The organism is Streptomyces sp. NPDC057854 (genome assembly GCF_042797055.1).
GTDB lineage: Bacteria > Actinomycetota > Actinomycetes > Streptomycetales > Streptomycetaceae > Streptomyces.
On the sequence record NZ_JBHVMF010000004.1, the window covers coordinates 187,287 to 296,496 of the forward strand.

The 109,210-nt window shown below is 74.0% G+C and carries 113 protein-coding genes, 2 pseudogenes and 1 riboswitch (2 of these 116 only partly in view); of the genes and pseudogenes, 55 read left to right on the plus strand and 60 right to left on the minus strand.

From position 1 onward, the window contains the following. The 3 genes from ACFVQZ_RS08805 to ACFVQZ_RS08815 form a co-directional block, all read left to right on the plus strand. Positions 1-845, plus strand: the 3' portion of a protein-coding gene (locus ACFVQZ_RS08805; protein WP_030492282.1) for a 6-phosphofructokinase. Its footprint begins 184 nt before the window's first position; the window shows 845 of its 1,029 coding nt (coding positions 185-1,029); its start codon lies beyond the left edge, outside the window; its stop codon occupies positions 843-845. A 117-nt stretch (positions 846-962) separates the two neighbouring features. After that, the gene (locus ACFVQZ_RS08810) at positions 963-1,910 is read left to right on the plus strand and encodes a cytochrome c oxidase assembly protein (RefSeq protein WP_030492283.1); all 948 of its coding nucleotides are present in this window, start codon (positions 963-965) and stop codon (positions 1,908-1,910) included. Between the two features lie 224 nt (positions 1,911-2,134). Next, positions 2,135-2,359 carry a hypothetical protein gene (locus tag ACFVQZ_RS08815; protein WP_383620804.1) on the plus strand — a complete coding sequence of 75 codons (225 nt, stop codon included), beginning with the start codon at positions 2,135-2,137 and terminating at the stop codon, positions 2,357-2,359. Between the two features lie 37 nt (positions 2,360-2,396). Here ACFVQZ_RS08815 and ACFVQZ_RS08820 read toward each other — a convergent pair whose 3' ends face one another. Then, positions 2,397-3,392 (minus strand): DUF3048 domain-containing protein, encoded by a 996-nt coding sequence (locus ACFVQZ_RS08820; protein ID WP_383620666.1) that lies wholly within the window; start codon positions 3,390-3,392, stop codon positions 2,397-2,399. 94 nt (positions 3,393-3,486) lie between these two features. Between ACFVQZ_RS08820 and ACFVQZ_RS08825 the strand changes: the two genes are divergently transcribed. Next, a complete protein-coding gene (locus tag ACFVQZ_RS08825) occupies positions 3,487-4,167 on the plus strand; it encodes a lysophospholipid acyltransferase family protein (protein WP_383620668.1) in 681 nt (226 codons plus the stop codon). 87 nt (positions 4,168-4,254) lie between these two features. On the opposite strand, the gene ACFVQZ_RS08830 is transcribed toward ACFVQZ_RS08825, so the two are convergent. The 8 genes from ACFVQZ_RS08830 to ACFVQZ_RS08865 form a co-directional block, all read right to left on the minus strand. Continuing rightward, complete coding sequence (locus ACFVQZ_RS08830) at positions 4,255-5,841, minus strand: alpha/beta hydrolase (RefSeq protein ID WP_030492287.1); 1,587 nt, start codon at positions 5,839-5,841, stop codon at positions 4,255-4,257. Between the two features lie 139 nt (positions 5,842-5,980). Beyond that, on the minus strand, positions 5,981-6,727 hold the full coding sequence (locus ACFVQZ_RS08835; RefSeq protein ID WP_383620670.1) for an urease accessory protein UreD: 747 nt from the start codon (positions 6,725-6,727) through the stop codon (positions 5,981-5,983). Further along, on the minus strand, positions 6,724-7,419 hold the full coding sequence (gene ureG / locus ACFVQZ_RS08840; protein WP_030492289.1) for an urease accessory protein UreG: 696 nt from the start codon (positions 7,417-7,419) through the stop codon (positions 6,724-6,726). Before ureG ends, ACFVQZ_RS08835 begins: the two co-directional genes overlap by 4 nt. A 14-nt stretch (positions 7,420-7,433) precedes the next feature. Then, a complete protein-coding gene (locus tag ACFVQZ_RS08845; protein ID WP_383620671.1) occupies positions 7,434-8,114 on the minus strand; it encodes an urease accessory protein UreF in 681 nt (226 codons plus the stop codon). Continuing rightward, a complete protein-coding gene (locus ACFVQZ_RS08850; protein ID WP_383620673.1) occupies positions 8,114-9,835 on the minus strand; it encodes an urease subunit alpha in 1,722 nt (573 codons plus the stop codon). The genes ACFVQZ_RS08845 and ACFVQZ_RS08850 overlap by 1 nt, the downstream gene beginning before the upstream one ends. Further along, positions 9,828-10,196 carry an urease subunit beta gene (locus ACFVQZ_RS08855; RefSeq protein WP_051787325.1) on the minus strand — a complete coding sequence of 123 codons (369 nt, stop codon included), beginning with the start codon at positions 10,194-10,196 and terminating at the stop codon, positions 9,828-9,830. Before ACFVQZ_RS08855 ends, ACFVQZ_RS08850 begins: the two co-directional genes overlap by 8 nt. A 15-nt stretch (positions 10,197-10,211) precedes the next feature. Next, the gene (locus ACFVQZ_RS08860) at positions 10,212-10,514 is read right to left on the minus strand and encodes an urease subunit gamma (RefSeq protein ID WP_030492293.1); all 303 of its coding nucleotides are present in this window, start codon (positions 10,512-10,514) and stop codon (positions 10,212-10,214) included. 163 nt (positions 10,515-10,677) lie between these two features. Beyond that, on the minus strand, positions 10,678-11,310 hold the full coding sequence (locus ACFVQZ_RS08865; protein WP_383620675.1) for a TetR/AcrR family transcriptional regulator: 633 nt from the start codon (positions 11,308-11,310) through the stop codon (positions 10,678-10,680). Between the two features lie 140 nt (positions 11,311-11,450). Here ACFVQZ_RS08865 and ACFVQZ_RS08870 point away from each other — a divergent pair, with 140 nt between their 5' ends. Continuing rightward, on the plus strand, positions 11,451-12,446 hold the full coding sequence (locus ACFVQZ_RS08870; protein WP_383620677.1) for an ABC transporter permease: 996 nt from the start codon (positions 11,451-11,453) through the stop codon (positions 12,444-12,446). A 98-nt stretch (positions 12,447-12,544) separates the two neighbouring features. Here the strand turns inward: ACFVQZ_RS08870 and ACFVQZ_RS08875 are convergent, their stop codons facing one another. Continuing rightward, on the minus strand, positions 12,545-12,844 hold the full coding sequence (locus tag ACFVQZ_RS08875) for a type II toxin-antitoxin system Phd/YefM family antitoxin (RefSeq protein WP_030492296.1): 300 nt from the start codon (positions 12,842-12,844) through the stop codon (positions 12,545-12,547). Between the two features lie 58 nt (positions 12,845-12,902). Between ACFVQZ_RS08875 and ACFVQZ_RS08880 the strand changes: the two genes are divergently transcribed. From ACFVQZ_RS08880 to ACFVQZ_RS08890, 3 genes are all read left to right on the plus strand, one after another. Further along, positions 12,903-13,526 carry an ATP-dependent Clp protease proteolytic subunit gene (locus ACFVQZ_RS08880; protein ID WP_383620678.1) on the plus strand — a complete coding sequence of 208 codons (624 nt, stop codon included), beginning with the start codon at positions 12,903-12,905 and terminating at the stop codon, positions 13,524-13,526. 7 nt (positions 13,527-13,533) lie between these two features. Then, complete coding sequence (locus ACFVQZ_RS08885; RefSeq protein WP_030492298.1) at positions 13,534-13,839, plus strand: hypothetical protein; 306 nt, start codon at positions 13,534-13,536, stop codon at positions 13,837-13,839. A gap of 339 nt (positions 13,840-14,178) precedes the next feature. Next, a riboswitch (cyclic di-AMP (ydaO/yuaA leader) is annotated at positions 14,179-14,360 on the plus strand. A gap of 3 nt (positions 14,361-14,363) precedes the next feature. After that, positions 14,364-14,840: a C40 family peptidase gene (locus ACFVQZ_RS08890; protein WP_383620680.1), complete on the plus strand. Its 477-nt coding sequence runs from the start codon at positions 14,364-14,366 to the stop codon at positions 14,838-14,840. Positions 14,841-15,007: 167 nt separating this feature from the next. Here the strand turns inward: ACFVQZ_RS08890 and ACFVQZ_RS08895 are convergent, their stop codons facing one another. After that, complete coding sequence (locus ACFVQZ_RS08895; RefSeq protein ID WP_030492300.1) at positions 15,008-15,433, minus strand: hypothetical protein; 426 nt, start codon at positions 15,431-15,433, stop codon at positions 15,008-15,010. After that, a complete protein-coding gene (locus ACFVQZ_RS08900; protein ID WP_030492301.1) occupies positions 15,426-16,415 on the minus strand; it encodes a hypothetical protein in 990 nt (329 codons plus the stop codon). The genes ACFVQZ_RS08895 and ACFVQZ_RS08900 overlap by 8 nt, the downstream gene beginning before the upstream one ends. A 132-nt stretch (positions 16,416-16,547) precedes the next feature. Between ACFVQZ_RS08900 and ACFVQZ_RS08905 the strand changes: the two genes are divergently transcribed. Both ACFVQZ_RS08905 and ACFVQZ_RS08910 read left to right on the plus strand, forming a co-directional pair. Next, positions 16,548-16,835 carry a hypothetical protein gene (locus tag ACFVQZ_RS08905; RefSeq protein ID WP_030492302.1) on the plus strand — a complete coding sequence of 96 codons (288 nt, stop codon included), beginning with the start codon at positions 16,548-16,550 and terminating at the stop codon, positions 16,833-16,835. Between the two features lie 63 nt (positions 16,836-16,898). Next, positions 16,899-17,345, plus strand: a complete 447-nt coding sequence (locus ACFVQZ_RS08910; RefSeq protein WP_383620683.1) for a cytidine deaminase — start codon at positions 16,899-16,901, stop codon at positions 17,343-17,345. A 32-nt stretch (positions 17,346-17,377) separates the two neighbouring features. Here ACFVQZ_RS08910 and ACFVQZ_RS08915 read toward each other — a convergent pair whose 3' ends face one another. Continuing rightward, positions 17,378-17,821, minus strand: coding sequence for an ATP-binding protein (locus ACFVQZ_RS08915; RefSeq protein ID WP_383620685.1), 444 nt, complete (start codon positions 17,819-17,821; stop codon positions 17,378-17,380). A gap of 160 nt (positions 17,822-17,981) precedes the next feature. Beyond that, on the minus strand, positions 17,982-19,160 hold the full coding sequence (locus tag ACFVQZ_RS08920) for an 8-amino-7-oxononanoate synthase (RefSeq protein ID WP_383620686.1): 1,179 nt from the start codon (positions 19,158-19,160) through the stop codon (positions 17,982-17,984). A gap of 168 nt (positions 19,161-19,328) precedes the next feature. Here ACFVQZ_RS08920 and bioB point away from each other — a divergent pair, with 168 nt between their 5' ends. The 7 genes from bioB (at position 19,329) to ACFVQZ_RS08955 (ending at position 26,304) form a co-directional block, all read left to right on the plus strand. Continuing rightward, complete coding sequence (gene bioB, locus ACFVQZ_RS08925) at positions 19,329-20,630, plus strand: biotin synthase BioB (RefSeq protein ID WP_383620688.1); 1,302 nt, start codon at positions 19,329-19,331, stop codon at positions 20,628-20,630. A gap of 9 nt (positions 20,631-20,639) precedes the next feature. Next, positions 20,640-21,920, plus strand: coding sequence for an adenosylmethionine--8-amino-7-oxononanoate transaminase (locus ACFVQZ_RS08930; RefSeq protein ID WP_383620690.1), 1,281 nt, complete (start codon positions 20,640-20,642; stop codon positions 21,918-21,920). Between the two features lie 76 nt (positions 21,921-21,996). After that, complete coding sequence (gene bioD / locus ACFVQZ_RS08935) at positions 21,997-22,713, plus strand: dethiobiotin synthase (protein WP_030492308.1); 717 nt, start codon at positions 21,997-21,999, stop codon at positions 22,711-22,713. Between the two features lie 96 nt (positions 22,714-22,809). Then, the gene (locus ACFVQZ_RS08940; protein WP_030492309.1) at positions 22,810-23,154 is read left to right on the plus strand and encodes a VOC family protein; all 345 of its coding nucleotides are present in this window, start codon (positions 22,810-22,812) and stop codon (positions 23,152-23,154) included. Between the two features lie 132 nt (positions 23,155-23,286). Continuing rightward, on the plus strand, positions 23,287-23,712 hold the full coding sequence (locus ACFVQZ_RS08945) for a GNAT family N-acetyltransferase (protein ID WP_030492310.1): 426 nt from the start codon (positions 23,287-23,289) through the stop codon (positions 23,710-23,712). 235 nt (positions 23,713-23,947) lie between these two features. Beyond that, positions 23,948-25,288 carry a hemolysin family protein gene (locus tag ACFVQZ_RS08950; protein WP_383620693.1) on the plus strand — a complete coding sequence of 447 codons (1,341 nt, stop codon included), beginning with the start codon at positions 23,948-23,950 and terminating at the stop codon, positions 25,286-25,288. After that, positions 25,285-26,304, plus strand: coding sequence for a hemolysin family protein (locus tag ACFVQZ_RS08955; RefSeq protein WP_030492312.1), 1,020 nt, complete (start codon positions 25,285-25,287; stop codon positions 26,302-26,304). Before ACFVQZ_RS08950 ends, ACFVQZ_RS08955 begins: the two co-directional genes overlap by 4 nt. Positions 26,305-26,393: 89 nt before the next feature. Here ACFVQZ_RS08955 and ACFVQZ_RS08960 read toward each other — a convergent pair whose 3' ends face one another. Next, positions 26,394-27,497: a maleylpyruvate isomerase N-terminal domain-containing protein gene (locus tag ACFVQZ_RS08960; protein ID WP_383620695.1), complete on the minus strand. Its 1,104-nt coding sequence runs from the start codon at positions 27,495-27,497 to the stop codon at positions 26,394-26,396. Between the two features lie 64 nt (positions 27,498-27,561). Here ACFVQZ_RS08960 and ACFVQZ_RS08965 point away from each other — a divergent pair, with 64 nt between their 5' ends. The 3 genes from ACFVQZ_RS08965 to mug all read left to right on the plus strand — a co-directional run bounded on the left by ACFVQZ_RS08965 (position 27,562) and on the right by mug (position 30,527). Continuing rightward, a complete protein-coding gene (locus ACFVQZ_RS08965) occupies positions 27,562-28,344 on the plus strand; it encodes an SGNH/GDSL hydrolase family protein (protein WP_030492314.1) in 783 nt (260 codons plus the stop codon). 180 nt (positions 28,345-28,524) lie between these two features. After that, complete coding sequence (gene purB, locus ACFVQZ_RS08970) at positions 28,525-29,967, plus strand: adenylosuccinate lyase (protein ID WP_383620697.1); 1,443 nt, start codon at positions 28,525-28,527, stop codon at positions 29,965-29,967. A gap of 62 nt (positions 29,968-30,029) precedes the next feature. Continuing rightward, on the plus strand, positions 30,030-30,527 hold the full coding sequence (gene mug, locus ACFVQZ_RS08975) for a G/U mismatch-specific DNA glycosylase (RefSeq protein ID WP_321192320.1): 498 nt from the start codon (positions 30,030-30,032) through the stop codon (positions 30,525-30,527). Positions 30,528-30,642: 115 nt separating this feature from the next. Here the strand turns inward: mug and ACFVQZ_RS08980 are convergent, their stop codons facing one another. Continuing rightward, positions 30,643-31,080 carry a hypothetical protein gene (locus ACFVQZ_RS08980; protein ID WP_030492316.1) on the minus strand — a complete coding sequence of 146 codons (438 nt, stop codon included), beginning with the start codon at positions 31,078-31,080 and terminating at the stop codon, positions 30,643-30,645. A gap of 222 nt (positions 31,081-31,302) precedes the next feature. On the opposite strand from ACFVQZ_RS08980, the gene ACFVQZ_RS08985 reads away from it, so the two are divergent. Beyond that, a complete protein-coding gene (locus ACFVQZ_RS08985) occupies positions 31,303-32,460 on the plus strand; it encodes an ROK family transcriptional regulator (RefSeq protein ID WP_030492317.1) in 1,158 nt (385 codons plus the stop codon). 192 nt (positions 32,461-32,652) lie between these two features. Here ACFVQZ_RS08985 and ACFVQZ_RS08990 read toward each other — a convergent pair whose 3' ends face one another. Beyond that, complete coding sequence (locus tag ACFVQZ_RS08990) at positions 32,653-33,393, minus strand: GntR family transcriptional regulator (protein WP_383620699.1); 741 nt, start codon at positions 33,391-33,393, stop codon at positions 32,653-32,655. Between the two features lie 357 nt (positions 33,394-33,750). On the opposite strand from ACFVQZ_RS08990, the gene ACFVQZ_RS08995 reads away from it, so the two are divergent. Continuing rightward, the gene (locus ACFVQZ_RS08995) at positions 33,751-34,587 is read left to right on the plus strand and encodes an alpha/beta fold hydrolase (protein WP_030492319.1); all 837 of its coding nucleotides are present in this window, start codon (positions 33,751-33,753) and stop codon (positions 34,585-34,587) included. A 51-nt stretch (positions 34,588-34,638) separates the two neighbouring features. On the opposite strand, the pseudogene ACFVQZ_RS09000 reads toward ACFVQZ_RS08995, so the two are convergent. Continuing rightward, positions 34,639-35,532, minus strand: a pseudogene (locus ACFVQZ_RS09000) (EamA family transporter); the annotation flags it as partial. Between ACFVQZ_RS09000 and ACFVQZ_RS09005 the strand changes: the two are divergent. The 5 genes from ACFVQZ_RS09005 to ACFVQZ_RS09025 all read left to right on the plus strand — a co-directional run bounded on the left by ACFVQZ_RS09005 (position 35,523) and on the right by ACFVQZ_RS09025 (position 44,497). Then, the gene (locus ACFVQZ_RS09005; RefSeq protein ID WP_383620702.1) at positions 35,523-37,001 is read left to right on the plus strand and encodes a PLP-dependent aminotransferase family protein; all 1,479 of its coding nucleotides are present in this window, start codon (positions 35,523-35,525) and stop codon (positions 36,999-37,001) included. The pseudogene ACFVQZ_RS09000 and the gene ACFVQZ_RS09005 sit on opposite strands and share 10 nt — an antisense overlap. A gap of 152 nt (positions 37,002-37,153) precedes the next feature. Next, the gene (locus ACFVQZ_RS09010; RefSeq protein WP_051787327.1) at positions 37,154-38,767 is read left to right on the plus strand and encodes an alkaline phosphatase D family protein; all 1,614 of its coding nucleotides are present in this window, start codon (positions 37,154-37,156) and stop codon (positions 38,765-38,767) included. Between the two features lie 85 nt (positions 38,768-38,852). Next, positions 38,853-40,220 carry an SWIM zinc finger family protein gene (locus tag ACFVQZ_RS09015; RefSeq protein ID WP_383620703.1) on the plus strand — a complete coding sequence of 456 codons (1,368 nt, stop codon included), beginning with the start codon at positions 38,853-38,855 and terminating at the stop codon, positions 40,218-40,220. A gap of 64 nt (positions 40,221-40,284) precedes the next feature. Then, the gene (locus tag ACFVQZ_RS09020; protein WP_383620705.1) at positions 40,285-42,987 is read left to right on the plus strand and encodes a DUF6493 family protein; all 2,703 of its coding nucleotides are present in this window, start codon (positions 40,285-40,287) and stop codon (positions 42,985-42,987) included. Between the two features lie 88 nt (positions 42,988-43,075). Continuing rightward, positions 43,076-44,497, plus strand: a complete 1,422-nt coding sequence (locus ACFVQZ_RS09025) for a GNAT family N-acetyltransferase (protein WP_383620707.1) — start codon at positions 43,076-43,078, stop codon at positions 44,495-44,497. Here the strand turns inward: ACFVQZ_RS09025 and ACFVQZ_RS09030 are convergent. Beyond that, on the minus strand, positions 44,424-45,635 hold the full coding sequence (locus ACFVQZ_RS09030) for a trans-sulfuration enzyme family protein (protein ID WP_383620709.1): 1,212 nt from the start codon (positions 45,633-45,635) through the stop codon (positions 44,424-44,426). The two genes, ACFVQZ_RS09025 and ACFVQZ_RS09030, sit on opposite strands and share 74 nt — an antisense overlap. A 59-nt stretch (positions 45,636-45,694) precedes the next feature. Here ACFVQZ_RS09030 and ACFVQZ_RS09035 point away from each other — a divergent pair, with 59 nt between their 5' ends. The 3 genes from ACFVQZ_RS09035 to ACFVQZ_RS09045 all read left to right on the plus strand — a co-directional run bounded on the left by ACFVQZ_RS09035 (position 45,695) and on the right by ACFVQZ_RS09045 (position 48,459). Further along, positions 45,695-46,192 (plus strand): Lrp/AsnC family transcriptional regulator, encoded by a 498-nt coding sequence (locus tag ACFVQZ_RS09035; RefSeq protein ID WP_030492327.1) that lies wholly within the window; start codon positions 45,695-45,697, stop codon positions 46,190-46,192. 49 nt (positions 46,193-46,241) lie between these two features. After that, entirely contained in the window at positions 46,242-47,942 is a 1,701-nt protein-coding gene (locus tag ACFVQZ_RS09040) for a DUF885 family protein (RefSeq protein WP_030492328.1), read from the plus strand. Positions 47,943-48,012: 70 nt separating this feature from the next. Continuing rightward, positions 48,013-48,459 carry an Lrp/AsnC family transcriptional regulator gene (locus ACFVQZ_RS09045; protein WP_030492329.1) on the plus strand — a complete coding sequence of 149 codons (447 nt, stop codon included), beginning with the start codon at positions 48,013-48,015 and terminating at the stop codon, positions 48,457-48,459. Here the strand turns inward: ACFVQZ_RS09045 and ACFVQZ_RS09050 are convergent. The 3 genes from ACFVQZ_RS09050 to ACFVQZ_RS09060 form a co-directional block, all read right to left on the minus strand. Next, a complete protein-coding gene (locus ACFVQZ_RS09050; RefSeq protein WP_383620712.1) occupies positions 48,449-51,496 on the minus strand; it encodes an AAA family ATPase in 3,048 nt (1,015 codons plus the stop codon). The two genes, ACFVQZ_RS09045 and ACFVQZ_RS09050, sit on opposite strands and share 11 nt — an antisense overlap. Continuing rightward, on the minus strand, positions 51,493-52,668 hold the full coding sequence (locus ACFVQZ_RS09055) for an exonuclease SbcCD subunit D (protein ID WP_030492331.1): 1,176 nt from the start codon (positions 52,666-52,668) through the stop codon (positions 51,493-51,495). Before ACFVQZ_RS09055 ends, ACFVQZ_RS09050 begins: the two co-directional genes overlap by 4 nt. A gap of 239 nt (positions 52,669-52,907) precedes the next feature. Next, positions 52,908-53,534: a YigZ family protein gene (locus ACFVQZ_RS09060; protein ID WP_383620714.1), complete on the minus strand. Its 627-nt coding sequence runs from the start codon at positions 53,532-53,534 to the stop codon at positions 52,908-52,910. A 164-nt stretch (positions 53,535-53,698) separates the two neighbouring features. Here ACFVQZ_RS09060 and ACFVQZ_RS09065 point away from each other — a divergent pair, with 164 nt between their 5' ends. After that, positions 53,699-54,139 (plus strand): CoA-binding protein, encoded by a 441-nt coding sequence (locus ACFVQZ_RS09065; RefSeq protein ID WP_051787331.1) that lies wholly within the window; start codon positions 53,699-53,701, stop codon positions 54,137-54,139. A 35-nt stretch (positions 54,140-54,174) separates the two neighbouring features. Here the strand turns inward: ACFVQZ_RS09065 and ACFVQZ_RS09070 are convergent, their stop codons facing one another. Together ACFVQZ_RS09070 and ACFVQZ_RS09075 are read right to left on the minus strand one after the other, a co-directional pair. Beyond that, positions 54,175-54,738 carry a YbaK/EbsC family protein gene (locus ACFVQZ_RS09070; RefSeq protein WP_030492334.1) on the minus strand — a complete coding sequence of 188 codons (564 nt, stop codon included), beginning with the start codon at positions 54,736-54,738 and terminating at the stop codon, positions 54,175-54,177. A 162-nt stretch (positions 54,739-54,900) separates the two neighbouring features. Beyond that, positions 54,901-55,473 carry a helix-turn-helix domain-containing protein gene (locus ACFVQZ_RS09075; RefSeq protein ID WP_030492335.1) on the minus strand — a complete coding sequence of 191 codons (573 nt, stop codon included), beginning with the start codon at positions 55,471-55,473 and terminating at the stop codon, positions 54,901-54,903. A gap of 118 nt (positions 55,474-55,591) precedes the next feature. On the opposite strand from ACFVQZ_RS09075, the gene ACFVQZ_RS09080 reads away from it, so the two are divergent. Then, positions 55,592-56,455 carry a DMT family transporter gene (locus ACFVQZ_RS09080; protein ID WP_030492336.1) on the plus strand — a complete coding sequence of 288 codons (864 nt, stop codon included), beginning with the start codon at positions 55,592-55,594 and terminating at the stop codon, positions 56,453-56,455. 89 nt (positions 56,456-56,544) lie between these two features. Here the strand turns inward: ACFVQZ_RS09080 and ACFVQZ_RS09085 are convergent, their stop codons facing one another. Then, positions 56,545-57,348: an acyltransferase gene (locus ACFVQZ_RS09085; RefSeq protein WP_081958848.1), complete on the minus strand. Its 804-nt coding sequence runs from the start codon at positions 57,346-57,348 to the stop codon at positions 56,545-56,547. A gap of 147 nt (positions 57,349-57,495) precedes the next feature. Between ACFVQZ_RS09085 and ACFVQZ_RS09090 the strand changes: the two genes are divergently transcribed. After that, the gene (locus tag ACFVQZ_RS09090) at positions 57,496-58,023 is read left to right on the plus strand and encodes a gamma carbonic anhydrase family protein (RefSeq protein WP_030492338.1); all 528 of its coding nucleotides are present in this window, start codon (positions 57,496-57,498) and stop codon (positions 58,021-58,023) included. Between the two features lie 83 nt (positions 58,024-58,106). Here the strand turns inward: ACFVQZ_RS09090 and ACFVQZ_RS09095 are convergent, their stop codons facing one another. The 4 genes from ACFVQZ_RS09095 to ACFVQZ_RS09110 all read right to left on the minus strand — a co-directional run bounded on the left by ACFVQZ_RS09095 (position 58,107) and on the right by ACFVQZ_RS09110 (position 62,837). Beyond that, positions 58,107-58,796: a DedA family protein gene (locus tag ACFVQZ_RS09095; RefSeq protein ID WP_383620718.1), complete on the minus strand. Its 690-nt coding sequence runs from the start codon at positions 58,794-58,796 to the stop codon at positions 58,107-58,109. A gap of 90 nt (positions 58,797-58,886) precedes the next feature. Continuing rightward, positions 58,887-61,475 carry a beta-glucosidase gene (locus tag ACFVQZ_RS09100; protein WP_383620720.1) on the minus strand — a complete coding sequence of 863 codons (2,589 nt, stop codon included), beginning with the start codon at positions 61,473-61,475 and terminating at the stop codon, positions 58,887-58,889. A 210-nt stretch (positions 61,476-61,685) separates the two neighbouring features. Continuing rightward, entirely contained in the window at positions 61,686-62,189 is a 504-nt protein-coding gene (locus tag ACFVQZ_RS09105) for a hypothetical protein (protein ID WP_030492341.1), read from the minus strand. Between the two features lie 186 nt (positions 62,190-62,375). Beyond that, entirely contained in the window at positions 62,376-62,837 is a 462-nt protein-coding gene (locus tag ACFVQZ_RS09110) for a DUF4442 domain-containing protein (RefSeq protein WP_036413373.1), read from the minus strand. 188 nt (positions 62,838-63,025) lie between these two features. Between ACFVQZ_RS09110 and ACFVQZ_RS09115 the strand changes: the two genes are divergently transcribed. Together ACFVQZ_RS09115 and ACFVQZ_RS09120 are read left to right on the plus strand one after the other, a co-directional pair. Continuing rightward, complete coding sequence (locus ACFVQZ_RS09115; RefSeq protein ID WP_383620722.1) at positions 63,026-64,135, plus strand: hypothetical protein; 1,110 nt, start codon at positions 63,026-63,028, stop codon at positions 64,133-64,135. 48 nt (positions 64,136-64,183) lie between these two features. Next, on the plus strand, positions 64,184-65,545 hold the full coding sequence (locus ACFVQZ_RS09120; RefSeq protein ID WP_383620724.1) for an MFS transporter: 1,362 nt from the start codon (positions 64,184-64,186) through the stop codon (positions 65,543-65,545). Here ACFVQZ_RS09120 and ACFVQZ_RS09125 read toward each other — a convergent pair. The 3 genes from ACFVQZ_RS09125 to ACFVQZ_RS09135 are packed head-to-tail and all read right to left on the minus strand — an operon-like array spanning position 65,507 to position 68,089. After that, positions 65,507-66,352 (minus strand): fused MFS/spermidine synthase, encoded by an 846-nt coding sequence (locus ACFVQZ_RS09125; protein ID WP_030492345.1) that lies wholly within the window; start codon positions 66,350-66,352, stop codon positions 65,507-65,509. The two genes, ACFVQZ_RS09120 and ACFVQZ_RS09125, sit on opposite strands and share 39 nt — an antisense overlap. A gap of 37 nt (positions 66,353-66,389) precedes the next feature. Further along, positions 66,390-67,307, minus strand: coding sequence for a patatin-like phospholipase family protein (locus ACFVQZ_RS09130; RefSeq protein ID WP_051787333.1), 918 nt, complete (start codon positions 67,305-67,307; stop codon positions 66,390-66,392). A 56-nt stretch (positions 67,308-67,363) separates the two neighbouring features. Continuing rightward, positions 67,364-68,089 carry a DNA alkylation repair protein gene (locus ACFVQZ_RS09135; protein ID WP_383620727.1) on the minus strand — a complete coding sequence of 242 codons (726 nt, stop codon included), beginning with the start codon at positions 68,087-68,089 and terminating at the stop codon, positions 67,364-67,366. A 38-nt stretch (positions 68,090-68,127) separates the two neighbouring features. On the opposite strand from ACFVQZ_RS09135, the gene ACFVQZ_RS09140 reads away from it, so the two are divergent. Continuing rightward, a complete protein-coding gene (locus ACFVQZ_RS09140; RefSeq protein WP_036413375.1) occupies positions 68,128-68,886 on the plus strand; it encodes a TVP38/TMEM64 family protein in 759 nt (252 codons plus the stop codon). A 156-nt stretch (positions 68,887-69,042) separates the two neighbouring features. Further along, positions 69,043-69,918: an undecaprenyl-diphosphate phosphatase gene (locus tag ACFVQZ_RS09145; protein WP_030492349.1), complete on the plus strand. Its 876-nt coding sequence runs from the start codon at positions 69,043-69,045 to the stop codon at positions 69,916-69,918. 75 nt (positions 69,919-69,993) lie between these two features. Here the strand turns inward: ACFVQZ_RS09145 and ACFVQZ_RS09150 are convergent, their stop codons facing one another. After that, positions 69,994-70,590, minus strand: coding sequence for a flavin reductase family protein (locus ACFVQZ_RS09150; RefSeq protein ID WP_383620729.1), 597 nt, complete (start codon positions 70,588-70,590; stop codon positions 69,994-69,996). Positions 70,591-70,668: 78 nt separating this feature from the next. Between ACFVQZ_RS09150 and ACFVQZ_RS09155 the strand changes: the two genes are divergently transcribed. Both ACFVQZ_RS09155 and lnt read left to right on the plus strand, forming a co-directional pair. After that, positions 70,669-71,115: a nuclear transport factor 2 family protein gene (locus ACFVQZ_RS09155; RefSeq protein WP_383620731.1), complete on the plus strand. Its 447-nt coding sequence runs from the start codon at positions 70,669-70,671 to the stop codon at positions 71,113-71,115. Positions 71,116-71,172: 57 nt separating this feature from the next. Next, positions 71,173-72,825: an apolipoprotein N-acyltransferase gene (gene lnt, locus ACFVQZ_RS09160; RefSeq protein WP_383620733.1), complete on the plus strand. Its 1,653-nt coding sequence runs from the start codon at positions 71,173-71,175 to the stop codon at positions 72,823-72,825. On the opposite strand, the gene ACFVQZ_RS09165 is transcribed toward lnt, so the two are convergent. Then, complete coding sequence (locus ACFVQZ_RS09165; RefSeq protein WP_030492353.1) at positions 72,770-73,675, minus strand: Gfo/Idh/MocA family protein; 906 nt, start codon at positions 73,673-73,675, stop codon at positions 72,770-72,772. The two genes, lnt and ACFVQZ_RS09165, sit on opposite strands and share 56 nt — an antisense overlap. Positions 73,676-73,733: 58 nt before the next feature. Next, the gene (locus ACFVQZ_RS09170) at positions 73,734-74,927 is read right to left on the minus strand and encodes an FAD-dependent monooxygenase (protein WP_383620736.1); all 1,194 of its coding nucleotides are present in this window, start codon (positions 74,925-74,927) and stop codon (positions 73,734-73,736) included. Positions 74,928-75,052: 125 nt separating this feature from the next. On the opposite strand from ACFVQZ_RS09170, the gene ACFVQZ_RS09175 reads away from it, so the two are divergent. The 3 genes from ACFVQZ_RS09175 (at position 75,053) to ACFVQZ_RS09185 (ending at position 76,925) form a co-directional block, all read left to right on the plus strand. After that, positions 75,053-75,706, plus strand: a complete 654-nt coding sequence (locus tag ACFVQZ_RS09175; protein ID WP_383620737.1) for a TetR/AcrR family transcriptional regulator — start codon at positions 75,053-75,055, stop codon at positions 75,704-75,706. Positions 75,707-75,715: 9 nt separating this feature from the next. Beyond that, positions 75,716-76,255: a DinB family protein gene (locus tag ACFVQZ_RS09180; RefSeq protein ID WP_383620739.1), complete on the plus strand. Its 540-nt coding sequence runs from the start codon at positions 75,716-75,718 to the stop codon at positions 76,253-76,255. Positions 76,256-76,394: 139 nt separating this feature from the next. Next, on the plus strand, positions 76,395-76,925 hold the full coding sequence (locus ACFVQZ_RS09185; protein WP_383620741.1) for a hypothetical protein: 531 nt from the start codon (positions 76,395-76,397) through the stop codon (positions 76,923-76,925). Positions 76,926-77,015: 90 nt separating this feature from the next. Here ACFVQZ_RS09185 and ACFVQZ_RS09190 read toward each other — a convergent pair whose 3' ends face one another. The 12 genes and pseudogenes from ACFVQZ_RS09190 to ACFVQZ_RS09245 all read right to left on the minus strand — a co-directional run bounded on the left by ACFVQZ_RS09190 (position 77,016) and on the right by ACFVQZ_RS09245 (position 88,487). Beyond that, a complete protein-coding gene (locus ACFVQZ_RS09190) occupies positions 77,016-77,489 on the minus strand; it encodes a hypothetical protein (protein ID WP_030492358.1) in 474 nt (157 codons plus the stop codon). A gap of 71 nt (positions 77,490-77,560) precedes the next feature. Then, complete coding sequence (gene ung / locus ACFVQZ_RS09195) at positions 77,561-78,244, minus strand: uracil-DNA glycosylase (protein ID WP_030492359.1); 684 nt, start codon at positions 78,242-78,244, stop codon at positions 77,561-77,563. An 87-nt stretch (positions 78,245-78,331) separates the two neighbouring features. After that, entirely contained in the window at positions 78,332-79,912 is a 1,581-nt protein-coding gene (locus tag ACFVQZ_RS09200; RefSeq protein WP_030492360.1) for an ABC transporter substrate-binding protein, read from the minus strand. Positions 79,913-80,060: 148 nt separating this feature from the next. Beyond that, positions 80,061-80,828, minus strand: a complete 768-nt coding sequence (locus ACFVQZ_RS09205; protein ID WP_383620744.1) for an SDR family oxidoreductase — start codon at positions 80,826-80,828, stop codon at positions 80,061-80,063. A gap of 28 nt (positions 80,829-80,856) precedes the next feature. Beyond that, positions 80,857-81,618 (minus strand): 3-oxoacyl-ACP reductase FabG, encoded by a 762-nt coding sequence (gene fabG, locus ACFVQZ_RS09210; RefSeq protein WP_030492362.1) that lies wholly within the window; start codon positions 81,616-81,618, stop codon positions 80,857-80,859. A 168-nt stretch (positions 81,619-81,786) separates the two neighbouring features. After that, positions 81,787-82,170: a DUF3037 domain-containing protein gene (locus ACFVQZ_RS09215; protein ID WP_030492363.1), complete on the minus strand. Its 384-nt coding sequence runs from the start codon at positions 82,168-82,170 to the stop codon at positions 81,787-81,789. Continuing rightward, positions 82,167-83,006, minus strand: a complete 840-nt coding sequence (locus tag ACFVQZ_RS09220) for a HipA family kinase (protein WP_030492364.1) — start codon at positions 83,004-83,006, stop codon at positions 82,167-82,169. Before ACFVQZ_RS09220 ends, ACFVQZ_RS09215 begins: the two co-directional genes overlap by 4 nt. 489 nt (positions 83,007-83,495) lie before the next feature. Then, positions 83,496-84,418, minus strand: a pseudogene (locus ACFVQZ_RS09225) (DUF2231 domain-containing protein). 224 nt (positions 84,419-84,642) lie between these two features. Next, a complete protein-coding gene (locus ACFVQZ_RS09230) occupies positions 84,643-85,032 on the minus strand; it encodes a hypothetical protein (RefSeq protein WP_383620747.1) in 390 nt (129 codons plus the stop codon). Positions 85,033-85,357: 325 nt separating this feature from the next. After that, entirely contained in the window at positions 85,358-86,665 is a 1,308-nt protein-coding gene (locus ACFVQZ_RS09235) for a peptide ligase PGM1-related protein (RefSeq protein ID WP_383620749.1), read from the minus strand. Between the two features lie 17 nt (positions 86,666-86,682). Next, positions 86,683-87,291: a hemerythrin domain-containing protein gene (locus ACFVQZ_RS09240; protein ID WP_383620751.1), complete on the minus strand. Its 609-nt coding sequence runs from the start codon at positions 87,289-87,291 to the stop codon at positions 86,683-86,685. Then, positions 87,291-88,487, minus strand: a complete 1,197-nt coding sequence (locus ACFVQZ_RS09245) for a hypothetical protein (protein ID WP_383620753.1) — start codon at positions 88,485-88,487, stop codon at positions 87,291-87,293. Before ACFVQZ_RS09245 ends, ACFVQZ_RS09240 begins: the two co-directional genes overlap by 1 nt. Positions 88,488-88,670: 183 nt before the next feature. Between ACFVQZ_RS09245 and ACFVQZ_RS09250 the strand changes: the two genes are divergently transcribed. After that, the gene (locus ACFVQZ_RS09250; protein WP_383620754.1) at positions 88,671-89,186 is read left to right on the plus strand and encodes a hypothetical protein; all 516 of its coding nucleotides are present in this window, start codon (positions 88,671-88,673) and stop codon (positions 89,184-89,186) included. Here the strand turns inward: ACFVQZ_RS09250 and ACFVQZ_RS09255 are convergent. The 4 genes from ACFVQZ_RS09255 to ACFVQZ_RS09270 all read right to left on the minus strand — a co-directional run bounded on the left by ACFVQZ_RS09255 (position 89,090) and on the right by ACFVQZ_RS09270 (position 93,021). Then, positions 89,090-89,533, minus strand: coding sequence for a hypothetical protein (locus ACFVQZ_RS09255; RefSeq protein ID WP_051787358.1), 444 nt, complete (start codon positions 89,531-89,533; stop codon positions 89,090-89,092). The two genes, ACFVQZ_RS09250 and ACFVQZ_RS09255, sit on opposite strands and share 97 nt — an antisense overlap. Further along, positions 89,530-91,248, minus strand: a complete 1,719-nt coding sequence (ctaD, locus tag ACFVQZ_RS09260; RefSeq protein WP_383620756.1) for a cytochrome c oxidase subunit I — start codon at positions 91,246-91,248, stop codon at positions 89,530-89,532. The genes ACFVQZ_RS09255 and ctaD overlap by 4 nt, the downstream gene beginning before the upstream one ends. A 349-nt stretch (positions 91,249-91,597) precedes the next feature. Further along, entirely contained in the window at positions 91,598-91,867 is a 270-nt protein-coding gene (locus tag ACFVQZ_RS09265; protein ID WP_383620801.1) for a DUF1905 domain-containing protein, read from the minus strand. A gap of 68 nt (positions 91,868-91,935) precedes the next feature. Then, entirely contained in the window at positions 91,936-93,021 is a 1,086-nt protein-coding gene (locus ACFVQZ_RS09270; RefSeq protein WP_383620758.1) for a helix-turn-helix domain-containing protein, read from the minus strand. Between the two features lie 125 nt (positions 93,022-93,146). Between ACFVQZ_RS09270 and ACFVQZ_RS09275 the strand changes: the two genes are divergently transcribed. The 5 genes from ACFVQZ_RS09275 (at position 93,147) to ACFVQZ_RS09295 (ending at position 96,154) form a co-directional block, all read left to right on the plus strand. Then, positions 93,147-93,914, plus strand: coding sequence for a hypothetical protein (locus ACFVQZ_RS09275; protein ID WP_383620760.1), 768 nt, complete (start codon positions 93,147-93,149; stop codon positions 93,912-93,914). A gap of 74 nt (positions 93,915-93,988) precedes the next feature. Further along, entirely contained in the window at positions 93,989-94,189 is a 201-nt protein-coding gene (locus tag ACFVQZ_RS09280; protein WP_321192338.1) for a hypothetical protein, read from the plus strand. Positions 94,190-94,272: 83 nt separating this feature from the next. Continuing rightward, positions 94,273-95,343 carry an RICIN domain-containing protein gene (locus tag ACFVQZ_RS09285; protein WP_383620762.1) on the plus strand — a complete coding sequence of 357 codons (1,071 nt, stop codon included), beginning with the start codon at positions 94,273-94,275 and terminating at the stop codon, positions 95,341-95,343. Between the two features lie 104 nt (positions 95,344-95,447). After that, on the plus strand, positions 95,448-95,630 hold the full coding sequence (locus ACFVQZ_RS09290; protein ID WP_030492433.1) for a hypothetical protein: 183 nt from the start codon (positions 95,448-95,450) through the stop codon (positions 95,628-95,630). Between the two features lie 104 nt (positions 95,631-95,734). Further along, the gene (locus ACFVQZ_RS09295) at positions 95,735-96,154 is read left to right on the plus strand and encodes a Rieske (2Fe-2S) protein (RefSeq protein ID WP_383620764.1); all 420 of its coding nucleotides are present in this window, start codon (positions 95,735-95,737) and stop codon (positions 96,152-96,154) included. Between the two features lie 60 nt (positions 96,155-96,214). On the opposite strand, the gene ACFVQZ_RS09300 is transcribed toward ACFVQZ_RS09295, so the two are convergent. After that, positions 96,215-96,880, minus strand: a complete 666-nt coding sequence (locus tag ACFVQZ_RS09300; protein WP_383620766.1) for a cysteine hydrolase — start codon at positions 96,878-96,880, stop codon at positions 96,215-96,217. Between the two features lie 102 nt (positions 96,881-96,982). Here ACFVQZ_RS09300 and ACFVQZ_RS09305 point away from each other — a divergent pair, with 102 nt between their 5' ends. Beyond that, positions 96,983-97,450, plus strand: coding sequence for a pyridoxamine 5'-phosphate oxidase family protein (locus ACFVQZ_RS09305; protein WP_383620768.1), 468 nt, complete (start codon positions 96,983-96,985; stop codon positions 97,448-97,450). A 15-nt stretch (positions 97,451-97,465) separates the two neighbouring features. Here ACFVQZ_RS09305 and ACFVQZ_RS09310 read toward each other — a convergent pair whose 3' ends face one another. Continuing rightward, complete coding sequence (locus ACFVQZ_RS09310; RefSeq protein WP_030492437.1) at positions 97,466-98,368, minus strand: LysR family transcriptional regulator; 903 nt, start codon at positions 98,366-98,368, stop codon at positions 97,466-97,468. A gap of 73 nt (positions 98,369-98,441) precedes the next feature. Here ACFVQZ_RS09310 and ACFVQZ_RS09315 point away from each other — a divergent pair, with 73 nt between their 5' ends. Continuing rightward, positions 98,442-99,479 carry a DMT family transporter gene (locus ACFVQZ_RS09315; RefSeq protein WP_051787362.1) on the plus strand — a complete coding sequence of 346 codons (1,038 nt, stop codon included), beginning with the start codon at positions 98,442-98,444 and terminating at the stop codon, positions 99,477-99,479. A gap of 38 nt (positions 99,480-99,517) precedes the next feature. Here the strand turns inward: ACFVQZ_RS09315 and ACFVQZ_RS09320 are convergent, their stop codons facing one another. Beyond that, a complete protein-coding gene (locus ACFVQZ_RS09320; RefSeq protein WP_030492439.1) occupies positions 99,518-100,852 on the minus strand; it encodes an aminotransferase class I/II-fold pyridoxal phosphate-dependent enzyme in 1,335 nt (444 codons plus the stop codon). A 49-nt stretch (positions 100,853-100,901) separates the two neighbouring features. On the opposite strand from ACFVQZ_RS09320, the gene ACFVQZ_RS09325 reads away from it, so the two are divergent. Then, the gene (locus ACFVQZ_RS09325) at positions 100,902-101,621 is read left to right on the plus strand and encodes a pyridoxamine 5'-phosphate oxidase family protein (RefSeq protein WP_383620770.1); all 720 of its coding nucleotides are present in this window, start codon (positions 100,902-100,904) and stop codon (positions 101,619-101,621) included. Positions 101,622-101,631: 10 nt separating this feature from the next. Then, positions 101,632-102,279 carry an FMN-binding negative transcriptional regulator gene (locus ACFVQZ_RS09330; RefSeq protein ID WP_030492441.1) on the plus strand — a complete coding sequence of 216 codons (648 nt, stop codon included), beginning with the start codon at positions 101,632-101,634 and terminating at the stop codon, positions 102,277-102,279. Positions 102,280-102,321: 42 nt separating this feature from the next. On the opposite strand, the gene ACFVQZ_RS09335 is transcribed toward ACFVQZ_RS09330, so the two are convergent. The 3 genes from ACFVQZ_RS09335 to ACFVQZ_RS09345 form a co-directional block, all read right to left on the minus strand. After that, positions 102,322-103,332: an EamA family transporter gene (locus ACFVQZ_RS09335; RefSeq protein ID WP_036413395.1), complete on the minus strand. Its 1,011-nt coding sequence runs from the start codon at positions 103,330-103,332 to the stop codon at positions 102,322-102,324. A 193-nt stretch (positions 103,333-103,525) separates the two neighbouring features. Then, positions 103,526-104,530, minus strand: coding sequence for an EamA family transporter (locus ACFVQZ_RS09340; RefSeq protein ID WP_030492443.1), 1,005 nt, complete (start codon positions 104,528-104,530; stop codon positions 103,526-103,528). A gap of 91 nt (positions 104,531-104,621) precedes the next feature. Beyond that, a complete protein-coding gene (locus ACFVQZ_RS09345; protein ID WP_383620772.1) occupies positions 104,622-105,260 on the minus strand; it encodes a Clp protease N-terminal domain-containing protein in 639 nt (212 codons plus the stop codon). Positions 105,261-105,456: 196 nt separating this feature from the next. On the opposite strand from ACFVQZ_RS09345, the gene ACFVQZ_RS09350 reads away from it, so the two are divergent. Continuing rightward, the gene (locus tag ACFVQZ_RS09350; protein ID WP_030492445.1) at positions 105,457-105,678 is read left to right on the plus strand and encodes a hypothetical protein; all 222 of its coding nucleotides are present in this window, start codon (positions 105,457-105,459) and stop codon (positions 105,676-105,678) included. A 70-nt stretch (positions 105,679-105,748) separates the two neighbouring features. Next, entirely contained in the window at positions 105,749-106,177 is a 429-nt protein-coding gene (locus ACFVQZ_RS09355) for an SRPBCC family protein (protein WP_030492446.1), read from the plus strand. 62 nt (positions 106,178-106,239) lie between these two features. On the opposite strand, the gene ACFVQZ_RS09360 is transcribed toward ACFVQZ_RS09355, so the two are convergent. After that, the gene (locus ACFVQZ_RS09360; protein WP_383620775.1) at positions 106,240-106,878 is read right to left on the minus strand and encodes a PadR family transcriptional regulator; all 639 of its coding nucleotides are present in this window, start codon (positions 106,876-106,878) and stop codon (positions 106,240-106,242) included. A gap of 173 nt (positions 106,879-107,051) precedes the next feature. Here ACFVQZ_RS09360 and ACFVQZ_RS09365 point away from each other — a divergent pair, with 173 nt between their 5' ends. Beyond that, positions 107,052-107,861: a PhzF family phenazine biosynthesis protein gene (locus tag ACFVQZ_RS09365; protein ID WP_383620776.1), complete on the plus strand. Its 810-nt coding sequence runs from the start codon at positions 107,052-107,054 to the stop codon at positions 107,859-107,861. 85 nt (positions 107,862-107,946) lie between these two features. On the opposite strand, the gene ACFVQZ_RS09370 is transcribed toward ACFVQZ_RS09365, so the two are convergent. Together ACFVQZ_RS09370 and ACFVQZ_RS09375 are read right to left on the minus strand one after the other, a co-directional pair. Continuing rightward, a complete protein-coding gene (locus ACFVQZ_RS09370) occupies positions 107,947-108,747 on the minus strand; it encodes a CPBP family intramembrane glutamic endopeptidase (RefSeq protein WP_383620778.1) in 801 nt (266 codons plus the stop codon). A gap of 162 nt (positions 108,748-108,909) precedes the next feature. After that, positions 108,910-109,210 carry the end of a glutamate-cysteine ligase family protein gene (locus tag ACFVQZ_RS09375; protein WP_383620780.1) on the minus strand. Its footprint extends 1,205 nt past the window's final position, so only the last 301 of its 1,506 coding nucleotides appear in the window; its start codon lies beyond the right edge, outside the window; its stop codon occupies positions 108,910-108,912.

A 109,210-nucleotide genomic window follows, 5' to 3' on the forward strand; every position in this document is an offset into this window, starting at 1 on the left:
CCCGCGGCGGCACCATCCTCGGCTCCTCCCGCGTCCAGCCCGCGCACCTCGTCGACGGCGTGGAGCGGGCCCGCGGCCACGTCGCCGACCTCGGCCTCGACGCGATCATCCCGATCGGCGGCGAGGGCACCCTCAAGGCCGCCCACCTCCTCTCCGAGGCGGGCCTGCCCATCGTCGGCGTCCCGAAGACCATCGACAACGACATCGCGTCGACCGACGTCACCTTCGGCTTCGACACCGCCGTCACCGTCGCCACCGAGGCCCTCGACCGGCTGAAGACCACCGCCGAGTCCCACCAGCGCGTCCTCGTCGTCGAGGTCATGGGCCGTCACACCGGCTGGATAGCCCTCCACTCGGGCATGGCCGCCGGCGCCCACGCCGTCGTCGTCCCGGAGCGCCCCTTCGACATCGACGAGCTGACCGCCCGGGTCGGCGCCCGCTTCGAGGACGGCAAGCGGTTCGCGATCGTCGTCGTCGCCGAGGGCGCCAAGCCGCGCGAGGGCTCCTCCATGGACTTCAAGACCGCCGGCACCGACATCTACGGCCACGAGCGCTTCACCGGCGTCGCCAACCAGCTCTCCGTCGAGCTGGAGCGCCGCCTCGGCAAGGAGGCCCGCCCGGTCATCCTCGGCCACGTCCAGCGCGGCGGCACCCCCACCGCGTACGACCGCGTCCTCGCCACCCGCTTCGGCTGGCACGCGGTCGAGGCCGCGCACCGCGGCGAGTTCGGCATGCTGACCTCGCTGCGCGGCACCGACATCGTGATGGTGCCGCTGGCCGACGCCGTGCAGACGCTGAAGACGGTCCCCGAGGACCGCTACACCGAGGCCGAGTGCGTGCTCTGAGCGGCCCCCCGCCGCACACCCGCCCCCGGTCGCGAGCGCGGCCGGGGGCGGTTCTAGTCTGGTGCGGACAACAAGCGCGAAACGGGCTCGGCGCGCAATGGGCTCCAGGAGTAAGCGATGGATCACAGCGGGCACGGCATGACCACGGACCTGCCGCCGTTCACGCTGGGGCGGGGCCTGGAGTTCTCTCCTGACCTCTTCTTCCTGATCGGCTGCCTCGCGGCGCTCGGTCTGTACGGGTGGGGCGTCGCCCGGCTCCGCAGGCGCGGTGACGCCTGGCCGGTCGGCCGGACCGTGCTGTTCACGGCGGGCGTGCTGAGCATCGCCCTGGTGATGTGCACCAAGCTGAACGACTACGGCATGGTCATGTTCAGCGTGCACATGGTGCAGCACATGATGATCTCCATGGTCTCGCCGATCCTGCTGCTGCTCGGCGCGCCGGTGACGCTGGCGCTGCGCGCGCTGCCGGTCGCCGGACGCGGCTCGCTCGGTCCGCGAGAGCTGCTGCTGAAGCTGCTGCACAGCCGGTACATGCGGGTCATCACGCACCCCGTGTTCACCATCAGCATGTTCATCGCCAGCCTCTACGGCCTCTACTTCACCCCGCTCTTCGACACCCTGATGGGGTCGACGGCCGGGCACATCGGGATGATGGTCCACTTCCTGGCGGTGGGCCTGGTCTTCTTCTGGCCGATCATGGGCGTCGACCCCGGCCCGCACCGCCCCGGGTACGTGATGCGGATGCTGGAGCTGTTCGCCGGCATGCCGTTCCACGCCTTCTTCGGCATCGCGATGATGATGGCGAGCCAGCCGATGGTGAAGGCGTACGCGAACCCGCCCGCCTCGCTCGGCATCGACGCGCTCGCCGACCAGAACGCGGCGGGCGGCATCGCCTGGGCGTTCAGCGAGATCCCGTCGGTGCTGGTGCTGATCGCGCTGGTCTACCAGTGGTACCACTCCGAGCAGCGGCAGGCGGTCCGCAAGGACCGGCAGGCCGACCGGGACGGCGACAAGGAGCTGGCGGAGTACAACGCGTACCTGGCGTCGCTGCAGGCGCGCCGCTGAGCCTTCGCCGCAGGCGCGCCGCTGAGCCGTCGCCTGTTTCGTGAGTTCCGCCGGGGCCCCCGGGACCGATCGTGTCCCGGGGGCCCCGTGGCGTCCGGGAGGGCTCCGAGGGGCGTCCGGCGCACGCCGGTGTGTCCGGGGAGTAGCGCGCGCCCCCCGTCTGGCGTCACGATGGCAGGGAGACTTCCCCGGCCACGGGCCGCTGTCGGGAGGAGGGCGGGCGGATGTCCGGTTCCACGAAGGCGATGACGATCGTCACGTGCGCCGCGCTGGTGCTGATCACCGCGTACACGGTGGCGCTCGGCAGCAGTGGCTGGCTCTGGTTCGGCTGGATCGTGCTGGGCGTGGCGACGATCGGGATGGCCGCGGCGGACAGCACGGACGCGCCGGCCGCGCCACGCGCGCGGCGGGCGGGCGGCGGGAGCGGCGCGGGGCCGGCGGCGCGCTGACGGCCGGGCTGCTCCCCGGTCGTCCGCCGGGCCGGCGTCAGCGCGGCGCGAGGACGAACCAGACCTGGCCGGGGGCGAAGGCGAGCGGGGCGCCGCCGGGGGTGGTGAAGGCGGTGCCGCCGGCCGGGTCGGGACGGGACCAGCGGGCCTCGTACGCCCGGCCGTCGCGCAGCACCGTCGCCGTGCCGGAGCCGGTGGTCTCGGTGTACGGCGAGACGGCGCCGGTCGCGTCGCGGAACGCGGAGGGGCGGACGGTCACCCGCTGGACGACGACGGTGGCGGGCGCGAGCGGACCCGTGTCGGTGGCGGTCACGGCGCGGCCGTCGAGCGCGACGCGCCAGGTCCGGTCGGCGGCGGACCAGGTGAAGGTGTAGCGGGCGGCCGGGAAGCGGACGGTCTCGGCCGTCGTCGCGGCGCCGCCGGGGGGCGCGGGGCCGAAGCGGAGCCCGACGGGCCGCGCGTCGGAGGCGTCCGGGGCGGCGTCGAGGGCGCGCGCGGGGCGTACGTAGAGGTTGTGCGGGGCCGGGCGGTCCGGGGAGCGCCGGAACGCCGCGGGCGCGTTCGCCTCGGTGACGAGGTCGAGCGGCGCGGCGCCGAGGAGCGGGTTCAGCTTGGTCTGCGCGCCGGAGTAGGCGAGGGCGGGCCGGCCGAAGGGGCGCAGCAGGGAGATGTCGGACTCGCGGGCGCTGCGGACGGGGCCGACGCGGTCGGGGAGGCGGGAGGAGTAGACGGCGAGCAGGCGGGTGACGCCGCCCTCGACCTGTTCGACGTAGACGAGGTCGGCGGCGCCCAGGCCGGTCTGGGGGCGGGCCGCGGCGAGGTTGTCGATCTTGACGGCGAGGACGGGGCCGGTGCGGGCGGGCAGGCCGGTGAAGGGCGAGACGCCGGCGGGGGCGGTGGCGGACGGGCGCGTCGGCGTGGGCGGGTCGGGCGAGGCAGCGCCGGAGCAGCCGTAGAGGCCGGCCGCGGTCACCGCGCAGAGCAGCGCGGCGAGCCCGCGCCCGGGACGCCGGGGTCCGCGCGCGCCTGGCATGTCGGCCTCCCGGTGGGATCGGGCCACTCCTCCCAGTGGACCACGGGCGGCGGGGGCGTTACAACGGGCGTGACGACGACGAACGGGGGTTCCGGTGTTCTACCGGCTGCTGAAGTACGTACTGCTCGGACCGCTGCTGAAACTGCTGTTCCGGCCGAGGGTGGAGGGGATCGAGCACGTTCCCGAGGAGGGTGCGGCGATCGTCGCGGGCAACCACCTGTCCTTCTCCGACCACTTCCTGATGCCCGCGGTGCTGGACCGGCGGATCACCTTCCTGGCGAAGCAGGAGTACTTCACCGGGCCGGGGCTGAAGGGGAGGCTGACGGCCGCGTTCTTCCGGGCGGCCGGGCAGATCCCGGTGGACCGCTCGGGGAAGGAGGCGGGGCAGGCCGCGATCCGGGAGGGGCTGGGGGTGCTGGCGAGGGGTGAGTTGCTGGGGATCTATCCGGAGGGCACCCGCTCGCACGACGGGCGGCTGTACAAGGGCAAGGCCGGGGTGGCGGTGATGGCGCTGACGGCGGGGGTGAAGGTGGTGCCGTGCGCGATGGTCGGCACCTTCGAGATCCAGCCGCCGGGGCGGGTGGTGCCCCGGATCCGGCGGGTGACCGTGCGGTTCGGGGAGCCGCTGGACTTCTCGCGGTTCGCGGGCTCGGCGGACGAGCGCGCGGTGGTGCGGGCGGTCACGGACGAGATCATGTACGCGATCATGCGGCTGTCGGGGCAGGAGTACGTGGACGAGTACGCGGCCGTGGTGAAGGCGGCGGGCGACTCCTGAGCCGGGCGCTCTTTCTCCGTGCGGGGGAACGGGCGGAGGGGCGGTCGTGGTGCGACCGCCCCTCCGTCGTTCATCGCTGCGCCGGGGTCACGGCGTCGGAGCGGCGTGCGGGGCGCACGTCTGGTCCGTGGCGTCGAGCCGGCCGGTCAGCAGGTAGTCCTCGACCTTGGTGTTGAGGCACGGGTTGACCAGGTTGGTGATGCCGTGGGAGCCGGCGTCGCGCTCGGTGACGAGGCGCGAGTTCTTGAACCGCTTGTGCAGTTCGAGGGCGCCCTCGTACGGGGTGGCGGCGTCGCGCTCGGCCTGGGTGATGAGCACGGGCGGCAGGCCCTTGCCGGTCTTGACCTGCACCGGACGCTGGCTCGGCACCTTCCAGGTGGCGCAGGGCAGGTTCATCCAGGCGTTGGACCAGGTCATGAACGGGTACTGCTCGTGGAGGCGGGAGTTGTCCCGGTCCCACTTCTTCCAGCTGGTCGGCCAGGGGGCGTCCGCGCACTCGACGGCCGTGTAGACGGCGTTGCCGTTCTCGGCGGCGATGTTGCCGGCGGTGTCGGTGAGGTCGGCGGCGGCGTTGTCGATCAGCGGCTGCGGGTCGCCGGCGGCGTACGCGCTCCACGCCTCGGCCACCGGGGCCCACATGGAGTCGTAGTACGGGGCGCTCTGGAAGAAGCCGATGAGCTCGGCCGGGCCGACCTTGCCGCCGAGCGGCGCCTTCTTGGCGGCGGCGCGCAGGGTGTCCCACTGCTTGCGGACCTCGGCGAGGGTGTCGCCGAGGTGGTAGGTGGCGTCGTTCTGGGCGACCCAGGTCATCCAGTCGGTGAGCCGGCCCTCGAAGGCGATGTCCTGGCCGAGGTTGGCCTCGTACCAGATGGAGCGGGTCGACGGGTTGACGACGCTGTCCAGGACCATGCGGCGGACGTGCGTCGGGAAGAGGGTGCCGTAGACGGCGCCGAGGTAGGTGCCGTACGAGACACCGACGAAGTTGAGCTTCTTCTCGCCGAGGGCGGCGCGGACGACGTCGAGGTCGCGGGCGGTGTTCGGCGTCGTCATGTACGGGAGCATGTCGCCGCTCTTCTCGAAGCAGCCCTCCGCGTACTCGGCGGCGAGCTTGCGCTGTGCCAGCTTGTCGGCCTCGCTGTCGGGGACCGGGTCGAGCTTGGGGCCCTTGACGAACTCGGTCGGGTCGACGCAGGAGATCGGCGCGGACTTGCCGACGCCGCGCGGGTCGAAGCCGACGAAGTCGTACGCCTTGGCGGTGTTCGCCCAGATCTTGTTGTTCGTGGTGACCCGGCGCGGGAAGCGGAGGCCGGAGCCGCCGGGGCCGCCGGGGTTGTAGAGGAGCGCGCCCTGGCGCTCGGCCGGGGTGCCGGTGGCGGCGATCCGGTCGACGGCGATCTTGATCTTCTTGCCGTACGGCTTGGCGTAGTCGACGGGGACGGTGACCCAGCCGCACTGGATGGGCTTCTCCAGGCCCCAGTCGGCGGGACAGTCCTTCCAGTCGATGCCGGTGCGGGCCGCCTGGGCCGCGGCGACGGCGACGCCGATCGCCTCGGCGTCGCGTCCGTGGCGCTCGCCGCTCTCGGCGTTCGCGGCCGGCGCCGCGAGCGCGCCCGCGACGAGCGTGGCGGCGACGAGCGTGCCGGCGGAGCCGAGCGCTGCCGTGCGTCGTCTCACAGGTCCTCCCCCTGTAGGTGGTCGTCTGTCCGGGTGATCCTTTCGTCTGGGAGGCCGTCCCGACAGTCCGCACACCTGTTTCTTTGCCGAACCCATAACCGGAGAGCGGAATCCGCTGAGCGGTGCGCCCGGACTCGGCTCACCCGGCGGCGAGTTCGCCGAGCGCCGCGTCGAGGATCCGGCGCAGGGCGAGCGCGTCGGCGGCGACCGCGGTGACGAGCACGGCCGGGCCGGCCAGCGGGGTGAGCGCCGCGGTCTCGCCGAGCGGGCGGGCCGCCGGCGGGTCGTCGCCGTACGCCGGATCGACGACGAGGAGCTGGCCGGTGGCCCGGTGCCCGGCGAGGACGGCGCCGCCGTCCCAGCCGCCGGGCGCGCCGGGGCCGTACGCGAGTTCCTGGTCGAGCAGCGGGCGGCCCGCGCGGCGGACGGTGAGGCGGGAGAACAGCGTGCCGGGCGGTTCGCCGTGCCGGCCGAGGGCCTGCTCCTCGCGCAGGACCAGTCGCGCGGTGGGCGCCAGGTCGACGCCGGTGCGCACGCGCAGGTCGGAGCCGTGGGCGCTGACGAGCTGTTCGGGCAGCCAGCGCAGGGCGGCGTCCGCGCCGACCCGGAGCCGGAGCGCGTACGTGGCGGGACCGGGCGCGCGGCCGGGCAGGGCGAGGGTGGCGGCAGCCGAGTCGACCAGCAGCCGGGCTCCGTCGCGTACCTCCGTCTCGACGGCGAGCCGGTCGCCGCCGAGCGGTGCGCTCATCGCGCCGACGACCGTGACCCGCGACCAGCCGGGGGCGGCGGCGCGGGTGCGGCGCAGGGCGAGCGGGCCGTCGCTCTCCAGGACCGGCAGGGAGCCGTCGGCCTCGGCGGCGATCCGGGCGGTGGCGCGCAGGCTCATGCGGTGGCGGCGGGCGCGGCCGTCCAGGCGGCGAGCCGTTCGCGCAGCCAGGCGGCGACGGGGCCGACGCCCTCCGCCGAGCGGAGCGAGGTGAAGACGACGGGCAGGTCGCCGCGCTGCGCGGCGGCGTCGCGGGCCATCCGGCCGAGGTCGGAGCCGACGTGCGGGGCGAGGTCGGTCTTGTTGACGACGAGGAGGTCCGCGGTGGTGACGCCGGGGCCGCCCTTGCGGGGGATGTCGTCGCCGCCGGCGACGTCGATGACGAAGATCTGCGCGTCGACGAGGCCGCGGGAGAAGGTGGCGGTGAGGTTGTCGCCGCCGGACTCGACGAGGATCAGGTCGAGCGGGCCGACGGCGTCCTCCAGTTCCTCGACGGCTTCGAGGTTGGCGGAGATGTCGTCGCGGATGGCGGTGTGCGGGCAGGCGCCGGTCTCGACGGCCTGGATGCGCTCGGGCGGCAGCACCGCCTCGCGGAGCAGGAACTCGGCGTCCTCGCGGGTGTAGATGTCGTTGGTGACGACGGCGAGCGAGAGGCTGTCGCGGAGGTGGCGGCAGAGCGCGGCGACGGTGGCGGTCTTGCCGGAGCCGACCGGTCCGCCGAGCCCGACGCGCAGCGCGCGCCGGGTGCCGTCGGGGCGGTGGGCGTCGGCGGAGACGGCGCCGTGGTGGGTGTGGCCGTGGTCGAGGTGCATGGGGAACTCCCGTGTTACGAGGCGAAGAGGCGGACGGGCCAGGCCGCGTGCTGCTCGGCGGTGATGTCGAGGAGCGGCGCGGAGGCGGCGGGCAGCGCGTCGACGCCCTCGCGGGCGGCGGCGACGGCCCGGCGCGCGACCTGGTCCGTCTCGGGTGCGAGCCGGGCGAGGACGCCGGTCGCCTGGTAGGGGTCGAGGCCGAGGAGGCGTACGGTCGCGGTCGCGGGACCGCCTACCGTCTCGTACGCGGCGCAGTGCGCGGCGTCCTCGGGCCCGAGTCCCGCCGCCCGGGCCGTGACGCCCAGGACGACGGGCTGGTGGGCGCCGCGCGGGAAGGCGGCGGCGAGCGCGTCGAGTTCGGGGCTCGGCCAGGCGGCGCGGGCGGCGCGCAGCAGCTGGCGGCCGAGCCGGCGGGCGGCGGCGCGCAGCGCGGGCGACGGGGTGCGGGCGTCGGCGGCGGCGTCGAGCTCGTACGGGTCGTGCCCGAGGGCCGCCGCGGCGGCGAGGCCCGCCGCGGTGAGGCCGGCGGTGTGCAGCCGCCCACGGCAGAACGCCTCGAGTCCGGCGGCGTCGCGGATGCGCCCGGCCTTCACGGCGGCCTCGGCGCCGCCGGAGTGGGCGTGCCCGCCGGCCGGGAAGCGCCCGTCGGCGAGGACCAGGAGGGCGGTGCGGGTCGCGGTCGCGGTCGCGGTCATCAGAAGAGGAAGTAGCGCTGGGCCATGGGCAGTTCCACGGCGGGGGCGGGTTCGACCGGTTCGCCGTCGATGGTGACGGTGAAGGTGTCGGCGTCGACCTCGACGCGGGGCAGGGCGTCGTTCTCCCGCATGTCGGCCTTGGTGACGCGGCGGGTGGAGCGGATCGTGGTGAACTCCTTGGCCAGGCCGAGGCGCTGGGGCAGGTCGTCCTCGATGGCCGCCTGGGCGGTGAAGTTGACGGAGCCCGTGGCGGCGGCGCGGCCGAGGGCGCCGAACATGGGTCGCGGCAGTACCGGTTGCGGGGTGGGGATGGAGGCGTTGGCGTCGCCCATCTGCGCGTAGGCGATCTGGCCGCTCTTGAGGACGGCGAGCGGCTTCACCCCGAAGAAGGCGGGCTCCCACAGCACGAGGTCGGCGAGCTTGCCGGGTTCGACGGAGCCGATGAGGTGGTCCATGCCCTGGGCGACGGCCGGGTTGATCGTGTACTTGGCGACGTAGCGGCGCACCCGGTGGTTGTCGGCGCGGCCGTCGCCGGGCAGGGCGCCGCGCCGCTTCTTCATGACGTGGGCGGTCTGCCAGGTCCGCAGGACCACCTCGCCGATCCGGCCCATGGCCTGGGAGTCGGAGGAGATGATCGAGATGGCGCCGAGGTCGTGGAGGACGTCCTCGGCGGCGATCGTGGAGGGCCGGATGCGGGACTCGGCGAAGGCGAGGTCCTCGGGGACGGCCGGGTTGAGGTGGTGGCAGACCATCAGCATGTCGAGGTGTTCCTCGACGGTGTTGACGGTGTGCGGCCGGGTCGGGTTGGTGGAGCTGGGCAGCACGTACGGCTCGGAGACCACGGTGATGATGTCGGGCGCGTGTCCGCCGCCGGCGCCCTCGGTGTGGTACGCGTGGATGGTCCGGCCCGCGATGGCGGCGAGGGTGTCGCCGACGAATCCGGCCTCGTTGAGGGTGTCGGTGTGGATGGCGAGCTGGGCGCCGGTCTCCTCGCAGACGCTCAGGCAGGCGTCGATGACGGCGGGGGTGGCGCCCCAGTCCTCGTGGATCTTGAAGCCGAGGGCGCCGCCGCGCAGCTGGGAGTGCATCGCCTCGCGGGACATGGTGGTGCCCTTGCCGAGGAGCCCGATGTTGACGGGGAAGGTGTCGAGGGCTTCGAACATCCGGGCGGTGTGCCAGGGGCCGGGGGTGACGGTGGTGGCCTTGGTGCCCTCGGCGGGGCCGGTGCCGCCGCCCACCAGGGTGGTGACGCCGGTGGCGAGCGCCTGCTCGACGACGGTCGGCGAGATGAAGTGGACGTGGGCGTCGACGGCGCCGGCGGTGACGATCCGGCCGTTGCCGACGATGATCTCGGTCTCGGGGCCGATGACCAGGTCGGGGTGGACGCCGTCCATGGTGTCGGGGTTGCCGGCCTTGCCGAGGGCGGTGATCCGGCCGTCGCGGATGCCGATGTCCGCCTTGACGATCCCCCAGTGGTCGATGACGACCGCGCCGGTGATCACGGTGTCGGGGGCGCCTTCGGCCCGGGTGGTGCGGGACTGGCCCATCGACTCGCGGATGACCTTGCCGCCGCCGAAGACGGCTTCGTCGCCGGCCCGTCCGGGGCCGCCCGCGCGGTCCTCCTCGATCTCCACCAGGAGGTCGGTGTCGGCGAGCCGGATCCGGTCGCCGGTGGTGGGGCCGAACAGGTCGGCGTAGACGGCGCGGTGGAGGTCAGGCACGGGGGGCTCCGTTCGGCGCGCCGGGGGCTGTGGGGGTGGTGGGGGCCGCGGGGGCGTCGAGCGGGCCGGCGGTCTCGCCGCGCAGGCCGGGGACGATCCGGCGGCCGGCGATCGGCACGAGCGCGACCTCGACGGGGATGCCGGGCTCGAAGCGGACGGCGGTCCCGGCGGCGATGTGCAGCCGCAGGCCGCGGGCGGCGGCGCGGTCGAAGCGGAGACCGGGGTTGACCTCGGCGAAGTGGTAGTGGGAGCCGACCTGGACGGGCCGGTCGGCGGCGTTCAGGACGGTGAGGCGGGTGACGGGGCGGCCCTCGTTGAGGGGCACCGGCCCGTCCGCGTACAGGATCTCTCCGGGGATCATCGGTGCCGGCCCCCGTCAGACGATCGGGTCGTGGACGGTGACGAGCTTGGTGCCGTCCGGGAAGGTGGCCTCGACCTGGACGTCGTGGATCATCTCGGGGATGCCGTCCATGACGTCGTCGCGGGAGAGCACCTTGCGGCCGGAGGCCATGAGTTCGGCGACGGTGCGCCCGTCCCGGGCGCCCTCCAGGACGTGCGCCGTGATGAGGGCGACGGCCTCGGGGTGGTTGAGCCTCACCCCGCGGGCGCGGCGCTTCTCCGCGACGTCGGCGGCCACATGGATGAGCAGGCGTTCCTGCTCGTGCGGGCTCAGTTGCACTTCTTCCACCTCACAGTCGTCCACCGGGCCGCACCCGGACAGCTGCGGACCCTACCGACCGTCAACACTCTGTTGAACTGCGGAGATGCGGTGGACGGCCGGACATTGCACGTTAGGGCGGAAGTTTTTCCGGCTCGTTAACTCCGGCTTTGCGATTCCATGATCATCCGCTCGGGGGCGCGGCCCCGGCGGCGTTCATCGCCATGAGGCCGCGCAGTCCCTCCCGCAGGACGTCGATCTCGACGTCGCCGAAGAGAGCCTGCTGGGCGATGAAGCCCTGGACGGTGGCAATGAGGGTACGGGCCAGGCAGGCGGAGGAGACGTCGTCGGGGACCAGGCCGTTGGCGCGGTACGCGTCGACCAGCCCGGCCCAGATCTCCCGCATCCCGGCGAAGCCCTGGGCGAGGGTCTTCGCCAGCGCCTCGTCCCGGAAGGTCTCGGCCCACACCTGGACGACCAGCCGCGCGAACGCCTGCCGCTCCGCCCCGGCGATCCCGCCGTCGAGGACGATCATCAGCACCCGGGCGATCAGCACGTCGGGCAGCGGCGGCGGGCTGACGTCGCTCGCCTCCGTGAAGGCGCCGCGGATACGGGTGAAGGTCTCGTCGGCAATGGCCGCGATGAGCTCGTCCTTGCTCCGGAAGTAGCGGTACACCGCGCCGGCGGAGAGCCCGGCCTCGGCGAGCACGTCCTGCATGGACGTGGCGTGGAAGCCGTTGCGGGCGAAGCAGCGGGCGGCGCCGGCGAGGATCTGGCGGCGGCGGGCGTCGAGGTGTTCCTGGGAGACACGGGCCATGCCCCGAAGCTAAAACGAATATTCGTTCTTGACAACTTCGCCCTCCCGGCGGACAGTGGGGCAGGGATAAAACGAACGATCCTTCTCTTTGGGATCGTGTACCGGAAGCCCGCCTCTCCGACCCGCGAATCGAGGCCGTCATGTCCGCCACCACCCCCACCGCGGGGCGCAAGACGCTCGCGGTCCTCCTGCTCGTCCCCACCCTCGCCGCCCTCCTCCTGTGGACGTTCGCCTGGCCCGCCGCCCGCGTCGCCCCGCGCGACCTGCCCGTCGGCGTGGCCGGCCCGGCCGCGGCGGCGGACGGCGTCGCCCGCGAACTCGGCAGCCGCGAGGGCGCCTTCGAGATCCACCGGTACGAGGACGCCGCCGCCGCGCGCGCCGCCGTCGAGAACCGCGAGGTCTACGGCGCGGTCGTCGTCACCCCCGCCGGCCCGGAACTGCTCACCGCCTCCGCCGGCGGCCCGGTCGTCGCCGGCCTGCTGCGCGAGGCCGTCGCCGGCCGCGCCGCGGCGGAGGGCCGCGCCGTGCCCGTCACCGACGTCGTCGCCCTGCCGCCCGGCGACCCGCGCGGCGCCGTCCTCGGCGCCGGCCTGCTGCCGCTCGCGATCGCGGGCGCCGCCACGGGCGCGGTCGCCGTGCTGCTCGGGCTGCGCGGCGCCCGCGCCGCCGCCACCCTCGTCGGCGCGTCCCTGCTGGCGGGCCTCACCGGCGCGGCGCTCGCGCACGGCTGGCTCGGCGCGCTGACCGGGAACGTCTGGGCCGAGGCCGGCGTCCTCGCCCTGACCGTCCTGGCGATCGGCGCGACCTTCGCGGGCCTCGCCACCGTGCTCGGGAGGCCCGGCTTCGGTCTCGCCGCCGTGCTCACCGTCCTCGCGGGCAACGCGTTCTCCGGCGTGGCCAGCGCGCCGGAACTCCTCCCGTCCGGGATCGGGCTCCTCGGCCAGTGGCTGCCGCCGGGCGCGGGCGGTACGGCGCTCCGCTCCGTCGCGTACTTCGACGGCGCCGCCGCCGGCGGGCCGCTGCTGGTCCTCTCCCTCTGGACGGCGGCGGGCCTGGCCGCGCTGGTCCTCGGCGGCCGGCGGACGGCGCCCGCGCCCGTACCGGCCGCGCCGCCGGTCGCGGCGACGGCGGCCTGACCACCGCGCCCCGGACGCACACAGCCGTGTGCCCCCTGTCCGACTCGTCGAGCAGGGGGCACACGGCTTCCTGCCGCCCGGGGTCCGTCCGCGCGGGGTCAGCCCGCGCCCGGCTCGCGGTGGTGGGCGGCGATGCCGAAGCGGCGCTGTTCACCGGTGGCGGAACCGAGCCCGCCCGCGAGGCCCGTGCCGGAGACCGAACGGATCACGGGGGCCTCGGCCGCCTCGTGCTCCTCGGCCTCCAGCTTCTCGAGTCGTTCCAGGTCAGCGGCGGAGACCAGGGCGACGAGCGGCTTCCCGTGGCGGGTCACGACGACGCGCTCGCCGCCGTACACCACCTTGTTGATCAGGTCGGCGAGCTCCGCCCTCGCTTGCGTCACCGGGATCTCGTAGGTCATGCTCCTCATCTTACGGTCTGTACGTCCTGTACATTTTTGACAGAAGGAGGCGCCTGCCATGCACGCACGCCACGTACTGCCGGAGTTCTCGGAGCGGACCTCGTACGGCACCCGCACCCTCGACCCGTACGCGAAGCTCCTGGAGAACCGGGTGGTCTTCCTCGGTACGGCCGTCGACAACGTCGCCGCGAGCGACGTGATCGCACAGCTGCTGTACCTGGACGCGGACGCCCCGGGCCAGGACATCGCGCTGTACCTCAACTCCCCCGGCGGCTCGATCACGGCGATGACCGCGATCCACGACACGATGCGCAGCCTGGCGAGCGACGTGGAGACGACCTGCCTCGGCCAGGCGGGCTCCACGGCGGCGGTGCTGCTCGCCGCGGGCACGCCGGGGAAGCGGATGATGCTGCCCGGCGCCCGGGTCACCCTGCGCCAGCCGGTGCTGGACGAGCCGTTCGCGGGGCAGCCCTCCGACCTGGACCTGCAGGCGCGCGAACTGGCGCGGCTGCGCGCGGTGATGACGGGGCTGCTCGCCGCGTACACGGGCCGGACCGAGGAGCGGATCACCGCCGACACCGACCGGCCGACCGTCCTCGACGCGCCGGCCGCGCTCGCCTACGGCCTGGTCGACCACATCGTCAGCGACCGCCGGACCGCCGCCGGCACGCCGGCGCGGTGAGCGCGCGATGGTGCCGGAGCTTCCGCCGCTGCCCGCCCTGACGCGCGCCGAGGGCCAGTTCATCGACGCGTACCTCGAAGTCGTCGACCTCCTGGGGAGGATCAATCCGTCCAGGACCTCGCACACCTACGGCGCCCTGCGGGCCGCGCAGGCGCTGCCCGGCCGGGTGGCGGCGCTGCGCGAGGCTCTGACGCTCATGCACCTGCGGGGCGAGGGCGAGATCCACGCGGAGACCTTGGCGTGCGCGCTGCGCGTGCTGGACGGGGAGCGGCGCGCGGCGCGGGTCACCGTGCCGGGAACCCCCGCCAGTTGACATTCCGACGTGTCGTGTCGAGCCCCGTACGGCGGACACCGGACGCAGAAATCCTCCCCCGTTCGGCGTAGTCGGGCATGCGGCAGGGGGCGCGGGCAAGTTGCACAACGGGTGTACGCATTTGGCGGAATGGGACATTCCGGCGCTGGTACGGGGCTCGTCGGCGAAACCTCCGACGATCACGAAACCCTCTTGTCCACCCGTATGGATCAGTCGTGAGGAGCCTCACATAACGTCGTTTCCGCTCGGATTTCGACCGTTCGGTGGGTCAAGATCCTCGACGACGACAAGCCCCCGCCACCCAGGCGGGGCGGTCCGGGCGGACGCCGAGTCCTGCCGCCGTCCCGGACGCCTGGTCGACAGGATTGGATCGGCAGGAGTGGAGGACCCGAGCAGTACGGGTCGGCCGCGCCGGATCTCCGGCGCGGCCGTCCCTTGGGGTGAAGCCGCAGCCGCGGCCGGGCATCTTCGCCTGCCCGAACCCGACAGGTCATCCTTCACAGGCGGCTGACGAAGGGTTGCGCATGACTGCGCAGATGCATGTCCCGTCCCTGCTGTCCCGGGCGGGAGCCATCTCGGCTCTCACCCTCGCCGCCGTCGGCGGCACGCTCCTCGCACCGGGAGCGGCACCCGAGGCCCAGGCAGCCACCACGCACGCAGCGAAGGCACTCAGCGTCGCCGCGGCCAAGAAGGGCGCACCGTACCGGTACGGCGCGGCGGGCCCCTCCCGCTTCGACTGCTCCGGGCTCACGCTCTACGCGTACAAGAAGGCGGGCAAGTCGCTGCCCCGCACCGCGCAGCAGCAGTACAACAAGACCCGGCACATCTCCGCCTCCAGCCGGCAGAAGGGCGACCTGGTCTTCTTCCACTCCGGCGGCCGCGTCTACCACGTCGGGATCTACGCCGGCAGCGGCAAGATCTGGCACTCCCCCAAGACCGGCTCCTGGGTGAAGCTCGACAAGATCTGGACCTCCAAGGTCTCCTACGGCCGCGTCCGCTGACCCCCCGGCGCCCGCGGCCGTCCCCGGGGTGCGGCGGCGCCACCGCACCCCTACCGCGGGCGCCGGTTCCCGATGGCGCCCGGCCACCCACGGCCGGGCCGTCATCTCTCTCCCCGCCTCAGCCGCTCTCGCTCACGGAGAAGGCCCGGATGCCTCCACCGGAAACATCAGAGCTCGACCGGGCTGTCCTCCGTGCCGAGCTCCGCCCAGAACCTGCCGAAGTCGTCGACGCCGGCGAGCGGCGACGCCTGCGCGAGGTCGACGATGCCCCGCACCACCGCGTGCACCATCTGGGGATCCCCTGACTCCATGGCCTGGTCCAGGCGGACGAACATCTCCGTTCCGGTCCGCGCGCGTTCCGCGAAGACGCGGTCGAAGTAGTGCCGCAGGCTCGCCTCGGCCGCGCGGATCCGCTCGACCTGGACGTGCTCCGCCGCGGCGACGGCCGCGCGCTTCGTCTGCTCCTCCTGCCGGATCCGGCCGTACTCACGCGCCGCCGCCACGATCTCGTGCAGGGCGGCGACCGCGTCGGCGGCGGGAATCGCCGGAGCCGTCGGGCGCAGGATCTTGCCCGTGTGCACCGTGTCAGACATCCGCGGCCTCCTTGAGCAGGGTTCGATACCTCATCCGGAAAGGAGCCGTCTCCTCGTACGGCTCGCCGGATTCGTCGACGATCTTCGCCGACGCCACATCGCGAACGGCCACGGCCAGCGACAGCGCCCGCCGGAAGCGGGCCGCGTGGGGCTCCGGGACGAACGGCTCGGACTCCAGCAGGTCGAGGGCGCGCGTCGCCCGCTCGACGAGCTGGGCGAGCACGCTCTCCAGTTCCGCGGCCCGGGCGATGATCCCGTCGAACGTCGCCTTCTTCGCCTGCATCCCGGCGATGGCGACACCGATCGCCGCCTCGTTCTCGCGTGCTCTGGTCATCGCCTTCTCGCCCTGTCCGGCGACGACGAGACCGCTCACCAGGAGCGCGGGCCCGACGGTGACGAAGTTGAGGGCCGCGGCTCCGACCGCCATGCCGGCGCCGCCCGACGCGAGGCTGCCGCCGCCGAGCGCGGCCAGCGTCGCGTTCGTCAGCGCCGCCCCGGACAGCGAGGAGAGGGCGGTGCCCGTACTCGCGGTGGCGAGCGTCGTGACCGCGCTGGTCACACCGGCGTTGATCCCCGCCCCCGTCACCGCCGCCCCCACGATCCCCCGCATCCAGGCGACGGCGTCCTGCCCGAGGCTCCGGTCGACCGTGACCTGTCCGGGCGTCGAGTCGAGCCCGTCCACCAGAAGCTTCTCGCTCTCCGACACCTGCTTCTCGTGGCGGCGCAGAAACGCGGCCATGCGCTCGACCACCCCGTGGAAGGCGTGCTCCTGGCAGCTGCCGAGGGCCCTCAGCCTCTCGTTGGTGACCAGCTCGTGCGCCTCCAGCGCGAGCCGTTCCTCGTCGTGCCGCGCCCCGGCCTTCCGGATGCGGTCGTTGGCCCGTTTGATGTCGAACCCGCCCTTGAGACCGAGGGCGACGCCGCCGGCGCCGCTGACGGCGCCGACCCCGATCAGGACAAGCGGAACCAGCGGCAGGACCATGGAACGTCTCCGAATCGGATCACGGGAAGCGCGGAATGCTCGCATCGTAGTGTCGAACGATCAAGTCCGGTGCAGAATCGGCCGGATGCCCCTCCTGGCGGCCGTCCAGTTGCCTCGACTAGATTGCGCGGCATGGCTCTGCGCGACATCACCCGATCCGCGGTCCTGCGGGCGGTCGAGGAGTACGACCTGAACGGCCGGGACGCGTTCCTGGAGAAGTACCGCTTCGGACCGGCCCGCAGCTACGTCCTCGTGATCGACGGCAGGGAGTACGACTCCAAGGCCGTCGTGGGAGCGGCGCACGGTTACCTGCCCGGCCTGGAACCGCTGGGCAGCGACGAGTTCTCCGGCGGCAGGGACCACGCCGCCAAGCTGCTGACCGACCTCGGCTTCGACGTCGTGACGCGCGGCATCGGCTGACAGCCCCTGCCCGGAGCACGGGTCCGGCTCCCCCATCCGCCACCGCGTCCCTAGGATGCGGCGATGACACTCGATCAAGCTCTGGTGGACGCAGCCGTCGCTCAGGCGGAGCGGCGGTGGTCCGCCGACGAGGCCGGCGGGGCCGCGGCGGTGCGGCTCGACGACGGGCGGATCCTCACCAGCGTCGGGCTCGACAACATCCACGGCAGCGTCGCGCTCTGCCAGGAGACCGGCGCGTTCTGCCAGGCGTACACGCTCGACCGGCGGGTCACCGCCTCCGTCTGCGTCTTCCGCGACCCGGAGGACGGGCGGTACGTGATCCTGCCGCCGTGCGGTGTCTGCCAGGAGCGGCTCGCGCTGTGGGGGCCGGACGTCGAGGTCGGCGTGCCCGATCCTCGCGACCCGACCCGCTGGGTCGCGTACCGGCTCGCCGAGCTGCATCCGCAGTACTGGGCGCGCCACTTCGCCGGCGGTTCCTGGCCGCCGGCGGACATGCACGCCGGCGGCTGAGCGAGGCGCTCGACGGGGAATGCGGCGGGTGGTCAGGCCGGGACGGGTGGGGCCGGGGCGATCGCCCAGGGGAGGGTGATCCACACCGTCTTGCCGCCCTCGGCGGTCGGGGCGACCGAGAGGCGGCCGCCGGCCTCCGCGGCGAGGACGCGGATGATCGCCATGCCGCGCCCGTTGTCCTGCTGGACGGCGGCCGGGAGCCGGCGCGGGAACCGCGGGTGGCTGTCGGTCACGCCGATCCGCAGGAGTTCGTCGCGGTCGAGCCGCAACTCGACGGTGAAGGTGGGCGATTGCCCGAAGGTGTGCAGCACCGCGTTGGTCGCCAGCTCCGACACCATCAGCCGGATCGAGTCCGCCGCGTCCGCGCCGTCGTCCAGACCCCAGCGGCCGAGCACCTCCGCCACGAACCTCCGCGCCGTGGCGACCGCGGCGGGCTCGCTCGGCAGGGTGACGGATGCTTCCTGGTGCTCTGGCATGGCGAGGCCGTCCCTTTCCCGCCGGGGCCGTCGCCCCGGATCGCGCTGCGCGTCAGCCTGCCACCGATCCGAGGCCCGGGTGGGGCGTTCTCCCGAGATATGCCCCGTTCTGTCGCCCGATGCGGTGAACTCCGCGTGTCCTGAGCGGTCTTGGGCCGCCTCAGCGTGCTCCGGCGGGTGCCGTCCGCACGATCGTCGCGACGGCCCGCTCGATCTCCGCGTCCGTGAGGTCGGCGCGAGCCGTCAGCCGCAGCCGCGAGATGCCGTCCGGTACCGACGGCGGCCGGAAGCAGCCCACGGACAGGCCCCGTTCGCGGCAGTCGGCCGCCCACCGCAGCGCCTCCTCAGGCCCCGGCGCGTGCACCGACACCACCGCCGCGTCCGGCCGGGCCGAGGTGAAGCCCGCGTCCGTGAGCGTCCGGTGCAGGGCCGCCGCGACCGCCCGCGCCCGCTCGGCGAGGCCCGGATCGGCGGCGATCAGCCGCAGGCTCGCGAGCGCCGCGCCGGTGGCGGCGGGCGCGAGGCCGGTGTCGAAGATGAAGGTGCGGGCCGCGTTGACCAGGTGCTCGATCACCCGCGCCGGTCCGAGGACCGCGCCGCCCTGGCTGCCCAGCGACTTGGAGAGGGTCAGGGTCGCCACCACGTCCTCGTCGCCGGCGAGCCCGGCGCCGTGGACGGCGCCCCGGCCGCCGTCGCCGAGCACGCCGAAGCCGTGCGCGTCGTCCACGACCAGGCCGGCGCCGTGGTCGCGGCAGGCGGCGGCGAGTTCCTCCAGCGGGGCCCGGTCGCCGTCGACGGAGAACACGGAGTCGCTGACCGCGAGCGCCCGCCGCCCCGGATGCGCCTCCAGCGTCTTGCGTACGGCCTCGGGGTCGGCGTGCGGGACCACCGCGGCCTCGGCGCGGGCCAGCCGGCAGCCGTCCACGATCGAGGCGTGGTTGGCGGCGTCGGAGACGATCAGCGCGCCGGGGCCGCCGAGCGCGGTGAGCGCGGCGAGGTTGGCGGTGTAGCCGGAGGAGAAGACGAGGGCGGCCTCGAAGCCGCAGAACGCGGCCAGTTCCTCCTCCAGCCGGGTGTGCAGCCGGGTCGTGCCGGTGACGAGCCGCGAACCGGTCGCCCCGGCGCCCCAGCGGCGGGCCGCCTCGGCGGCGGCCTCGGTGACCTCGGGGTGCCGGGTGAGACCGAGGTAGTCGTTGCCCGCCAGGTCCAGCAGCTCCGACTCGGCCGGGCGCGGCCTCAGCGTCCGCACCAGCCCGGCCTCCGCCCGCCGCCGGGCCTCCGCGCCGGTCCAGTCGAAGGCGGAACGGCGCGCGGGAGGAGTCGGCTGGGCCTGGGGCATGGGGCGTTCCTTCGTCGGCGCCGTTCGTCGGCGCCTTTTGTAGGCAGCGCACAGACCCTAACGGCAGGAGGCCGAGGTCGGGATGTGGTCATACACACACCTCGATCCGGCTCGTTTGTTCAGTTCCTCCTTGGCCGGGGGGTGTGCCGTAGGCAAGGATCAGCCCTTATGGACCTGCTGAACACGCTGGTGGAGAAGGGGCTGCGGCGCGAGACGCCGACCCGTGAAGAAGCGCTCGCCGTGCTGGCGACCTCCGACGACGAACTGCTCGATGTGGTGGCCGCGGCCGGCAAGGTGCGCCGGCAGTGGTTCGGGCGGCGGGTGAAGCTGAACTACCTCGTCAACCTGAAGTCCGGGCTGTGCCCGGAGGACTGCTCGTACTGTTCGCAGCGGCTCGGCTCCAAGGCCGACATCCTCAAGTACACCTGGCTGAAGCCGGACGAGGCGTCGCAGGCCGCCGCGGCGGGCATCGCCGGCGGCGCCAAGCGGGTCTGTCTGGTCGCGAGCGGCCGGGGGCCGACGGACCGGGACGTGGAGCGGGTCGGCCGGACCATCGAGGCGATCAAGGAGCAGAACGAGGGCGTCGAGGTGTGCGCCTGCCTCGGTCTGCTCTCCGACGGGCAGGCCGAGCGGCTGAAGTCGGCCGGCGCCGACGCGTACAACCACAACCTCAACACGTCCGAGGGCACGTACGGCGAGATCACCACCACCCACACCTACGCGGACCGGGTGGACACCGTGCGGAAGGCGCACGCGGCGGGCCTCTCGGCCTGCTCGGGCCTGATCGCGGGCATGGGCGAGACCGACGAGGACCTGGTCGACGTGGTCTTCGCGCTGCGCGAGCTGGACTCGGACTCGGTGCCGGTCAACTTCCTGATCCCGTTCGAGGGCACGCCGCTGGCGAAGGAGTGGAACCTCAGCCCGCAGCGCTGCCTGCGGATCCTCGCCATGGTCCGGTTCGTCTGCCCCGACGTGGAGGTCCGGATCGCCGGCGGGCGCGAGGTGCACCTGCGGTCGATGCAGCCGCTGGCGCTGCACATCGCCAACTCGATCTTCCTCGGCGACTACCTCACCAGCGAGGGCCAGGCCGGCCAGGCCGACCTCGACATGATCGCGGACGCCGGCTTCGAGGTGGAGGGCGCGGGCACGACCACGCTGCCCGCCCACCGCGCCGACGCGCTCGCGGCGGCGGGCGGCGGCTGCGGCTCCCACGCGACGGCGGGCGGAGGCTGCGGTTCCGGCGCGGCGGCCGGGTGCGGCTCGCACGCGGACGCGGCGGACGCGGAGGCCGGCGGCGGCTGCGGCCCGTGCGGCGGCCACGCGGTGCCCGCGGCGGCTCCGGCTCAGGCTCCGGTATCGGCGTCCGCGTCTGCGTCCGCGTCTGCGTCTGCGTCTGCGTCTGAGGCGCGTACGGACCTGGTCGCGGTGCGACGCCGCGGCGCCGGCACGGACCTCGCTCCCAACGCGTAACGGCCGGCCATGCGCAACGACGAACTCCTCGCCCTCGACCGGGCGCACGTGTGGCATCCGTACGGCCCCATGCCGGGCCGTACGGAGCCGCTGGTGGTCGCGTCCGCGTCCGGCGTGCGGCTGCGGCTCGCCGAGCCGGCCGAGGGGCGGACCGAGCTGATCGACGGCATGTCGTCGTGGTGGTCGGCCGTGCACGGCTACAACCACCCGGTGCTGAACGAGGCGGCACGCGGTCAGCTCGACCGGATGAGCCACGTGATGTTCGGCGGACTCACCCACGAGCCCGCCGTCCGGCTCGCCGCCCGGCTCGTGGAGATCACGCCCGAGCCGCTGCACCACGTCTTCCTCAGCGACTCGGGCTCGGTCGCCGTCGAGGTCGCGGCCAAGATGTGCCTGCAGTACTGGCGTTCGCTCGGCCACCCCGCCAAGCGGCGGCTGCTGACCTGGCGCGGCGGCTACCACGGCGACACCTGGCAGCCGATGTCGGTGTGCGACCCCGAGGGCGGGATGCACCAGCTGTGGTCCGGCGTGCTCCAGCAGCAGGTCTTCGTGGACGCGCCGCCCGCCGCGTACGAGGAGTCGTACGCCGAACTCCTCCGCGCCGCGATCGCGCGGCACGCGGACGAACTGGCCGCGGTGATCGTGGAGCCGGTGGTGCAGGGCGCGGGCGGCATGCGCTTCCACGACCCGGCGTACCTGCGGGTGCTGCGCGAGGCGTGCGACGCGCACGGCGTGCTGCTCGTCTTCGACGAGATCGCCACGGGCTTCGGCCGCACGGGCACGCTGTTCGCCGCCGACCAGGCGGGGGTCTCCCCCGACGTGATGTGCCTGGGCAAGGCGCTGACGGGCGGCTATCTGTCGATGGCGGCGACCCTGTGCACCCGCGCGGTCGCCGACGGCATCTCGCGGGGCGAGGTGCCGGTGCTCGCGCACGGCCCGACGTTCATGGGCAACCCGCTCGCCTCCGCCGTCGCGTGCGCCTCCATCGACCTGTTGCTCTCCCAGGACTGGGCGGGCGAGGTCAAGCGCATCGAGGCCGGGCTGCGCGACGGTCTCGCCGGGACCGAGGACGTCCCCGGCGTCCGCGAGGTGCGGGTGCTCGGCGCGATCGGCGTCGTCCAGCTCGACCACGAGGTCGACATGGCGGCCGCGACCCGGGCGGCGGTCCGGGAAGGCGTGTGGCTGCGTCCCTTCCGGGACCTCGTCTACACCATGCCGCCGTACGTGACCGGGGACGCCGACCTGGCGCGGATCTGCGCGGCGGTGCGCGCCGCGGCGACCGCGGGCTGACGCCGCCGGCGGCGGCCCGCGCGATCGACGAGGCAGCAGAAGGCAGAAGAGGAAAAGGGAAAGGGAGAGGGAAGCGATGGGCATCGTCGTCGTCAGCGGGACGGGCACGGAGATCGGCAAGACGGTCGTGACCGCGGCCGTCGCCGCCGCGGCCGTCGCCGCCGGGCGGTCGGTCGCGGTCCTGAAGCCCGCGCAGACCGGGCTCGCGCCCGACGAGCGCGGGGACGCGGACGAGGTGGTACGGCTCTCGGGCGCGAAGACCGCCGCCGAGCTGGCCCGCTATCCGGAACCGCTCGCCCCGGGCACGGCCGCCCGGCGCGCCGGTATGGCGCCGGTCGGCCCCGCGCAGGTCGCGGAGGCTGCCCGCGCGCTCGCCGGGGAGCACGACCTGGTGCTCGTCGAGGGCGCGGGCGGGCTGCTCGTCCGCTTCGACGAGGACGGCGGCACGCTCGCCGACGCGGCCCGGCTGCTCGGCGCGCCCGTCCTCGTGGTCGCGCCGGCCGGACTCGGCACGCTGAACGCGACCGCGCTCACGGCGGAGGCGCTGCGGGCGCGCGGGATCGCGCAGCTCGGTGTGGTCGTCGGCAGCTGGCCCACGGCACCGGACCTCGCGTCGCGCTGCAACCTGACGGACCTCCCGGAGGCGGCCGGCGCGCCGCTGCTCGGCGCGGTGCCGGAGGGCGCGGGGGCACTGGACCCGGCGGCCTTCCGCGCGGCGGCGGCCGACTGGCTCGCGCCCGCGCTCGGCGGGACCTGGGACGCGGAGGCGTTCCGGGGCGAGGCGGGGGCCTGAGGTCGGAGGGCCAGGCGCGGGGGCGGCTCGCGGGGGCGGCTCGCGGGAGCCGCCTCGCGCGCGGAATTCCGGTGGCTCGCTCCGTATGGTGAAGAGATGCGCGCACACGTACAGGAGCTCGTCTTCGACTGCGGCGACCCGGCCGCCCTGGCCCGTTTCTGGGCCGGTCTCCTCGGCGGGGAGCCCGTCGACCGGAGCCCCGACTGGTCGTACGTCGACCCGCCCGGCTTCGTCCGCGTCGCCTTCCAACGGGTCCCCGAGGGCAAGGCCGCGAAGAACCGCCTGCATCTGGACCTGGAGGCGGGCGACCCCGAGGCGGCGGCCGACGAGGCGGCGCCGCTCGGCGCGGTCCGCGTCGGCGGGCTCGTCAACGACGAACAGGGCGCCTTCCAGGTGATGCGGGACCCGGAGGGCAACGAGTTCTGCTTCGTCACGGGATGACGCGACCCCTTTCCTCTCGCCCGTCCCCCTCGCCCGTCCTTCTCGCCCTCCCGCCCCGCTCGGCCCCGTCACCCCACGTCCACCTCGCGGAACGTGCTGGCCGCCGCCTCACCCGCATGGTGGGATCGGGCCATGATCGATATAGAAATCCGGACCGCGGTGCCCTCCGACGCCGAAACCGTGCTCGCCTTCTGGCGGGAGGCCGCGGAGGGCACGTCCATCTCCGACGACGTCGACGGGGTGCGACGGCTCCTCGCCCGCGACCCCGAGGCTCTGATCCTCGCCGTGGACGGCGACCGCGTCGTCGGTTCCGTGATCGCCGGCTGGGACGGCTGGCGCGCCTCGCTCTACCGGCTCGCGGTGCTCCCCTCGTACCGCCGCCGCGGCCTCTCCAAGGTCCTGCTCAAGGCGGCGGAGGATCGTTTCGCCGCGCTGGGCGGGCGCCGCGCGGACGCCATGGTGCTGGAGGAGAACGCACGCGCGCACCGCGCGTGGGAGGCGGCCGGGTACGCGCGGCAGGACGAGTGGCGCCGCTGGGTGAAGCCCTTCACGGGGTGACCGGCCCGCCACTTTGCCGATCCTTTACCATGGGATCTCGATCAGAAAACCCGACGACCGAAAGGTGTGAACGTCCGCCCATGGGCGAGCCTCCCAGTAGCACTGGTACCACCCCCGCCGAGAGCACCGCTTCCGACCCCGGTTCCGATACCGGCTCCGGTTCCGGTTCCGACTCCGGCGGCCGACATCGCGCGTTCCGTGCCTCCCTGTCTGATCATGGGACGGAGGTGACCCGATGACCGAAGTGCTTCTGCTCCTGGTGGCGCTGCTGCTCGCGCTCGCGTGCGGCGCGTTCGTTGCGGCGGAGTTCTCGCTGACCACCGTCGAACGCGGCGAGCTGGAAGCGGCCGTCAAGCGGGGCGAGCGCGGCGCCGCCGGCGCCCTCAAGGCCGTCAAGTCGCTCACGTTCCAGCTCTCCGGCGCCCAGCTCGGCATCACCGTCACCAACCTGGTCGTCGGCATGCTCTCCGAGCCCTCCATCTCCAAGCTGATCAAGGGACCGGTCGAGGACCTCGGCCTCTCCCCCTCGGTGGCCTCCTCGGTCGCCCTCGTCCTCGGCACCGCCCTCTCGACCGTGGTCCTCATGGTCGTCGGCGAGCTGGTGCCCAAGAACTGGGCGATCTCCTCGCCGCTCGCCGTGGCCAAGGTCGTGGCGACGCCGCAGCGCGTGTTCACGGCCGCGTTCAAGCCGCTGATCAGCCATCTCAACAACACCGCCAACCGGATCCTGCGCCGCCTGGGCATGGAGCCCACCGAGGAGCTGGCGTCCGCGCGCTCCCCGCAGGAGCTGGTGGCCCTCGCGCGCCACTCCGCGAAGGAGGGCGCGCTGGAGGCGGACACCGCCGAGCTGTTCGTCCGCACGCTGAACCTCGCGGAGCTCACCGCCGAGAACGTCATGACGCCGCGCGTCCAGGTCACCGCCCTGGAGGTGCAGGCCACCGCGGAGGACGTCGCCAACGCCACGCGCGCCACCGGCCTCTCCCGCTTCCCCGTCTACCGGGGCAACCTCGACACCGTCGTGGGCATCGCGCACATCAAGGACGTCCTCGCCATACCGGCCGACGAGCGCCGGCGGCGCCGCGTCGGCGACATCGTGCGCGAGCCGCTGCTCGTGCCCGAGACGCTGACCGTGGACAAACTGCTCGACCGCCTGTCCGGGAAGCAGACCATGGCCGTCGTCATCGACGAGTACGGCGGCACGGCCGGCGTCGCGACCCTGGAGGACATCGTCGAGGAGGTCGTCGGCGAGGTGCGCGACGAGCACGACCCGCACGAGACCCCCGACCTCGCACGCGCGGGCGAGGACGAGGACGGCCGCCTGCTGTGGTCGGCCGACGGAGCCGCCCGCACCGACCAGCTGGAACGCATCGGGCTGAAGGTGCCGGACGGACCGTACGAGACCCTCGCCGGCGTCCTCGCGACCGACCTGGGCCGCATCCCGGCCGTCGGCGACACCGTGGAGCTCGGCGGCTGGCGTCTCGACGTCGTCGACGCCTCCGGGCGCCGCGCCGCGCGCGTCCTGCTGCACGCGCCGCTCCCCCAGGAAGACGACGAGACCGGCGAGGCCCACCGATGACCGCGATCCAGCTGCTGATCGGCCTGCTCACGCTGGTCGTCAACGCCTTCTTCGTCGGCGCCGAGTTCGCCCTGATCTCGGTCCGGCGCAGCCAGATCGAGCCCCTCGCGGAGGCCGGCGACCGCCGGGCCCGCAGCGTCGTCTGGGGCCTGGAGCACGTCTCCGCGCTGCTCGCGGCGGCGCAGCTCGGCATCACGCTGTGCACCCTGGTGCTCGGCATCGTCGCCGAGCCCGCCATCGCGCACCTGCTGGAGCCGGTCTTCGACGCCGTCGGCGTGCCGCACGGCCTGGTCCACCCGATCTCGTTCGTGATCGCGCTGACCGTGGCCACGTACCTGCACATGCTCCTCGGCGAGATGGTGCCGAAGAACATCGCGCTCGCCGAGCCGACCCGCACCGCGCTGATCCTCGGCCCGCCGCTGGTGACGCTGGCGCGGGCGCTGCGTCCGGTGATCTTCACCATCAACGCCTTCGCGAACGCGCTGCTGAAGCTGCTGCGCGTGGAGGCGAAGGACGAGGTGGCGGCGACGTTCTCGGACGACGAGCTGGCCCGCATGGTCACCGACGCCGGCGACGCCGGTCTGCTCGACGACCGGGCGGCCGAGCGGCTGCACGACGCCCTGGAGCTGGGCCGCCGTCCGGTGCGGGACGTAGTCATGCCGGTGGAGAAGGTGATGTACGCGCAGGTGGGCACCACTCCGGAGCAGCTGGAGTCGCTGGCCGCCGAGTCGGGCTTCTCCCGCTTCCCGGTGGTGGACTCCGACCGTCGGATCCTCGGCTACCTCCACGTGAAGGACGCCCTGGACATCAGCCCGCGCGACCTTCCGCTGCCGGTGTCGGCGCTGCGGCCGATCGCGCGCGTGCGGGCGGCGACGCCGATGGACGACGTGCTGACGGCGATGCGCCGCAGCCGTACGCACCTGGCCGCCGTGCTCGACGAGGACGGCAAGCTCGCCGGACTGGTGACGATGGAGGACGTCCTCCGCGAACTGGTGGGCCGCCCGGCCGCGCCGTAGCGGGCGCGCGGCGCAGCGGAAGGGCCCCGGGATCTCGGATCCCGGGGCCCTTCCCGCGTCCGCGGTCCCGGTGCGGGGGCGCCGCCGCGTCAGAGGGCAGTGGCGGCGAGCCAGTCGTCGAGGAGGTCGCGGTCGCCGGTGTGGGTGAAGCGGGCGTCGTCGGCGGCGTACCGGCGGTGCAGCAGGAGGAGCAGGTCGCCGGCGTCGGCGGTCACGGTGGCGGTGATCGGCTGAGCCGATTCGGTCAGCTGAGTGGATTCGGCCGGCTGAGTCGATGCGTTCGGCTGATGCGGTGTGGTCGGCCGATGCGACGCGGTCCGTTCGGTCGTCCGGCTCCAGGTGAAGCCGCCTCCGCCGAGCACCAGCGTCCACGCGGCACCGCTGTCGCGCGCCGCCAGGCGGAGGGCGGCGCCGTCGCGGCCGAGGTGGGCGAGCGGTTCGGCGATCCACGGGATGTAGGGGGCCGTGGTGAGGAAGTGGTCGAGCGCGTCGGCGGCCGTGGCCGGGTCGAGCGGGCGCGCGCCGCCGGTGAGCGCGATCTCGGCGTCGGCGAGGTGGACGACCGTCTCGGCCAGGACGTGCCGCGGGTAGTGCCGTACGTACGGGTCGGCGCCGGGTGACCACACCGGCGCGGCGGGATCGGCGGCGCGCGCCGCGGCGGTGAAGGCGGCGGCGCGTGCGGCGAACCAGCCGGGGTACGCGGACGGCTCGGCCGGCGGGTCGAGCGGGAGGTCACCGGGGCGGACGCGGGTGGCGGGCCGTGCGGTCACCAGGTGCGCGGCCCAGCCGTGCACGGTGCCGAGGTGGCGGGTCAGGTCGCCGAGCGTCCAGCCGGGGCAGGTCGGCACGGGCGTGGCGGGATCGGCGTCCGCGACGGTGTCCGCGTACCGGCCCGCCTGCTCGGCGGCGGCGTCCACGAGGGCGAGGTGGATGTCCTCGTCCAGCCCGAACCCCGCGGACACCTGGAGCAGCTGGTCCCGCCACGGGCCGGGCGGCTCCCGCAGCGCGGCGGCGCGGAAGAGTCCGTCGAGGGTCCGCCGGTCCTCCAGGCCGAGGCCGGACAGCACGTACCCGGTGCTCTCGAGCCACTTCACGGCCGTGTCGGGGTCGAGGGTGTCCTCGTCGCTGGTCTCGACCGCCGTGACCAGCCCGGCCAGTGCCTCGGCCAGGGCGTGCAGGAGCGCGTCGCTCATCGGGTTTCCCCTCCCGGGTGCTCCACGGCACCCGCGCATACCGCACGGTATGATCGGGTCCGCCATGGAGATCAATGCCACGTACAACAGTCTCGTCGCCGTCGGGGACAGCTTCACCGAGGGTATGTCGGACCTGAGGCCCGACGGCTCGTACCGGGGCTGGGCGGACGTCCTGGCGGGCCGGCTCGCCGCCCGCACGCCCGGGTTCCGCTACGCGAACCTCGCGGTGCGCGGGAAGCTCATCGGTCAGATCGTCGAGGAGCAAGTCGCCCTGGCCGCAGGGATGGAGGCCGATGTGGTCACCCTCGTCGGCGGCCTCAACGACACCCTCCGCCCCAAGGTCGACATGGTGCGCGTGAAGGACCTCCTGACCGAGGCCGTGGAACGCCTCACACCTGCCTGCGGGCAGCTGGTCCTGATGCGCAGCCCCGGCCGGAACGGCCCGGTGATGGAGCGCTTCCGCCCCCGGATGGAGGAGCTCTTCGCGCACATCGACGCCCTGGCCGACCGGCACGGCGCGCTCGTGGTCGACCTGTACGGCGCGCCGGTCCTGGGCGACCCCCGGCTGTGGGACGTGGACCGGCTGCACCTCACCGCCGAGGGGCACCGCCGGGTCGCGGAGGCCGTGTGGCAGTCGCTGGGGCTGGCCGCCGAGAGCGACTGGCGGGAGCCGCTTCCGGCGGCGGTACGCCCGGGCTGGATGACGCGGCGGGCCGCGGACGCCCGGTTCGCGAGGGAGCACCTGGGCCCGTGGATCGGCCGCCGGCTCACCGGCCGCTCGTCCGGCGACGGCCGGCCCCCGAAGCGCCCGGAGCTGCTTCCGTACGAGACGCGGTCCGAGGTCTGACCGGGGCACGGTCCGAGGTCCGGCCAAGGGGGCGGCCCGTAGGGTGGCCGGGGCGCGGCCCGAGGCCCGGCCAAGGGGTGACCGGGCAGCGGGCACCGGCCGCGTGACATGGGTCTCGTAGCAAGCTCCAGCCGGGACCACGGCGCTGGCCTGCAGAAATCACCAGTAAACTCTGGACACGTGACTGCTGCCACGGTGAAGCCCCGTATCCCCAACGTCCTGGCCGGCCGCTACGCCTCCGCGGAGCTCGCCGTCCTCTGGTCCCCCGAGCAGAAGGTGAAGCTGGAGCGCCAGCTGTGGCTCGCCGTGCTGCGCGCCCAGAAGGACCTCGGGATCGAGGTTCCGGACGCGGCGATCGCCGACTACGAGCGCGTCCTCGACCAGGTCGACCTCGGCTCCATCGCCGAGCGCGAGAAGGTCACCCGGCACGACGTGAAGGCCCGCATCGAGGAGTTCAACGCCCTCGCCGGCCACGAGCACGTGCACAAGGGCATGACCTCCCGCGACCTCACGGAGAACGTCGAGCAGCTCCAGATCCGCCTCTCCCTGGAGCTGATGCGGGACCGCACGGTCGCCGTCCTCGCCCGCCTGGGCAAGCTGTCCGCGGAGTACGGCGAGCTGGTCATGGCCGGCCGCTCGCACAACGTCGCCGCGCAGGCCACCACCCTCGGCAAGCGCTTCGCGACCGCCGCGGACGAGCTGCTCGTGGCGTACGCGCGCCTGGAGGACCTGCTCGGCCGCTACCCGCTGCGCGGCATCAAGGGCCCCGTCGGCACCGCCCAGGACATGCTCGACCTGCTCGGCGGCGACGCCGGCAAGCTCGCCGAGCTGGAGCAGCGGATCGCCGGCCACCTCGGCTTCGCGCACGCCTTCACCTCGGTCGGCCAGGTCTACCCGCGCTCGCTCGACTACGACGTCGTCACCACGCTGGTGCAGCTCGCCGCGGGCCCGTCGTCCATCGCCAAGACCATCCGCCTGATGGCCGGCCACGAGCTGGTCACCGAGGGCTTCAAGCCCGGCCAGGTCGGCTCCTCCGCGATGCCGCACAAGATGAACACCCGCTCCTGCGAGCGCGTCAACGGCCTCATGGTCATCCTGCGCGGTTACGCCTCGATGACCGGCGAGCTGGCGGGCGACCAGTGGAACGAGGGCGACGTGTCCTGCTCCGTGGTCCGCCGCGTGGCGCTGCCGGACGCGTTCTTCGCGCTCGACGGCCTGCTGGAGACCTTCCTGACGGTGCTCGACGAGTTCGGCGCCTTCCCGGCCGTCGTCGCCCGCGAGCTCGACCGCTACCTCCCGTTCCTCGCCACCACCAAGGTCCTCATGGCCTCGGTCCGCGCGGGCGTGGGCCGCGAGCTCGCCCACGAGGCGATCAAGGAGAACGCGGTGGCCTCGGCCCTCGCCATGCGCGAGCAGGGCGTCGAGCGCAACGAACTCCTCGACAAGCTCGCCGCCGACGACCGCATCCCGCTGGACCGCGCGCAGCTCGACGCGCTGATGGCGGACAAGCTCTCCTTCACCGGCGCCGCCGCCGACCAGGTCGCCACCGTGGTGTCCCGGATCGAGGAGCTCGTCAAGCAGCACCCCGAGGCCGCCGCCTACACCCCCGGCGCGATCCTCTGAGCCCGAACCGCCGGTTCACCCGCGAGGAACTGGAGGCCGCCCGCGACCGCGTCGTCCCCGACGTGGCCGAGGGCGGCCTCGCCGTTCTGTTCTGCGGTATCAATCCCGGCCTGATGACCGCCGCGACGGGCCACCACTTCGCCCGCCCCGGCAACCGCTTCTGGCCGGTGCTCCACCTCTCCGGCTTCACCCCGCGCGTGCTGCGCCCCGACGAGCAGGACGAGCTGCTGTCGTACGGGCTCGGCATCACCAACGTCGCCGCCCGGCCGACCGCGCGCGCCGACGAACTGAGCCGCGAGGAGTACGTCGAGGGCGGCCGGATCCTCACCGCGAAGGTCCTGCGGCTGAAGCCCCGCTGGCTCGCGGTCGTCGGCGTCACCGCGTACCGCACGGCCTTCGGCGAACCGAAGGCGGCGATCGGCCCGCAGGAGCGGACCATCGGCACGACGCGGATCTGGGCGCTGCCCAACCCGAGCGGGCTGAACGCGCACTGGACGGCGGCGACCATGGCGGACGAGTACGCACGGCTCCGCCGGGCCGCCGGCCTGCCGCGCGCCTGACCGGATCCCTCCGCCGCTTCGCCACCACGGTCACCGCCACGGAGGCGTGTCACGAGGGCGCGTCCCGCGAGCACCTCACAGCGGGCTCGTCACACGGGCACGCCGGAGCGGCACCTCACGGCGGATCCACATCGGTCACGACAGCGAGGAGCTGGAACGGCAGCTCGTCGTCCCACTGCGAGACGCCCAGTCCTATCCATCTGTCGTCCACACGCCACAGCGTGAGGTCCGGTACGTGCGCGCACAGCACGGACCAGGGCTCCGGCAGCCGCTCCCCCTCCATGCTGCGATGGTGCAGCGACCACAGGCTCATGCGGTCCGGCGCGCCCCAGCGCGCGGCGAGGACAGCGGCCAGACCGTCCCGCTCCGCTTCGTACTGCTCCTCGACGACCTCCCGGCGGCTCCCGCCGTCCTCCCAGAAGTCCTCGCTGGTCGCCAGCGCGAGGACGTGGAAACCGGGCCCGCTGTCGAGGTGGCCGGCGCGCTCCGGCCCCGCCGGGAAATCCCTCGACCGCAGTAAGTCGAGGTCCGACAGAAGGCGTGTCGTGGTCATGTGCCCAGTAAACCGCGCCCCACTGACAGTTGGCGCCGCGTCAGCCGCCCGCCCCCGCGACTCCGGTGAGCCTGCGAGGACACGGCCGCCCGGAGACATCCGGGACAGGGGGAAATACCGGCCGGCGGAGGTCCGGGAAGGCGTCCAGGGGGCGGCCCTCGCCGCTTCCGGAACCATTGAGTACCATCCGCCTGAGACGGGCACGAGCTGGGAGGACACACTGTGGGGCGGCTGACCGGCGGGGATCCGTCGCTGCTGCGGCGGATCAATTCCGCGGTGGTACTCCATGCTCTGCGCGGCTCCGACGCGCGCACGCTCACGGACCTGACCCGGATCACCGGGCTGTCCCGGCCGACCGTCGAAGGGGTCGTCGAAGGCCTCATCGACGGCGGCCTCGTCGTCGAGGCGGCGCCCGAGGAGGGCGAGACCCGGCGCCAGGGACGCCCCGCGCGGAGGTTCCGCTTCCGCGCCGAGGCGGGCCATCTGCTCGGCATCGAGATCGGTCCGCACCGCGTCGCCGCCCTCCTCTCCGGTCTGGACGGCCGGATCATCAGCGCGGGCGCGCGCGAGGTGTCGGAGACCGCGCCCGAGGACGAACGCCTCGACAAGGTGCGCACGGTCGTCGCCGACGTGCTGCGCCGCGCCGGTGTGCCCCGGTCGAACCTGCGGGCGGTCGGCGTCGGCACCCCCGGCATCGTGGAGGCCGACGGCACGGTGCGGCTCGGCACCGCCCTGCCCGGTTGGACGGGCCTCGCGCTCGGCGAGCGGCTGCGCCGCTCCTTCCGCTGCCCGGTGATCGTGGAGAACGACGCCAACGCGGCGGCCGTCGCCGAACACTGGAAGGGCGCGGCGACCGACTCCGACGACATCGTCTTCGTCCTCGCCGGGCTGAGCCCCGGCGCGGGCTCGCTGATCGGCGGCCGGCTGCACCGCGGTTACGGCGGCGCGGCGGGCGAGATCGGCGCGCTGCACCTGCTGGGACGCGGCGTCACGCCGGAGCACCTGCTGTCGACGACCGACGAACCGCTGCACCCGCTCGACGAGCAGGCGGTCGCGGAGGTCTTCGCCCTGGCGAGGAAGGGCGACGCGCAGGCCCAGGCGGCGGTCGAGCGGTTCATCCAGCGGCTGGTCCACGACGTGGGCGCCCTCGTGCTGGCGCTCGATCCCGAGCTGGTGGTGGTCGGCGGCTGGGCGGCCGGCCTGGACGGTGTGCTGCAGCCGCTCCGCGAAGAGCTGGCGCGGTTCTGCCTGCGCCCGCCGCGGGTCGTGCTGTCGCTGCTCGGCGAGGCCGCGGTCGGCACGGGCGCGCTGCGTCTCGCCCTCGACCACGTCGAGGAGCAGCTGTTCGCCGTCGACGGCAGCGTGACGGCCCGCCGCTGACCCGGCACGCGCGCGTACCCGTACTCGTACGCGTACACCGACCCCTGCGTGTACGACCTGACAGCGCCCAGGCGCCGGCCGATCCCGGCGCGACCGTACCGTGAAACGCGAAAACCCGGCCTCGGAAGGCCGGGTCTTCGTGGTGCCGTCCGGGCATCGGCTCGCGTGAACCGCCGCTCCGGCCGACCGGGGTCAGGAGGCCATCGCGAGGTCGACCGAGTCGCCGAAGGTGAGGCGGCAGGTGTCGGCGCGGTAAATGGCGACCGAGACGGCGGCGGTACGGCCTCCGGAGAGGTACCGCGTCGTCACCACCAGCACCGGGGAGCCCGGGAGGCGGTCCAGCTCCTTGGCGTCGTCCGCGCGCGCGGAACCCAGCTCCACCGAGCGGTCCTGGCCGTCCAGGGCGAGGTGCTGGAGCTCGCGCAGCACGGCACGGGCGCGCGCGGGTCCGGCGGGGGCGTCGATCGAGGTGAGCCCGGCGACCGAGCCGACGGGCACGTACAGCAGTTCCGTGGCGACGGCCTGGCCCTGGCTGAGACGCACCCGGCGCACCAGGTGCACGTCCTCGCCGGCCGGGGTCTCCAGCAGGCGGGCGACGGCGGCGGGCGCCGTGCCGAGAACGGCGTCCTGCGCCTCCCAGGCGTCGTCGCCGACGCCGGGCCACGCCTGCTGCGTGGTCGAGACGTCGACGCCGACGCGCGGGGGCGCGACCGTCGTGCCGACACCGCGCCGGCGCTGCAGGCGTCCTTCGAGCTCCAGCTGCTCCAGAGCCTGGCGGAGCGTGGCGCGGGCGACGCCGAAGCGGGCCGCGAGCTCGCGCTCGTTGGGCAGGATCTCACCGACCGCGAAGTCGGAGTCGAGTGCTTCGCCGATCACCGTCTTGAGGTGCTGGTACTTCGGTTCCTGGACCGATTCCAGCTGCGTGGTCCCCACCCTGTCCTCCGCAATTCGCCGTGTCCCGCGGCGTTTCCGCGCCCTTGTTTATTAAAGGTTCCTGCACTAACTCTGCGACCATAAGGCGAGCCATCACCTTGGTCAAGACCAATCCTCCGCCGAACGTCCGGAAATGTGACCCTCTGACCTTGATCGTTCACAGGACGTTCGCACCCCCGTGAGACGCGCGCACCAGAAGCCCCGCCCACCGGACCGGTGAGCGGGGCATCTGGTGTGACGGAGAGGCGGGGCCCCGGCAGGGCGGGGCACGACTTTCGTCCGACCTCTTGAACAGGCGACTACCCATCAGTAAATCTTGCTGACAGGACGTCTAAGAGGATGTGCGAGGGAGCCTCCATGCCGGCACGGATCGTGTTCGAGTTCGAGACCCCGAGGGGTCGCCGCACCACATCCCTGACGTACGAGCGCCGCGGAACGGGAGCACCACTGCTCCTGCTCCACGGCATCGGCCACCACTGGCAGGCGTGGGAGCCGGTCCTCGACGTGCTGGCCACGGAACGCGACGTCATCGCCGTCGACCTGCCCGGATTCGGCGCCTCCGACGGCCTCCCGCAGGACTGCCCCTACGACCTGGCGACGGTCGCGCCCGTTCTCGCCGCCTTCTGCGCGGCCCTCGGCGTCGAACGGCCCCACGTGGCGGGCAACTCCCTCGGCGGACTGCTCGCCCTCCAACTCGGCCGCGAGAAGGCCGTCCGCTCGGTCACCGCCCTCTCCCCCGCGGGCTTCTGGACCGAGAGCGAGCGCCGGTACGCCTTCGGCACCCTGCGCGCGATGCGCGGCGCGGCCCTGTCGATGCCCGTCCCCGTCATCGACCGTCTGTCCCGCACCCCGGCCGGCCGGACGGCGCTCACCAGCACCATCTACGCCCGCCCCGGCCGCCGCTCACCCGACGCGGTCGTCGCCGAGACGCTGGCGCTGCGCGAGGCCACCGGCTTCCACCAGACGCTCGCCGCGGGGCGCACCGTCCTCTTCCGCGACGACATCCCGTCGCTGCCGGTCACGATCGCCTGGGGCACCCGGGACCGGCTGCTGCTGCGCCGCCAGGGCGTCCGCGCCAAGCAGACCATCCCCGGCGCGCGCCTGGTGCGGCTGCCCGGCTGCGGCCACGTCCCGATGAACGACGACCCCGCGCTCGTCGCCCGCGTGATCCTCGACGGCAGCGCCGGCGACTGAGCCGGCCGCGCTCCCCCGCCCGATGAGCAGGCCGGTGCCGAGCGCGGCACCGGCCCCCACGAGCAGCCCGCCCACGGCCTGCGGCAGACCCAGCACGGCCTCGCCGACCACCGCCGCGCTCAGCGCCGCCGCCACGGGGATGGCGCCGGTGTAGAGCGTGGCCCGCTCCATGCCGATGCGCTCGACGCCCTTGTAGAAGAAGACGAACCCGACGACGGTCGCGAGCACCGCCTGCCACAGCAGGGCGCCCGTCTCCACCGCGGTCGGCATCCGCACGACGGCGGCGCCGTCCACGACGATCCCGAGCAGCGCGGCCTCCACCGCGCCGACGCCGCAGACGGCGACGGTCAGCAGCCGCGCGCCGAGCGGGCGCAGCACGGGCACGGCGAGCACCGTGAACGCGACCTCCCCGCCGAGCGCCGCCACCGACCAGCCGAGCCCCGCCAGGTCGGTGCGCCCCCACCCCTGCACGGTGAACGCCCCGGCGGCGACGAGCAGGGACCCGTACAGCACGGCCCGCGCGGGCCGCCGGCCTTCCAGCAGCGGCACGAGGACGGCGACCACGATGGGAGCGCACCCGACGACAACTCCGGGGACGGCGGGTTCGGCGGTGCGCTCGGCGGCGAGGACCGCGAGGTTGAAGCCGACCATGCCGACGGCGGCCAGGACCGCGATCCGCACCCACGAGCCGACACCGAGCCGCCGCAGCGGCGCCAGCCCTCCCCGGCCGAGCAGCGGGAGCAGCAGCAGACAGGCGGCACCGTAACGGAGGGCCTGCCCGCCCGCGTACGGGTAGTCGCCGAGGAGACCGTTGGCGGTGAAGGAGGCTCCGACGAGGGCGTAGGCGAGAGTCACGAGGAGGACTCCGCGCAAGGCGTTGGCGTTCATGGTCCTGACGCTAGGGAGCGGGGCGGCCCGGATTAAGGTCCACTTCCATGACGCCATCGGGGACCACTTCAGGCACGGCACCGGATCGGCCGGCCCGGGACGCCGACGCGCAGCCGGCCTGGGAACTACTGCTCCCCGCCGTTGAGGCACCGGCGCGCCGCCGTGGCCGCGCCCTGCAGGAAGTCCTGCGCGAAGCGGTGCGGACCGGACGGCTCACCGCCGGTACGCGTCTGCCGTCGACCCGCGCGCTCGCCGCGGACCTGCACGTCTCCCGCGGCCTGGTCACGGAGGCGTACGAACAACTCACGGCGGAGGGCTACCTGCGCAGCGGCCGGGGTTCGGGCACCTGGGTGAGCGAAGCGGTCCGAACGGCAGAGGCAGCCCGGCGCTCCATGCCCGACCCGCCGCAGGCAGCGGACCCCCACGGCTCCGGCCCCACGGTGGACTTCCGCCCCGGCACCCCTGACCTGTCCCTCTTCCCGCGCGCGGCCTGGGCGGCGTCCCAGCGGGCTGTGCTCACCGAGCTGCCGCACCACGCGCTCGGCTATCCGGATCCCCGGGGGCTGCCGGCGCTGCGATCCGCACTCGCGGCGATGCTGACGCGGCGACGCGGTGTGGTGGCCGACCCGGCACGTGTGGTGGTGTGTTCGGGCGTGGCGCAGGCGGCGACGCTGCTCGGCTTCGTACTGCGGTCGCGGGGACACGACGCGGTGGGTGTGGAGGACCCCGGTAGCCCCGAGCACGCGCGGCTCTTCGCGGCGACGGGCCTCAAGACGGTGTGGCTCCCGCTCGACGAACAGGGCATGCGGCCTGATCCTCTGAGCGCGGCGGGACTTCGGGCGGTCGTGGTGACGCCGTCGCACCAGTTCCCGTCCGGGATCGCGTGGTCGGCGGAGCGACGCGGCATGCTCCTGGACTGGGCGCGCGCGGTCGACGGATACGTGCTGGAGGACGACTACGACGGCGACTTCCGGTACGACCGCGCACCGGTCGGGGCGCTCCAGGGCCTCGATCCCGAGCGGGTCGTGTACACCGGCTCGGTGAGCAAGTCCCTCGCGCCTGGGCTGCGGCTCGGCTGGATGGTGGTGCCCGGTGCCCTCGTCGACGAGGTAGTCGAACGGAAGCGGACGATGGACCTGGGCCATCCGGTGTTCGACCAGGCGGCGTTGGCGCACATGGTGACGAGCGGAGGTTACGACCGACAGCTGCGCCGCTGCCAACGCCTGTACCGGGAACGGCGCGACGCGCTGCTGAGCTCGTTGCACACGTACTTCCCGGGGTCGGAGGTGACCGGCATCGCGGCCGGGCTGCATGTCATCGCCTGTCTCCCCGCCCGGTACAGGCCAGGGGAACGGTTCCTGGCCGCGGCGGCAGAGGCGGGCGTGGCGCTGCGGTCGCTGGAGGAGTACGGGACGGCACGACCGTCGGATGGCGCCGTACGTCTCGTCATCGGTTACGCGCATCTGACGCCGGCGGCGATCTCGACCGGGCTGCGACGAGTCTCGGAGGCACTGGGCGCGTCCTGAACGGACGAGGGGCCTTGTGTTCACGCGCGGTTCGCGTGACCGCCGCTCCCGCCGATTAGGCAAGGGTCCGGTGTGAACTCCCGCACCGCGAGCCGGCCTCGACGCCGTCGCGATGACGTCGAGGCCGGACCCGAACCCTTCTCGGAGGCCACATGTCCACGAACCCGCCCGGTGCTACCGCCATCACTCCCGCCACACCGCCTTCCGCCTTCGGGCGCCGCAGTGTGCTGCGCGGCTCGATCGCCGCCTCTGCCGGCCTCGCCCTGGGCGGTGCCGGTCTCGCCGCGCCGGCGTTCGCGCTCTCAGGACGTCCCAGCGCTCAGTGGGGTGTGCAGGTCGGCGACGTCACGGCCCGTTCTGGACTGGTGTGGGTGCGGTCGGACCGGCCCGCCCGGATGATCGTCGAGACGTCCGCAACGGAGTCGTTCCGGCGGGTCCGCCGTCATCACGGGCCGCTGCTGGGCGCCGGCACCGACCTCACGGGCACGACGCTCCTGCGGGGTCTGCCGGCGGGCGAGCAGATTCACTACCGGGTCGTCCTCGCCGATGCCGACGATCCGCGCCGCACGAGCGAGCCCGTCCTCGGCACGTTCCGTACGGCACCGGAACGGCGCCGGGACGGCGTGCGCTTCCTCTGGTCCGGCGACATCGCCGGACAGGGATGGGGCATCAACCCGGACATCGGTGGATTCCGGGCCTTCGAGGCGATGCGCCGCCTCGACCCCGACTTCTTCCTGTGCAGCGGCGACACCGTCTACGCCGACGGGCCGCTGCAGTCCTCCGTGACCCTCCCCGACGGCCGTATCTGGCGCAATCTCGTCACGCCGGAGAAGGCGAAGGTCGCCGAGACGCTCGACGAGTACCGGGGCAACTTCCGCTACAACCTGCTCGACCGGAACGTCCGGGCGTTCAACGCGCAGGTGCCGACGGTGGTGCAGTGGGACGATCACGAGGTGCGCAACAACTGGTACCCGGGCCAGATCCTCGACGACGTCCGGTACGCGGAGAAGAACGTGGACGTGCTCGCGTCGCGGGCCTCGCGCGCCTTCGCCGAGTACTTCCCCGTCTCGACGATGCGTGCGTCCGCCGGTACGGAGGGCCGCATGCACAGGGTGGTGCGATACGGACCGCTCCTCGACGTCTTCGTGCTGGACATGCGCTCGTACCGCAACGCCAACTCAGCCGGCCGGCAGGCGGACGACACCACCGGCATCCTCGGAGCCGAGCAGCTCGCCTGGCTGAAGCGGGAGCTGTCCCGCTCCCGGGCGGTCTGGAAGGTACTGGCCGCGGACATGCCGATCGGGCTGGTCGTGCCGGACGGCTCCGCCGCTTTCGAAGCGATCGCGCAGGGCGACCCGGGTGCTCCGCTGGGACGCGAGCTTCAGATCGCCGAGCTGCTGCGCTTCATCAAGCACCGTCGCATCACGGGCACGGTGTGGCTGACGGCGGACGTGCACTACACCTCGGCGCAGCACTACGCGCCCGAGCGGGCCGCCTTCCAGGATTTCGCTCCTTTCTGGGAGTTCGTGTCGGGGCCGCTGGCCGCCGGCGGCTTCCCGGCGAACAAGCTGGACGCGACATTCGGACCGGAGCGCGTGTTCGTGCGGGCTCCCGAGCGGGCGAACGTGTCGCCGATGGAGAGCCCGCAGTACTTCGGCGAGGTGGACATCGACGGCGGCAGTGGTGAGCTGACGGTACGTCTGCGAGCGGATGACGAGACCGTGTTGTTCACCAAGGTGCTGCAGCCGGGCCTCGTCGGACAGTAGCGCCCTATCGGGGTCGGCGGGGTTATCCACAGGCCGGCCTGTGGATACGAGCGGGATGTCAGTGGCGGGCCCTACGGTCGATTCCATGACGCGATCCGTACAGGCGCTCGCTTACGCACGCCCATCTTCCCTTGAGTCCACGGCCTCCGGCCGGCTCCTCGGTCTGGAGACGTCCGGAGGTCTGACCCCACTGGGCGCCGAGGCGCATCCCCGTTTCTTCTCCGGGTTTCTGGCTGCCCCTCAGATCGCCGCGCGCGGCCTGCTGGCGGTGGCGGACGTGGCGGCCGCCCGCTATCACCAACGGCCGAGACCGGGCTCGCTCGATCCCGTCGTGACGGGGAACGGGGACCGCCTGCGGTTCGAGTCCTTCTCCGCGTGCGGCGGGGTGTACGCACGGCTCGACGTGCTCGACGAGGGGCTCGACGGGACGGAGACCGGCCACGGCACCACCAATGTGGACGTCAACGACCCGCTCCGCGAGGCACTGTCGCGGATGAGCGGTGACGACCCGCTGCATCTGCGGGTGGGGCCCGATGACATGGCGGTGACGACGCTCGGTGGCTCGGTGGTGGAGAAGAAGGTTCCGCTGCCGGACCGCTGGCTGCGGGGCTTCGCCGAGGCACAGGTCGCTTCGGCCCGGTTCGACCTGCGGGCCGAACTGTCCGGCGCGGAGGCCGTTCGGTTCCTGCGCGGGCTGCCCCGCTCGCAGAGCCGCGGGCGGGCGCCGCTGTGGGTGGTCCAGACGGGCCGGACGCTGCGTCCGACCCTGCGCCCTGGGGCCGGCGCCGTATGCCTGCCGGGGCCGGACCGTCTCACCGCCCTGGAGCGGGTCCTCCGCTTCGCCACGGCACTCCGGGTCTACGGACCGGTGCCCGACGGGCAGGCCGCTCCCAGCGCGTGGGAGGTGTCCCTGCCGGGTATGCGGCTGACGCTCACCCTCTCCCCCGATCCCGCCCGTGGGTTCTCCGGGGAGGGCGGGGTGCTCGAAGCCCTCGCCACGGACGACGCCGCGGCGGACGCGGAACTGATCGCCGTCCTTCTCGCCTGGGAGCCGAGAATCGATCCGGCCGATCTCGGCGAGCAGTCCGGCCTCACCGCGGAACGGGTCCGCGCCGCCCTGACCCGGCTGGGAACGGCCGGACGGGTGGGCTACGACGTCGCGGACGCCGCGTACTTCCACCGCGAGCTCCCCTACGACGCGGACCGCGCGGAGCGGCACAATCCGCGGCTCGTCTCCGCACGGCGGCTCGTGGCGGAGGCCGCGGTGACGCTCGAGGGGGAGCTGGCGACCGTCGTGTCGGGCGACCGGCGGTACCGCGTCCGGCAAGCCGACGGCGTACTGAGCTGCACCTGTGCGTGGTGGACCGACTACCGCGGCCGGCGAGGCCCGTGTAAGCACGCCCTGGCCGTACGCATGGTCCGTCGAGGCGCGCGAGGGGCGCCGGCGGCATGACGACGGATGACGCACCACGGGCCAGTGGCACCGACTAAAACATGAACAACCGATGGGGGCGGAGATGACGACAGAAGTACTCAGCGGGACCGCCGACGACGACGACGGCGTCGACAAGCTGATGAAGGCAGTGCGCGCGGGTCGCGCCGACCACGTTCCGGCGCTGCTGGAACCGTTGGACGCTACCGCACGCGCGGCGGCTCTCCAGCAGCTCAAGGCGTTGCGTGCCGAGGTACGCACCTGGGACTGGAGCCGGTGGCAGGAGACGAGTCGGATCCGGCGTGCGCTGTACGTCGCCGGGGCCGGCTGCCACACGGGGGCCGCTGCGGCTGCGAGCTGGCTCGGCGGGCGCGACCTGCTCAGCTGGCGCACCGAGAACGGCGCCCTGGCGCTGCGGGTGCTCCTGGACCGGCCACCCGTATGGCGCGCCGACGTCGCTCACCGGCTGGCGGCCCATCCGACGTCCGCGGAGGAGAGCTACGACCTGATCCGAGGACTGGTCGAGAGCTCGGGTGCCACAGTCCCGACGACGGACGGCTATGTGATCGGCTGGACCAGGAAGATCACGGGCAACAGGCTTCTGGAGAGTCTGCGCACGGATCCGCAGACGCCCGTGCTCGTGGCCCACGCGCTCTCGATGCAGGAGCTTCCGGATCCGTTGGCCGCGCCGGAAACCGACGGTCCGGCGACTCACTGGCCCGCCGCGCTGGCGACGCTGGTCGACGAGGGGGTGCTCGACCGCGCGCAGATCGTCGACCTCTGCGTCTCCCGCATGCTGCGCGGCGGCCGTCTGCGCAACCTGCGGTTCCCTCTGGCGCTGCTGCAGCTGGTGCCGCCGAACGCGGAAGAGCGCCGTGAGCGGGTCGCCGACTGGATCGGCATGACCGCCGACGCGGTGTCCCCGGTCGCGGGGTTCGCGCAGAAGACTCTGTCCGGGCTGGCGCTCGAAGGAGCGCTGCCGGGTGGGGCGTTCGCGGAGATGACGGCGGGGGTGCTGTTCCGGACCGAGAAGAAGCTGCTGCGGGCTCAGTTGTCGCTGGTCAATCGTGCGCTCGCCAGGAATCCTGGCCTCGCCTCCGAGGTGCTGCCGGTGGTCGCGGACGCCTTCGGCCACGACGACTCGGAGATTCAGGGGCGATCGCTGCAGGTCGTGGCCCGTCATCTGAAGGCCGTCGACGAGGAGACGCGCACGCGCCTCGCTGAGGCGGCGTCTCTGCTGGGGCCTGCGCACCGGGCTGCCGCCGAGGCGGCCTTCGGCCGCCAGGTCGAGGCGCGCGAGAGCCTGCCCTACGAGGAGATCCTTCCTCCAGTGCCGGAGCCCGAGGTTCTGCCGGGTCCAGCGGGGTCGCTGGAGGAAGTGATGGAAGACCTGCTGGTTCAGCAGCGGCGGTCGGCTGGTCCGATGGAGTTCGAGAGGGCTCTCGACGGCCTGGTGCGGCACGCGCACAAGGACAGCGCAGAAGTGGCCGCCCAGGTCCGAGAAGCGTTCTCCGGCGCGTACTGGTACGACACGAGTGCGTTCCCGCACCATCTCGACCTCGACTACTTCCAGCACGGGCCGCGCGGCTTGGACGCCGTCCTCGCCTCACTCGTGGGAAAGGTGAAGCCGGGGCGGACGGAAGCCGGCCGCGAGCAGACCGTTCCGATGACCTCTTGCGTGCACGGAGCGATGCAGTCGACGCAGGAGGCTCGGATCTGGGAGGTCGCCCACCTGATCGGTGGGGGGACGCTGCCGTTGCTGCTGTCCACGCCGACCCGGCACACGGGCGGCATCGACCCTCTCACGCTGGTGGAGCGGCTCCGCGAGTACGCGGACGCCGGCCTCGACCCCGCACCGGTGGATCTCGGCCAGGCGCTTCTGCGGGTACGCCGACAGGACCCCTCCGCCGAGCAGGCGGCCGAGCAGGCGGAGGCCCTGGGCAGCGAGGCGGGAGCCCGCCTGGCCACCTGGCTGCGGTCGGAGAATCCGCTCGCGGCGACGGTACGGTTCCACCCTCGGACGCCGAAGGGCTCGGAACGCTGGTCGCTCGTGAACCGGATCTTGGTCGAGATGGCGAAGCGCCCGGAGTTCAAGCGGGAGTTCCCGAAGACCTTCCACTGGCTCGCCGGTGGCCTGCTGCCGAACGCCCGGCGCTGCTATCACTGGGAGCAGGTCCCCGAGCAGTGGGCCACCCTGCTGCCCGCTGACCGCGAACTGCTCGCCTCCTGCCTGCTGTCGTCCATGGCAAGCGCGGTCGACGGCGACTCGGCGCGAGATGTCGCCGGTCCGCTGACCCTGCTCGCGGAGGGTGAAGGGCAGGTCGGCCGGGCCGTCGCCCTGGTCCTGGCCTTCGGGCTCGGCTGCCGGGACGCGGACGACCGGCTGCGGGCCGTGGACGCCCTGCTCGTGCTGGCGGCACGCGGTGAACTCGATGCCCGCCAGGTGGGCAGGGATCTGGCCTGGCTCCTCGCCGAACGCTCCATGAAGCCGAACCGTCTCGCGGACGCGGTCCGGACCGCCGCCGCCACCGGCGCGTACGGAACCGTGTGGACGATCCTGTCCGAGGCGCTCCCGACGCTTCTCGAGGCGGAGAAACCCATGCGGGGTCTGGGCGAACTCCTCGCGATCGCGGCGGACTGTGTGGAGCGTTGTGGAGCGAGCGGGGAACTCGCGGGGCTCGAGCGGCACGCTTCGGCGCGGGGCACGTCACAGCTGGTGACGCAGTCCAAGCGCCTCCTGAACGCACTCCGTCAGGGGACCGATCAGGGTGCGACAGAATCATCCTGAATCGGTCACAAATCCTCCAGATCGCCACTTAACCAGCCAGTCACAAAGCGTTCGTGATCACGCAACACCTCTCGGTCACAGTGAGGTCATGACCGATGTGACGTCCTCGAAGAGCAACCGCCGACCGCACCACTGGCGGCACGACCTGATCGAGCTCGCGGCCCTGTTCACCGCCGTGGTGGTGGCCGACACGATCGCCAAGACCATCATCAAGGGCCCCGATGGGCCCTACCTGCTGGTGTTCTCGGCCATCGCGCTGGTCGCCACCGCAGGGTTCCACACATGGTGGGCACGAAGGCACAGCCATGCTCCACCCACCACCGTCACGGGCACATCCGCTCTCGCCCCGGAGGTGCCCTCGGGCGGCGAATCCACGGGTCCGGACGCCGCCGAGGCCCCGGAGGCGATCGAGACGGTGCTATGGCGGATGAGGACCACGGTCGACGACGCCCCGGGCAGCCTGGCCGCACTGTGCTCGGTGCTCGCACGGCTCGGCGTCGACATCCTCACCCTCCAGACGCACCCGCTGACCGAGGGGACGGTCGACGAGTTCCTGCTCCGCGCCCCGGCCGGCCTCACCGCCGGCGACCTGGCCAGCGAGATCGGAACCGCGGGCGGTCGCGACACCTGGACGGAACGCGCGGATGCCCACGACCTGGTGGACACTCCCACCCGGGTCCTGGGCCTCGCCACCCGCACCGCCCTCGATGCCGCCGAACTGCCCCTCGCGCTCCGGCAGCTCCTCGGCCGGTGCACCCTCCACTCCGTCCCGGCCGTCTCGCTGACCGGCCGCCCGACCGGCGAACAGGCACCTGTCGAAGGCGTCCTCGAAGAGACCGTCATGAAGCTGCGCGACCCCAGCGGGGGCACGCTTCTGATCGAGCGGCCCTACCTGCCGTTCACTCCGACGGAATTCGCCCGGGCCCGCGCCCTCGTCGAACTCGACGCACGACTCGGCCCCCGCGTCCCCCGCAGCCAGGACGTGCTCACCCTGCCCGAGGGCAACGAGATCACGGTCCGCCGCGCCGACCAGCGCGACCTGCCGGCGGCGCGCGCCATGCACGAGCGGTGCTCGGCGCGGACGCTCGGCCTGCGCTACCACGGTCCAGTCGGCGACGCCGACCGCTACCTCGACCACCTGCTGAGCCCGCGGTTCGGACGCACCCTCGCCGTGCAGACCGCGTCCGGTCGCCTCGTCGCCCTCGGGCACCTGCTGTGGGACGGCGACGAGACCGAGGTGGCGCTCCTCGTCGAAGACGACTGGCAGCGGCGCGGGATCGGCTCCGAACTCCTCGGCCGGCTCGTGGCGATGGCCGAGGAGGCCGGATGCGACAGCGTCTACGCCGTGACGCAGGCGTCCAACACCGGCATGGTCGCGGCCATGCGGGCGCTGCGCCTCCCCCTCGACTACCAGATCGAGGAGGGCACTCTGGTGATCACCGCTCGGCTGGACTCGGCACCGGAACGGAGTGAGCGGACACAACCGCAGGCTCGGCAGAGCGAGCGCTGAGCGCCTGGGTGAGGTCGCGCCACAGGTCCTCGACGTCCTCCAGGCCGACCGACATCCGCAGCAGGCGATCGCTGACGCCCGCGGCCCGGCGGTCGCCCTCGTGGACGATGCGGTGGCTGATCGAGGCCGGGTGCTGGATCAGGGTGTCGACGCTCCCGAGGCTGACCGCCGGGGTGATCAGCCGGACGCCGGCGATCACCTCGTGCGGGTCGCCGTAGACCTCGAAGGCGACCATCGCCCCGCCGATCGCCGGGTAGTGGACGCGGGCGATCCGCGGGTCGGTGGCCAGGCGGCGTACCAGCTCCGCGGCCGTCGCCGAGGCGGCCCGGACGCGGACCGGCAGCGTGGACAGTCCCCGGAGCAGCAGGTAGCCGGCGAGCGGGTGGAGCACACCGCCCGTGGCGAAGCGGACGCGGCGGAGTTCGCGGGCGAACTGCTCGTCGCAGGCGACGACGCCGCCCATGACGTCGCCGTGGCCGCCCAGGTACTTGGTGGCGCTGTGCAGGACGATGCGGGCGCCGAGGCCGGCCGGTCGCTGGAGGACCGGGGTGGCGAAGGTGTTGTCGACGAGAAGCGGGACCGAGCCGCAGGAGTGGGCGACGGCCTGGATGTCGACCTCGGCCAGGGTCGGGTTGGCCGGGGACTCCACCATCACGAGGCCGGTGTCCGGGCGGATGGCGTCGGCGACGCCCGCCGGGTCCGTCCAGGTCACCTCGGTGCCGAGCAGACCGGCGTCCAGGAGGTGATCGCTGCAGCCGTACAGCGGGCGCACCGCGACGACGTGGCGCAGGCCCTGGCTCGCACGGGCCAGCAGGACCGCGGTCAGAGCGGCCATGCCGCTCGCGAAGGCCACCGCGGCCTCCGTGCCCTCGAGACGGGCCAGGGCCTCCTCGAAGCGGGCCACGGTCGGGTTGTCCAGACGGGCGTAGACGGGCGGGCCCTCGAGGCGGGCGCCGGTGGCGGCGAACTCGTCGATGCGTGCGGCCTCCGCCGCGGCGTCGTACGACGGGTAGGTGGTGGACAGGTCGAGCGGCGGGGCGTGCACCCCGAGCGCGGCGAGGTCTTCGCGGCCGGCGTGCACGGCTTCGGTGGCGAGCGCCCTCGGGGTGGCCGAAGGGGCGTGATCCATGGCGTCCATGGCGGCACTGTGAACGGAAACCCGGAAGTAGCGACCGAGATCCGTGCTACGTTCGGCCGATGGCCGAATCCGTCGTACTGGACACGGTCGATCTGCACATTCTCCGCCTGCTGCAGAACGACGCCCGGACCACTTACCGCGAGCTCGCCGCCGAAGTCGGCGTGGCTCCCTCCACCTGTCTGGACCGCGTGGCGCGGCTGCGCCGCACCGGGGTCGTGCTCGGGCACCAGCTGCGACTGGATCCGGCCAAACTCGGACGCGGTCTGGAGGCGCTTCTCCTGGTGCAGGTACGGCCGCACCGACGGGAACTGATCGGTCCGTTCGTGGACCGGATCCGGGCGCTACCGGAGTCCCGGGCGTTGTTCCACCTCACCGGCCCCGACGACTACCTCGTGCACGTGGCCGTCGCCGACCCTTCCGACCTGCAGCGACTCGTCCTCGACGAGTTCACGTCGCAGCGCGAGGTGGCACGGGTCGAGACCCGGCTGATCTTCCAGCAGTGGGACTGCGGGCCCCTGATGCCGCCCGGCGCGGGGGCGTCCTTGTCAGCCGTGTGACGCCGGTCGAGGGTGACGGGAGGCGGGCGGAGGCACCAGGATGAGACACATGCCAGAGAGTTCCCTCAGCAATCTGCCCCGTCAGGTCGCCGACGCCTATGTCGACGACCTCATCGCCCTCGACCCGATCACCGGCACCCACCTCGGGGTCCGGGAGTGCGCCGGCCGGCTTCCCGACTTCTCCCCCGAGGGCCAGGAGGCCGTCGCCGCGCTCGCCCGCCGGACCCTCGCCCTGCTCGACGAGGCCGAACGGAACCCGGGCGCGGACAGCGACGCCGAGCGGCGCTGCGCCCGTCTGCTCCGGGAGCGGCTGACGGCCGAACTGGCCGTGCACGACGCCGACGAGGGTCTGTGCGCGGTCAGCAACATGCGTTCGCCCGTGCACAGCGTCCGGATCGTGTTCACCGTGATGCCCACGGAGACCGAGGACGACTGGACGGCCGTCGCGCAGCGGCTGCGGGCCGTCCCGGCCGCGCTGGAGGGGTACCGGGCGTCGCTCGCGCTGGGTCTGGAGCGGAAGCTCTTCGGCGGGCCGCGCGCCACCGCCACCTTCGTCGGCCAGCTCACCGACTGGGCGGGCGGGGACGGCGAGCCGGGCTGGTTCGAGCAGTTCGCCGCGGCGCGCCCCGACGCGCTCCCGGAGGTGCTGCGTACCGATCTCGCCGCTGCCGCCGCCGAGGCGAACGGTGCCGTCGCCGCGCTGCGGGACTGGATGCGCGACGTGTACGCGCCCGCCGTCGCCGACGCCCCCGACACCGTGGGCCGCGACCGCTACCGGCGCTGGAGCCGGTACTTCAACGGCACCGACCTGGACCTCGACCAGGCGTACGCGTACGGCTGGTCCGAGTACCACCGGCTGCTCGGCGAGATGCGCGCCGAGGCCGACCGGATCCTGCCCGGCTCCGACCCGTGGGAGGCGCTCGCGCACCTCGACGAGCACGGCACCCACATCGAGGGCGTCGACGAGGTCCGCGCGTGGCTGCAGGGGCTGATGGACGAGGCGATCGAGGCGCTCGACGGCACCCACTTCGAACTCGCCGAGCGGGTGCGGAAGGTGGAGTCCCGGATCGCCCCGGCGGGCGGCGCCGCCGCCCCGTACTACACCGGTCCCTCCGAGGACTTCTCGCGCCCCGGCCGCACCTGGCTGCCGGTGGACGGGCAGACCCGGTTCCCCGTGTACGACCTGGTGTCGACCTGGTACCACGAGGGCGTTCCCGGGCATCACCTGCAGATCGCGCAGTGGGTGCACGTCGCCGACAGCCTCTCGCGCTACCAGGCCACCATCGGCATGGTCAGCGCGAACGCGGAGGGCTGGGCGCTGTACGCGGAGCGGCTGATGGACGAGCTCGGCTTCCTGCCGGACGCGGAGCGGCGGCTCGGCTATCTGGACGCGCAGATGATGCGGGCCTGCCGGGTGATCGTCGACATCGGCATGCACCTGGAGCTGGAGATCCCGGCGGATTCGCCGTTCCACCCGGGCGAGCGGTGGACGCCGGAGCTGGCGCAGGAGTTCTTCCAGCGGCACAGCAGCCGGCCGCCGGCGTTCGTGGAGAGCGAGCTGACCCGCTATCTGTCGATGCCGGGGCAGGCCATCGGCTACAAGCTGGGCGAGCGGGCGTGGCTGCTCGGGCGCGAGCGCGCCCGCGCGGCGCACGGCGACGCCTTCGACGCGAAGGCGTGGCACATGGCCGCGCTGAGCCAGGGTCCGCTGGGCCTGGACGATCTCGTGGACGAGATCTCCCGGCTCTGACGGCGTGTCGTGACGGGTTTCCCCGGCGGAAGGGTTGATCCGCCGGGGAAAGCCCTGTTGGCTCGGGGTCATGAACGACTACACCCCGGACGCCACCGACTGGCGCATCCTCGACGCCCTCCAGGCCCAGGGCCGCGCCAGTTACGCCGAACTGGCCCGCGCGGTCTCCATGTCGCCGTCGGCGGTGACGGAGCGGGTGCGGCGCCTGGAGGAGGCCGGGGTGATCACCGGGTACACCGCGGTGGTGGACCACGAGCGGCTGGGGCTGCCGATCCTCGCGTTCGTACGGCTCCGCTACCCCACCGGCAACTACAAGCCGTTCCACGACCTGGTCGCCGCCACGCCCGAGGTGCTGGAGGCGCACCACGTGACCGGCGACGACTGCTTCGTCATCAAGGTCGCCGCCCGGTCGATGCGGCACTTGGAAGAGATCTCCGGGAAGATCGGCACGCTCGGGTCGGTGACGACCAGCGTCGTGTACTCGTCGCCGCTCCCCCGCCGCGCCGTCAGCCGCTGAGCACGTCGCCGCCGGTGCGGAGGCGCACCGCCGAACCGTGGCGGGACTTGGTGACCTCCAGCTGGGCGGGGATGCGGCGGCGCAGGTCGGCGACGTGGCTGACGATGCCGACGCTGCGGTCCCGTTCGCGCAGCGAGTCGAGGACGTCCAGGACCTCGTCGAGGGTCTGGTCGTCGAGGCTGCCGAAGCCCTCGTCGATGAAGAGGGTGTCGAGGCGGACGCCGCCGGCCTCGTCGGTGACGACGTCGGCGAGGCCGAGGGCGAGCGCGAGCGAGGCGAAGAACGTCTCGCCGCCGGAGAGGGTGGCGGTGTCGCGTTCGTTGCCGGTCCAGGCGTCGACGACGTGCAGTCCGAGGCCGCTGCGGCGGGCGCCGGAGCGCGCGTCGGAGTGGACGAGGGTGTAGCGGCCGGACGACATCCGCTGGAGGCGGGCGGAGGCGGCCTCGGCGACCTGTTCGAGCCGGGCGGCGAGGACGTACGACTCCAGGCGCATGCGCCGTTCGTTCTCGGCGGAGGTGCCGGCGGTGAGTCCGGCGAGTCGCGCCACCCGGTCGTGTGCGGTACGGAGCGGGCCCAGGGTCCGGGTCTCGGTCACGGCCTGGCGGGCGAGGCCGGCGAGGCCGGTGACCCGGTCGCGGGCGGCGGAGAGCGCGGCGCCGGCGGCCCGCAGCGCGCGTTCCGCGGCGGCGTGGACGGCTTCGGCGGCAGCCGGGTCGGCCGGCGGGAGCGCGGCGGCCTCCTGGACGCCGGGTTCGGCGAGCCGGTCGGCGACGGCCGCGGCCTCGGCCTGCCAGACGTCGAGCCGCTGCTGGCAGGCGCGGCGGGCGTGCTCGTCGAGGAGGGCGGCGGCGGCTTCGGCGGGGGTGGCGAATCCGGCGCGGTAGGCGGCGTCGGCGAGCTGGGCGTCGGCCTTCTTCAGGCGGTCGGCCGCCAGTTCCTCGTCGCGTACGGCTCCGGCGGCGTCGGCCAGGAGGGCGATGCGCCGCTCCAGCCGGTCGGCGTGTTCGGCCACGGTGGCGAACGCGCCGCGTCCCCGTGCGACGTCCTCGGCGAGCGCGGCGCGCTGCCGTTCGACGGCTTCGCGCTGCGAGGTGCGGGCGGCGACCCGGCGTTCCGCCTCGCGCTGGGCGGCGGCGCGTTCCTCGTGTTCGCGCTCGGCCCGGGCCAGTGCCTCGCGCGCGGCGTGGGTCTGGGCGGCGAGCGCGTGCGCCTCGGCGTGGCGGGCGGCGAGTGCGTCGGCCTGTTCGGCGAGTTCGGCGACCGAGGGCTGGCTCTGCTGCGCCTGTCCGGGGGCGGCGAGGGACTGGACCTCGTCGCGGGCGGCGGCGAGTGCTTCGCGGGTGCCGGCGAGTTCGCGTTCGGCGGCGCGGCCGGCGTCGTCGGCCTCCGTGTACCGGGCGTACGCGGCCTCCTCGGCGGCCCGGTCGACGTGGTCGGCGGTGGCGACGGCCGGGGCGGGGTGGCTGGTGGATCCGCACACCTGGCAGGCGTCGCCGTCGGCGAGAGCGGCGGCGAGTTCGGCGGCGATGCCGCGCAGGCGGCGGGACTTGAGGTCGAGCCAGGTCTCGTGGGCGGTGTTGCGGCGCTCGCGGGCGGCGGCGTACAGCTCCTCGGCGCGGGCCAGGCCGCGGGCGAGGCTGTCGCGGCGGCGGGCGGCGGCGAGTCGGAGGCGGAGGGGTTCGAGCCGGCCGGCGAGTTGTTCGGCGCGGGCGGCGGCCTCCTGCGCGGTGTCGACGCGCTGCTGGAGGGCGGCGCGCCGGGCCTCCCAGCCGGCGAGCCAGCCGGCCGCCTCCTGGAGGGCGTCCTCGTCGGCGCGGGCCTCGCGGTCGAGGTGGTCGCGTTCCGCGGCGAGTTCGGCGGCGCGGCTCTCGGCGCGGCGGGCGGCGGCGAGGCCGCCGAGGTCCTCGCGGAGCCGGTTCTCCAGGGCGGAGAGCTGTTCGGCCGGGGCCTCGGCGAGGTCGGGGGGCAGCAGGGAGCGGGCCGACGCGCGGGCGGCGAGGGCGGCGGCGTGCTCGCGTTCCGCGGCGTGGCGCAGGGCGAGGGCGGGGGCGACGCGTTCGGCCTTGAGGGCGAGGTCGAGGGCGCGCCGGTCGCGGTCCCGGTCGGGGATCCGGGCGGTGAGCGCCTCGCGGCGGCGCAGCGCGTCGGCGTGCCGGGCCTGGCGGGCGGCGAGGTCCCGGGCGTGTTCGGCCGCGGCGCGGGCCTCGGCCTCGGCGTGTTCGGCGGTGGCGAGGCGTACGGCGGCGATGTCGGCGGCCTCGCGGGCCTCGGTGCGGGCGACGGCGCCCCACGCGAGGACGGTCTCGGCGAGGCCGGGCTCGCCGGGCTTGCCGTCGACGGGGGTACGGGCGGCGGGCAGGCCCTCGGCGGCCTGGGCCATGCGGTGGGCGAGCGCGAGCAGCCGGGCGTCGCCCTGCTCGACGCGCTGGGCGGCGGCGCGGCGCAGCTCGGCGAGGCGTTCCTCGACGGCGGCGAAGCGGCGGGTGTCGAAGAGCCGGCCGAGGAGTTTGCCGCGGGCCTCGGCGTCGGCGCGCAGGAAGCGGGCGAAGTCGCCCTGCGGGAGCAGCACGACCTGGCAGAACTGGTCCCGGCTCATGCCGAGGAGCCGGGTGATCTCCTCGCCGATCTCCTGGTGGGACTTGCTGAGGGCGGTCCACGCGCGCGTGGCGGGGTCGTACGCGCGCAGGGTGCTCTGGGCCTTCTCGGTGGTGAAGCCTCCGCCGCGCTTCTTGGGGCGCGGCTGGGCGGGGCGGCGCCGGAGCTCCAGGCGCCGGCCGGCGACGGTCAGGTCGAGCAGCACCTCGGTGGGGGTGTCCACGGGCGCGTGGTCGCTGCGGAGGGTGGTGCCGGGGGCCTGGCGGGCGCCGGGCACGCTTCCGTACAGGGCGAAGCAGACGGCGTCGAGGACGGACGTCTTGCCGGCGCCGGTCGGTCCGTGCAGGAGGAAGAGCCCGGCGCTGGACAGGGCGTCGAAGTCGACGGTCTGGGTGGTCGCGAAGGGACCGAAGGCGGTGATCTCCAGCCGGTGCAGCCTCATCGGCCCCCCTCGCGCTCGGTGGTGGCGGCGTCGACGCGGACGTCGTCGAAGGCGCCGTACAGCACGGTCCGTTCGGCGGCGTCGAGTCCGCCGCCGGCCCGGACGTGGCTGACGAAGTCCTCGGCGATCTGCTGGTCGCTGCGGCCGCGGAGCCGCTGGGCGTAGGAGGCGAGGGGGTCGGTGTCGGCGCGGTCCGGCTCGAAGACGAGGTGGAGCGTGTGCGGGAAGCGTGCGGTGAGCCGGGCCATCGGGTCGTGGGGGCGTACGGCGTCGGTGAGGGTGGCCTCGATCCAGGAGTCCCGGTGCCGGTCGTGGGCGGGGTCGGCGAGGAGGTCGTCGAGGCGGCCCCGGAGGCGGGCGAGGGGGCGCGGCACGGGGCAGTCGACGCGTTCGGCGGCGGTGACGGCCCCGTCGGCGCCGAGGTCGATCAGCCACATCGTCTTGCGGTGCCCGGCCTCGGAGAAGGAGTACGCGAGCGGGGAGCCGGAGTAGCGCACGCGCGGGGTGAGGGTCTGGGAGCCGTGGAGGTGGCCGAGGGCCACGTAGTCGACGCCGTCGAAGACGCCGGCGGGGACGGCGGCGACGCCGCCGACGGTGATGTCGCGTTCGCTGTCGCTGGGCGCGCCGCCGGCGACGAAGGCGTGGGCGAGGACGATCGAGCGGGTGCCGGCGGGGCGTGCGGCGAGGTCGGCGCGGACGCGGTCCATGGCGGCGGCGAGCACGGCCTCGTGGCCGGACTTGGCGGCGCCGAGCTGTTCGCGGACGAGCGCGGGTTCCAGGTACGGCAGGCCGTAGAGGGCGACGTCGCCGTGGGCGTCGGTGAGGACGACGGGGGTGCCGATGCCTGCCGGGTCCGTACGGAGGTGGATGCCGGCGCGGCCGAGGAGTCCGGCGCCGACGCCGAGGCGGCGGGCGGAGTCGTGGTTGCCGGAGATCATGACCGTGGGCACGTCCGCCTCGGCGAGCCGGTGCAGGGCGCGGTCGAAGAGTTCGACGGCGGCCAGCGGCGGCACGGCGCGGTCGTAGACGTCGCCGGCGACGAGGACGGCGTCCACCTCGCGGTCGCGGGCGGTGGCGACGAGGTGGTCGAGGAAGGCGGCCTGGGCGTCGAGGAGGCCGACGCGGTGGAAGGACCGGCCGAGGTGCCAGTCCGAGGTGTGCAGGAACCTCACGTCGTCGTCCCACCCCGCATGCGCGTGCCGCCCCTCGCCCCTGATGTCGCTGTTACCGCTGTTGCTGCTGTTGCCGCTGTTGTCGCCTGTTACCGCTGATGTGGCTGCTGCCGTCGGCGTCTGTGCCGTGTGTGCGCCGCACGTGTGCGCCCGCCACATGTGCGGGCACCACGCTAACCCGGCGGAGGGTGTGGGCGGGGCCACATGGGGGGGATACGGCCGCCGGTCCGGCGGGAGGGTCAGGCGTCGCCGTACGCCTCGCCGCCGAGTTCCATGGTGGCGGTGCCGGCGGTGGCGTCGGCGAGCCATGCGCGGAAGGCGGGCACGTCGGCGTCGGGGAGGCCGATCTCCAGGGTGACGGCGTCGGCGTACCGCACGTCGCGCACGGCGCGGCCGGTCGAGCGCAGGTCGTTCTCCAGCTTTCCGGCCCGCTGGTGGTCGACGGTCACGGTGGCGAGGCGGTAGCGCCGGCGGGTGACGGTGCCGAGTTCGTCGAGGGCTTCGCCGACGACGCCGCCGTACGCGCGGATCAGGCCGCCCGCGCCCAGTTTCGCGCCTCCGTAGTAGCGGGTGACGACGGCGGCGACGTACCGCATCTCGCGGCGGAGCAGCATCTGGAGCATGGGGACGCCGGCGGTGCCGCCGGGTTCGCCGTCGTCGCTCGCCTTCTGGACGGAGGCGTCGGCGCCGAGGACGTACGCGAAGCAGTTGTGCGTGGCCGTCGGGTGCTCGCGGCGGATCCGCGCCACGAACTCCTGCGCCTCCTGTTCGTCGGCGACCGGTGCGATCGCGCAGAGGAAGCGCGAGCGGTTGATCTCGGTCTCGTGGACGCCCTCGCGGGCCGGCGTGCGGTACTGCTCCTGCATTCCGCCAGCCTACGTGCCGGGAGCGGCGCCTTCGCCGGGCAGTGCCCCGCCGGCGGGAACGATCCTGCGTCCAGGCGGGCGGGAAGGATCTGCCGCCCCGGCGGGTTCCCCAGACGGCAGAAGCCCCGCCGGGGCGGCAGACGGACGGAAAGAAGGAACCAAGGATGAGCGTCGACACCACGACCGGCGAGGCGACGGAGCGTTCCGAGGAGGAGACCGTACGCCGGATCCTGACGGGCACGGGTGACACGTGGGCGATCGTGGGCCTGTCGTCCAACCGGGAGCGCGCCGCCTACGGGGTGGCCGCCGTCCTCCAGCGCTTCGGCAAGCGGATCGTTCCGGTCCATCCGAAGGCGGAGACGGTCCACGGCGAGCCGGGCTACGCCTCCCTCGCCGACATCCCCTTCCCGGTCGACGTCGTGGACGTCTTCGTCAACAGCGACCTCGCCGGCGCGGTCGCCGACGAGGCGCGGGAGATCGGCGCGAAGGCGGTGTGGTTCCAGCTCGGCGTCGTCGACGAGGCGGCGTACGCCCGCACGACGGACGCCGGGCTCGACATGGTGATGGACCGCTGCCCCGCGATCGAGATCCCGCGCCTGGGCTGACCCCTCCTGTCCGACGGCGGTCGTACGGCGCGCTGTCAGGCGGCGGGCACGCCCAGCCCCTCCAGGACGACGGCGTTCGGGAGCTGGGCGAATGCCTTGCCCGGGAGGATGATCTTGCCGCGGCGGCGTCCGCTGCCGACCAGGACCCACGGGGTGTCCACGACGGCGGCGTCCACGAGGAGCGGCCAGTCGGCGGGGAGGCCGATCGGGGTGATGCCGCCGTACTCCATGCCGCTGTCGCCGGTCGCGGTGTCCATCGGCGCGAAGCGCACCTTGCGGGCGCCGAGGTGTCTGCGTACGACGCCGTTGACGTCCACGCGGGTCGCGGACTTCACCACGCACGCGGCGAGGGTCGTCGTCTCGCCGCGCTTCCCGGCGACGACGACGCAGTTGGCGGACTGGTCGAGGAGCGCGGGGCCGTGGTGCTCGACGAAGACGGCGGTGTCGGCGATGGCGGGGTCGGTGTCGACGTACAGGACCTGGTCGGCGGGGACCGGGCCGCTCCAGCCGCGGACCGCCGCGGCGACGGGCGGGGTGAGCAGGTCCAGGCAGTCGGGGGCGGGCAGGGCGTCGTCGAAGTCTCCGATGGGTGCGCGCATGTCCGTCACGCTAGCCGCTGCGGCCCGCCGCTCGGCCGTGCGTCTCAGCGGGCGGGCGGATCGGGCACATGCCTTCGCAGGCGGGCGGATCGAGCGGATGTCTCGGCGCGCCGGCGGGACCACGCGGGTGTCTCAGCGCGCCGGCGGGATCGCGCGGGTGTCTCAGCGCGCAGGCGGGATCGAGACGGCCATGGTCATCTCGACCGTCTCCTCGCCGTCGTTGCGGTACGTGTGCGGGGCCGCGGCCTCGAAGACGGCGGAGGTGCCGGCGGGGACGGTGTGCGCGACGCCGTCGACGACCAGGGTGAGCACGCCGGCGACGACGTGCAGCAGCTCGGTGGTGCCCTGCGGGTGCGGGTCGGAGGCGCTGCCCTCGCCCGGCTGCAGGGACCAGGACCAGAGTTCGAGCGGGCCGCGGGCCTCGGTGCCGACGAGCAGCGTGGTGTGGCTGCCGGCCGGGGTGGACCACATGCGGACGGCCTGCTCCGGCGGGACCAGCCGGACGTGGGGGCCCTGCTCGTGGTCGAGGAGGGTGGTGATGGAGACGCCGAGGGCGTCGGCCAGCTTGACGGTGGTGCCGACGCTCGGGTTCGTCCGCGCCTGCTCGATCTGGATGATCATGCCGCGGCTGACCCCGGAACGGGCGGCGAGCGCGTCCAGGGTGAAGCCCCGTTCGTTGCGCCAGCGCTTCAGGTTGCGGGCGAGCGACTGGGTCAGCTGGTCGAGGTCCGACACGTTCCGTCCAATATCCTCGATGACACGGTTCAACAGACTGCACTACGGTGACGTGCGCCCGACTGTGCACTGCACTGTACTGTGCCGCCCAGCCCCGTACCCGCCCCCGAGGAACCCCATGACCGCCGTGTTCGCCCTGGCCACCGCCCTGCTGTGGGGGTTCGCCGACTTCGGGGGCGGGCTGCTCACCCGCCGCATCCCCGCCCTCACCGTCGTCGTGGTCTCGCAGTGCCTCGCGGTCGCCGTCCTGGGCACGGTCGTCGTCGCCACGGCGGCGTGGACCGAGGCCGGGCCCGAGCTGTGGTTCGCGGTCGCGGCGGGCGTCGTCGGGCCGGCCGCCATGCTCGCCTTCTACAAGGCGCTCGCGCTCGGCCCGATGGGCGTCGTCTCGCCGCTCGGCTCGCTCGGCGTGGTCGTCCCCGTGACGGTGGGGCTGCTGCTCGGCGACCGGCCGGGGCTGTTCCAGGTCGGCGGCATCGCCGCGGCGGTCGTGGGCATCGTCCTCGCGGGCGGCCCCGAGCTGCGCGGCGCGCCGGTGCGGCGGCAGGCGGTCCTGCTCACGCTCTTCGCCGCGTTCGGGTTCGGCGCCGTCATGGCGCTGATCGCGGAGGCGTCGACCACGCTGACCGGCCTGTTTCTGGCGCTGTTCGTGCAGCGCGTGACCAATGTGGCGGTCGGCGGCGCGGCCCTGTGGCTCTCCGTGCGGCGCGGCGCCCGCGCGCTGCCCGCCGACGGGTTCCGGGTGATCCGCGGCGCGCTGCCGGCGCTCGCGTTCGTGGGCCTCGCCGACGTCGCCGCGAACGGCACGTACGCGCTGGCCGCGCAGCGCGGGCCCGTCCTCGTGGCCGCCGTCCTCGCGAGCCTCTACCCGGTGGTGACGGCGCTCGCCGCCTTCGGCGTCCTGCGCGAACGCCTCCGCGCCGTCCAGGCGGCGGGCGCCGGCCTGGCGCTCGTCGGCACGGTGCTCATCGCGGGCGGCTGAGGCGGCCGGGCGCGCCCCGCCTCGGAAGCCCGCGCCGCGCCTCGCGAACTCGCGCCGCGCCTCAGGAGCACGCGCCGCGCCTCAGCAGCTCAGGAGGCCGGCGCCCCGGCGACCCCGTCCGCCCGCGCCGCGCCGCCGGCCTCCGCGGCCTCCGCCCGCTGGACCTCCCACGCAGCCAGCGCCGCCAGCTGCTCGGGCGTGACGTCCTGAGGGATCGGCCGCGGGGCCGGGGTGCGGAGCGGCGGCTGCCAGCCGTCCACCGGATCCCAGCGCCGTACGACCCTGGCCGGGGCGCCCGCGACCACCGCGTGGTCCGGCACCTCCCCGCGCACCACCGCGCCGGCGGCCACCACCACGTTGCGGCCGATCCGCGCGCCCGGCAGGATCACCGCCCCCGTGCCCAGCCAGCAGCCGGGGCCGATCGAGACCGGTGCGGAGCGGGGCCACTGACGGCCGATGGGCTCGTGCGGGTCGTCGTAGCTGTGGTTGGTCGAGGTGATGTAGACGTACGGCCCGCAGTAGGTGTCCGAGCCGATGGTGATCGTCGTGTCCGCGATGACGTGGCTGCCCCGGCCGAGCACGACGCCGTCGCCCAGGGTGAGGACCGTCTCCGTGCCGAGGTCGAGCCCCGGCAGCATGCCGGCGGTCAGGGTGACCTGCTCGGCGATGATGCAGCACTCGCCGATCTCGATCCACCGCTCGCCGAACACCGTCCCCTGCGGGAACGCCAGCCGGGTGCCCGCGCCCAGCCGCCGGAAGCGCAGCTTCCCCGGGTGCTCCGCGGTCACCGCGCCGGCCTGCTGCGCCCAGCGCAGGCCGCCCTGGAGTGCGTGCGCGACGACCCGGCGCCGCCAGGCGGCGAGGGATGAGAACGTGTTTCCGTTTCTGGGCACCCCGACACCGTAGTCGGCGGGGTCGGGCCGGACCGGCGCGGTCCCCTGTGATGTCCGTCATGGGCGCGGGCATAGGGTGCGGGAGCAACCGGAAGGCGCGACACCACCACGGCCGCACGGGCCGGAGAGAACCCAGGAGTGACCCCCATGGCAGAGGCGTTGATCCAGGCCGTCGGCGGCAAGGAGCCGGTCGTCGACCCGACCGCGTTCACGGCCCCCACCTCGGTCGTGCTCGGCGAGGTGACGCTCGGGGCGCGGACCGGTGTCTGGTACCACGCGGTGCTGCGCGCCGACTGCGGTCCCATCACCGTCGGCGAGGACTCCAACGTCCAGGACAACTGCACCGTCCACGTCGACCCCGGCTTCCCCGTCTCCATCGGCGACCGGGTGACCATCGGCCACAACGCGACCGTGCACGGCTGCGTCGTCGAGGACGACGTGCTCATCGGCATGGGCGCGACGGTGCTCAACGGGGCCCGGATCGGCGCCGGCTCGCTCGTGGCCGCGCAGGCGCTGGTGCCGCAGGGCATGGAGGTCCCGCCCGGCTCGCTCGTCGCGGGCGTCCCCGCGAAGGTCCGCCGCCCGCTGACGGAGGAGGAGCAGGCGGGCATCCGCCTGAACGCCGAGATGTACCTCCACCTGGCGAAGCAGCACGCGGAGGCGTACGAGAGCTGACGGCCGGTCGCGTACGCGTCGGAGGGCGGTGCCGGGACAGATCCCGGCACCGCCCTCCCCCCTCCCGAAAAACGCGTCCCGCCTCAGTCCGCGGCGACGGGTTCCGGCTGCCGCGGCGCCTCGACCGGCCGCTCGGACGCCTGCGCCGACGCCTGCTTGGACGCCTGCGCCGCGGCCTTCTTGGCGCGGTTCTTGATGACGAGCATCGAGGTGACGCCGACGAGGACCGCGAGCACCAGGCCCAGCCAGGAGAAGCGCTTCAGCCACGCCTCGGCGACGACGCCGACGGAGTAGATGACGGCGGTGGTGCCGCCCGCCCACAGGATGCCGCCGAAGACATTGGCGACGAGGAACTTCCAGTACGGCATCTGCAGCACGCCCGCGAGGGGGCCGGCGAAGATCCGCAGCAGGGCGACGAAGCGGCCGAAGAAGACCGCCCACATGCCCCACTTCTGGAAGGAGCGTTCGGCGAGGGCGATGTTCGCCTCGCCGAAGTGCTTGGGGAACTTGCCGCCCAGCCAGGCGAGCAGCGGCCGGCCGCCCTTGCGGCCGATGGCGTACCCGATGGAGTCGCCGATGATCGCACCGGCGGTCGCACAGCCGCCGAGCACGTACGGGTTGATGTCGCCGTGCTGCGAGGCCAGCAGCGCCGAGCTGACGAGGACGATCTCGCCGGGGAGCGGGATGCCGAGGCTCTCCAGCCCGATCACCACCCCCACCAGTGCGTAGACGGCGACGGGCGGAATCGTCTCCAGCCACTCCTGGACGTGCAACGCGGTCCTCCCGTGGTGCCTGCGCGGCCCCGGTCGCGGGCCGCTGCGGTGGCGTGCCCCGCGTCGGGCACGCCGGGGCAGCCTACCCGCTCAGACCTGCCGGACCTCGACCGTGGTGCGCAGCCCGGGATCCGCCGCCGAGCGGCCGACGCGCAGGTCACGGCGGCCGGTTCCGAGGACGAAGCCGTCGCGGGCGGGGTCCCAGGAGGAGAGGGTGCGGGCGGTGAGGTGGACGGTGACGCGGCGCCGTTCGCCGGCGGCGAGTTCGACGCGCCGGTAGCCGGCGAGGACGGAGACGGGCTGGTCGACGCCGCGCGCGGCGAGGCCGGGCGCGGGGCCGAGGTACACCTGGGGGACGTCCACGCCGGCGCGGCGGCCGGTGTTGCGGACGGTGAAGGTGACGTCGACGCCCCCGGTGCCGCCGGCCACGGGCGCGGCGGTGAGGTCCGTGTAGGCGAAGGTGGTGTACGACAGGCCGTGGCCGAAGGGGAAGAGCGGGGCGACGCCCTCCTTCTCGTACCAGCGGTGGCCGATGTGGACGCCTTCGGAGTACTCCTCGATCCCGTCGCGTCCCGGGTAGCGGCGCGGGTCGCCGGCGGTCGGGTGGCGGTCCTCGGCGGCGGGGAACGTCTGGGTGAGGCGGCCTCCGGGGTCGGCGTCGCCGAAGAGCACGGCGGTGGTCGCCGCCGCCCCCTCCTGGCCGGGGTAGTACATCTGGAGGACGGCGGCGGTCCGGTCCAGCCAGGGCATGGTGACGGCGGACGACGTGTTGAGGACGACGGTCGTGCGCGGGTTGACCGCGGTCACCGCCTCGATGAGTGCCTGCTGGTGACCGGGGAGGGCGAGGCTCGTGCGGTCCTGGCCCTCGGTGGCGTCCTCGTACGCGAACACGACGGCGGCGTGCGCCACGCGCGCGTGGCGGACGGCTTCGTCGAGATCGGCGCGCCGCCGGGCGCCGGTGACGGCGCGGAGGCGGAACAGCTGCCCGTCCGTGCCGCCGCGCGCGGTGACGGAGAGGGTGTGCGGTCCGGCGGCGAGGCGCAGGGTGGCGCGGCGGACGGCGAGGCCGTCGGGGGCGGCGGCCAGGAGGCCGCCGGCGAAATACTCGGCGACGCCCTGGCGGACGGGGAAGAGTTCGGTGCCGTCCAGGGTGACGGTGGGGCGGGTGCCGCTGTAGTGGACGAGGAAGGTCCACTCGTCGGCCTCGGTGACGGTGAGCGTGGCGGTACGGCTCCACTCGGCTCCGGCCGCGACCCCGACCGCGTCGAGGTCGAGCGCGGGCGTGAGGGCGGGCAGGGGGCGGCCGAACAGGTCCTCGCCGGTGGCGTACGTGACGGTGGCGCCGGCCCCGGCGCGGGCGCGGATCGTGTCGAGGGGGCGGGCGGCGGCGTCGGGGACGACGTGCGCGCTGCCGCCGCCGCTGACGAAGGGGACGGCGGCGGTGGGGCCGATGACCGCGAGCGAGCGGGCGGCGGCGCCGGTGAGCGGCAGGGCGGCGCGTTCGTTGCGGAGCAGGGTGGCTCCGGCGGTGGCGACGCGCAGCGCGAGCCGCGCCCCGGAGGCGGCGTCGCGCGCCGGGCGGGGTGCCGGGGGCGCGTCGAGCAGCCCGAGCCGGTCGCGTACGGCGAGGATCCGGCGAACGGCCCGGTCGACAGCGGCCTCGGGGATCCGGCCCGCGCGGACGGCGTCGCGGAGCGGGGCGCCGTACCGGGCGCCGCCCGGCATCTCCATGTCGAGGCCCGCGGTGAGCGCGCCGGCGGTGGTGTGGACGGCGTCCCAGTCGCTCATGACCCAGCCGTCGAAGCCCCAGCGGTCGCGCAGGACGGTGGTGAGGAGGGCGGGGCTCTCGGCGGCGTGGACGCCGTCGACCTTGTTGTACGCGGCCATGACGGCGCCGGCGCCGGCCTTCACGGCGGCCTCGAAGCCGCGCAGTTCGGTCTCGTGGGCGGTGCGGGCGTCGGCGCGGACGTCGACGGAGTCGCGGTCGCGTTCCTGGTTGTTGAGGGCGAAGTGCTTGACGGTGGCGACGAGCCCCTCGGCCTGGACGCCGCGGACGAGTTCGGCGACGAGGTCGGCGGAGAGGAGCGGGTCCTCGGAGAAGGTTTCGAAGTTGCGGCCGGCGTACGGGGTGCGGATGAGGTTGACCATGGGCGCGAGCAGCACGTCCTGGCCGAGGGCGCGGCCCTCGCGGCCGAGCACGCGCCCGTACGCGCGGGCGAGGCCGGGGTCGAAGGCGGCGGCGAGCATCACCGGCGCGGGCAGCGCGGTGGCGGTGCGGGCGACGCGGATGCCGGCGGGTCCGTCGGCGAGGCGCAGCGGCGGGATGCCGAGCCGGGGCACGCCGGGCACGTGGCCGGCCTGGCCGAGGCTCGCGGGGTCGGGGGCGCCGTGCAGAAGGGAGATCTTCTCGTCGAGGGTGAGGCGGGCGAGGAGGTCGTCGACGCGGGTCGCGGGCGGGCCGGTGCGCGTGGCGGGGGCGGCGCGGCCGGGGGACGCGGCGGCGCGGGCGAGCGTCGGGGTGCCGGCGACGGCGCCTGCGCCGGCGAGGGCGAGGAGCAGCGCCCGGCGGGAGAGACGGACGCGGGCGCGCACGCGCGCGTGGCCCCGCCGGGTTTCGCCCGGGGCGGCTTCGGGTCCGGGGGTGGCGGGCTGGTCGGGGGGCGTCGTCTCGTCGGACACGCGGCGGCTCCTGGGCGCGGACGGACGGCCGCCTGCCGCGGCGGCCCGGTGCGGGGGCCGCGGCCGGACGGCACGGCACGGCGCCGGTCCGGCCCCCGTGCGCAGTGTGTCGGACGCCTCCCCCGCCGCCGCGCCGCCGCCCCGGGACGCGTCCGACCCCCACCCGAAGGGCGGGGGTCGGGGGCGCGGGCGTCGCGCGCCGGCCGTCCGTCAGCGGAAGAGCAGGGAGGCGTCGCCGGCGGCGGTGGTGACCGATCCCGGGCAGAGGAAGCCGCCGGAGGTCTTCGTGGCGGTGAACGCCTGGTTCACGTACCGGCGGGTGGTGCCGTCCCGGTTGAGCAGCACGTTGCTCGCCTTGTAGCGGCAGGAGATGCCGTACTGCGTGCCGGTGATGTCGATGACGTCGGCCCTGGCCAGGCCGGCCGCGTCGTCGAAGGTGACGGTGGGGTTGTTGTTGAGGACGGCGGTGATGCCTCCGCTGCAGCTCAGGTTGCCGCCGGGGGCGTTGATGCTGCTGCGGTCGATGGTCAGCGAGGCGGGCGGGTTCGCGCTGGTCCGGGCGCCGGTCCAGGTGCAGGTGCTGCCCGAGACCACGATCACGCCGTCGACCTGCTGGGTCGCCGCGGGTCCGGAGGCGTGCGCCGCCGTGGCCGCTCCGGCGGTGGCCGCGATGATCAGGGCGGTGACACAGGTGAGTGCCGATATCTGCCGCATGTCGCTCCTTCTGGCCGCTTCCTTGTGGGATGTGCGCGCCATGAAAGGTCCCACGGGCTCCGTGGATTGTCAGGTACACGTCAATACTTTGGCCGGATAGCACCCCTGGGACGAGAACCCTCCCCCACGGCGGCGCGGGCCTGGCGGCGGGCACGGATCCCGCGCCCGCCGCTCGGCCCGCTCGGCCTACTTGGCCGGAGCGTTGGGCCGCAGGGTCCACAGGACGGTCATCTCGCCGGTGACGGCGCCGTCCTCGCGGGTGATGTCGATGCGGACCGGGAACTCGGGGCGCTGCCCGGCGTCGAGCTCGGCGACGACGTCGGCGACCGGACGGCCGAGGGTGGCGGTCGCGGTGACGACACCCATGGCGAGCTTCTTGTACGCGATCTCGGCGTTGACGGCGAGGGGCACGGCCCGGCCGAGCTGGTCGCCGAAGGCCGCGAGCACGATGGCGCCGCTGGCGGACTCGGCGAGGGTGAACATGGCGCCGGCGTGCGGGCCGCCGACGTGGTTGTGGTACGCGGGCTGGTCGGGCAGGCGCACGACGGCGCGCTCGGCGGTGGTCTCCAGGAACTCCAGGTTGAGGGTTCCGGCCATGGGGACCGTGGCGGCGAGCATGTCGCCGACGGACATCTGGTCTGCGCTCATGGACCGTGATGTTACCCACGAGTAGATGTCTTGGCCATGCCTCTGCCGATGTCTCGGTCACGCCGCTGCCGGCGCCTCGGTCGCGCCGCCGCCCGGACACCGTCCCGCCATCCCGGGGCCGGCCGGCTCCCCCGTCCGAGGGGCCCGGGCATGGCCGCCCCGCCGCCGCCCCTCTATCGTTACGGCCCATGTGGCCAGGACAGCAGCCGCCCGGGGGCGAGCAGAACCCGCAGGACCAGAACCAGAACCCGTACCAGCAGCCGGGGTACCAGCAGCCGAACCCGTACCAGCAGCCGACCCAGCCCGGGTACCCGCAGCAGGGCGGCTGGCAGCAGCCGGTCCAGCCGGGCTACCCGCAGGGCCAGGCGCAGCCGGGATACCCGCAGCCCAACCCGTACCAGCAGCCGACCGTGCCGCAGTACCAGGTGCCCGGCTCCGTCCCGCCGCAGGGCCCGGGCGGCGGGGGCCGCGGCGGGCGGACGACGCTCATCGCGATCGCCGCCGCGACCGCCGTGGTCGTCGCCGCGGGCGTCACCGCCTTCCTCGTCCTGAAGGACGACGGCGGCGAGAACGTCGCCGACAAGCCGCCGGCCACCGCCTCGGCCCCGCCCACCGGCACCGCCACGCCCTCCACCGGCGCGTCCGAGCCGACCGGCGGCGCCACCCCCGAGCTCGACAACCCGCGCGACGGCACGACGTACCAGCCCACGATCCCGGGCTGGAAGGTCGTCCACAACCCGACGTACGGCACGCTGTTCGACGTCCCGCCGGAGTGGGAGGTCGGCAAGCCGAGCATGCGCGTGGGCTTCGAGGACGCCAAGAAGGGCGACGGCAGCCCCATCGTCGTCATGTCTGCCCCGGCCGACCTCAAGAGCAAGTGGTGCTCCGTCGACTCGGACAAGAACGGCAGCCCCGAGGACACCGGCCTCGCCGCGGCGGGCACCAAGGGCAACCAGGGCGCCAAGGACACCGCGAGCGCCGCGCAGGGCCAGGCCGGCATCTGGGTGTGGGCCGCGTTCGCCCAGCACATGCCCGAGAAGACGGTCAAGGTGACGAAGGCCGTGCCGTTCACCACCGCGTCCGGCCTCAAGGGCAGCATGTCCACCGCCACCGTCGGGAACGTGAAGAAGCGCAACAAGTGCGACACCGACGGCAAGTCGGTCGCCTTCAGCTTCCTCAACGCCGAGAACGACTTCTCCAGCTTCGTGCTCTACGCGGCCGACGGCGTGAAGGACGAGCTGCCCGACGCGACGATCAAGAAGATCCTCTCCACGGTCCGGCTCACCCCGAAGACCTGACGGGAATTCGGTTTGGCAGGAACGGGAGGCGGCGGGGATAGTCCGGGAGTGACGAAAAGCCCCGCCTCCCCCCGCGGCACCCGCCGGCCCGAATGGGCCGGGCGCAACTACGTGCTGCTCACCGCCGCCACCATCGTGACCAGCCTCGGTGCCCACGGCGCCCTGATCGCCACCACCTGGGCCGTCTTCGAGTCCGGCGGCGACGCGGGCGACGTGGGCATCGTCGCGATGGCCCGCTTCCTGCCGCTCGTGCTCTTCCTGCTCATCGGCGGCGCGGTGGCCGACCGCATACCCCGGCACCGGGTGATGGTCGCGGCCAACGCGCTCAACTTCGTCTCGCAGGCCATCTTCGCCGTCCTGGTGCTCTCCGGCACCGCCGAGATCTGGCACATGATGGTGCTCACCGCGCTCTGCGGCACCGGGCAGGCGTTCTTCAACCCCGCGGCCGAGGGCATGCTCATGTCCACCGTCACGGGCGAGCAGGCGAGCCGCGCCTTCGCCTTCTACCGGATGGCGATGCACGGCGCGGGCATCGGCGGCGCCGCGCTCGGCGGCGCGCTCGTCGCCTTCGTCGGGCCGGGCTGGGTCCTCGCCGTCGACGCCGCCGCGTTCGCCGTGGCGGGCGCGCTGCGGGCGTTCCTCGACGTCAGCGGCATCCCGGAGCGCAAGCCCGGCGGCGGCCTCTTCGCCGATCTGCGCGAGGGCTGGCAGGAGTTCATCGGCCGCCCGTGGCTCTGGTCGATCGTCGCCCAGTTCTCGGTCGTGGTCGCGCTGATCGGCGCGGTCGAGTCGGTGTACGGGCCGCTGGTCGCCCGGGACGAGCTCGGCGGCGCCACCCCGTGGGGCATCGCGCTGGCCGGCTACGGCGTGGGCACGGTCGCCGGCGCGATCCTGATGACGCGGTGGAAGCCGCGGCGGATGCTCCTCGTCGGCACGCTCGGCGTCTTCCCGATCGCCCTGCCGTCGGCGGCGCTGGCCGTCCCGCTGCATCCGCTGGGGCTCACCGCGGTGATGTTCGCCAGCGGTGTGGCGATGGAGATCTTCGGCGTCTCCTGGATGACGACGATGCACCAGGAGATCCCGGAGGAGAAGCTGTCCCGGGTCTCCGCCTACGACTGGTTCGGCTCGACCGCGCTGCTGCCGCTGTCGACGGCGCTCGCCGGTCCGGCCGAGACCGCGTTCGGCCGGACCGAGTCGCTGTGGGGCGCGGCCGCGCTGATGACCCTCGTCACCGCGCTCGTCCTGCTCGTCCCCGACGTACGCAACATGACGCGGCGGCCGCACGGCCTCACGGCGGCGAAGGGCGACGCCGCCCCCGGGACCGGCACGCCGGCGGACGACGCGGGCGGGGCGCCGCCCGGGCCGCGCGCCTCAGCCGATGCCGAAGGCGCCCTCGGGCGGAACGGGTGACCCGACCGCCCCGGCGTCGTCGACCGGGGCGGTGTCCCCGGTGAACCGGCGGAGCGCCTCCCCGTGCTCCACGCGCGCCGGGAAGGCGTCCCCGGCGGTCCGCCGGGTGAGGCCGGGGACGTCGAGGGTCGCGTCGGAGGCGACCAGGATCGCGTTCCCGAAGCGCCGGCCGCGCAGCACCGCCGGCTCGGCGATCAGCGCCCGTTCGGGGAAGACCGCCGCGAAGGTGGCGAGCTGGCCCCGGAGGAAGGCGAACGGCGCCCCGTCGGCGAGGTTGGCCGCGTAGATGCCGCCCGGGCGCAGCACGCGCCGGAGCTCGCGGGCGTACGCGAGCGAGGTGAGGTGCGCCGGGACGCGCGAGCCGCCGAAGACGTCGCCGACGATCAGGTCGGCGGAGGCGGCGGGTGCCGCCTCCAGCCAGGCGCGCGCGTCGGCGGTGTGCACGGTGACGCCGGAGCCCTCGGGCAGCGGCAGGTGCTCGGCGACCAGGGCGACGAGTCCGCCGTCCGCCTCGACGACGTCCTGGCGCGAGCCGGGGCGGGTGGCGGCGACGTACCGGGGCAGTGAGAGGCCGCCGCCGCCGAGGTGGAGCACGTCGAGCGGCGCGCCCGCGGCGGCGGCGCCGTCGACGACGTGCCCGAGCCTGCGGGCGTACTCGAACTCCAGGTGGCCGGGGGCGTCGAGGTCGACGTACGACTGCGGCGCGCCGTCGACCGTGAGGAGCCAGGCCCGCTCCCGGTCCACGTCGGGCATGAGGCGCGCGGTGCCGTGGTCCACCTCGCGCAGGACGGGGATCTGCTCGTTCACCCGTTCATTGTCCAGCCCGGCCGGCGGGCGGCTCCCGTCAGCCCGTCCACACGGCGGCGACGGACCGGGCGTGCGCGGCGGCCTGGGCCCGTCCGGCACGGGCGGCGGCGCCCCGCTGGGCGGGGTCGAGCGCGCGGGCGCCGATCACGGCCTTGGCGTCCTCGCCGGGGGTGATCACCTTGACGAGGGCGCCGGCGGCGATGAGGTCGCCGGCCTGGCGGGCGGGGGCGTGGACGGCCTTGTTGCCCATCGCGTTGGGCGCGACGACGACCACGCGCTCCCAGCCGGCCGCCAGGTGGGCGTTGGCGGTGGAGTGGATGCCGCCGTCGATCCAGCGCCGTCCGGCGAGGGTCGCCGGCGGCCAGGCACCGGGGATCGCGCAGCTGGCCGTCACCGCGTCCACGAGCCCCGCGCCGGCGCCGCCGGGTCCGCCGGCGCGCCCGTCGAAGACGCCGAGCGCGCCGGTCTCCGCGTCGACGGCGGTCAGCCGGAGCCGGCCGCCGGCGGGCCACTCGGTGACGTCGCCGAGCCGCTTCGCGACGGTGGCCCGGCGGGTGGCCTCGTCCACGGTCCGGGCGCGCAGGGCGAGCCGGCCGAGCTTCCTCCCGTACGCCTCCGGGGTGCGGGAGGTGAGGACGGCGAGGGTGTAGCGGAGCAGGGTGCCGGCGCCGAAGCGGACGGCCGGTTCGGTGTCGGAGCCGTCGAGCTGGCGCTCGTACAGCTCGGCGAGGGTGGTGGTGCCGGAGGTGAGGAGGGCGCCGACGACGGCGCCGGCGGAGCTGCCGACGACCAGGTCGGCGCCGGTGAGGTCCACGCCCGCCTCGGCGAGTCCGTGGAGGATCCCGACCTCCCAGGCGGCGCCGACGAGTCCGCCCGCCCCGAGGACCAGTGCCGTCCTGCCGCCCGCCGTTCCCGCTGCCGCAACCTCGCCCGTGGGCGTCCCCTTGTCGCTCATGGCCCGAGTGTCGCGCAGCCGACGCGCTCCGGTCGCGGCGGGGTGCCCCTTCGGGTTCACAGGTGCTTGAGGGCCTCGCGGACGGAGAGCGGGGAGAAGAGGGAGCGGTTGTCGGCGACGAAGGCCCGCACCTCGCCGGGCGCGGTCTTGGCGTACTCGCGCAGGCTCCAGCCGATCGCCTTGCGCAGGAAGAAGTCGGTGTCGGCGGCGCGCCGCAGGCAGTACGCGAAGAGCCGGTCCGCGTCCGTGCCGTCCTTGAAGCGCAGCTGGTGGAGGAGGGCGGTGCGGGCGATCCAGGGGTCCGGGTCGTCGATCCACCGGTCCATCTCGCCGGCCAGCGCGGGGTCGGCGGCGACGAGTCCGCCGACGACGTGCGCGGCGAGGTGGTCGACGGTGTCCCACCAGGGGACGGTCGTCACGAGCCGGCGGGCGACGGGCAGGAAGCCGGACGAGCAGCGCCGCACGTGGCGGCGCAGGTAGTCGACGGCGAAGTAGTGGTACTCGCGCTCGGGGAGGGCGAAGCAGCGCAGGGCGACGGCGGCGCAGTCGTCCTCGCCGGGACGCGGCGTGCCGTCGAGGACGGTGCGGGAGAGGGCGCGGCGCTCCGGCGAGCGGATGCCGAGGAAGGGCGCGACCCCCTTCATGTACGCGACCATCTCCTGCGCGCGGAAGGGGTTCCCGGCGGCGGGGTAGAGCGTGGTGAGCCGGTCGAGGAGGACGTCGGCGAGCTCGCTGTCGGGGACGGTGACGGCGGCGGCCCCGGAGCCGGAGATGGCGCACATTACGGCGATCATACGGAAGTCTCCGTTAGTCTCCCGGGATGCTCGCTCCCGTGCCCCGGCCGACGGACCCGTTCGCCGTCCGCTGCTCCCGGGCCCTGCTCTCGCCCCGGGCGCGGCTCTCGCTGCTCGCGCTCGTCCTGCTGACCGCCGGGACGCTGGTGCTGCTGTACGAGCCGCAGCGGCTGCTCGCCTCGGGGTGGCCGCGGTCGGGCGGCGCGGGCGCGGTGCTGCTGTTCGCGGTGGCGTACGGGCTGTGCACGGCGGCGTTCGTGCCCCGGCCGGTGCTGAACCTGGCGGCCGGCGCGCTCTTCGGGTCGGCGGCGGGTCTGACGGCGGCGGTCGCGGGGACGGTGCTGGGCGCGGGCCTGTCGTTCACGCTGGGCCGGGTGCTGGGGCAGGACGCGCTGCGCCCGCTGCTGCGGGGGCGGTGGGTGCGGGCGGCGGACGGGCAGCTGAGCCGGCACGGTTTCCGGTCGATGCTGGCGATCCGGCTGTTCCCGGGGGTGCCGTTCGCCGCCGCCAACTACTGCGCGGCGGTCTCCCGCATGGGGTACGTGCCGTTCCTGCTGGCGACGGCGCTCGGCACGGTCCCGAACACCGCCGCCTACGTGGTGGCGGGCGCGCGGGCGGACGAGCCGGGTTCGCCGGCGTTCCTGTTCTCCGCGGGCTTCATCGTGGTGTCCGGGCTGGCGGCGGCGGTGGTCGCCTGGCGGAAGCGGCACGCGCTGCGGCGGCCGGCGCCGGCCGCCTCCGCCGCCCCGGCCGTGCCGGAGCGTGAGCCGGCCGCGGCTCCCTGACGTGTCGTCGGCGGCGTGGTCGCGCCGGGAGCGGACGGGTGGTTCCGGACAGGGACCGCCGCCGACGCCACCTGATCACGAACGCGTCACCTCGGGGCGGTACAGTGCGCTCGACCTCATGACCGCACGAGTGCACAACGGGACGGCCCAAGCCCCATGAATTGGTTCGAAGCGTTCATCCTGGGACTCGTCCAGGGGCTGACGGAGTTCCTTCCGATCTCCTCCAGCGCGCATCTGCGGCTGACCGCCGCGTTCGCCGGCTGGGAGGACCCGGGCGCCGCCTTCACGGCGATCACGCAGATCGGCACGGAGACCGCCGTCCTGATCTACTTCCGCAAGGACATCGGCAGGATCGTCACGGCGTGGTGCCGGTCACTGACGGACAAGTCCATGCGCTCCGACCACGACGCCCAGATGGGCTGGCTGGTGATCGTCGGCTCGATCCCGATCGGCGTCCTCGGCGTCACGCTCAAGGACCAGATCGAGGGCCCCTTCCGCGACCTGCGGCTCATCGCCACGACGCTCATCGTGATGGGCGTCGTGCTCGGCGTCGCCGACCGGCTCGCCGCCCGCGACGAGCTCGGCGGCCGGCACCGTGCCATCCGCGAGCGCAAGACGCTGAAGGACCTCGGCGTCCGCGACGGCCTGATCTACGGCTTCTGCCAGGCGATGGCGCTGATCCCCGGCGTGTCGCGCTCGGGTGCCACGATCTCCGGCGGTCTGCTCATGGGCTACACCCGCGAGTCCGCCGCACGCTACTCGTTCCTGCTCGCGATCCCCGCCGTGCTCGCCTCCGGCGTCTTCGAGCTGAAGGACGCGACCGAGGGCGGCCACGTGTCGTGGGGCCCGACGGTCTTCGCGACGCTCGTCGCGTTCGGCGTGGGCTACGCGGTGATCGCCTGGTTCATGAAGTTCATCACGACGAAGTCCTTCATGCCGTTCGTGTACTACCGGATCGCGCTCGGCGTCCTGCTGTTCGTCCTGGTCGGCACGGACGTTCTCAGCCCGCACGCGGGCGAGTCCGGGCACTGACCCGCCGCTCGCCGCGCCCGGCCGGGGCGGGTCCCGTACGACGGGATCCGCCCCGGTTCCGTTTCCGGCGCCGGCTCAGCCCCGGTACGGCACGCGGGCGATCGCGCGGACGTCGCCCAGGGTGCCCCATTCGTCCCGGCCCAGCCGGGTCAGCGGGCGCAGGCGGGTGATGTCCGGGTGGCCGTCGCCGGTCACGTGCGCCGCGTCGACGGCGACGTGCACCACGCGCCCGAAGACCACCGTCGAGTCCCCGATGCGGAGCGTGCTGTGCAGCTCGCACTCCAGCGCCACCGGTGACTCGGCCACCCGCGGGGGCTTGACCCGGAGGCTCGGCTCGCGCGCCACGCCGCACGCGTCGAACTCGCTCGTCCCGCGCGGGAAGTCCGTCGCGGTCGCGTTGATCCGCTCGAAGAGGCCCTCCGGCGCGAGGTTCACCACGAACGCGCCGGTCTCCTCCACGTTCCGCAGCGAGTCCTTCCGGCCGACCGAGGTGAACTGCACGACCGGCGGGTTCACCGAGGCGATGGTGAAGAAGGAGTGCGGGGCGAGGTTGTCCGTGCCGTCGGCGGCGACGGTGGACACCCAGGCGATCGGCCGGGGGACGACCGTGGCGGTCAGCAGCCGGTAGACGGCGGCGGGGTCGGTGAGGGACGGATCGACGTCGATGCGCATCCGGCCAGTATGACCGTCGTACGGGACGGGGGGCGCACGCCTCTTGGCCCCGCAGGCCCGCTGCCCGACACTGAGGCGATGACGCAGCGCGTGGACCTCGCGAACGTGATGGACCGGCTCGCCGTGGAGGACCTGGTCACCGGATACGCGGCGGCGGTGGACGACGCCGACTGGACCGCCTACCGGGCCCTCTTCACCCCCGACGGACGCGCCGACTACACCGGCTCCGGCGGCATCGAGGGGCCCGCGGCCGAGGTGGCCGGCTGGCTGGCGGAGACCATGACCCTCTTCCCGGTGCGCCAGCACCTCATCGTCAACCGCCGGGTGACCCTGCACCGGCCCGCCGGCTACGCGGAGACCGGGGACGCCGCCGACGTGCGCGCCGACTACGTCAACCCGATGCGGACGGCCTCCGGCGAGGACTTCGTCTGCGGCGGCCGGTACGCCTTCGTGGCCCGCCGCACCCGGGACGGCTGGCGGCTGCGCTCGGTCGCCGTCGAGGAGCGCTGGCGCCGCCTCCCCTGACCCCGGGCCCTTCCCGGCGGCCGGGCGCAGACTGGAGGCGACGGCGGGAGGAACGCCATGCGGAACCCCTTCGGGAACGCCGGTCCGGACGGCTCGGACGCCGGTCCGGACGGCTCGGACGCCGGTCCGGACGGCTCGCGCGCCGGGTCGGACCCCGGTGGCGCTTCTGGACCAGGGCGGACGGCGGGGTTGCTCCGGTCGCTGCTCGCCGTCGTCCTCGGCGCGCTGCCGGTGCTCGCGTTCCCCGCGCCGGGGCTGTGGTGGGCGGCGTACGTCTGCCTGGTGCCCTCGCTGCTGCTGGTGCGGACGGCGCCGGGCGCGCGCCGCGCCGCGCTGGACGGGTGGTGCGGGGGCGTCGGGTTCCTGCTGGCGCTGCACCACTGGCTGCTGCCGAGCGTCCATGTGTTCCTGCTGGTGATGGCGGCGCTGCTGGGGCTGCTATGGCTGCCGTGGGGCGTGCTGGTACGGGCGCTGCTCGGCGGGGTGCCGACGCCTGCGCGGGCCGCCGCCGCGCTGGTCGCGGTGCCGTCGGGGTGGCTGCTGATCGAGCTGGTGCGGTCGTGGGAGGGGCTGGGCGGGCCGTGGGGGCTGCTGGGGGCGAGCCAGTGGGACGTGCCGGTGGCGCTGCGCCTCGCGTCTGTGGGCGGGGTGTGGCTGGTGAGCCTGCTGGTGGTGGCGGTGAACACGGCGGTGGTGCTGCTGGTCGCCGTGCCGGGGCCGCGGGCGGTCGGGGTCGCGGGGCTCGCCGCGTGCGCGCTGGTGGCGGCGACGGGGGCGTGGGGCGTCGGGGCGCCGCGCCCGTCCGGCACGGTGCGGGTGGCGATGGTGCAGCCGGGGCTGCACGGCGGGACGGACGGCGCCGAGCGGCGGCTCGACCGGGCGGTGGACCTGACCCGCGGCCTCGCCGGGCAGCGGCTGGACCTGGTGGTGTGGGGCGAGAGCGGGGTGGCCCGGGACCCGTCCGCCGATCCGGCGCTCACCGCGCGGCTCACCGCCCTCGCGCGGGCCGTGGACGCCCCGGTCCTGGTGAACGTGGACGCCCGCCGTGCCGACCGCCCCGGCATCTACAAGAGCGCGCTGCTCTTCGCGCCCGGCGGGCCGACCGGCGACCGGTACGACAAGATGCGGCTGGTGCCCTTCGGCGAGTACGTGCCGGCACGGGGCCTGCTCGGCTGGGCGACGTCGGTGGGCAAGGCGGCGGAGGAGGACCGGCGGCGGGGCACGGAACCGGTCGTGATGCGGGTGCCGGACGGCGGGCGGGCGCGCGTCGGGCCGCTGGTCTGCTTCGAGTCCGCGTTCCCCGACATGAGCCGCCGGCTGGTCCGGGAGGGCGCCGGCCTGATCGTGGTGCAGTCGGCGACCAGCACCTTCCAGCGGAGCTGGGCGCCGGCGCAGCACACGACACTCGCCGCGCTCCGGGCGGCGGAGACGGGCCGTCCGGTGGTGCACGCGACGCTGACCGGGATCAGCGCCGCGTACGGCCCCGGCGGCGAGCGCGTCGGGCCGCCGCTCGGCACGGACGCGAGCGGCGCCGTGGTCCGCGAGCTGCCGCTGTCGGAGACGGCGACGGTGTACGCCCGCTGGGGCGACTGGCCGCTGTACGGGGCGTTCGTGGTCGTGGGGGCGGTGTGCGCGGCGGCGGGCGCCGGGGCGCTCAGGCGGCCTGGTCCAGCGCGTCGCGGACGACGCGCTCGCACAGGGCGTGGGTGAGCAGGGCGTCGCGGGCGCTGAGCACGCGTCCCTCGCGGACGGCGTCGAGGAAGGCGAGCACGGCCTGTTCGATGCCGCGCTGCCGGGCGACGGGGACCCAGTCGCCGCGCCGGCGGACGGTGGGCTGCCCCTTGTGGTCGACGATCTCGGAGAGGTTGAGGACCTGGCGCTTGGTGTCCTGGCCGGAGACCTCCAGGACCTCCTCGGTGGAGCCGTTCATCCGGTTCATCATGCCGATGGCGGTGAAGCCGTCGCCGGAGAGCTGGAGCACCACGTGGTGCATGAGGCCGTCGCGGACGCGGGCGCGGACGTCGATGTGGTCGGCCTCGCCGGGGAGCAGGAAGCGGAGGGTGTCGACGACGTGGATGAAGTCGTCGAGGACGAAGGTGCGCGGCTCCTCGGGGAGTCCGACGCGGTTCTTCTGGAGCAGGATCAGCTCGCGCGGGTGGTCGAGGCACTGGGCGTAGCCGGGGGCGAGGCGGCGGTTGAAGCCGACGGCGAGGGAGACGTCCCGCTTCTCGGCGAGTTCGACGATCCGCTCGGAGTCGGCGTAGTCGTAGGCGAGCGGCTTGTCGACGTAGGTGGGGACGCCGGCGTCGAGGAGGCGGCCGGCGATCTCGGCGTGGGCGGCGGTGGAGGCGTGCACGAAGGCGGCGTCGAGCCCGGCGGAGAGCAGCGAGTCGAGGTCGCGGTGGCGGCGGGTGGCCGGCAGGTGGAGGGTGTCGGCGACCCGGTCCAGGGTGGCGGGGGTGCGGGTCTGGAGGTGGAGTTCGACCCCGGGGAGGGTGGCGAGGACGGGCAGGTACGCCTTCTGGGCGATGTCGCCGAGTCCGATGCAGCCGATCTTCACGGGGTCTCTCCCTCTGCGGTGGTCCGGCGGCCCTTGGCTGTCGGGCCGTTCCGGCAGGTCAGCTTACGCGGGACGGGTCGGCGGCGTGGGGCGGGCGCCAGTCGGCGATGCCGTCGAAGCCGCGGAGGAGGAAGCCGGCCCCGAAGCGGGAGACGGTGCGGACGAGCGTGTCGCGGACGGCGACGGCGGGGCGGGCGGAGAGGAGGGTGAGACGGCCGGTGCGGGCCGCCTTGCGGACGATGGCGGTGGTGCGGGGCAGCCGGTCGGCGGTGTACGCGGCGAGGGCCCGGTCCGGGTCGAAGGCGGCGGGGACGCGGGCGTGGTGGGCGAGGACCACGGCGTCCTCGACGGCCTGGTTCCCGCCCTGTCCGAGGGAGGGCATCATCGCGTGGGCCGCGTCGCCGAGGAGCGCGGTGCGGCCCCGGTGGTGGGCGGGCAGCGGGTCGGCGAGGTGGTGGACGTCGTGCCGGAGGATCCCGTCGGGGTCGGCGGCGGCGAGGATCTCGGGGACGGGCTCGTGCCAGTCGCCGAAGAGGCGGCGGAGTTCGGCGAGCTCGCCGTCGGGGGCGTGGGCGCCGGCGGGGGCGGCGGCCATGGCGTACGCGTAGATCCGGCCGTCCTTGAGCGGCTGGGTGCCCCAGAGGCGTCCGGCGCCCCAGGTCTCGTGCGGGGCGAAGGGCCGGCCGGGGGCGGGGACGACGAGCCGCCAGGTGGTGCAGCCGGAGTAGCGAGGGCCGGGGTGGGCGGGGAACAGCGCGGTGCGGGCGGCGGAGCGGATGCCGTCGGCGGCGACGACGAGTTCGGCCTCCTGGGTGCCCTGCGGGGTGGTGACGCGGGCGGGGGTGCGGGCGTCGCCGGGGTGGTCGAGCACGGCGGGCGCGCCGGTGCGGACGGTTCCGTCGGGGAGGGCGGCGGCGAGGAGGTCGACGAGGGTGGCGCGGTGGAGGAGGACGAGGGGGTCACCGAAGCGCGCGGCGGCGGCGCGGGCGTCGGTGCGGGCGAGCCAGCGGCCGTCCGGGGAGCGCATCCCGCCGTCGCCCTGCCAGGCGGCGAGGTCGCGGACGCGGTCGCCGAGGCCGATGACGTCGAGGGCGCGCAGGGCGTTGGGGGCGAGGGCGATGCCGGCGCCGACGGGGGCGAGGCCGGCGGCGCGTTCGAGGACGGTGACGGTCCAGCCGCGCCGGTGGAGGGCGACGGCGGTGGTGAGGCCGCCGATGCCCGCTCCCAGGACGACGGCACGGTGCTGCGGCATGAAGGCTCCCTCGGGTCGGCAGGGCGGGATGGCCGGCCGACCCCGCCACGTACTACAGCTGTAGTCGACCAGACCCTCCGACCGTACTACAGGTGTAGTTCAGGGGCCATGGGTAGGTTGGCCCCATGACCGCGCGCACCCCGGCCGCCTCCCCGCCCCCGGCCGCCTCCTCTCCCCCGTCCCGCGCCGACCGGATCGGCGACGCGGCGCTCGACCTGCTGGTGGAGCGGGGGATGCGCGGGCTGACCCATCGCGCGGTCGACGAGCGGGCCGGGCTGCCACAGGGCTCCACCTCGAACCACGCCCGCACCCGCCAGGCCCTCCTGGAGACCGCGGTACGCCGGCAGGCCGAGCGCGAGGCGCAGGTCCTCGCGCCGGACGAGCTGCCGCCGTCCGGCGCGGGCCCGGACCTGCTCGCGGACGCCCTCGCGCTCGCGCTGCACCGCTACCTGACGGACCACCGGGCGCTGCTCGTCTCCCGTTACGAGCTGGCCCTGGAGGCGACCCGCCGCCCCGAACTGCGCGGCTTCTTCGACCGCGCCGGGTCCGCCTTCCGCGATCCGGTGACGGCGATGATGCGCGGCGCCGGATCGCCCGAGCCGGAGCGGCACGCGCTGTCGCTGATCGCCTGGTGCGAGGGGCTGATGTTCTCCTGCGCCGCCGGCTCGTTCCACGCGGCCGTGCCGAGCCGCGCGGAACTGCGGACCGGCTTCGCCGAACTGCTGCGCGGCATGCTCACCGGGGCGTCGCCCGGAACCCCTGGCGCCGGGCCGCGATGATCCGTCACGATGCCCCATATGACCACGGACGACACCGAAGCGCCCGAGCGCGTCTGGCCCGACACGGCCGCGGGTGAGCGGCAGGCCCTGGAGCAGTGGCTGGACTTCCAGCGCGCGACCCTCGCGCTGAAGTGCGCGGGCCTGTCCGACGCGCAGCTCCGGACCGCCGCCGCCCCGCCCTCGCCGCTCAATCTGCTGGGCCTGGTCCGTCACATGGCGGAGGTCGAGCGCGGCTGGTTCCGCCGGGTGCTCGGCGGCGAGGAGGCGACCTGGCTGTACGCCACCGACGAGGAGCACGACCGGGGCATCCGCACCACCGGCGACGACACCTACGCGGAGGCGTACGCCACCTGGCAGGCCGAGATCGCGCACGCCCGGAAGCTCGCCGCCCGCCACGACCTCGACGACGTCGGCGCGGGCGGCCACCACCGCGCCGGCGACCTCGTCAACCTGCGCTGGATCTACCTCCACATGATCGGGGAGTACGCGCGGCACAACGGCCACGCCGACCTGCTCCGCGAGCGCGTCGACGGCGCCACCGGCGCCTGACCCCGCCGCCCCGGCCTCTTGCCCTGGCCGCGCCCCGGCCCGTGATCGGTCAAGGAGGGTGACGGGGCGCTCACCCGTGCGGGGCATTCCCCGCCGGTAGGGGTTCGAAGACCGGCGCGGGACCAGCAGAGTGGCGCGGGTGCACAGAACCCGAACCTCCGCGCGCCTCCTGGCCGGCGCGGCCGTCGCCGCCGGCCTGACCGGGTGCGTCGCCGTCGACGGGCCGGCCCCGGCGCCCGCCCCGGCCCCCGCGCCGCCCTCCGGTCCCGAACCCGCCGCCCAGGACGTGGCGCCGCAGATCGTCCTCCAGGGCCCGGCCAGGGAGGCACTGGAAGCGGCCCTGCCGTCGCCCTCGCCGTCCGCCGCGGCCCCCCGGCCGCGCGGCGAGACCCGCCGCGCCACCGGCGACGCTGCCCCGCCCCGTACCGCTCCCTCGCCCGCGCCGCCGCCACCCGCCGCCCGGCACCCCGAGGCCCCGTCCCGGACGGTCCGGCCGCCGCGGCCTCCCGTGCCCGAGGCCCGGGAGCTGGAGCGGCTGACGGAACGGCTGCGGGAGACGCGGACACCGCCTGTCTCCGCGAAGGACGTGTGCGAGCTGGGCGAGCGGTACGGCGGCTGGGCCCCGGCCAGCGTCGAGGCCGGGCTCTGCCGGGACACGTACGGGAACTAGGGCCCGTACGGGAGGCGGGCGCACACGGGAAGCGGGCCCGCACGAGAAGCAGGCCCGTGCGAGAAGCGGGCCCCTGCGAGAAGCCGGCCCTCACCCTTCGCGGAGCCGCCGGGCCAGGCGCTCGATCGCGGCCCGGACGCCCTGGCCGTACCGGTCGTCGTCGAGGGCCTCGGAGGCCACGCGGGCCCGTTCCAGATGGGCCCGCGCGGCGTCCGGCCGGCGCAGCTTGGCGTAGTCGGCGGCGAGGTTGAGGTGGAGCGAGGGGTAGAGGGCCCGCAGGGCGGCGGCCGAGTCGTGCGCGGCGAGCCGCCCGTCCTCCAGGCCCTCGGCGGCGCTGAGGGCCCGCAGGTCCCACGCCAGTTCGGTGTCCGGGTCGTCCTGGGTGTCCGCCAGGTAGTGGGCGAGGGTGCAGCGGTGCAGCGGGTCCCCGTCGGGGCCGAGCTGCTGCCACAGGGCGCCGAGGCGGTTGCGGGCCTCCTCCCGGTCCCCGCCGTGCAGCAGCATCCTGGCCTGCCCGATCCTGGTCAGGACGGCCTCGTCCGACGTCCGCTGCTGCTCGGTCACCGCGGCCTCCCGGCGCTCGCACTGCGTGGAGGTCCGACGCTAACCGGCCGCGGCCCGGATCCCGCCGAGGCTCAGCCGAGGTCGGGGATGCGCCAGTCGATCGGCTCGTGGCCCTGGGCGGCGACGGCCGCGTCGATCTGGGTGAAGGGCTTCGAGCCGAAGAACTTCTTCGCGGACAGCGGCGAGGGGTGGGCGCCCTTCACCACGATGTGCCGCTCCTCGTCGATGAGGGGGAGCTTCTTCTGGGCGTAGTTGCCCCAGAGGACGAAGACGGCTGGGTCCGGCCGGGAGGCGACGGCGGTGATGACGGCGTCGGTGAACTTCTCCCAGCCCTTGCCCTTGTGCGAGTTCGCCTCGCCGGCGCGGACGGTGAGGACCGCGTTCAGCAGCAGGACGCCCTGCTCGGCCCACGGCATCAGATAGCCGTTGTCCGGGATCGGGTGGCCCAGCTCGGCGTGCATCTCCTTGTAGATGTTCCGCAGCGACGGCGGGGTCTTCACGCCCGGGCGGACGGAGAAGCACAGGCCGTGGCCCTGCCCCTCGCCGTGGTACGGGTCCTGACCGAGGATCAGCACCTTCACCTTGTCGTACGGGGTGGCGGCGAGCGCCGCGAAGACCTCGTCCTTCGGCGGGTAGACCGGCCCGGCGGCCCGCTCCTGCTCGACGAACTCGGTGAGCTGGGCGAAGTACGGCTTGGCCAGCTCCTCGCCGAGGACGCCCCGCCAGGACTCGGGCAGCATGCTGATGTCGGTCACGGTCCACAACCTCCGGTGCTCGGCAGTTCCGGTGAGGAACCTACCGGGGCCCACTGACAACGGGCCCCGGCGGGCTCCCCGCGACGGCTACCAGCTGGCCCGGCGGTGCAGCTCCCACAGCTGCATGACGGTCTGCGGGTCGAGCGCGCGCTCGGCGCCGCCGATGTCCTCACGGGCCGCGATGTACAGCTTGCCCTGCCACAGGGGCAGCAGCCGCACGTCCTCCACCATGATCGCCTGGGCCTCCTCGAACTCGTCCGAGACGGCCCCGCGGTCGCTCTCGCGGCGGGACTTCGGCAGCAGCTCGTCGGTGATCCGCGGGCTCAGGTAGGGCGTGCCGAGGACGTTCTTCTTGCCGAGGAAGGGGGCGACGAAGTTGTCCGGGTCCGGGAAGTCGGGGAACCAGCCGCGGCCGAAGACCGCGTACTCGCCCTGCTGGTAGGCGGCCTGGTACTCGGTCCACGGCTTGCCCTGGACGGTGACCTCGAACAGGCCGGACGCCTCCAGCTGGCGCTTCAGCTCGGCGAACTCGGCGGCCGTCGAGGAGCCGTACCGGTCGGTCGTGTACCAGAAGCTCAGCTCGACCTTGTCGGTGATGCCGGCCTCGCGCAGGATCTTCTTCGCCTTGGCCTTGTCGGGGTGGCCGTAGGTGTCGAAGAACTTGGTGGTGTGGGCGGCGATGCCCTTGGGCACCATCGAGTACAGGGGCTCGGCGGTGCCCCGGTAGACCTTGCTGACCAGTTCGTCGCGGTTCACGAGCTGGGCGATGGCGCGGCGGACGGCGGGGTCGGCGACCGACTTGTCCTGGGTGTTGAAGACCAGGTAGCGGATGTCGGCGCCGGTGGACTCGACGAGCTGGAGGCCCTTGTTCTCCTCCTTGTCGTCCTCGAGGGAGGTCACCTCCTCGGCGGTGAGGCCGCGGTAGGTGGCGTCGATCTCCTCGGCGCGCAGCGCCGCGACCATCGCCTCCGACTGGTCGAAGTACTTGATGGTCACGCCGCCGTTCTTGCGGTCGGCGAAGCCCTTGTAGTTCGGGTTGCGGGACAGCTCGGCGCGCTTGCGCACCTCGTACCCGTCCAGGACGTACGGGCCGGAGCCGGCGATCTTGCCGTCCTGCTTGCGGAGCTGGTCGGCCGGGTACTCCGCGGGGTCCACGATCGACATCGCCGGGGTGGCGAGGACGAAGGGGAAGGTGGCGTCGGCCTTGTTGAGCTTGAAGACGACGGTGCGGTCGCCGACCGTCTCGATGGTGTCGAGCGAGCCGAGCATGCCGTTGGGGCCGCCCTCGGCGTCGATCGTGCGGATGCGCTCGATCGAGTGCTGCACGGCCTTGGCGTCGAGCGGGTGGCCGTTGGAGAACTTGAGCCCCTCGAAGAGCGTGCACTCGAAGACCCTGCTGGACGCGTCCGTGAATTTGCATTCGGCCGCGTCGGGCTTCGGCGAGGTGCTTCCCGTCGGGAAACTCACCAGAGTCTGGTAGACGTTCCTGAAAAGCTCCCAGGAATTGTCCCAGGAAGCCGCCGGATCGAGTGTCGTGGGAGAACTCGTCGTCCCGATCGTGATCCTCTGCTCCCCGGCGGACTCGGTATCCGTGAAAACACCGCACCCGGATACCAGGGATATGGACGCAAGGGCTGCAGCGGCCTGCAGACTCGTCCGGTTGAACACGTGCACGCTCCTCGTTCAGCCTGGGGTCGGCCGACGATACCGCAGTACCCCGCCAGGTCAATGGGTGAGCCCGGCGGGGCACTTGAGACGATCGAGATGCAACCGGGGCCAATCCGGACAGGAAATCCGGAAAGTGTCCGGTAATCGGTCACCCGACTCCGGCGTTCAGGAAAATGCCCCCGTCGACGACGAGCGTCTGACCGGTGATCCAGCCGGACTGCTCCGAGGTCAGGAAGGCAGCGGCGCCCCCGATGTCCTCCGGCACGCCCAGCCGGCCCATCGGGTACGCGGCGGCGGCCTCGGCCTCCCGGCCCTCGTAGAGCGCCTGGGCGAATTTCGTCTTGACCACGGCGGGCGCGATCGCGTTCACTCGCACCACCGGCGCGAATTCGTGCGCGAGCTGCTGGGTCAGATTGATCAGGGCGGCCTTGCTGACGCCGTACGCCCCGATGAACGGAGAGGCGGAGATTCCGGCGACCGACGCGATGTTCACGATCGAGCCGCCGTGTTCCTTCTGCCACGCGTGCCAGGTGCGCTGCGCGAATCCGAGCGCCGAGACGACATTCGTCTCGAAGACCTTGCGCGCCACGTCCAGGTCGAGGTCCGCGATGGGGCCGAAGACCGGATTCGTGCCCGCGTTGTTCACCAGGTGGTCGACGCGCCCGAAGGCGTCCATGGCCGCGGCCACGGCGGCGGCCTGGTGGGCGGGGTCGTGGGCCTTTCCGGCGACCCCGACGGCCCGGTCCGCCCCGAGGCGCTCCACGGCCTCCTTGAGGGCGTCCTCGCCCCGCCCGGTGATGACGACCCGGTCACCGCGGGCGACGAGCGCCTCGGCGATGCCGTAGCCGATGCCCCGGCTTGCGCCGGTGACGAGTGCGACCCTGCCGGAGAGCTCCGGCGGCTGCTGTGCGGTCATCCCTGTTGTCCTCTCTCGCCGCGCCGGGTCAGTTGAGCGGGCCGCCGGCCACGTACATGACCTGGCCGGAGACGAAGCCGGCGTCGTCGCCCGTGAAGAAGGCGATGGCGTTGGCGACGTCCTCGGGGCGGCCGACCCGCTGGACCGGGATCATGGAGGCGGCGGCGGCCTGGAACTCCTCGAAGCCCATGCCGACCCGCTCGGCGGTCTGGGCCGTCATCTCCGTGACGATGAAGCCGGGGGCGACGGCGTTGGCGGTGACGCCGAACTTGCCGAGCTCCTTGGCGAGCGTCTTGGTGAAGCCCTGGAGGCCGGCCTTGACCGCGGAGTAGTTGGCCTGGCCGCGGTTGCCGAGCGCCGAGGAGGAGGACAGCGAGACGATCCGGCCGAAGCCCGCGTCCACCATGTGCTTCTGACAGGCCTTCGCCATCAGGAACGCGCCCTTGAGGTGCACGTTCATGACGAGGTCCCAGTCGTCCTCGGACATCTTGAAGAGGAGGTTGTCCCGCAGGACGCCGGCGTTGTTCACGAGGATCGTGGGCGCGCCGAGTTCGGCGGCGACGCGGGCGACCGCGGCCTCCACCTGGGCGCCGTCCGAGACGTCGCAGCCGACCGCGAGGGCGCGGCCGCCGGCGGCGGTGATCTTCTCGACGGTGTCCTTGCAGGCCGCCTCGTCGAGGTCGAGGACGGCGACGGCGCGGCCCTCGGCCGCGAGGCGGATGGCGGTGGCGGCGCCGATGCCCCGTGCGGCACCGGTGACGACGGCTACGCGCTGCTCGGTGGTGGACATGCTTGCTTCTCCTCGCCCTCAGGGAGCCCGGGCTCTCCCCCGGGCACATGAGCGACCGCTTAGTATCGACCGCAGGACGAGACGCTAGAAGCCCTGGCACCCGGTGTCAACGGCCCACCGGGTGCACCCCGTCACTCCGTCGTCACTCCCCCGGCGAAAGGCGGCGCGTCACCGCACGAGAAGGTCGAGCAGGCGCTCCACCTCGGCCTCGGGGTCGCCGGTGAGGCCGGTGTGGACCGGGCCCGGCTGGACCACCGTGGAGCGCGGCGCGATCAGCCAGCGGAACCGCCGGCCGGCGTCGTCGCGGGCGGCCTGCCCGGCCGCGTCCCCGCCCAGGCAGACGCCCTCGACGGCGCGCAGCGCCGCGCGGACGCCGGTCACGTCGGCCGCCGGGTCGAGCGCGGCCAGCTTGGCCTCGTCGAGGTGGGTGCGGGCGGCGACGAAGGAACGGGCCCGGCAGTAGACGACCACGCCCGCGTTGAAGCACTCGCCGCGTTCGACGCGCGGCACCACGCGCAGCAGCGCGTACTCGAAGACATCGCGGTCGGTCACGTCGTGCTGTCCTTCTGGGCGGGGCGGGGGGCGAGGCGGTCGGCGAGCCAGCCGGGCGGCTGCTGCGGCCGGCGTTCGGTACGCGGGCCGAGGGTGATCCGCTCGTGGATGGTGGCCGCGCGGGGCAGCAGCGCCTCCACGTAGGCGGCGCGCACCGCGTCGGCGGAGTCGAATCCGGGCTCGTCCACCAGCCACGCGGCGGGCACGTCGGCGGCGACCTCGTCCAGCAGCTCCCGGGTGACGAGCGGGGCCAGTTCGGCGGCGGCCGCGGCGATGTCCGGGGCGAAGGGCGCGAGGGCGTGGTCGGAGGCGTCGTACGGCTTGGCGGCGGAGGCCGCGGCGCCCGGCCAGTTGTGGTGCCAGATCATGGTGGCGCCGTGGTCGATGAGCCAGAGGTCGCCGTGCCAGACGAGCATGTTCGGGTTCCGCCAGGAGCGGTCCACGTTGTTGATGAGCGCGTCGAACCACACGACCTTCCCGGCCTCCGCCGGGTCCACCTCGTACGCGAGCGGGTCGAAGCCCAGCGAACCGGGGAGGAAGTCCATCCCGAGGTTCAGTCCGCCGCTCGCCTTCAGCAGCTCCTGCACCTCCTGGTCGGGCTCCGAGAGCCCGATGACCGGGTCGAGCTGGATGGTGACCAGCTCGGGCACCCGCAGCCCGAGCCGCCGGGCGAGCTGCCCGCAGATGACCTCGGCGACGAGGGTCTTGCGGCCCTGCCCGGCGCCGGTGAACTTCATGACGTACGTCCCGAGATCGTCGGCCTCGACGATCCCCGGGAGCGAACCGCCCTCACGCAGGGGCGTGACGTAGCGGGTCGCTACGACCTCTTCCAACACTTTCCCAGGCCACCCATCTCAACAGGCTTGCAATCCACGGACGGCTTCTCCGGAGCGCCGAGGCACGGCCCACGATCCGACCGCGCTGGGGAGGATCTGGGGAGTTTCGGCCGGCAAGCCGATTCCCCCGCTGCCCCCTCCGGCCGTCACGGTGCCACGCCCCTTGCTGCCGGCCTCCGGCATGAAGTGAGCATAGTAACCGAGAGTGATCGCAGGCGAGGAGTATCCGGGGGCCCGTCCGTTTCCGGCCGTCGCGGCGCCTCTCTCCGCACGGTCGACGCAAACGTGCGGGCCGCCATGGGCGAACCCGGAGCCGTCGTGGGAGCCGTAAGAGGCCGGCGGCGACGCGGCGTCGGACCCGGCCGGGCGGCTGCGGGGCCGCGGCCGTCCCGACCGAAGGTCGGACGCCATGGGCCGCTGTGTCATCGGACTACGGCGCCTTCGGGTGACGGCGCGCGCCCTACGGGCAGGTCGTGCCCGTGGGCCGGTTCACGTGGCTGCGGGTCCCTGGTGGCGCCGGTGGCGCAAACGGACTTCGACCTGGCCGTCGACGATCCGCGTCTCGAACGAGGGCTGACGGGCGGTCGCGGGGCCGCGGACGTTCCAGCCGTCGCTCAGCCGGAAGACGCTGCCGTGCCAGGGGCAGCGGATGCAGCCGTCGGAGACCTCGCCGTCGGGCAGCGGGCCGGACATGTGGGCGCAGCGGTCGGCGAGGACGCGGACCTGCCCGCCGCCCTCACGGACGACGACGTCCACGCCGTCCACCGCGGCCCGCGCCGGCCGGCCGGCGGGAAAGCCGGACACCGGTCCGATCCGGTGCCAGCCGGGGCTCACGAGACGCGGTACTGGCCTCCGCGTGCGTGGTTCGCACCCGCCGCCTGCCGGTAGGCCAGGTGGCCGCCGAGCGCCCCGCCCGCTCCGACGGCGGTGAGGCCGGCCAGCGCGAGGATCCGGCCCTTGATGTGGCGCCCGCGGAGGCGGGCCGTCAGGGAGGCGGCGTACAGGGACACCGCGGTGAGGTTCGCGGCCGCGTGGACCAGGCCGGTGCGGGACTGCTCGGGAGGCAGCTCCGCCCAGTCCGTCCAGCCCGCCGCGGCGGCGGGCGCCGCCCCCGCGAGACCGAGGGCGATCAGCGCCTGTGACGCCCGGCGCTGACCGGGGAGCAGATCAACGACGCTTGCGGAGAGCCAGGCGCCGATCGGCACCTGGACGAGGAGGGGGTGGACGGGATGGCCCAGCGGAAGCCCGTGCAGGACGTCCCTCGCGGACCCGAGGGGCAGGCCACGGACGACTCGGCGCGCCACGCTCACCAGTCCGTCGGCGGCGGTGGACTGCTCCACCCGCTCCACCGCCCGGAGCACTCGCCCCGTGCCCGTCTGCGGTCCTTGGCACTTCGTGCGGTCCGTTTCCATGCCCGCCGACTACCCCGCCCCCGGGAGTCGACTCGCGCGCGGCGGGCGCGACGCTGTCCGGCTGCCTTGTGCGGGGGACCGCGCCCGGGCAGCAGCCGGAGCGACACGAGCCGCGAGGGAGGCGGACGTGAACCGGTCGACACGGGCGAGCGAGCCTGCGGACGCCTGGAAGCCTGGTCCGGACAGGGCGAGTGCCCGTGCGGCACGTCCACGCGCGGTGCCCGTCATGGGCGGGGAGGGAGACCGCGCCTCCCTCGCATGCCGTCGCACCGACCGCCGGGGCGGCTGCGGAACCAGGCGCTCAGCCACAGCGCCTGGAACCCGGCATCGAGGAGATAGACCCGCCGGATGCGCCCGGAGGTGGCGTACCGGACGTCCACCACGAACAGGGCGGTAGCCGTTCCGGTACCCAGTACACGCGCGTGAGCCCTCCCCTCCGCCGTACCGGCACCGCGGATCTGAGCCCATCCGATGGCGACGAGCAGCCCGGAGACCGTCTGCAGCAACCACACGTCGGCCTTCGGGCCGGTGATCGCCTCGAAGCTGCGCCGGTGGACCAGGGGCCACGTCCCGCTCACGAGGTTGAACCAGCCCTGCGCGCGGGCGACGGACACGGGAGTCATCTTGCCCACCGTCCCTTCACGCGTGATCGATGTGCGGCCACGGGAGAACCCTCGCGCCCGACCGCACAGGTGATCGGCACACGGGCGACTGCCCGCGCCGCCGCTCCTCAAGCGCACCCGTGCGCTTGACCGCTGCCCGACAGCGGGCACCGGCGCACCGCGCTGCGGAAACCCCAGGGCGGCTGTGGCGCCCGGGCCGGAAGGCAGGACGTGGAGCGGGAGCCTTCGAGCTGCCGACCTGGCCGGATCTCGGACCCCTGCCGCACGCCGGAGGGCCACCCGGCGCTCGTCCGCTAGGTCGGGCGCGCATGCCGACTCAGCGGGCGTGGGCCCAGGAGGACCGCAGGAGCTCCTCGTAACGGGCCACCGCGGCATGGTCCGGGGCGATCACCGCGTACCGCCAGGTCAGACCGTCCGGCGGCGGCCCCGCGTACAGAACGACCCCTTCTCCGGCCGAGGGGTCGTACGCGATACGTGCGGTGTGCAGCCGCGCCACGGCCTCGTCGAAGGAGAACTCCGCCGACGCCCGGGCCCGGCCCGTCGCCCACGCCGGATCACCGGCGCCCGCCCCGGTCATGGCCGCCAGGCGCCTCACCATCGCCTGCGGCGTGGTCGTGGCGGTGCGTCTGACGTTGCTCTCCCCCGCGACCGGTTCCCCGTCGGCCGTCACCATGGCGTCGACGCTGAACGGTCCCGCGTACCCCCGCTCGGCGAGAAAAGTGCCCAGTGAGCGGCCCCAGCTCTCCAGGGTCGGTTCGATCGGGGCGAGCGACGGCGGCAACGGTGCCACATAGCCCGTGAAACAGCCCGACGCGGTACGCATCTCTCCGCTGAACACCGCCCGCGGGCCCTCGGGTCCCGTCTCCATCTGCACGCTCACGGAGCGGACGACATCGATCCGTTCCTCGATGACCCACACTCCCTCGGGCCCGCCGACGGCGGCGAGATCCGCCGCCGCCCCCGAACCAGCCCCCTCGGCCGTGAGGAAGCGCAGACCGTGGCCGCCCGCCGACCGGTCCGGTTTGATCACGACCTCTCCGTGGGACGCCAGCAGCTTCGCCGCCTCGGCCGCCACCTCGGTGCGGCGGCAGATGCGCCCGTCCGGCACCCTCAGCGCCAGTTCGGACGCCGCCTGCCGGAAGCCGGCCTTCGTGTTGAGGAGCCGGGTCACCTCCAGCGCCGCCTCCGCCGCCTCCCCCGACGCGTAGGGGGCCACCGGGACGCCGAGTGCGCGGGCCAGGCCGACCGCCGCGGAGTCGAGGGCCGTCGGCAGGACCGCGGTCACGGTGCGCCCCGCGAACGCCGCGCGCACCGCTTCGACGGCCGCACGGTGCGGAACCGGCCGATCAGCCGCCGCGAACGCCTCCGGCAGGGTGAGCACGGCGACCGAGTCCGGGTCGACGCGGATCAGCGCGCAGGAGTACCGGAGGAACGCCGGGTCGACCGGCACGGGCGTCACCAGCACGTCGCCCGCCCGCAGCAGCCAGACCTCGCGCGGGGCCTGCTCCGCCCAGGCGCCCAGCACCTCCCGCTGCTCCAGGTCCACCGCGAGGTCGGACACCAGGTTCGCGTACACGACCTGGGAGCCGCCGCTCAACGGACCGGGCCCGTGCGCGCCGTCCATATCCGCCCCCTCACGTGTCAGTTCCCCTCCCCCATGGTGCGGCGAATGGCGTCGCGCGCCCGGTCCGCGAGGGCGGCGAGGGGCCCGAGCGCGAGGTTCGCGGTGGCGCTCTCGGTCCCGGGGTGCGGGTGCGTGGGCGCTGTCGCCTCCGCGGCCCGGACCGCCTTGGCCATCAGGGAGAGACGGGCGGGCGAGGTGGTGCGGCGCAGCAGCGCGAACTCGTAGCGTTCCTCCGACCGGGCATGGACGAGGACGGCGTCGCGCAGGGAGAGCAGGGTGGGCATGAACCGGGGATCGGAGGTCCCCATGTCCTCCAGCAGGGCGAGCTTCTCCTTCGCCGCCTTCTCCTCCGCGAGCCGATCCTCGACGACGTCCGCACCTCCGTCGAAGGCGGTACGGGCGCTGGGGTGGACGACCTCCTCCTCGGCTGTCTCGTGCACCGCCAGCAGATGGACCAGGCGCCGGAAGGCGTCCGTACGTTCCTCCCCCTCCGCGGTGCGGACCTCCTCGAAGAGGGTGTGGATCCGCCCGTGCTGCCGCATGAGCAGCGCCACCACGTCCTCGCCGGCCGCCGGGTCGCCGGCCTGGGCCTGCTCGTCCGTACCGGTCTCCTTCGCCCGGGCCATCACGCGCGCTCCGATGCGACGGGGTGCGGTCCTTCGGTCTCCAGGCGGTAGTCGCGGTCGAACATCTCGCGGTGCTGGTCGATGACGCGGTCGCTGGGCGGCTTCTCGCCGTCGTGCAGGCGCTGCTGCATCTGCTCGAACCGCTCGTGCGCCTCCCGGACATAGCCGGCGCCGAGGGTGGTGAGGTCCATCTGGGTGGCGAGCAGCTCGCGCAGATAGTCCTTGTTCGGCTCGAACGTCAGGACGTTCGGCAACTGCGGGGCGAGGATCTCCTCGGGGTCGCGGCCGTCGTGGCGGCGCATGAGGTCGCAGGCGATCCGCAGGTGCTCCAGCTCCATGTTCAGGTGCAGCTCCCACAGCGCCTTAACCCTGGGGTGGCTCTCCTGCTCCATGAACGAGTAGTACAGGTAGCACTCGTTGTACTCGTGGTTGACCAGCTGCTCCCACCACGTCTCGCCCGGGTCCACGAGGGACTCGTAGTGGGTGACGTGCTCCTCCTCGATGAGCCCGATCTCCTGGTAGAGCTGACGGGCGATCGGCTCCATGTAGGTGGGGCCGGTGTTCATGTAGAAGTTCATCGTCTGCTGCTCCGCCGACATCACCGTCAGCGCGTGCAGCTTCGAGAGCGGGTCGGTGGCGGCCTTGTCATACGGGTCTCGCACGTTGTCGAACGGGTGGCGGTGGTGCAGCCGGGTCGGGCGGCCCGGCATGACCTCCGTCAGGCCGTCGACGATCGCCTCGGCCTTGCGGTGCTCGATCATCTCGTACAGGTTCGCGTAGCGGTACAGGTGGTCGAAGTCCTCCAGGACGCCGAACTGGTACGCCTGCTGGAGGTAGGGATCGGGCTCCATCCGGGCGATCCAGGCGGTGAGGTCGACGGCGACCTGCTCGTACGCGATCGTCGTCTCCAGCACCGATGACACGCCGGGCAGCAGCCAGTTGACCGCCTTCTGCTGCTGGGCCTCGACGTACCGGACCTCCGCCAGGCCCCGCTTGACCTCCGGGTCCACGGTGTTGCGCGCGAGCGTGTGGCTGAACAGGACCGCCTCGACCTCGATGCCGTTCATGGTGATGATCCGGCAGCGGGTGTACGGGTCGCTGGCGTCCGGATCGATCGGCGCGACGTTCAGCTCGCGCCAGCTGCGGACCTGCTTGTCGAGCGGGATGCCCCGTTGTTCCAGCGGATTGAAGGTCATGCGGGCACCTGGCTTTCGGTAGAGGGGAGAGCATGCACCCTTCCCCTCCCGCCTGCCCCTTCCGGCCCCGCACACGCCCGGTCCGGGCGCTTCTCACCTCAATGGCCGGAACCTTACGACGCATGCCGCCGGGCCCGGGGGGTAGCCGCCGGGCGCCGCACGACCGGGAGGAGACGAGGAGCCATGGTGGTGCACATCGACCGGGGGCTGAGGCCCCGCATCTCGGATCCGTCGCACGTCCTGCGCCGGGGCGCGCACGATCAGATCCTGGGCCTGCTGATGCTGGCCGTCGCCGTCCTGCTCCTGCTGATGCCGATGGCCACGCAGGTCGGTCCGAAGGACGCGCAGATCAACGAGATGCTCGTCGGGCTCGTCGTGGCGTTCGCCGCGGGGTGGCGCGTCTACCGCGGCGGGAACCTGCGGTCCGACACCGTGGTCGGCCTCGCGGGCGTCTGGCTCTTCGTGTCGCCGTTCGTCCTCGACGTCCAGAACACCGCCGTGCACACGGCCGACCGCATGCTCGCGATCGTGGCCGGCGGTGTCCTCATCGTCCTCAGCGCGGCGTCCGCTCTGCTGTGGCGGCTGGACCGGAAGCGCACCCGTCAGCCGGTGACACGCGGCACGACGGACCAGACGACCGACGCGACGGCCACCAGGCCCAGCCCGGCGGCCACCAGCCGGCGGCACAGGAAGGCGTAACGCCGGCTGTACTCCTCGCGGAGCTCGTCCGCGCGGGCGACGGTGGCCCGGAGCATACGGCACCGTACGGACAGGTGCTCCTCGGCGAACGCGCGGGCGACCTCCGCCTGCTCGTCGGGCCCCAGCCACGTGAACCGGCGGGCGAACGCGGTGCCGGCCTCGGCCGCTTCGCTCCTGGCCCTCTGCGCCATGAGGTAGCCCTCCAGCCGGGCGATGCCGGCGGTCGCCTCCGCGGCAGGCGCGTCGGGGCGGCGGACACCGCATCCGTCCGGCGCGGGAACGTCGCCGCCCCGCCGGGCCCGCCGACTCGCGACGTCTCCCGGCTCCGGGCGCCTCTGCGTGGTCATGCGCCGCCGTCCCGCGGATTCTGCCGGGCACCGGGGTCGTCGATGACGTCCCGCTTGTGCGACTGGCCGTGATCCAGCGCGGCGAGGCTGGGGAAGTTCAGGTCGAAGGCGGGCGACTCGGAGCGGATCCGCGGGAGGGTGAGGAAGTTGTGGCGGGGCGGCGGGCAGGAGGTGGCCCATTCCAGGGAGCGGCCGAAGCCCCAGGGGTCGTCTACGGTGACGCGGGGGGCCGTCTTGGCGGTCTTCCAGACGTTGTAGAAGAACGGCAGGGTCGACATGCCCAGGAGGAAGGCGCCGATCGAGGAGACGGTGTTCAGCGCCGTGAAACCGTCGGCCTGGAGGTAATCGGCATAACGGCGGGGCATTCCCTCGGCCCCGAGCCAGTGCTGGACGAGGAAGGTTCCGTGGAAGCCGACGAAGAGCGTCCAGAAATGGATCTTGCCCAGGCGTTCGTCGAGCATCGTGCCGGTCATCTTCGGCCACCAGAAGTAGAACCCGGCGAACATCGCGAACACGACCGTGCCGAAGACCACGTAGTGGAAGTGCGCGACGACGAAGTAGCTGTCGGTCACGTGGAAGTCCATCGGCGGCGAGGCGAGAATGATGCCGGTCAGACCGCCGAACAGGAACGTCACGAGAAAGCCGATCGACCACAGCATCGGCGTCTCGAAGGAGAGCGACCCCTTCCACATCGTGCCGATCCAGTTGAAGAACTTCACTCCCGTCGGCACCGCGATCAGGAAGGTCATGAAGGAGAAGAACGGCAGCAGCGCCGCGCCGGTGGCGAACATGTGGTGCGCCCAGACGGTCACCGACAGGCCGGCGATCGCGATCGTGGCCGCCACCAGCCCGATGTAGCCGAAGAGCGGCTTGCGGGAGAAGACCGGCAGGATCTCGCTGACGATGCCGAAGAACGGCAGCGCGATGATGTAGACCTCGGGGTGGCCGAAGAACCAGAACAGGTGCTGCCACAGCAGCGCTCCGCCGTTCTCCGGGTCGTAGACGTGCGCCCCGAACTGCCGGTCCGCCTCCAGCGCGAAGAGCGCCGCCGCCAGCACGGGGAACGCGAGCAGTACGAGCACCGAGGTCAGCAGCACGTTCCAGGTGAAGATCGGCATCCGGAACATCGTCATGCCCGGTGCCCGCATGCAGATGATCGTGGTGATGAAGTTGACCGCGCCCAGGATGGTGCCGAAGCCGCCGAGCGCGAGCCCCATGATCCACATGTCCCCGCCGACGTAGGGAGTGCGTTCCCCTCCGCTGAGCGGGGTGTAGGCGGTCCAGCCGAAGTCGGCCGTCCCCTGGCTGGTGAAGATCCCTCCGAACGCGATCAGCCCGCCGAAGAGGAACAGCCAGTACGACAGCATGTTCAGCCGCGGGAAGGCGACATCGGGGGACCCGATCTGCAACGGCATGATCGCGTTGGCGAAACCGGCGAAGGTCGGGGTGGCGAACAACAGCAGCATCACCGTGCCGTGAAGGGTGAACGCCTGGTTGTACTGCTCGGGCGAGATGATCTGCAGCCCCGGCCGCGCCAGTTCCGCACGGATCACCAGTGCGAGGATTCCGCCGAGCAGGAAGAAGACGAACGACGTGATCAGGTAGAGGTGCCCGATCTTCTTGTGGTCGGTCGTCGTCATCCAGTCCACGACGATGCGCCCTCTGCTCCTCCTCTGTACCGGTACGAGGGTGGGTGGCTCCGTGGACGTGACCATGGGAACTCCGGTGGAAGAATTCAGATGAACGCAGACAAGTAGGGCGACTTTAGATCCGTCCCTCGCGGCCGACCGTTCCATACGGGGCGCAATCGATCAGTCGCTTCATCACACTCGCCATGACCTGCGTGGTTGGGTTCCGGGGCGGCGAACTCCACCTGTATGGCGGGCGTGGGAGCCAAGCCCCGTGCGCCGTAGCCGCCCCACGACCACCTCACCACTCGACACTCCGCCGGCGTGCAGGTCGGAGCTGGGTCAGCGGCGGCCGCTTCCCCTCCGGAGACCCGCACAGCGGGACCCGCCCCTCCGCCACCCGGCCGGGCCGCGCGAGGTCTTCCGGGTCCGGAGGTCAGTCGCCCAGCCGCTCCTCCAGGCGGACGGTGACGGTGTCGCCCTCTTCCTTGCCGATCGCCTTGCGCACGTCCGCCTTCACGGGCAGCTTGTGCGTGCCGTCCCCCAGGGCCATGAACGAACTCCGGAACGGGTGGCCGTCGATCGTGCCCCGGACCTTCACCAGTCCGCGGGTGCCGAAGAACTCTGCCGACTCGGGCCACACGACGTACGTCCAGCCGCCCTTGTCCGGGCTCTTCCGCAGGGTCGCGGTGAACTGCTTGTCCATCACGGACGCCTCCTGTGCATGAGCTTTTCTCGCTGTTCACCAGGTAAGACGGAGGCGGGCGGGGAAACTCATCGCCGGCCGCGCAGTCCGGCAGGGCGGGGCTGACGGGGCCCGTCGACGGCGGCCGATGTCGCGAGCGCCGTCCCGAGGCCGGTCCTCGCGTACCGGACGACACGACCTCGGCGGTGCCGGTCGACCAGCCCTGCCCGCAGCAGGATGCCGAGGTGGTACGAGACGGTCGCGCTGCTCCAGCCGGTCCTCCGGCTCAGCTCGGCCGTGGACGCGGGCGCGTCGAGCGTGGTCAGCAGCGCGGCCCTGGTCACGCCCACGAGCCCCGTCAGAGCCGATTCCGCCGCGCCCGCCGGGCGCTCCCCGAGGGCGCCGATGCCGCGCGCCCGGTAGATCAGCACCGGCGGGTGCGGGCGTTCGGCGGCGAACAGCACCGGGCCGGCGTGTGTGGTGGCCGGCACGAAGAGCACGCCTTCGTCGGCCCAGTCGACGATCCCGGAGTAGGGGCGCTCCAGGACGAGCTCGGTGCCGGTCCACCGCATCCGCTCGCCGAGATCGTCGAACACCGCCGCCGCGCCGTGCGCCGCCATCCGGTCGGCACGGTGGCCTATGTCCGCCTCCAGTACGGCTCTGACCCGTGCCCAGTCCGGGGCCAGTACGGACTCGAACAGGGTCGCCATCGCCGTGGCGGCGGCGGTCGCCACGGCCGCACCGCCGTCGCGTGCCACCCGCGCGAGCGCCGCGGGCATCGGTCGCCGCCACCGCTCGTAGACGGCCTCGCTCCGGTGCAGCGCGAGGACGTGGGGCCACACGCGTCGGCCGCGGATCGCGATGTCGAGCTGGTAGTCGACCTCCTCGGCCGGGGTCGCCGCGATCCGGGCGGCCACCTCCCCCATCGACTCGCCGTGGCGCGGCACCGGGGTCAGGAAATCCGGGGCGTAGCTGTGATCGGCGGGCACCAGGGCCTCCAGGAGCGCCAGCTGTTCCGGCGGGAGCGCCCGCAGGGCGCGAGCGTGCCACTCCCGTGCGTGAGCGGCCGGATGCCGGCCGCGGTGCCGCAGCACACCGAGCATCTCCATGGCCGCGGACGTGGCGAACCGCGACCTGCTCCACGCCTGTGCGTCCAGCCGCACCCTCATCGCCATCCCGCGAGTGTCCCACCGCCGCGGGGGCGGGCCGATGGATTCGAAGGGCCTCGAATGCGTGGAGGCCTCGGCCGGCCCCGTCGGAGGGTGGTCCGCGACCGTGTGACCACGACCGAGGAGGCGCCTTGAGCTCCGACCGAACGCCCGCGCACACCGACCACGACCGGTCTTCGCCCGCGCACACCGACCGCCGCCGGCCTTCCGCCGCCGTCAGCCGACGCGGCCTCGTGCGCATGGGCACCGCGCTCGGCGCGATGGGGCTGCTGGCCGCCCCCACCCCGGCATCGGCCACCGCCACCCCGACCTCGGCGTCGGCGTCGGCCGCCGGCGACGGTCCGGCCGGCGATCCCGCGTCGCGCAAGCCGATCCTGGTCGGTGCCAACCCCGGCCTCCAGCTCTTCGACGGATCGGGCGCGTGCACGGCCTTCCTCTCCACCTGGCAGGTGGAGTGGTCCACCCATGGCGCGGGGAACGCGCTCGTGCTCTGGCGGCCGGACGGGGTGAGGGTCGTCGGGGAGGACCCGCACCTCGCGCTCTGGCTGGCCGATCACTTCGTCCGGCACTTCCCCGAACTCGACGGTCTGCCCTGGTCCGCTCCCCGGTTCCACCGGTCCGCGGTCCAGGTCCGGCTCGACCTCGCGTCCGGGCTGCGGGCGTGGGGCGGAGGCGTCGACGTGCGCATGGCCGAGGTGCTGGACCGGCGCGCCTTCGCCACCGACGGGTTCCCGCTGGCCGGGGTGGACCACAGCCTGAGCCTGGTGTTCGCCCCGTGCGGACGAGCCCGCGCACGCGTCGACGGCCGTGTCCAGCCCGGCGAGATCAGCCGGGGAGGGACGCCGGAGCGTCCGTCGTCGTCGGCGTTCCTCGCCACGGCCGAGGTGTGGCGAGCCTGACGCCCCTTCACCTCTCGGACCGCTCGGCGGAACGACGGGACGATGTGGTGCGGCAGGCGTCGATGGTGCCCCCGGTGGTCGTCCGTAGCGGAGACGCCGAACCGGACGACGCCAGGGTCCTTGAGTTGGCGGAGCCCGCCGGGGTGAGTCTCGGCGACGCCGTCACCCGCCCCCTGGACGTGGAGATCCGCCGGAACCCCGCCCTGGCCGTACGGTCCCCCGGCACCTGCGCACCGGCCACCGAGGCGTTTACCGACCACGCGCCCGTGACGTAAGTGGATCATCAGCGGGACGTTAGGGGGAAAGCCCAGGGTGGGGACCGTCGTACTTCCGCGTCCCGTCCCCGAGGAGTCCCCGAGTGAAGAAGCAGCTGGCCACGGTCGTGGCAGCCACCCTGTGCACGAGCGCCCTGCTGGCCGGCGGGGCGGCACAGCCCGCCCTGGCGGACGGCGCGGCCGACAACTGCAAGCCGGAGGACACGGTCGTGCCGGGGTCGTACGGGACGGGCACGCTGACGTGGTGCATCCTGGCGGTCAAGGAGAGCAGCCAGGCGAAGACGCTCGACCGGGAGAACTTCGTCAAGGAACTGCTGCAGATGCTGACGGAGTACACCGGCGGCAACTACAACATCATGATCTTCGACATCAAGGGCAAGAACGCCTTCGGGGACCCCTGGTTCTACAACCACTACACGGAGAACCTCCAGAACGTGGCGTTCCGGGGCGACGTCGAGTACAGCTCCCCCAACTCGCGCGAGGACCAGACCTTCCGCATCTGGATCTTCTCCGGCGGCGGCAGCTTCACCAACCACGGGGACGGCGGCTGGATCAACTGGGGCTTCTACGGCCTGTGGGACCGCAACGGTTCCACCATCGACTTCCGGCCCACGATGGAGCCCCCGGCGGACCCCGGCGTGCCCAAGGGCGAGACGCCCGGCCCCGGCGACATGACCCCCATCCCCGGCGTGCCCGCCCACCCCGGCACCGCCCCGGCCTTCCGTTCCTACAGCGGGCCGGAGGCGCCCGGTCCCGCGGCCGGTCAGCTCCCGGTCGGCGTCCCCGTGCAGCTGAGGACCGTCAACGGCCTCGGAGCCGTCGCGACGGGCACGTCGTCCGGGTCGTCCGTCGTCGCGGGCAAGCTCGGCACCACGGGCGGCACCTGGACGCTGAAGGACGCCGGCGGCGGGCGCTACGAGATCGCCAACGGCAGCGGCCCGGCCCTCACCATGAACACCAGCACCTACTACGCCCAGATCAGCACCTGGAAGGCGAGCACGACCCAGAAGTGGGAGGTCCTCCCCGTCGGCGGCGACGCCTACCAGATCCGGATCAGCGACCAGGACTGCCTCACCTACCACGAGGACTACAAGAAGCTCGGCGTGTGGACGTGCGACGGCTCCGAGGGCCAGCGCTGGACCGTCGCCCGCTGAACCCCGCCGCGGGGCGGCCGGCCGGAACCGCCGGGCCCTCCGGCGAGTCCTGAGACCACAGAAGGTCGGAGCGGGGGGCTTCGCGAGGCGTTCAGGGGGCGCACATGGATCTGTTCGACTTCGAGGCCGGCGGCCGCGACAACAGTTCGACGGAGGTGGGCGGCCACGGCTGCGGCTGGGGCACGCTCCTCTTCCTCGGCGTGTGCGTGCTGCTCGTGGTGGCGGCCCAGTGGGCCTTCGGCGCGGTGGGCGACCTGCTCGGATGGCTGGTCGGGCTGCTGGACTGACCTCCGCCTCGGGGGAGTCTGCGGCGAACACCGCGTACGTCACAGCGTCTGCGTCTACCGTCGCTCCAGGAGCCGGTATCGAGCGGTACGGGAGAGGGGCAGGCATGAGCGGAGTGGCACGGCGGACCGTGGTGGCGGCCGGCGGGGCGGGAATCGCCTCGGCGGCGCTCGCCGCGTGCGGGGGCGGCGGGGAGCCCGAGGGCGGCAGCGGTACGGGAGGCGGGGACGGCGCCGCGCCGGGCCCGCTCGTGAAGGCGGCGGACATCCCGGTGGGCGGCGGCACGGTCCTGGCGGACAAGGGCGTCGTCATCACCCAGCCGAAGGCCGGGGAGTTCAAGGCGTTCTCGTCGAAGTGCACGCACGCGGGCTGCGCGGTGAGCGAGGTGAAGGACGGCGCGATCGTCTGCCCGTGCCACCAGAGCAGGTTCGACATCTCGGACGGCAGCGTGACGTCGGGCCCGGCGACGGCCCCCCTGCCGCCCGAGCCGATCGAACTGAAGGGCGACGAGCTCTCCTTCGGCTGACCGCCCGGACGGGAAGCGAAGCGGGCCCCTCCGCCCGCCGCCGCGAACGGAACCTGCGGGTCAGCGGCTCGTGGTGGCGGCGGAGGGCGTGCGCCTCGGGGCCTTCCAGGCGGCGAGCAGGTCGTCGGTCGTCACGACGGTGGCGACGAGGGCGAGGGTGTGGCGGATCATCGCGGAGGTGTAGTCGGCCGGGACCCCCGCGATCGCGTCCTCGGGGACGACGGCCGTGTAACCGAGGTTCACCGCGTCGAAGACGGCGTTCGGCACGGCGACGTTGGCGGACACCCCGGCGACGACGAGGGTCCGGCAGCCGAGGTTGCGCAGCAGCGCGTCCACGCCCGTTCCGGCCAGCGGGGACAGGCCGTGCAGGCGCCGCACCACCAGGTCCTCGTCGGCCACCTGGATCGGCTGGGCGACGCGGACCGCCGTCGTCCCGCTGTGCTGCTGCACGGGGAGCCGTGCGGCGGCCCGGAAGAGGGGCGCGTTGGCGCTGGAGCCGCGCCCGTCGGGGCGCCGTTCGGCGACGGCGTGGACGACCTGGACGCCGGCGCCGTGGGCGGCGTCGACGAGCCGGGCCACCCGGGCCAGGGCGCCCGACCTGCGGGCGGCGGCGGCCAGTTCGGGGAGGGCGCTGTGGGTGCCGACGACGCCCTCCTGGCACTCGACGGTGAGCAGCACGGCGCCGTCCGGGCGCAGCCGTTCGGCGAGTTCTTCCCTGCGGCCCATCGCTCCCCCTGGGGTCCGCGCCCCGCCGCCGCCTCTTGCACCGGCGCGGGCGTGCGCCCATGATTTCTGACGTCTCATCAGAAATCCAGAAGGGTGCGGACGATGACCGTCACGCAGCGCCGTGGTCGCCGGATCATGATGACCCCGGAGGAGCTCGACTCCTTCCTCGCCGAGCAGCGCACCTGCCGGGTGGCGACCGTCTCCGCCGACGGCCGGCCGCACGTGAGCGCGCTGTGGTTCGCGTGGGACGGCACCTCGCTGTGGCTGTACTCGCTGACCCGCAGCCGCCGATGGGCCGAACTGCGCGCCGATCCGCGGATCTCGGTGCTGGTGGACGACGGGGAGGAGTACGGGGAGCTGCGCGGGGCCGAGCTGTCGGGGACGGCCGTCTTCGTCGGCGAGGCACCGCGCACGGGCGAGCCGTGCCCCGAACTCGACGCGGTGGAGCGGCTGTTCGCGGCGAAGAACTTCGGCCTGGACGCCATGCCGCACGACGGCCGGCACGCCTGGCTACGGCTGACCCCGGACGCGGTCGCCACCTGGGACTTCCGCAAGCTCGGCGGCGCGTAGGCGCCGCGAGCCCGGTCAGTCCGCGTGCGGCCGCCCCGCCTCCCGCAGCGCCTCGACGACCGCGCGCAGGGAGGGCCGGCGACCGGCGTCGGTGCGCCAGGTGGCGTAGATGTGCCGGCGCATCTGCTGGCGCACGGGCACGCAGACCACGCCCTCCGGGTGCGGCCGGCCGAGCCGGGGCGTGACGCACACGCCGAGGCCGGCGGCGACCAGCGCGAGCTGGGTGTGGTGCTCGCCCGCGAAGTGCGCGATGCGCGGCTCGATGCCCTGGGAGCGGAGGGTGAACATCAGCCAGTCGTGGCAGAACTCGCCCTCCGGCCAGGACACCCAGTCCTCGTCGGCGAAGTCCTCCAGGTCCACGGCGTCCCGTGCGGCGAGCGGATGCCCGGCGGGCAGGGCGACGTCGGCCGCGTCGTCGAGCAGGTGGGCGCGCTCCAGCTCGCCGGGGACCGGGGCGCGCCGGTTGCTCCAGTCCAGGACGATGGCCAGGTCGGCGTCGCCGCGCAGCACCGCCCGCACCCCCTGCTCGGGCTCCAGTTCGGCGGTGCGGACCCGGAGGTCGGGGTGGCGGGCGCGCAGGGAGGCGAGGGCGGCGGGGAAGAGGCCGCGTGCGGCGGTCGGGAAGCCGACGAGCCGGACCTCGCCGACGACCTGGCCGCGCTGGGCCTCGATGTCGGCCTGGGCGAGCTGGACGTGGGAGAGGATCCGGGCCGCGTGCTCGGCGAGCAGCATGCCGGCGTCGGTGAGCCGCACACCGCGCCCGTTCTTGGCGAGCAGCCGCTGGCCCACCTCGCGCTCCAGCTTGGACAGCTGCTGGGAGACGGCGGAGGTGGTCACGTGCAGCCCGTCGGCGGCGCCGCTGACGGAGCCGTGCCGGGCGACGGCGTCGAGGGTGCGCAGGCGCTCCAGGTTCAACATGTAAGCAATGCTAAGGCAAGGGGTCGAAGAAATCTCGCTTGTTCTACGAGGTCGGGGCCGTCACCCTGAGTGCATGAGCCACGCAGCCGCCTCCGCCCCCTCCCCCGGACCGTCCCCGTCGCCCGGCGCCCCCGCCCGGCGCCCGCCCCGCGCCGGCCTCCTCGACTGGCGGGTCCGCTTCGGCGTGCTGGCCCTCATCTGGGGCTTCAGCTTCCTCTTCATCAAGGTCGGCACGGAGGGCTTCGCCCCGTTCCAGGTGACCTTCGGGCGGCTGCTGTTCGGTACGGCGGTGCTGGCCGCCGCACTGCTGGTGAAGCGGGACCGGCTGCCGCGCGGGGCCAGGACGTGGGGGCACCTGGCGGTGGCGGCGTTCCTGCTCAACGCGCTGCCGTTCTCGCTCTTCGCGTACGCGGAGCTGACGATCCCGTCGACGCTGGCGGGGATCTGCAACGCGACGACGCCGCTGTGGGGCATGGTCCTGTCGCTCGTGGCGCTCTCCGAGGACCGTCCGACGCGGGTGCGCGCGGCGGGGCTGGGCATCGGCTTCCTCGGCGTCCTGACCGTCCTCGGCGCCTGGCAGGGCTTCTCGGGCCTGGACGTGACGGGTACGGCGCTGGCTCTGCTGGCCTCGTTCAGCTACGCGGTCGGCTGGATCTACGTCCGCCGGACCCTGAGCGGGACCGGCGCCTCGCACCTCTCCCTGGCGACCGGCCAGGTCGGCGTGGCCACGCTGCAACTGGCCGTCGTGACCCCGTTCTTCACCACCCTCCCGGAGTCCGTCGAGCTCCTCCCGCTGCTGTCGGTGCTCGCCCTCGGCGCCCTCGGCACCGGCTACGCGATGCTGCTCCAGTACGGCGTGGTCGCGGAGGTCGGCCCGACGACGGCCTCGATGGTCACGTACTTCATCCCGGTGATCGCGACGGCGGCGGGCGTGGCCTTCCTGGACGAGCGGCTCGCCTGGAACACCCCGGTCGGCGCCGTCGTGGTCCTCCTCGGCGCGGCCCTGACCCAGACCCGTACCTCGGCGCGGACCCCGGCCCCCTCGCGCACGACCCCGGCACCGGCGTCCGCGCCCGCCGAGGCGCCGGCCAGGACCCCGGCCCGCACCTGACCCGCGCTCCCCGCCGCCGCCCGGGCCCGGTCGCCGCCTCAGCCGTAGCTGCGGGCGGGGGCCGGGCCCGCCGCGGCGGCGACGGCGTCGGCGAGGGGGCCGATGTCGCCGGGCGAGAGCGTGGAGACCGTGAGGCGGACGGCGGGCCCGGCGGCGATCCGGAAGCGGGCGCCGGGGGCGACCGCCCAGCCCGCGCCGAGCAGCCGCGTGACGGCTCCGGTCTCGTCGGCGACCGGCACCCACACGTTCATGCCGCTGCGGCCGTGCGCCGGGACGCCGCGCCGGGCCAGCTCCCGGACCAGGGCGTCCCGCCGCTCCCCGTACGCGTCGGCGACCGTCTCCGGGTCGACAGCGCCGGTCTCCCACAGGTGGACGACGGCCTGCTGGAGCAGCCGGCTGACCCAGCCGGGGCCGAGGCGCTGCCGGCCGAGGACGCGGTCGACGGTCTCGTGGTCGCCGGTGAACGCGGCGATCCGCAGGTCCGGCCCGTACGCCTTGGCGACCGAGCGGACGAACGCCCAGCGGGCGGTGGTCCCGGCGAGCGGGCGCAGCCGCCGGGTGACGATGCCGTGGCCGTGGTCGTCCTCGACCAGCAGCACGCCGGAGTGCGCGTCCAGCACCCGCCGCAGCTCGGCGGCGCGGGCGGGTCCGACGCAGGCGCCGGTGGGGTTCTGGGCGCGGTCGGTGATGATCACCGCGCGGGCGCCGTCGCGGACGATCGCCCGCTCGACGTCGGCGGCGAGCGGCCCGTCGTCGTCGACGGAGACGGGCACGGGCCGGAGTCCGAGGGCGGGGACGAGGTCGAGGAGGCTGCCCCAGCCGGGGTCCTCGACGGCGACGGCGTCGCCGGGCCGGAGGTGGACGGCGAGGACCCGTTCGATGGCGTCGAGGGAGCCGGAGGCCACGCCGACCGGACCGTCCGCGACGCCGTCGGCGTCGAACGCGGCGCGGGCGAGCCGGGCGAAGTCCGGGTCGACGGGCGCCTCGCCGTAGAGCCCGGGCCGCTCCGCGTACCGCCGCGCCGCCTCGGCGAGGGCCGGCCCGAGCGGCGGCAGCAGGGCCGGGTCGGGGTTGCCGCCGCTGAGGTCCCGGACGCCGGGGGGCGCCTCGACGCGCAGCGAGCCGCGCGCGGTGGTGGCGGGCCGCGGGCGCACCCGGCTGCCGCGCCGCCCGTCGGTCTCGATGACGCCGCGCTCGCGCAGGGTCCGGTAGGCGGCGGCGACGGTGTTCGGGTTGACGCCCAGGGCGGCGGCGAGCTCCCGCAGCGGTGGCAGCGCCTGGCCGGGCTCCAGCGCGCCCGTACCCACCCCGCGCTCGACGCTGGCGGCGATCTCCGATGCGCGACGGCCTTCGATCCGATACTCTCCTAGCACAAACCAGATTATGCACTAGTGCAATAGGAATCGCAAAGGGGCCGCCGCCATGAGCACCACGACCACCACCCCGGACCGTCCCACCGCCCCGGAGTACACCCCCACCGACCGGACCGTGCCCACCCGCGCCCGGCAGCGCGCCTCGTACGACCGGGCGCTCGTCCACGCGATCCTGGACGAGGGGTACGTGTGCCACCTCGGCTTCATACGGGACGGCGCGCCCGTCGTGCTGCCCACCCTGTACGGCCGGGTCGGCGAGCGGCTGTACGTGCACGGCTCCACCGGCTCCCGCCCGCTGCGCATGGCCGGCTCCCGCGCGGCGGGCGCCGGTTCCGGCGAGGCCGAGGCCCCCGGCCTGCCCGTCTGCCTCACCGTCACCCACGTCGACGGCCTGGTCCTGGCCCGCTCCGCCTTCCACCACTCGCTCAACTACCGCTCGGTCGTCGTCCACGGCACCGCCCACCAGGTCACCGACCCCGACGAGCTGCGCACCGCCCTCGACGCGCTCGTCGACCACGTCGTCCCCGGCCGCTCCGCCGACTCCCGGCCCGCGAACGCCAAGGAACTGGCCGCCACCGCCGTCCTCCGGCTCGACCTGGACGAGGTGTCGGCGAAGGCCCGCGACGCCGGACCGAACGACGACGCCGAGGACCTGGCCCTGCCGCACTGGGCCGGCGTCGTGCCGGTCGCCCCGCGCACCGGCGCACCGGTCCCGTCGGCGGACCTGGACCCGTCGATCGCCCTGCCCGCCTACCTGACCGCGCTCTGAGGGGGCCGGCATGCTCATCCACCCCTGGGACGCCGCCACCGACGACACCGAGTGGCGCGACTGGCTCGCCCGCCACGACTTCGGCCAGCTCGCCGTCAACGGCCTGCCCGGCGACCCGCCCTGGGTGCAGCCCGCACACTTCCGGTACGAGGCGGAGCCGGGCCCGTACGGCCGCGTCCTCCTCCACCTCGCCCGCCCCAACCCCTTGTGGCGCGCCCTGGAGGCCGACCCGCGGGTGCTGCTCAGTGTGGTCGACGACTACGTGTACGCCCCCGGCCACTGGACGGCGCCCGACGGCGCGCCCACCGAGCACGGCACGCCCACGTCGTACTACGCGGCGGTGCAACTGCGCTGCACCGCGCGCGTGGTGGACGACCCGGCGGAGAAGGCGGAGCTGCTGAACCGGCAGGTCGCCCACTTCCAGCCGGAGGGCGGCACCGCCCCCGTCGCCCCCGGCGCGGCCCCCTTCGGGCGGATGCTCCCGGGCCTGCGGGGCCTGGTCCTGGAGGTGACGGAGGTGCGCGCGAAGTTCAAGTACGCCGGCAACAAGCCCGCCGCGACGCAGGAGCGGATCGCCGGCCGGCTGGCCGAGCGGGCCGGCCCGGGCGACCTCGCCGCCCGGGCCCACCAGCTCCGCCGCCTGGCCGCCGGCTCCTGACGCCCGCACGGGCGCCCGGGACCGGCCCGCGGCCCTTCGCCGCTACACGGTCGCGGGCGCCGCGTCCCGGCGCCGCTCCGCCGCCGTCCGCGCCTCCGCGAGGGCGAGGCCGGTGACGGCCGCGAGCAGCAGCACCGTGCCGAGCACCGTCGTCGCCGTCAGCTCCTCGCCGAGCAGGGTGACGGCGAGGAGCGCGGCGCTGACCGGCTCCAGGAGCATGATCACGGACACCGTCGCGGCCCGGACGACCGCCGCCCCCGCGAAGTACAGGGCGTAGGCGAGGGCCGTGGGGATCGCCGCCACGTACAGCAGCAGGAGCAGCAGCCGGACCACGTCCTCGGTGTGCGGCAGCAGTCCCTCGGCGACCGCCAGGGGCAGCACGACGAGCGCGGAGACCCCGAAGGTCCACGCGGTGCTGGCGAGCGAGCCGGCCGCGCCGCCGCCGGTGCGGCCGAGCCACCGGGTGAGCAGGGTCAGCGCGGCGAACCCGGCCGCCGAGAGCACCGCGTAGCCGACGCCCGCGAGCCGGACCTCGGCTCCCCCGCCGCCCAGGACGAGCACGGCGAGTCCGGCGAGCGCGCCGGTGACCGCGGCGAGACCGCCGAGGCCCAGCCGCTCGCCCATGGTGACGCGGGCGCCGACCGCGATGAGGACGGGGCCGGCGCCGAGGGTGACGACGGTGCCGACGGCGAGCCCGGTGGCCTCGACGGCGGCGAAGTAGGCCGTCTGGAAGACGGCGAGCCCGCACCCGGTGCCGACGATCCGGACCAGCCGGGTCCGGCGGCTCTCCACGACGGCGCCCGCGGCGGCGACGGCCGCGCGCGCCGGCCGGCGGCGCAGCAGGCGCAGCGCCGGGACGGCGAGCAGCAGGAGGAGCCCGCCGGCGCAGCGCCAGAAGGAGAGGGCCAGCGGCCCCATGTCGCTGTTGCGGAAGACGAGGGAGCCGGCGGCGCCGGCGGTGCCCCAGGCGATGCCGGCGACGACGAGGTAGACGAGGCTGCGCCCGACGGGCAGGGACGGTTCCGTGGCAGGGAAGGTCTGCGTGTTCGACACGTGGTCTCTCCGTGAGGACGGTCCGTGCGGGACGGACCGGGTGAAGGATGGTCGCTCGGCCGCGCGCGCGGGCGGCGACGGACCGCCCGGGGGCGTGGATCGCCCGCCCGGGCCCGGTCGTCGTCCTCGGAGAGGGTGCCGCGCGCGCTAGGCGGCGGGCGGCGGAAGCACGGTCTGCTGCATGAGCGGCACCCTACGGGGTGGTCCGACCGCCCGACAACTCACCCTCGCGCCCGGCGCTCCCGGCCCCGTCCGGGCCGTCCGACCCGGCGACCGGCGCGTCCGCAGGCGCCTTCGGCGCGGCCGACTGGGCGATGAGGGCACCGACGAGGACGAGCGCGCCGCCGAGGAGCTGCGGGGCCTCCAGGTGCTCGCCGAGCAGCACCCAGGCGAGGACGGTCGCGACGACCGCCTCCAGGCAGGCGACGACTCCGGCGACCTGCGGCGACAGCCGGCGCACCGAGACGACGCCGGTGACGTACGCGAGGACGGTGGCGATCAGGATGATCCAGCCGAGCAGCAGCCAGGCGGGGACGGAGGTGCCGTCGAGGTCGGCCGACCCGGCCAGGACGCCGGTGTCCATGCCCCACGGGCGGGCGACGACGGTGAGCACGAGGGCGCCGATGAGCAGTCCGTACGCGATGACGCCGAGCGGGTCGGCCGGTTCGGCCTCGTCGGCGCCCTGGTCGGAGAGGACGAAGTAGCCGACCTGGCAGCAGGCGGCGGCGAGCGCCAGGAGCAGTCCGAGGAGGTCGAAGCTCAGGCCGGACCAGACCTGGACGACGCAGGCGAGGCCGCCGACGGCGAGGACGACGCCGAGCGCCGCGGCGCGGGTGACCGGCCGCCGCTGGACGAAGCGGACCCAGCCGAGGACGAGCGCCGGGGCGAGGTACTCGATGAGGAGGGCGACGCCGACCGGGATCCGCGAGATCGAGGCGAAGTAGAAGGCCTGGACGCCGGCGACGGCGAGCAGGCCGAAGCCCAGGAGCAGGCCGGGCTTGCGGCGCAGCAGGTCCCGGTGGCGCCAGGCCACGGGCAGCATGACGAGCGCGGCGCCGGCGACCCGGAGCCAGACGACGTGGAGCGGATCGAGGCCCGCCTCGATCAGCGGCTTGGCCGCCACTCCCGAACCACCGAATGCGAAGGCCGAGGCCAGGGCGAGTCCCAGGCCGGCGCTTCTCCCCTGAGACGCGTGCATCGGGCCATCATGACAGGACCCGGTCAGGCGTGTAACCCCCGTCGCACCTGTTGAGACGGCGCCGCCGGGAAGCCCGCCACCGGGCCGGAGGTCAGCGCTCCGGATCCCCCGGGAACGACCCGGCCGACAGCCCCTCGCCGCCCGCGCGACCGCCACCAGGGAGGCCGCCGCCCGGGAGCCCGGCGCCGTCCGGCGCGCGCAGGGCGGCGAGCGCGACGGCGCGGGCGCCGAGCGCGGGCGGGTCGATCCGGGCGTGCCGCAGCACCTCTCCGGCGCGGCTGCCGGGGTCGGCGGCGAGCCCGGCCAGCAGGTCGAGCCCGGTCGGCTGCTCCTCGCCGCGGGCCGCGGCGCGCCGCAGGGCCTCCTCCAGGGCGGCCGCCGCGGCCGGCGACCAGCGGGAGGTGCGGCGCCGCGTCCCTTCCCCGGCCCGGACGGCGGGCAGCGCCGACGGGGCACCGCCGCCCTCGCCGGACCGCTGCCAGCGGAGCCCGTATCCGATCGACCGCTGGACCAGGTAGCCGAGGACCCGGGCGACGTGCTGCTCGCCGTCGAAGGCGGCGCGGGTCTCGGGGTCGGACTCCACGAGGGCGTGCAGCAGGTGGGCCGTGTCCACCTGGCGGTCGCCGTCCCGCAGGGCCCGGCGGCGGGCGGCCCCGAGCACGGTGGCGAGGAGCGGCGCGTGCCAGGCGGCCGGGGGCGGGGTGGGGCGCGACGGGACGGGAGGGTGCACGCTCCCACCTCACCAGCCGCGCCCGCGCGGGTCATCACACGGGAGAACCATGTGCGCGTCCCACCGGAGTCGTGCACACGCGCGCGACTCCTCCTCCTCGGGGAGGAGATCCGGACGATTCGCCGGCGCGGAGCGCGCGCCGCCTTGCCTTCCGCCCGGAACGCAACCACGGGCCGCCGCCGGGCGTCTTCAGGGTGTGTTCTGGATGGTGGGCCTGGCCGCGCGTGACGGCCGGCAGTTCGTGTACCGGGTGTACGCACCCCGGGAGGCGCTGCCGGGCGATCTCTTCTGGGCGGCGTTCCACCGGCACGAGGAGGACGGCGGCCCGCGCGTGTCGGACGCCTTCGACGCGGCCGAGATCTGGTGGATCGGGGGTACGGGTCCGGCCGCCGCAGAACTGACGGTTCATCAGTATTGAATGTTCACGCCCCTCCGGCTACGTTCCGCGACACCAGAACCCAGCGGGCTCGCGTGAAGGGGTGGTCGTCATGGCCGAGGTCAGCGCGGAGGCACGGATCGAGGCACCGGCCGGGAGGGTGTGGGAGCGCCTCACCGACTTCGGCTCGTACGGGGAGTGGAACGCCACCCACACCAGCTTCCCGGGCGGCGGCCCGGAGACCCTGGCGGCCGGAGCCACCTTCACCGAGAACATGAAGCTCATGGGGTTCCCCGCCGAGGTGCTGTGGACGGTGGAGGAGCTGGAGGACGGCCGGACCCTCGCCATCCGCGGCAAGGGCCCGATGGGCGTGATCGTCGGCACCCGCTACTCGCTCGCGGACGAGGGCGGGGCGACGACCGTCCGCATCGACGGCGAGTTCACCGGCGCGGCGGTCTCGCTGATGGCCGGGAAGCTGAAGGACTCGGCGACGGCGGCGCTGAACGAGTCGCTGCGCAAGCTCTCCGGCCTCGTCGCCTGACGACGCGGAGGGGCCCCGGCGACATGCTGCCGCCGGGGCCCCTCGTGCCGTCCGTCGCCGGCTCAGTGCTCGTCGGCGAGGATGAGGTACAGCTTCTTCCGGGCCTCGTTGATGACCGCGACGGCCTTCTGCCGCTGCTCGGCGCTGCCGGTCTTCCAGACCTGCCCGAACGCCTCCATCAGACCGAAACCGGCCTGGCGGACCTCGTTCATCGCCTCCCAGTCGACGCCGCGGCCGGCCTCCTCCCAGGGCGCCTCGGCCCCGGCCTCGGCCTCCGCGCGCCCGGACGCGGTGAGCGAGAAGAGCTTCTTGCCGCCCTCGCTCGCGCTGGCGATCAGCCCCTCGTCCTCGAGCAGCTGGAGGGTCGGGTACACCGAGCCGGGGCTGGGCTTCCAGGCCCCGCCACTGCGCTCGCCGATCTCCTGGATCATCTCGTAACCGTGCATCGGGCGGTCCTTGAGCAGCGCGAGGATCGAGGCGCGCACGTCACCGCGCCGCGCCCTCCCCCGGCCGCCGCCCCGCCCGCGCCCGAACGGGCCGCCGAAGCCGGGCCCACCGCCGAAACCGGGCCCGAAGGGCCCGAAGGCGGCACGCCGTCCCTCGAATTCGCCTCGCGGTCCGGGCCCGCGGTGTCCGCGGCCGGCGCCGTGACCGAATCCGGGTCCGCAGTCGTGTCCGTGGTCGTGTCCATGCGTACGCATCGCCACGCTCCTTCCGTGAGAGATTCCATCGCTGAACTGTCGCGATGCTTCAACGATATATCGGAACAGTTCGGTGAGCAACCCACCGACTGTCCGCGGCGCGGCGGAGACCAGGCCACGTCCCCCGAATCGGCCTTGGTCCGCCCGCGCCCGCCCCCGGTACGGTCCCGACCATGCGCATCCGAATCGTCGACGCCTTCACCGACCGGCCCTTCTCCGGCAACCCCGCCGGAGTCCTCCTCCTCGACTCCTTCCCGGACGACTCCTGGCTCCGGCAGGTCGCCGCCGAGGTCAACCTCTCCGAGACCGCGTTCGCGCACCCGCTGCCCCCGGGCGGCGAGGCCGACTGGGCGCTGCGCTGGTTCACCCCGACCACCGAGGTCGACGCGTGCGGGCACGCCACCCTCGCCACCGCCCACGTCCTGCGCACCACGGGCGCGGCGACCGGCCCGGTCCGCTTCGCCACCCGCTCGGGCGTCCTCGGCGTCACCGGCGAGGACGACGGCTCGCTCACCATGGACTTCCCGACCTCGTCGCTCACCCCGGTGCCGGTCCCGGACGGCCTGGCGGACGCGCTCGGCGCCGAGGTCGTCGCCGTCCACGACACCTCCGCCCACCTCGGCGACCTCGTGGTCGAACTGCGCGACGAGGCCACCGTCCGCGGCCTCGCCCCCGACCTCGCCGCGCTCACCGCGCGCTCCACCCGCGGCATCATCGCGACCGCGCTCGCCGCCGACCCGGCGAGCGGCTACGACTTCGTCTCCCGCGGTTTCTTCCCCGCCGTCGGCATCGCCGAGGACCCCGTCACCGGCAGCGCCCACACCGCGCTCGCGCCGTACTGGTCGGCCCGCCTCGGCCGCGACGAGCTCACCGGCTTCCAGGGCGGCGCCCGCACCGGCCTGGTCCGCACCCGGCTGCGCGGCGACCGCACCCTGCTGACCGGCCGCGCGGTGACCGTCATCGACGGCGAACTGCACGTCTGACCCGGCCCGCACCCCCACCGGTACGACGAAGGGGCGTACGGCATCCCCGCCGTGCGCCCCTCCGCTCGCTCCCGCCCGCCGCCGCTCACACGGTCGGCAGCCAGTCCACCTTCCCGGCCAGCAGCCCGTAGCCGACGAACGCCACGATGTCGAGCAGCGCGTGCGCGACCACCAGCGGCCCCACCCGTCCCCACCGCCGGTACAGCAGCACGAAGACCACGCCCATCACCACGTTGCCGAGGAAGCCGCCGATGCCCTGGTAGAGGTGGTACGAGCCGCGCAGCACCGAGCTCGCCGCCAGCGCGGCCATCGGCGACCAGCCCAACTGCCCCAGCCGGCGCAGCAGATAGCCGACGACGATGACCTCCTCCAGGACGGAGTTCTGGATCGCCGACAGGATCAGGACGGGGTACTTCCACCACACCTCGGGCAGCGACTCGGGCACCACCGTCAGGTTGAAGCCCGAGGCCCGCGCCACGAGGTAGAAGGCGAGGCCGGCGCTGCCGATGCCGGCGGCCACCAGCGCCCCGCGCCCGAGGTCCGGCCACGGCCGGGTCCGGTCGAAGCCGATGGCCCGCAGCCCGGAGCCCTCGCGCAGCAGCAGATGGGCCACGAGCACCACCGGCACCAGGGCCGTGGCGATCCCGAAGAGCTGCCAGGTCAGGTCCAGCCAGGGGCGCCCGGGGGCGTACGACCCGTTGAGCGTCGCCGCCTGCTCCTTGAGCGCGCCGGGCCGGGTCAGCGAGCCGACGAAGCTGATCAGCGAGGAGACCGCGCTCGCGCCGAGCGAGAGCGCGAGCACGATGAGCGTCTCGGAGCGCAGCACCCGCCGCGGGAGACCGCCCGGCGGCGGGGCCGCGTCCACGACCCGTTGTTCCGACACCACGCCCGTCTCCCGTTCCCGTCGCGACCGTCCCGGGAGCCTGCCTCGGTCCCCGGTACGACGATCATGCGCGACGGCGGGCCGGGAACGCCATCCCGGGCCCCGGCGGTCGCCCGCTCACGCGCCCCCGGCGCCCACCGGCCAGGTGCACTGGCGGCCCCTCCCTCACGCGCCCTCGGCGCCCACCGGCCAGGCGTGCACCGGCTCCCCCGCCAGCATCAGTTCCCGGTAGCGCCGGGTCGTCGCCGCCAGCGCCGCCTCCCGGTCGAGACCGGAGTCCAGGGCCCGGTGGAAGGTGTCGGCCTGCCAGGACGCGCCGTTCACCCGGCGCCGGCACCGCTGCTCGATGACGCCCAGGTAGAAGTCCCGGTCGGCCGGGTCGACGTGCCAGGCGTCGAGCCCCGCGGCGGCCAGCGGCAGCAGCTCGTCGAGGACGAGGCGTACGGCGGGCTGGGTGGCGATCCCG

Coding starts and splice junctions, on each gene's coding strand:
- ACFVQZ_RS08810 (WP_030492283.1), top strand. CDS start 963: ATGGATCACAGCGGGCACGGCATGACCACGGACCTGCCGCCGTTCACG.
- ACFVQZ_RS09245 (WP_383620753.1), bottom strand. CDS start 88,487: ATGACCTTCAATCCGCTGGAACAACGGGGCATCCCGCTCGACAAGCAG.
- ACFVQZ_RS08855 (WP_051787325.1), bottom strand. CDS start 10,196: ATGATCCCCGGAGAGATCCTGTACGCGGACGGGCCGGTGCCCCTCAAC.
- ACFVQZ_RS08955 (WP_030492312.1), top strand. CDS start 25,285: ATGACCGCGATCCAGCTGCTGATCGGCCTGCTCACGCTGGTCGTCAAC.
- ACFVQZ_RS08905 (WP_030492302.1), top strand. CDS start 16,548: ATGGCTCTGCGCGACATCACCCGATCCGCGGTCCTGCGGGCGGTCGAG.
- ACFVQZ_RS08835 (WP_383620670.1), bottom strand. CDS start 6,727: ATGAGCCTGCGCGCCACCGCCCGGATCGCCGCCGAGGCCGACGGCTCC.
- ACFVQZ_RS08845 (WP_383620671.1), bottom strand. CDS start 8,114: ATGACCGCGACCGCGACCGCGACCCGCACCGCCCTCCTGGTCCTCGCC.
- ACFVQZ_RS09205 (WP_383620744.1), bottom strand. CDS start 80,828: ATGACCGCACAGCAGCCGCCGGAGCTCTCCGGCAGGGTCGCACTCGTC.
- bioB (WP_383620688.1), top strand. CDS start 19,329: ATGGACCTGCTGAACACGCTGGTGGAGAAGGGGCTGCGGCGCGAGACG.
- ACFVQZ_RS08880 (WP_383620678.1), top strand. CDS start 12,903: ATGCACGCACGCCACGTACTGCCGGAGTTCTCGGAGCGGACCTCGTAC.
- ACFVQZ_RS09310 (WP_030492437.1), bottom strand. CDS start 98,368: ATGTTGAACCTGGAGCGCCTGCGCACCCTCGACGCCGTCGCCCGGCAC.
- ACFVQZ_RS08875 (WP_030492296.1), bottom strand. CDS start 12,844: ATGACCTACGAGATCCCGGTGACGCAAGCGAGGGCGGAGCTCGCCGAC.
- fabG (WP_030492362.1), bottom strand. CDS start 81,618: ATGTCCACCACCGAGCAGCGCGTAGCCGTCGTCACCGGTGCCGCACGG.
- ACFVQZ_RS09250 (WP_383620754.1), top strand. CDS start 88,671: ATGGTGGTGCACATCGACCGGGGGCTGAGGCCCCGCATCTCGGATCCG.
- ACFVQZ_RS09010 (WP_051787327.1), top strand. CDS start 37,154: ATGTCCACGAACCCGCCCGGTGCTACCGCCATCACTCCCGCCACACCG.
- ACFVQZ_RS08980 (WP_030492316.1), bottom strand. CDS start 31,080: ATGACCACGACACGCCTTCTGTCGGACCTCGACTTACTGCGGTCGAGG.
- ACFVQZ_RS09035 (WP_030492327.1), top strand. CDS start 45,695: ATGGCCGAATCCGTCGTACTGGACACGGTCGATCTGCACATTCTCCGC.
- ACFVQZ_RS09340 (WP_030492443.1), bottom strand. CDS start 104,530: ATGCACGCGTCTCAGGGGAGAAGCGCCGGCCTGGGACTCGCCCTGGCC.
- ACFVQZ_RS09020 (WP_383620705.1), top strand. CDS start 40,285: ATGACGACAGAAGTACTCAGCGGGACCGCCGACGACGACGACGGCGTC.
- ACFVQZ_RS09255 (WP_051787358.1), bottom strand. CDS start 89,533: ATGACCACGCAGAGGCGCCCGGAGCCGGGAGACGTCGCGAGTCGGCGG.
- ACFVQZ_RS09265 (WP_383620801.1), bottom strand. CDS start 91,867: ATGGACAAGCAGTTCACCGCGACCCTGCGGAAGAGCCCGGACAAGGGC.
- ACFVQZ_RS09305 (WP_383620768.1), top strand. CDS start 96,983: ATGACCGTCACGCAGCGCCGTGGTCGCCGGATCATGATGACCCCGGAG.
- ACFVQZ_RS09030 (WP_383620709.1), bottom strand. CDS start 45,635: ATGGACGCCATGGATCACGCCCCTTCGGCCACCCCGAGGGCGCTCGCC.
- ACFVQZ_RS09065 (WP_051787331.1), top strand. CDS start 53,699: ATGAGCGTCGACACCACGACCGGCGAGGCGACGGAGCGTTCCGAGGAG.
- ACFVQZ_RS09300 (WP_383620766.1), bottom strand. CDS start 96,880: ATGGGCCGCAGGGAAGAACTCGCCGAACGGCTGCGCCCGGACGGCGCC.
- ACFVQZ_RS09270 (WP_383620758.1), bottom strand. CDS start 93,021: ATGGCGATGAGGGTGCGGCTGGACGCACAGGCGTGGAGCAGGTCGCGG.
- bioD (WP_030492308.1), top strand. CDS start 21,997: ATGGGCATCGTCGTCGTCAGCGGGACGGGCACGGAGATCGGCAAGACG.
- ACFVQZ_RS09315 (WP_051787362.1), top strand. CDS start 98,442: ATGAGCCACGCAGCCGCCTCCGCCCCCTCCCCCGGACCGTCCCCGTCG.
- ACFVQZ_RS09330 (WP_030492441.1), top strand. CDS start 101,632: ATGCTCATCCACCCCTGGGACGCCGCCACCGACGACACCGAGTGGCGC.
- ACFVQZ_RS09150 (WP_383620729.1), bottom strand. CDS start 70,590: ATGCGCATCGACGTCGATCCGTCCCTCACCGACCCCGCCGCCGTCTAC.
- ACFVQZ_RS09105 (WP_030492341.1), bottom strand. CDS start 62,189: ATGCGGCAGATATCGGCACTCACCTGTGTCACCGCCCTGATCATCGCG.
- ACFVQZ_RS08945 (WP_030492310.1), top strand. CDS start 23,287: ATGATCGATATAGAAATCCGGACCGCGGTGCCCTCCGACGCCGAAACC.
- ACFVQZ_RS09015 (WP_383620703.1), top strand. CDS start 38,853: ATGACGCGATCCGTACAGGCGCTCGCTTACGCACGCCCATCTTCCCTT.
- ACFVQZ_RS09235 (WP_383620749.1), bottom strand. CDS start 86,665: ATGGACGGCGCGCACGGGCCCGGTCCGTTGAGCGGCGGCTCCCAGGTC.
- ACFVQZ_RS09180 (WP_383620739.1), top strand. CDS start 75,716: ATGCCCCATATGACCACGGACGACACCGAAGCGCCCGAGCGCGTCTGG.
- ACFVQZ_RS09240 (WP_383620751.1), bottom strand. CDS start 87,291: ATGGCCCGGGCGAAGGAGACCGGTACGGACGAGCAGGCCCAGGCCGGC.
- ACFVQZ_RS09295 (WP_383620764.1), top strand. CDS start 95,735: ATGAGCGGAGTGGCACGGCGGACCGTGGTGGCGGCCGGCGGGGCGGGA.
- ACFVQZ_RS08930 (WP_383620690.1), top strand. CDS start 20,640: ATGCGCAACGACGAACTCCTCGCCCTCGACCGGGCGCACGTGTGGCAT.
- ACFVQZ_RS09025 (WP_383620707.1), top strand. CDS start 43,076: ATGACCGATGTGACGTCCTCGAAGAGCAACCGCCGACCGCACCACTGG.
- ACFVQZ_RS09290 (WP_030492433.1), top strand. CDS start 95,448: ATGGATCTGTTCGACTTCGAGGCCGGCGGCCGCGACAACAGTTCGACG.
- ACFVQZ_RS08965 (WP_030492314.1), top strand. CDS start 27,562: ATGGAGATCAATGCCACGTACAACAGTCTCGTCGCCGTCGGGGACAGC.
- ACFVQZ_RS08895 (WP_030492300.1), bottom strand. CDS start 15,433: ATGTCTGACACGGTGCACACGGGCAAGATCCTGCGCCCGACGGCTCCG.
- ACFVQZ_RS09040 (WP_030492328.1), top strand. CDS start 46,242: ATGCCAGAGAGTTCCCTCAGCAATCTGCCCCGTCAGGTCGCCGACGCC.
- ACFVQZ_RS08950 (WP_383620693.1), top strand. CDS start 23,948: ATGACCGAAGTGCTTCTGCTCCTGGTGGCGCTGCTGCTCGCGCTCGCG.
- ACFVQZ_RS09090 (WP_030492338.1), top strand. CDS start 57,496: ATGGCAGAGGCGTTGATCCAGGCCGTCGGCGGCAAGGAGCCGGTCGTC.
- ctaD (WP_383620756.1), bottom strand. CDS start 91,248: ATGGTCACGTCCACGGAGCCACCCACCCTCGTACCGGTACAGAGGAGG.
- ACFVQZ_RS09115 (WP_383620722.1), top strand. CDS start 63,026: ATGTGGCCAGGACAGCAGCCGCCCGGGGGCGAGCAGAACCCGCAGGAC.
- lnt (WP_383620733.1), top strand. CDS start 71,173: ATGCGGAACCCCTTCGGGAACGCCGGTCCGGACGGCTCGGACGCCGGT.
- ACFVQZ_RS08870 (WP_383620677.1), top strand. CDS start 11,451: ATGTCCGCCACCACCCCCACCGCGGGGCGCAAGACGCTCGCGGTCCTC.
- ACFVQZ_RS09110 (WP_036413373.1), bottom strand. CDS start 62,837: ATGAGCGCAGACCAGATGTCCGTCGGCGACATGCTCGCCGCCACGGTC.
- ACFVQZ_RS08900 (WP_030492301.1), bottom strand. CDS start 16,415: ATGGTCCTGCCGCTGGTTCCGCTTGTCCTGATCGGGGTCGGCGCCGTC.
- ACFVQZ_RS09005 (WP_383620702.1), top strand. CDS start 35,523: ATGACGCCATCGGGGACCACTTCAGGCACGGCACCGGATCGGCCGGCC.
- ACFVQZ_RS09170 (WP_383620736.1), bottom strand. CDS start 74,927: ATGCCGCAGCACCGTGCCGTCGTCCTGGGAGCGGGCATCGGCGGCCTC.
- ACFVQZ_RS08960 (WP_383620695.1), bottom strand. CDS start 27,497: ATGAGCGACGCGCTCCTGCACGCCCTGGCCGAGGCACTGGCCGGGCTG.
- ACFVQZ_RS08815 (WP_383620804.1), top strand. CDS start 2,135: ATGTCCGGTTCCACGAAGGCGATGACGATCGTCACGTGCGCCGCGCTG.
- ACFVQZ_RS08995 (WP_030492319.1), top strand. CDS start 33,751: ATGCCGGCACGGATCGTGTTCGAGTTCGAGACCCCGAGGGGTCGCCGC.
- ACFVQZ_RS08940 (WP_030492309.1), top strand. CDS start 22,810: ATGCGCGCACACGTACAGGAGCTCGTCTTCGACTGCGGCGACCCGGCC.
- ACFVQZ_RS09325 (WP_383620770.1), top strand. CDS start 100,902: ATGAGCACCACGACCACCACCCCGGACCGTCCCACCGCCCCGGAGTAC.
- ACFVQZ_RS09175 (WP_383620737.1), top strand. CDS start 75,053: ATGACCGCGCGCACCCCGGCCGCCTCCCCGCCCCCGGCCGCCTCCTCT.
- ACFVQZ_RS09140 (WP_036413375.1), top strand. CDS start 68,128: ATGCTCGCTCCCGTGCCCCGGCCGACGGACCCGTTCGCCGTCCGCTGC.
- ACFVQZ_RS09135 (WP_383620727.1), bottom strand. CDS start 68,089: ATGTGCGCCATCTCCGGCTCCGGGGCCGCCGCCGTCACCGTCCCCGAC.
- ACFVQZ_RS09060 (WP_383620714.1), bottom strand. CDS start 53,534: ATGCAGGAGCAGTACCGCACGCCGGCCCGCGAGGGCGTCCACGAGACC.
- ACFVQZ_RS08885 (WP_030492298.1), top strand. CDS start 13,534: ATGGTGCCGGAGCTTCCGCCGCTGCCCGCCCTGACGCGCGCCGAGGGC.
- ACFVQZ_RS09130 (WP_051787333.1), bottom strand. CDS start 67,307: ATGAGCGACAAGGGGACGCCCACGGGCGAGGTTGCGGCAGCGGGAACG.
- ACFVQZ_RS09145 (WP_030492349.1), top strand. CDS start 69,043: ATGAATTGGTTCGAAGCGTTCATCCTGGGACTCGTCCAGGGGCTGACG.
- ureG (WP_030492289.1), bottom strand. CDS start 7,419: ATGCACCTCGACCACGGCCACACCCACCACGGCGCCGTCTCCGCCGAC.
- ACFVQZ_RS08865 (WP_383620675.1), bottom strand. CDS start 11,310: ATGGCCCGTGTCTCCCAGGAACACCTCGACGCCCGCCGCCGCCAGATC.
- ACFVQZ_RS09050 (WP_383620712.1), bottom strand. CDS start 51,496: ATGAGGCTGCACCGGCTGGAGATCACCGCCTTCGGTCCCTTCGCGACC.
- ACFVQZ_RS09045 (WP_030492329.1), top strand. CDS start 48,013: ATGAACGACTACACCCCGGACGCCACCGACTGGCGCATCCTCGACGCC.
- ACFVQZ_RS09080 (WP_030492336.1), top strand. CDS start 55,592: ATGACCGCCGTGTTCGCCCTGGCCACCGCCCTGCTGTGGGGGTTCGCC.
- ACFVQZ_RS08915 (WP_383620685.1), bottom strand. CDS start 17,821: ATGCCAGAGCACCAGGAAGCATCCGTCACCCTGCCGAGCGAGCCCGCC.
- ACFVQZ_RS09360 (WP_383620775.1), bottom strand. CDS start 106,878: ATGCGTACGCATGGACACGACCACGGACACGACTGCGGACCCGGATTC.
- ACFVQZ_RS09365 (WP_383620776.1), top strand. CDS start 107,052: ATGCGCATCCGAATCGTCGACGCCTTCACCGACCGGCCCTTCTCCGGC.
- ACFVQZ_RS09355 (WP_030492446.1), top strand. CDS start 105,749: ATGGCCGAGGTCAGCGCGGAGGCACGGATCGAGGCACCGGCCGGGAGG.
- ACFVQZ_RS08920 (WP_383620686.1), bottom strand. CDS start 19,160: ATGCCCCAGGCCCAGCCGACTCCTCCCGCGCGCCGTTCCGCCTTCGAC.
- ACFVQZ_RS08890 (WP_383620680.1), top strand. CDS start 14,364: ATGACTGCGCAGATGCATGTCCCGTCCCTGCTGTCCCGGGCGGGAGCC.
- ACFVQZ_RS09070 (WP_030492334.1), bottom strand. CDS start 54,738: ATGCGCGCACCCATCGGAGACTTCGACGACGCCCTGCCCGCCCCCGAC.
- ACFVQZ_RS08910 (WP_383620683.1), top strand. CDS start 16,899: ATGACACTCGATCAAGCTCTGGTGGACGCAGCCGTCGCTCAGGCGGAG.
- ACFVQZ_RS09155 (WP_383620731.1), top strand. CDS start 70,669: ATGACGCAGCGCGTGGACCTCGCGAACGTGATGGACCGGCTCGCCGTG.
- ACFVQZ_RS08820 (WP_383620666.1), bottom strand. CDS start 3,392: ATGCCAGGCGCGCGCGGACCCCGGCGTCCCGGGCGCGGGCTCGCCGCG.